Raw genomic sequence first — 112,885 nt, 5'->3', positions numbered from 1 at the left:
GCAAGGTGCTGGAGGCGCCGCCGGTTGACCTGGTGGCTACCGAAAGTGAACTCAGCTACGCCGCCGGCATGGTTGCCTACGCCTTGGCCCGTGGCGATATCGGCCATGAAGAGCACAACCTGATGCTCATGCGCATCGACATGGCGCGATACAGCGCTCTGGCCCGCACGCTGCGGAACGAGCGCATCGAACGAGTGGCGCAGCAGTGAGCGCCTACGACGCCTGGCTCGACCCGCCCGACGACGAGCCGGAACCCTTCGAAGACGATGCCGAGCCGGACGGGCACCCGTTCCAGGCCGGCGACTGGCGCTCTGATGAGCGCGACATTCAGCTGGAGAGCCGCTATGACCAGTAAGTGCCTGGGCTTCATCGCCCCCACCGCCCAAGCAATGATCGAAGCCCTGCACCGTCAGGGCTTTTTTCTGGTCGGCGATCTGCCGGCGGGCACCAAGATCAGCATCCGCCGCCGCATGTTCGTTGTGAGGTTTCCATGAGCTTTTACGAGGACAACATCGCCGACGGCTCCCACTGCATGAGCTGCCTTGGCTTCATCGGCGATGATGTTGGCTATCCGCGCTGCTGCCGAAACTGCGGCGGTGAAGGTAGTGCACCGAACCCGGAAGGCCACAAGAAGCGCATGAAAGCCCAAGCCATGCAGCGCTTCGACACTTGGCTAGCAAGAACTGGAGTTGCCCACAAGAAGCACAACCAAGGCTTCCACGTGGTGTTGTCGCTCCCTGACGGCCGAGTGATTGACTGTTGGCCATCTACTAGGAAATGGCAGTTGCGTGGCCAGCGCATTAGCCGCAACGGCAAGGCGCTTCACGACTTGGTCATGTCCCAGCTCAGGCCATGGCCATGACCACCGCCCAGCGCCGCCGGCGCCGCTCCATCCGCACCGCTTCAGCCCTCACCGGCTTCCTGTTCATCACCTTCACCCTGATCGGTCCCGCCATCGGCGGCCTGGTCGCACCTTAGGAACCCCGCTCATGAGCGATCTTGCCATCAAACCCACCTTCAGCCTTGCCCCGCAGAACATCGAGGAAGCGCTGAAGTTCGCCGACTACCTGGCCAAGTCGACCATTGTGCCGAAGGACTTCGCCAACAACCCTGGCAACATCCTGGTTGCCATTCAGTGGGGCATGGAACTGGGCCTGCAGCCCATGCAGGCCATGCAGAACATCGCCGTCATCAACGGTCGACCGGCGCTGTGGGGTGACGCGGTGATCGCCCTGGCCCGCAGTTCGCCGCTCTGTGAATACATCTACGAGAGCGACGACGGCGAGACAGCCACCTGCCGCGTGAAGCGGCGCGGCGAGGAAGAACAGTCGCGCACGTTCAGCATGACCGACGCCAAGCTGGCCGGCCTGTCCGGTAAGTCCGGTCCTTGGTCCCAGTACCCGAAGCGGATGCGCCAGTTGCGGGCCCGGGCCTTTGCTTTGCGCGACGTGTTCCCCGATGTGCTGCGCGGCATGCCGATGGCCGAAGAGCTGCAGGACATCCCGACAGAGCGGGAACTGAACCAGGCGCACGTGCGCAGGGACGATGAGCCTAAGCAACTGCCGGCCTATCCCGACAGCAAGCTCGAAGAGAACGCGGACATGTGGCGCTCGATGATCGGCGCCGGCCGCACCAGCCCCGATCACCTGCTGGCGAACCTGACCAGCAAGTACACCGTTACCCCCGAGCAGATCGAGCGCATCCAGGCGCTTGCCCCCATTGAAGGAGATCACACCGATGCAAGTGCATAACGTTCAGCAGGGCACGCCTGAGTGGCATGCCCTCCGCGCCAGCTACTTCACCGCTTCGGAGGCGCCCGCGATGATGGGCGCCTCGAAGTACCAAACACGCAACGACCTGCTGGCCATGAAAAAGACCGGCATTGTTGAAGAGGTCACGCCCCAGCAACAGGCCATCTTCGACCGTGGCCATGCTACCGAGGAACTGGCCCGCCCCCTGGTCGAGGAAATGCTGGGCGAAGAGCTCTACCCCATCGTTGGAACCAGCGGCAACCTGCTGGCCTCGATGGACGGGGCCACGATGCTGGGTGACACGCTCTTCGAGCACAAGCTGTGGAACCAGGGAGTAGTCGCGCAGATCCGCGCCGGCGAATTGCAACCCCACTACTACTGGCAGTTGGAGCAGCAGCTGCTGGTCAGTGGCGCCGAACGCGTGATCTTCGTGTGCTCGGATGGCACGAAGACCAACTTCGAGCACCTGGAATACCGGCCCGTGGCCGGCCGCCGGGAGCAACTGGTGGCCGGCTGGGCCCAGTTCGAGGAAGACCTGGGTGCGTTCGAAGTGAAAGAGGCCAAGGCCGAAGTGATCGGCGCGGCGCCGGACCAACTGCCGGCCCTGCGCATCGAAGTCACCGGCATGGTTACCGCGAGCAACCTTGACGCTTTCAAGTCCCACGCCTTGCAGGTGTTCAGCAGCATCAACACCGACCTCAAGGATGACCAAGACTTCGCAGACGCTGAAAAAACCGTGAAGTGGTGCGGTGATGTCGAATCCCGGCTGGAAGCTGCCAAACAGCACGCCCTGAGCCAGACCGAGAGTATCGACGCTCTGTTCAAGGCGATCGACGATATCAAGGAAGAAGCCCGCCGCAAGCGTCTGGAGCTGGAAAAGCTGGTGAAGAACCGCAAGGACACCATCCGCAGCGATATCGTCATGGATTCGGCCAAGGCCCTTCAGGACCATATCGACCAGATCAACGGAACGCTCGGCGGTCGCATCCGCATGCCGCGCGTTCCGGCGGACTTCGCCGGCTCCATCAAAGGCAAGAAGACTGTTGCCAGCCTCAATGAAGCCGCCGGGGCCGAGCTGGCCCGGGCCAAGATCGAGGCCAGCCGCATCGGAGATGGCATCCGCACTAACCTGGCCAGCCTGAACGAACTGGCCGCCAACCATAAGTTCCTGTTCGCGGATGCCCAGGAACTGGTGCTGAAGGCCAACGACGACCTGGTCGCGCTGATCAAGGTGCGGATCAACGAGCACGAGCAGGAAGAGCAGAAGCGTCGCGATGCTGAGCTGGCCCGCGAGCAGCAGCGCCAGCAGGAAGAAGCCAAGCAACCAGTGGTCGAACAGATCCACAACCCAGACCCTGAACCAGTGGCTGCGGCAACGCCGATCACCAGTGCAACGCCGGTTACCCAGGCGGTCACTGACGACGGCCAGCGCATCAAGCTGGGCGATATCAGCGCCCGCCTTGGCTTCACGCTGCCGGCAGACTTCCTGAGCTCGCTTGGCTTCGACGCTGTTGCAACGGAGCGTTCGGCAAAGCTGTACCGCGCCAGCGACTTCACGCGCATCTGCGCCGCGCTGATCAACCACATCCAAGCTGTGCAGGCCAACCGCGCCGCTGCCTGACAGGAGAACCAGCCATGGCCGCCCAGACCGTGGAAGAGCTGTACGACCGAGTCGAGGAATTCAGCGCCCTGCTTGCCTCCGCGGAACTTCATGCGTCGGGCGCTTGGGAAGACGAGTTCGTCGAGAGCCTGCGGGCCAACTTCAAGCGCCATGGCCCGCGCACCCTTCTGAGTCCACACCAGCAGAAAAAGCTGGAACAAATCGGCAAATACTGAGGATCACCCATGAAAGTTGAACACAAAGAAGCCATCGACCGCGCTCGCCGCCACGGCATCCAACCCATGGTCTTTGCCCACGAGCTGATGGTGCACGACCTGGTGGAGGCGGCGCTGTTCGAACTGCGCAACGTGAAAGTGCCGTTCAGCCGCCTGGGCGAAGACGATCAGCAGGAGGTGATCGACCGCATCACCAAAATTGCTGAAGAGGCGGTGATGACCGCCGTCGGCATCATCAGCACCCGCAGTGTCGACACCATCCCGATGACTGTGGTCGACGCCAAGTTCAAGGCGAAGGCCATCACGGTGACCGCGTCCATCGATGCCCAGGACCCCAACCGGCATGGCCTGATCGATGTTGCCGGAAAGCTGTGCCTGATGGTGCTGGCCCCGGCCGACTACAACGAAGGCAAGGACGGTATCCGCGCCGAGCGCGACCAGCATGAACTGCCGTTGAGCGCTGGAGCCATTGCCGAGGCGATGTATCGAGACCGCCGCAACACTCCCCTGGAGGACGACAACGATCAGGCCGTAGACCTGGAACCGGAACCACAAACGGCCCAGACCACTGCTGATACCCAGGTAAGCAAAGAGTTCGGCGACTTCGACTATGACGACGCCACGCAGCTGATCGTGCTGAAGGCCAACGGCAAGCCGTTCAAAGCACATTGGGTGCAGAGCCGCCTGGCCATCAGCAGCGAGCAGGTCACCACCCTGCTGATGCGCCTGCTCGACGACAAGGTCATCGAGGTGGAAGCCGAGGGCGAATCGGCGCTGGACCACAGCTACAGGGTCGCTGCCACCCTGGAAGACGTGGTCGCCTGATCCCCAGCCCACCGAAGCAACACCCACAGGCGCCTACGGGCGCCTTCTTTTCGCCTCTAGGAAACCACCATGTCCGATCTGATCTGCATTTTCGACACCGAAACCACCGGCCTGCCGCTGTTCCGTGACCCCAGCGACGATCCGCGCCAGCCGCACATCGTCGACATCTGCGCCCTGCTCTACACCCCCCAGGGCGATCTGGTCGACAGCTTCGAAGCAATGGTGCGCCCAGACGGCTGGGACATTCCCAACGAAGTTTCGGTCATCCACGGCATCACCAACGAGCTCGCGCTTGAGCACGGCATCCCGGAGCAGGAAGCGTTGGAAGGCTTCATGCGCATCTGGCGCCAGGCCGGACTGCGTGCAGCCCACAACGTGTCGTTCGACGATCGCATCCTGCGCATCGGCCTGATGCGCTTCTTCGGTACCGAGGTGGCCGACGAGTACCGCGCCGGCGACAAGTTCTGCACCTGCCAGACCACCACCAACATCGTGCAGTGCCCACCCACTGCCAAGATGATCGCCGCCGGACGGGGCAAGCAGTTCAAGCAGCCCACCGTGGCCGAGGCACTGAAGTTCTTCACCGGCGAAGACCTGGTCGGTGGCCACCGCGCCCGTCCAGATACTGAGGCCTGCGCCCGTGTTTACTTCGCCCTTCAGGCGCTGCAGTCGGCTGCCTAAAACAGAAACCATGGAGAATTCAGCATGAAACAGGAAAAGATCACGCTCACCATCGGCGATGCCACCATCAAGCTTCCAGCTGCTACCGTGGCCCAACTGGCCCTGGTATCGGTTCTTGGCCAGATTGCTCCGCCGCCGGCGCAGACCCGCATCCTGCCGCAACCGGCAGCCGCCCCCGAGATCGGCCAGCCATGGCCGGGCCAGGGCGGCATCAACGGCGGCTTCGTGCCGGCCATCGGTGAAGTGCCAGAGCACTACCTGATCTTCGCCGACAGCGATGTTGGCGAGCATGAGTGGGGCGGCCGCAATACTGAGTCGAAAGCGACCAGTCGGCACGACGGCAAGGCCAACACTGACATTCTGATCGCCGAGGGCGGCCATCCTGCCGCTGAAGCAGCCCGGGCATACCGCGCTGACGGCCATGCCGACTTCGACCTTCCGGCCGCATCCCAGCTCTACCAGGCTTGGGTCCACGGACTGATCACCGATGGGGCGTACTGGAGCAGCTCGCAGCGCTCCGCCTACAACGCATTCCTCATGCACTTCGATGATGGCACTCAGGACTACTACGGCAAGTACGGCGAGCTCCGTGTCCGCCCCGTCCGCAGATTCTTCATTTAATCCTTCATCCATTCGAACAAACGGGCGCATCGGCGCCCTTTTTGTTGCCTGCACGTCAAGGAGCAGCACATGAACGCAGTTGAGAAAGCAGCACAATCCACCACCCTCCCAGCAATCGGTGAAGCCTACGGCGGCGGCTTCGTCACCGGCATCACCCGCGATCCGGAAACCGGCGAGCGCCACCTGTGGATCACCGCCGGCGCCGAGCATGAACTTCAAGGCCGCTGGGGCGAGTACGGCGAGAAGATCCATGGCGCCGAGAGCTTCACCAACAGCCGCGCCAACACCGAGGCAATGGCCGCTGCTGGTAGCGCCATTGCCCAGCAGGTCCTGGCGCTGAACATCGGTGGCCACAACGACTGGGCGATCCCTGCACGTGATGTGCAGGAGCTGCAGTACCGCCACTTCAAGCCGACCACCGAGGAAAACTACTGCTGGAACCGCGATGGCGAGAACCTCAACAGCGAGCCAGCAGGCCAGCTCTACACGGAGGAAAGCCCAGGCCAGACCGTGCACGAGGCGTTCCGCTCTGGCGGCCCAGAGGCCTTCCAGCGCGCCTGGTATTGGTCGTCTTCGCAGCGCTCCGCCCCCAGCGCATTCGGCATGGGCTTCGGTGATGGCCATCAGGGCAGCCTCGGCAAGTACGGCGAGCTCCGTGTCCGCCCCGTCCGCAGCGAAATTATTCAGTAATTCATTCATTTAACCGCCCGGCAACGGGCGGCCACCCAAGGAGGGGCATGCCATGGCAATGCATACCGAGCTTTCCATCTTCAAGGCCGCCAGCGGCTTGTTGCAGATGGCCACGAACCTCACCAAGAACATTCCCCGCGAACTTAAACAGTCGCTGGGGCGGCGAGTGATCGACGAGTGCATTGACGTGCTCATGCTCATTGCCCGGGCAAACGCGACGCAGGACAAGCGACCACACCTATCGGTACTGGTCGAAAAGGTCCAGGTCATCGAGCTGCTCATGCGCCTCTTCAAGGACAGCCGATTCATCAGCGTTGAACAGCACGCCAGAACGATGGAGGTCACCACATCGATTGGCAGGCAGGCCAACGCCTGGAAACGCTCCACCCCATCCGCGCCCGCTGCCTGAAGGTTACGGCTTCCAGGCCTGTGCGAATTGAATCTGGTCGTGCCGCTGACCTTGGGTCACCGCCATGCGCACCATGGATACCGCCGGTCTCAAGCGTCCGTGTAGGTCCAGCGCAGTTTGTCCGCCGAGCAATCGGCAGGCCGACGTAGATAGCACGACAGGTCGCAGCGCTCCGCCAACAACGCATTCAACATGAACTTCGATGATGGCAATCAGAACAACAACGACAAGAACAACGAGCTCCGTGTCCGCCCCGTCCGCAGATTCGACCCCCTACCCGTTCAGCGAACTGGTCCAGGCCTACTACGATTGCCGGCGCTCCAAGCGCAACAGCAACAGCGCGCTGGCTTTCGAAGTAAACCTGGAGCGGAACCTGACGGGTCTTCACCGCGATCTGGTCACCGGCCGATACCGGCCAGGTCGCTCAATCTGCTTTGTGGTCACCCGACCAAAGGCCCGCGAGGTATGGGCCGCCGACTTCCGCGACCGCATCGTGCACCACTTACTCTACAACCGCATCGGCCCCGGCATCGAGCGCAGCTTCATAGCGGACAGCTGCGCCTGTATCCCAGGTAGAGGCACCCTGTACGCAGGCAAGCGCCTTGAGGCGAAGATCCGGAGCCAGACGCAGAACTGGTCCCGCCCCGGCTTCTACCTCAAGTGCGACCTGGCCAACTTCTTCGTCGCGATCGACAAGCGCGTGCTGGGCCGCCAGCTGGTAGCCAGAGTCACCGATCCATGGTGGCAGCAGTTGGCCCTGCAGGTGCTCATGCACGACCCGCGCGAGAACTACGACGTGCGCAGCCCGGCGCACTTGTTCAACCGGGTACCGCAGCACAAGCGACTGACCGCGCAGCCCGCTCATCTGGGCTTGCCTATCGGCAACCTGTCGTCGCAGTTCTTCGCCAACGTCTACCTCGACTCACTGGACCAGTTCTGCAAGCACGAGCTGGGCGCCAAGCACTACATCCGCTACGTCGACGACTTCGTGCTGCTGCATGAGTCACCGCAGCAGTTGAACGAGTGGCTGCGCAGGATTGAGCAGTTCCTGCCCAGCCTGGGCGCCAGGCTCAACCCGAAGAAGACCATCCTGCAGCCGATTGACCGTGGCGTGGATTTCGTCGGGCACGTGATCAAGCCCTGGCGGCGCACCACCCGCAAGCGCTCGGTGGCCCAGGCCATGAAGCGTACCGCCGCAGCGCCGTCGGAGGGCCTGCGCGAGACGGCCAACAGCTACTTCGGCCTCCTGAGCCAGGCCAGCCACAGCCAGAAAGACCGGGCTGCGCTGGCGAACCTGATCCTTCGCCGAGGCCATGTGGTCAACGGCGAGCTGACCAAGACCTACCCGAGGAAATCATGACAACAGCAATCGACCTGTTCGCCGGCCTCGGCGGATGGAGCACCGGCGCGCGCGCCGCAGGCGTCCAGGTTCTCTGGGCGGCAAACCACTGGCCGGTGGCCGTTGAATGGCACAGCGCCAACCATCCCGACACGCAGCACGTTTGCCAGGACCTGCACCAAGCGCGCTGGGAACAGGTGCCGGCGCATGACATCCTGCTGGCTTCGCCATGCTGCCAGGGCCACGCCAAGGCCCGCGGCAAGAAGTCGGGCAACCCTGAGCACGACGCTTCGCGCTCGACGGCCTGGGCGCCGGTGTCAGCGCTGGAGTTCCACCGGCCGCAGGCGGCAGTGATCGAGAACGTACCGGAGTTCACCGACTGGGTGCTCTACCCGGCCTGGTTGCAGGCTGTTCAGGCGCTGGGGTATCAGGCGGCACCGCATATCGTCGACTGCGCCAACCTGAGCGTGCCACAGCACCGGGTGCGCCTGTTCATGGTACTGACCCGAAGCAAGGCCCCGCTGATGCTCCAACTGCCGCAGGAGCGACATGTGCCCGCCGCCAGCTTCCTCGACTTCGACGCCGGGCGCTGGTCGCGGATCGAGAAGCCTGGCCGGGCCCAGGCCACCCTCGACCGAGTGCGCAACGGCCGCCAGCGCTTCGGTGACCGATTCATCATGCCCTACTACGGCAAAGGCTCCGGCACCACCGGCCGCGACATCAACCGGCCGATCGGCACCATCACCACCCTGGACCGCTGGGCCTTGGTCGACGGCGATCACATGCGGATGCTCAGCGCCAGCGAAGCCCTGGCAGCCATGTCGTTCCCAGCTGACACCCTGCGCCCGGACAACCACCGGCTGACCATGCACATGGCGGGTAACGCAGTACCACCACTTGCAGGACAGCGCATCATTGAAGCTTTACTGGAGGCAGCATGAACCCCACCGCCCAGGCGGCCCTTGACCGGGCCCGCCAGCCTACCCCTGCGCCTGTCTTCTCCACGGAGACGGCCCGGCCGAACAAGCCCATCACGCTGCCGGCGATCACCGGCCCTATCAACCACTTCATGCGCCTGCAGGCGCGCGAGGAAGCCCGCGACCTGGTGCTGTCGATGCGCGCGACGCTGGCCTGGCCCAATGGCCTGGCCCAGGTGATCACGCGGCTCAAACTGGCAGCGGTGGGCAGGCCTGACAGCCACGTCGCCGGCTACCTGGACATCATCGAGTGGCTGGAGGCCCATGCCGAATGACCGCCCTTCGCCGCAAGACCAAGATCCGCGGGCGCCCCATGGGTCCGCTCGACCTGAACGTGATCTGCGACATCTGCAACACGTCGCGGGCACACGGCAACCACAAGAAATGCAGCGCCAAGCGCAAGGCCATGGCCGAAGAGCGGCGGGCAAAGGAGAACAAATCGTGAGCAACACCGAACAGATGGTCAGCTTCCCACGCGAGCTGACGGACGATCTCGCCGAGCTGATCGCCGAGAAGGCACGGGTTTGCGGGGGTGGCGCTGTCGATATCTGGGACGCTATCTGCGCGCATGCCCAGCCAGCCGCCCAGCACCAGGGCGAGCCGGTGGCGCTGCCTGAGCGAAAGTCCTACGAGGAGTCTTTCTCCGTGCATGGACAGGGGCAGATCATGGGCTGGAACGCCTACCACGACGAAATCGCCAAGCTGGGGCCGCTCTACACCCACCCAGCACCAGTTCAGCAGGGCGAGCCGGTGGCGTGGCGCGGAATCAATGAGCTCGGCGAAGTCGTCACCGAATGGATTGATGGGGTTCCCCCCGAGAGGATGGTGGACCTGCGCGGAAACCCGGGCAGTTTCGCCAAGATCGAACTGGCCTACAGCCACGTCGACGCTGGCGAGGTTGAGCGGCTGCACGAACTCAGCGTTACGAACATCCTGATGGCCATCACGCCGGGCATTGATGGGATGGGGCGCGAGCACTACGCGCAGTCTGTTGGTGAAGTTGAGCAGAAGCTTTCAGAGCTAATGGTAGAAGTGGACACCCTGCGTGCTTCCCTGGAGAGCGTGAGGACTTCCCGCGATGCCTTCGCGCAGAACGCTATCGACTTGCGCGCCCAGCTGGCCGAGCGGGATGCGCTGCTGCGTATCGTCCGCGAGCAAGGGCTGAATCCTGTAACTGCTGCCGCCATCCGTATCGCCCTATCCGCCAGCGCAGAGCCGATCCCGTTCCCTGGCTATCCGCCCGTACCGGAAGATCGCAAGCTACCGGCAGAGCCGAGCGCGCCGGTTGAGCGGGATGAGCTGGAAGCTGAAGCGCAGCGGATTTACGAAAGCTGGTCGGATCAGCGAGGGTATGTACCATGGGTGGCCAGGGGAAATTCGCTGAAACAGGATGAGGCTCGGCGGCAAGCCCGAGCCGCCCTGGAGCGCAAGCCGAGCGGCGACATTCCCGATTTCACTCCTGGCAGCGGCAACAAGGTAGAGCGCAGGGCTACAGAACTGGTCGCTCAGCTGCAGGCCGACCTGACGGAGCGGGACCAACGGTTGGACCAGTTCCAACAGGTAATGCAGAAAGTGGCCACGCTGCGCGGAACGCTGGACCTGCATGGCATTCGCGAAGAAGTAGAGGCGCTGCTGTGGCCAGACTTACATAGCCGGCCGGAAGAGCGCGGCACACCGGAAACGGAACCTTGCTCAGGCTGTGGAACACCTGGTTGGACCGGTGCCTGCGCCAAGTGCGTCCCCTACTGAGATCACCATCATGACAATTCGTAAGCTCACCTACTGCTGCCTCACCGGCGCGTTGATGTGGCTATGCCTGATCGGCGGGGCCTGGCTCGCAAATGCGCACGCCGAACACCAGACCGAGCCAGTCCGCACAGAAACACCAGCCGGCGACCAGTTCAACGAAGGGCCGGTGCTGGTGCGCCTGCCCGGCGCTCACCTTCCGACCACCAGGTACATTTTCTGAGGGTGCCACCATGATCCTGACCCTGATGTACATGCCCTACCTGATCAACAGGGGGCCGCGATGAGCGCCGCAGCAAAAGTGCTCGATCCATGCAGCGCAAGCCGCATGATGTGGTTCGACAAACAAGACCAGCGCGCTTTGTTCGGCGACATTCGCGACGAGCAACACCTGCTCTGTGACGGCAGGGTTTTGAAGGTCGAACCGGATGTGCTCATGGACTTCAGGCAATTGCCGTTCGAGGACTCAACCTTCCGCCTGGTGGTGTTCGATCCTCCACACCTGACCCGCGCCGGCGTCGATAGCTGGATGCGGGCCAAGTACGGGGTGCTCACCTCCGACTGGCGAGAGGACATCCGCCAGGGCTTCGCCGAGTGCTTCAGAGTGCTGGAGCCTGAGGGAATCCTGATCTTTAAATGGAACGAAACCCAGGTCCTGGTGACCGAGTTGCTTGCCCTGACCGATGAAAAGCCCCTGTTTGGCCACAAGTCCGGCAAGCGCGAAAAGACGCACTGGATCACCTTCATGAAGCGCCCCGCTTCAGCCTAACCCCCCCCCCCCTACAACTCAAGCCCGCCGACATGCGCGGGCATGGAGAGCTATTGCCATGACAAAGGAAGAACTGCGGGCCCTTGGGCCGAAGATCGCCATCGCGACTGAGGCCGGTAAAGCCGCTGCAGCGGCATGCGCGAATGATGGCGGAAGCGCCAACCTCGATCGGGTGGTAATCCCAGTGCCGGGCATGCGCCTGGACACAGACCACGGCCTACCCGGGTACATCCAGAAAAGGCATGGCTACCACCAGCAGGGCGTCCACCTCGATACGCCGTGGCCTGGCCAGGGAAACCAGCACAGTGCCGGCGTGCAGGCCATGTACCGGTCGCTCAAGGACCAGGGCGTCGACTGCTACGTCTACTACCAGCTCGACTGACCACCAACCTGCCGCCACCGGCGGCGTGGAGACCATCTATGAACACAGCATTCCTGCTGATGGCCCAGTACAACGGCCAGGCAATCATCCCCATCGAACTGGTCTGCAAGGACTACTTCGACATCACACCGACCAAGCTCAAGGCCAAGGTGGCCCGGGGCGAAATCAACCTGCCGCTGGTCTGGATGGAGCCAAGCCAGAAAGGTGCACGCGGCGTCCACCTGAACGACTTGGCGGCCTACATCGACGACCAGCACACCAAGGCCAAGGCCGAGCACGACAAACTCATGGGGCGGGGTCTTCGGCGCGCCTCTTGACTCTCTTCCGGGCCTCGATCACGGGGCCCGCTATCACCTCTTCCAGCATGGCCCAGCCGTCATATGGGTCACCCTTCCCCCGCAGGTGCGTATAGCGCCGCATCGAATTCCAATCCCGGTGACCGGAAACAGAGGCCACTTTCGGGATATCCCACCCCTTTTCGAACAGCCGACTCACGCCGTCATGGCGCAGGTCGTGGAAGTGCAGGTCGTCGATCTCCAGGAAGTTGCACGCCCTGGTGAACGATGCCGATATCGACCTCGAGTTGTACGGGAACACCTCGTCGGCAACCCTGGGCATTGACTGCAGCACCCGCCAGGCTTCATCCGGCATGGTGCACCAGACGTCGTTCCCATACTTCTGGCCTGGGTTTTTCATGTCGGTGATCAGCGCTGACTGCTCTTCGTCGTTCAGCAGGCTCCAGCGTATGCGCGTGATCTCCTCCTGTCGCCGCGTAGAGAACAGCGCGAAGACGACCACCCGCACCATGTCGATCTCCTGCTTGCGACGGTCACGCACCTCCTGGAAGTACTTTAGGATGCGCTCAAGCTCATCGAGCGTAGGCCGGCGGTTTCGCTCGTTGCTACGGGTCACGGCCCCCATCTTGCGCAACACGCGTCGCGCGTCTGGCATGGCCAGCGGGTCGACCTCATACCCCCATGCCGGACGGGCAACCGACAGTACGGCGCCCAGGTGCGCCAGGTCGTTGCCTACGGTCTGGGCCTGGATACCGTCCTTCTCCATGCGGCCCATGGCGTACTCCACCAACTTCTGGCTGGTGAGGTCCGTGTCGACCACATCGCCCAGCCAAGTCTCCTTGATGGCGTTGAGCGTTGCGCGCTTGGTCTTGCCGAGCGGGCGCAGCTTCTCGTACTGGTCCAGGTACCGCTCGATCATCTCCTTGACCGTTACCCCTGCCCGGCTGGCCTTCTCGATCGCGCCTGGCTCATACAATTCCGCCTCGCGCTTCCTGATCCAGGCCTGGGCCGTCGCCTTCCGGTCGAACGTTTGGCTTTCCTGATAGACTGTCTCACCCTTTTTCATGATCCGGATCTGCGCGGTGTGCGCCGTCGATCCGTCCTTGCGCTTGCGCTGCGTGATGGTTCCCATGGATTTTGCTACACGACTGCTGAAGGTTGCTACATTGTAGCAACGAGCAAAGAAAAACCAGAAAGAACCGGAACAATCCGGAATCAATCAGAGAAACACAAATGCAACAGATTCAGGCACAAACCCCAGCAACCCCAGGCAATACGGTAGTCAGGAGGTTTTCTGTTGCACCGATGATGGACTGGACCGACCGCCACTGCCGCTTCTTCCTGCGCCTGCTGTCGCGCAATGCCTTGCTCTACACCGAAATGGTCACCACCGGCGCCCTGCTGCATGGCGACGCCGAGCGTTTTCTGCGCCATGACGAAGCCGAGTACCCGCTGGCCCTGCAACTGGGTGGCAGCGTGCCGGCGGACTTGGCCGCCTGCGCCGTACTCGCGCAAAACGCCGGCTACAACGAAGTGAACCTCAACGTCGGCTGCCCCAGCGACCGCGTGCAGAACAACATGATCGGCGCCTGCCTGATGGGCCATCCGGGGTTGGTGGGCGATTGTGTCAAGGCCATGCTCGACGCAGTGCAGATCCCGGTCACGGTCAAACACCGCATCGGCATCAACGGCCGCGACAGTTACGCCGAGCTCTGCGACTTCGTCGGCCAGGTACGCGACGCAGGCTGCCGCAGCTTCACCGTACACGCGCGCATCGCCATCCTCGAGGGCCTCTCGCCCAAGGAGAACCGCGAGATCCCGCCACTGCGCTATGACGTCGCCGCGCAGCTCAAGGCCGACTTCCCGGACCTGGAGTTCATTCTCAATGGCGGCATCAAGACCCTCGCCGAATGCCAGCAGCACCTGCAGACCTTCGACGGCGTGATGCTCGGCCGCGAGGCGTACCACAACCCTTATGTACTGGCCGAAGTCGACCAGCAGCTGTTCGGCAGCGACGCCCCGGTGATCAGCCGCAGCGAAGCGCTGGCCAGGCTGCGCCCGTACATCGCCCAGCACCTGCAGAACGGCGGCGCCATGCACCATGTCACCCGGCATATCCTCGGCCTGGGCCAGGGCTTCCCCGGCGCTCGCAAGTTCCGCCAGCTGCTGTCGGTGGACATCCACAAGAGCACCGACCCCCTGGGCCTGCTCGACCAGGCGGGGCTGCTGCTGGAAGGACGCTAGGAACCTGCGCGCGGCTGGACACTCCAATCGTTACCCTCCCCCGATAGCCTGCCGCACAGCCCTTGAGCGGCCGGCAGCGCTCGGGTAATGTCGTCCAACCGCACAGGACAGAGCACGCTCATGACTTCCAAGCTGGAACAACTCAAGCAGTTCACCACGGTCGTCGCCGACACCGGCGATATCGATGCGATCAGCCGGCTCAAGCCGGTCGACGCCACCACCAACCCGTCCCTGTTGCTCAAGGCCGCCGCCATGCCCGGCTATGCCGAGCTGCTCGATGACGCGCTCAAGCACAGCAAGGGCGACCTGGGCCTTGCCTGCGATGCATTCGCGGTATCGGTGGGCAGCGGAATTCTCAAGGTGATCCCGGGCCGTATTTCCACGGAAGTGGACGCCCGACTGTCCTTCGACCAACCTGCCCTGCTGTCCAAGGCGCGCCAATTGATCGAGTTGTACGACAAGGCCGGCATCGGCCGCGACCGCGTGCTGATCAAGCTGGCCTCCACCTGGGAGGGCATCCGCGCCGCCGAGGTGCTGGAAAAGGAAGGCATCCAGACCAACCTGACCCTGCTGTTTTCCTTCGCCCAGGCGGCTGCCTGTGCCGATGCTGGGGTGTTCCTGATTTCGCCGTTCGTGGGCCGTATCTACGACTGGTACAAGAAATCGACCGGCAAGGAGTATGTCGGGGCCGAAGACCCGGGCGTGAAGTCGGTCACGCGTATTTACGATTACTACAAGGCCAACGGCTACGACACCGTGGTCATGGGCGCCAGCTTCCGCAACATCGGCCAGATCGAGCAGTTGGCCGGCTGCGACCGCCTGACCATCAGCCCTGAGTTGCTGCAGCAGCTCAGCGATGACCAGGGCACCCTGGCGCGCAAGCTCACCCCGGGCAAGGCTGGCGAGCCACGCCTGACACTCGACGAAAGCCAGTTCCGCTGGCTCTCCAACGAAGATGCCATGGCCACCGAGAAACTCGCCGAGGGCATCCGCCAATTTGCGCGGGATCAGGAGAAACTCGAGGCGTTGTTGGCTGCAAAGGCCTGATACAAATATGGTTTGCCAGGCAAGGTGTGAAGGCGGAGCATTAGCGGTTTTGCACGCTGGATCTTGCAGACCTCTTCGCCGGCAACGCCGACTCCTACAGGGCTGCACGATACCGTAGGAGCCGGCATTGCCGGCGAAGCGCCGAAGGCGCACCCATCCATCTTCGAGTAATCAATGCCCGAAAACACCCCGCTGCCCCTGGTACTGGCCGGCCCGTTGCTGCGCCGCCTGGAGCCTGCGCGCATGGTCCTGTGGCTGGTCGGCTCACAGCCGTTGCAGCCCGAACTGCACCTGCAACACTCCACCGAATACACCCTGAGCTGTCAGGTCATCCCCATCGGCCAGCACGCCTTCGTGCACCTGCTCGATATCCAGCTGCACACCCCACTGCCCACCGACGTGCAGATCGACTACGACGTGCTGATCGGCGGCCAGGGCATCGCCACCTGGGCCCCACACCTGCTGTATGAAGGCGCCCGCCTGCCCAACTTCGTGATACGCGAGCGCCTCGACCAGTTGTTGCATGGCTCGTGCCGCAAGCCGCACCACCCCGCCGCCGATGGCCTGTTGTGCGCCGACCGCCTGCTGGCCGCGCCCCACGCACCCGCCGAGCGCCCGGCGCTGCTGATGATGAGCGGCGACCAGGTGTACGCCGACGATGTCGCCGGCCCCATGCTGCGGGCCATCCACGGGCTGATCGAACGGCTGGGCCTGTACCACGAGCACCTGGAAGGCGCCGTGGTGCAGAACAGCGCCGAGCTGTACCGCCACCCGGCCAGCTACTATCACCGTGCCGACCTGCTGCCAGCCCTGGAGAGCAACGAAACCCTGCGCGAGCGCTTTTTCGGCGGCACGCGCAAACCCATCTTCACCAGCAGCAACGCCGACAACCACCTGGTAACCCTGGCTGAGATCATGGCCATGTACCTGCTGGTCTGGTCGCCTGTGCCCTGGACCTTGGTCGACACCCCCATGCCATCAAGCCTGACCACCCAGCGCCAGGCCCGCTACCAGCGCGAACAGCACTGCCTGAAGGGCTTCGTCGAAGGGCTGGATGGCGTGGCGCGGGTACTGGCGCACCTGCCCAGCCTGATGATCTTCGATGACCACGACATCACCGACGACTGGAACCTCTCGGCCCAATGGGAAGAAACCGCCTACGGGCACGCCTTCTCGCGGCGCATCATCGGCAACGCGCTGATCGGCTACATGCTCTGCCAGGGCTGGGGCAACAACCCGGACGTGTTTGGCGAGCTGCTGCAAAGCTGCCAGGCCCTGAGCCACAGCGCCGATGACGACGGCTATTTCGACCGCGCTGCGCAAGATGGCCTGATCAAACAGCTGCTGCGCTTTCAGGAGTGGCACTTCGTGCTGCCCACCCAGCCTGCGCTGCTGGTACTCGATACCCGCACACGTCGCTGGCGTAGCGAGAGCAAGCTGCAAAAGCCCTCCGGGCTGCTGGACTGGGAAGCGCTGTGCGAACTGCAGCAGGCCTTGCTGGACCACCCCTCGGCCATCATCGTCTCCCCCGCCCCGCTGTTTGGCGTGAAGCTGATCGAAACCATCCAGCGTGTGTTCAGCTGGTGCGGCTATCCGCTGCTGGTGGACGCCGAGAACTGGATGGCGCACCGGGGAGCGGCGCAGGTGATCCTGAATATCTTCCGTCACTCGCGCACGCCAGGGCATTACGTGATCCTCTCGGGCGACGTGCACTATTCCTTCGTTTACGAGGTAATGATTCGTCACAAACGCGGCGCCCCGCACCTGTGGCAGATCACCAGCAGCGGCATCAAGAACGAATTCCCGCGCCGACTGCTCGATGTGTTCGACCGACTCAATCGCTGGCTCTACGCCCCACGATCACCGTTGAACTGGTTCACCAAGCGCCGCCTGATGCAGGTGGTGCCGCGTACACCCGCGCACAGCAAGGCCGGCGAGCGCCTGTGGAACAGCGCCGGGCTGGGCCAGGTGCTCTTCAACGCGCAGGGGCAGCCCGAGCGCATCTTCCAGCTCAACGCCAACGGCGCGCCGCCCACGGAGTTTCCCCGCGAGGCTGAATGAAAAGGTGAGTTCGGCGCCCGCTACAGGGCGCCAGGATCGATCAGGTCCGCTCCAGGGCGTTGACCAGGTCGTGGAAGGCTTCGCGGTTGGAGTCGTTCAGGCCCATGAGGATCTTGTGCGCTTCCAGCACCTTGGCGCGCACTACCTCTTCGTTCTGGTCCTGGGACGGCAGATCGGTCAGGCACTCAGGGCACGGGATTGGACGATCGACGATGTTGAACACCTGATCGAAGCCCATCGACTGCAGAAGCCGGGTGATATCGGCATGGGTAGTCACCACCGTGGGCAGCAGGCCGACCTTCTGCCGCGACAGGATCGACAACTTGGCCAGCAGGCCCAGAGTGGTGCTGTCGATACTGTTGGTTTCGGTAAGATCGATGACGATCGCCGAGAAATTCAGCGCCGTGAAGATCTTTTCAATCGTTGCATCCAGCGCCGAACACAGGGTCAGACGCACTTCACCGACGAACTTCAGAACAAAGGTGCCATTCTGCTCGGCAAACTGGATTCTTCCAGTACTCATTGAAGGTTCCTGCTCAACACCATTAGGGCGATATCATCCGGCATCTCCCCAAGCGTAGCCAATTCGAATCGTTGGCGCAGCCCATCCAGGCTGCCACCTGCTGCCTTGATGATTTCAGGCAAGGCAGCCTCCTTATCTTTGAGTGTGTCGCCAGGCAAAAGGTCCAGAATGCCATCAGACAGCAATGTGAGGCTGAACTGCGGCGGCAACTCCAGAACGTGATCCTGGTAGGTGGCCTCGTCGAACAGCCCCACCGGCAGGCCGCGCCCTTCGAGGTACCGGGTGTCGCCCGGGGTGTACAGCACCGGCAACGGCAGATGGCCGCCGATGCTGTAGGTCATCAGGCCGGTGTGCTCGTCGATCACGCCGCCCACCATGGTCACGTGCTTGCCCAGCCTGCAATTGATCAGGCCGCGGTTGATATGCCCGAGCACCTCGGACGGCTTGAACTCGGGCAAGGTGCCGGCGCGCTTGAATTCGAACAGCAGGCGCGTGGTCATGAACTTGAGCAGCACAGTCACGAACGCCGAGGAGGCACCATGGCCGGACACGTCGGCCAGGTAGAACGCCACGCGTCGCTCGTCGACACGAAAGTAATCGGTGAAATCGCCAGACAGGTACAGAGACGGAATGATCTGGTGTTCGAAACGCAGGTCTCCGGCCTTCCAGGGGTTCTCCGGCAGCATGTTCATCTGCACCTGGCGCCCGGCAGTCTGGTCTTCCTGCAGCAGGTGCAGGCTGGCCTCCAGCTCACGGTTGGCGGTTTCGAGCTTGTCGCGGTAACGCTGGTTTTCCAGTACCAGATGCGCCCGATCCAACGCCCGGCGAACCGAGTGCTCCAGCACTGCCAGGTCTTCCAGGGGCTTGATCAGGTAGTCGGCAGCACCCAGGCGCAACGCTTCGACGGCATCGTTCATCACGCCCGCGCCCGACACCACGATCACCGGCAGGTCGGGGGCACGCTCGGTAACCTGGCGAATCAGCTCCAGGCCGCCCATTTGCGGCATGCGCAGATCGCAGATCACCAGATCAGGCTGTTCCTGCTCGAAGACCTGGAGACCCTGCTGGCCGTTGCTTGCCTGCAGGACGCTGAAGCCGCTGTCTTCCAGGTAGGCGGCGAGGCTCGCACGCACTACATCGTCATCATCGATTATCAGCAGCGTTGCACTGTTTTTCTGCATGTGGGCAAACGGCGCCAGAAATAGGTTGGGGTAGGCGGCCAGGCAAAACGAGGCCCGCTTACTGGATTCACTTCTAGCCACTCTTGCATTTCAGGTGTAGGACAAAAGGCCTGCCCGGCAAATGTCAGAGGTGCCCTGTAAGGCGCAGACGGTACTCCCATCCGCCGGGGGTTTCAAGCATGCACCGATGGTCGCCTGTGCTCTTTACAGCACAAATCACCGGGAGTTATAAAAACCCCTTCTATCGCAACCCAATGGAAGGATGCAGGCATGAGCCAGAACCACGCCGACTATAGCGAGAAGCGTGATTTCATCAGGATGCGGGTAGATACCGACGTTACTCTGATACATGCCGAGCAAGTGATTGCGGCGGTGTGCCTGGACCTCTCGAGCAGCGGCATGCAGGTACAGGCAGCGAAAACCTTTCAGGTTGGAGACAACCTCAGCGTCAGCATCGATTCGGACCACCCTTCACTCAAGGGCCTGCACGCCACAACGCAAGTGGTGTGGATTGCCGATCAGCCCCAGGGCCAGCAGAAGCTGGGCCTCAAGATCCTTGCGATGAGCTGAACAGCAGGCATGAAAAAGGCGGCCATGGCCGCCTTTTTCATGCATCACGATCAGAAATCGTCTTTTACATCCCCGTCCTTGACCTTGAACTCGCGGTTCTGCAGGTAGGCGTTGCGGATGAAGCTGTACTTGTCGCCACGGATCATCTTCTCGGCCGACAGCAGGCTGGCACGGGTGTCCACCACGTCCACCGCGATTGCGGTATTGCGGGTGGGCACATGGTCCATGTAGCGGTAGGGTTCGGTGTAGGTGTCCGGGTACTTGGCGATCGCATCGCGCACGGTGCTCGGCCCAAGCAGCGGCAGCATCACGTACGGGCCACTGCCTACACCCCAGTAGCCGAGGGTCTGGCCGAAGTCCTCGTCGCTGCGCTGCAGGCCCATCTTGGTACCCACATCGAAGAAGCCGGCCAGGCCGAAGGTGGTGTTGACGATCAACCGCGCGGTATCCACGCCGGCTGCGTGGGGCTTGAGCTGCAACACGTTGTTGGCAAGGTTGGTCACGTCACCGAGGTTGCGGAACATGTTGTGGATGCCGTCCTCGAGAAACTGCGGCGTCACCCACTGGTAGCCCTGGGCCAGCGGCTTGAGCGCGTAGGTATCGATCGTGTCGTTGAACCGGAAGATCGGCCGGTTGATGCTCTCCCACGGGTCTTCCTCGGTCGCCGCCTGGGCCAGTACCGGCGCCAGCAGCAGGCTCGCGCAGACACAGGCACGGGTCATACGATCGATCACGCCAGCACCGATCCCACGCATAAAATTTCTCCTAGGCAAACATTGCACTGCGCCGGCATCAGGCCGTCGACAGCCAAAAGGAAACAAGTATAAAGCCTCTCTGGCAGATTAGGCAGCTTCCTCCCACCTGCGTCGATATTTTGTGAAAGCCGCCTGAAGGTCATCAAAGCGTCACGCCACGGTCACACCCCGACGTTAGCCTTGCTGGTTATTTCAGGGACGTTGCCATGCCCCATTCCCCCGCCTTCACCGCCGTGCTGTTCGGCCTGCGCGGCTGCCTGGTCGACTTCGGCGCACGATGCCAGGCGCCCGGCAACGCACCGGCCAGGCCTACACCAGGCGCCCTGCCCGCCTTGCACTGGCTGCGGGAACACGGCGTGCCCTGTGCCTGGCTCGACGAACTGCCGGCTGCCCTGGGCCAGCACCTGAGCCAGGCGCTGCCCGCCTGGGTGCGCCGACCGGATACCACCGGCCACGCGCCCTGGCCCGCGCCGGATGCCTGCTGGCACGCCCTGATGCAGCTCAAGGCCGACCGGCTCGATGGCTGCGTGCTGGTCAGCGGCGAGCCGCGCCTGCTGCAGGCCGGGCTCAACGCCGGGCTGTGGACCGTGGGCCTGGCCTCGTGCGGCTCGCTGTGCGGGCTGGACGAGGCTACCTGGCAGGCACTGGAGGAACGCGAGCGCGAACTCAAGCGAGGCAAGGCTACCGTTCACCTGTTCGGGCTGGGGGTGCATTCGGTGATCGACCAGCTGGAACAACTGGCCGATTGCCTGGCCGATATCGGCCTGCGCCGCCTCAAGGGCGAAAAACCCTGATACAGGCACATTGATCAGGGTCATGCAAAGCGGCGCCGGGTGGATTAACCTGAACAGCGAGGCACGGACCTTTCGCCCGCGCGCGGGGTCCATGTCTGAGCCTATTCATAGAGGGAGAACACCCATGCCTGCCCGCGAACTTCAAGCGCAACTCGACGCCCTGCGCGAGCAACTGGAGCAAAACCCACCGCTCTCGGAACAGGAGCGTGTCGAGCTGCACGAACTGATGGCGCAGATCCAAGCGAAAATCGAACTGGAGGCCGTAACCCCGGACAACAACCTGGTCGACGGCGTCAACCTCGCCGTCGAACGTTTCGAAGTCGAGCACCCGGGCCTGACCGCCACCCTGCGCAACATCGTTCAGAGCCTGCAAAGCATGGGCATCTGAACCCTGCGGCAAAAACGAAAGCCCCGTCACACTGGACGGGGCTTTTTCGTTACTGGCGAACCAGGCGCAGGTTCTTCAGGGTGACCGGCCCGGTGCTGCGGTACGGGTTGATGTCCAGCCCGCCCCGGCGCACGTAGCGCGCATACACCGTGAGGGTTTCGGGGTTGAGCAGGCGCTTGAGGTCCAGGTAGATACGTTCCACGCATTGCTCGTGGAAGTCGGCATGCTGACGGAAGCTGATCAGGTAGGTCAGCAGGCTGGCATGGTCCAGCGCCGCGCCACGGTAATGGACGGTCACGCTGCCCCAGTCCGGCTGCCCGGTCACCGGGCAGTTGGATTTGAGCAGATGGCTGTGCAGGGTCTCTTCCACCACACGCTCGGCATCGCAGCGCAGCAGCTCCGGTTGCGGCTGCTCGTAGTTGCTGATGCTGACCTCCAGGTCATCGATGCAGGTGCCCGGCAGCGCCATCACACCCTCGCGCTGAACCTCGGCCAGGCTGCGGATACGCACCCCTACCGGCTTGCCGGCTGCCGCAGACAGGTCCTTGACCAGACAGGCCTGCACCGCCTGCGCCGAGGCGAACTCGGTCTGGTTCAGCGAGTTCAGGTACAGCTTGAACGACTTGGACTCGATGATGGCCGGCGAATCGGCCGGGATGGCGAACTCGCCGATGGCCACCACCGGCTTGCCCGAAGGCAGCAGCCAGGACAGCTCGAAGCAGTTCCAGTAATCCACACCCGACCACGGCAACGTTTGCGCGGTGACCCCAAGCTCGGCCCATTTGGCTGCACGCGGGATGGGGAACAGCAGCGACGGCGTGTAGGTGCTGATGTATTCACTGGACTTGCCCAGTGGCGAATGTTCGGCGGCGGGATGCATGGCTCAAACCTGAAGGACGAAATTGGTCTAGTTTATCGGGTTTGCGCGCTGCATTGGTCATTTGGCGATAGTCAACTTGCCCACCATGCCGGCCTGGTAATGCCCCGGCACGTTGCAGGCAAACTCGATCGGCGTGCTCTGGCTGAAGGTCCAGGTCAGTTCGGCGCGTTTGCCCGGCGCCACCATCACCATGTTCGGGTCGTCATGCTGCATGCCGCCGCTACCCATCGCACCATGATCATCACCGCCATGATTCATGCCGCCATGTCCCATTGCCGAATGATCCATCTGCCCCTGCATGGCGAGCATCTCCTGCTGGTGCCGGGCGTGCATGGCCGCATCCCCCAGGTTGAACTCGTGGGGCACCTGGCCGTTGTTCACCAGCACGAAACGCACCGTTTCGCCGGCCTTGACCTGCAGCGCGCGCGGCTCGAAGTACATGTCGCCCATCACGACCTCCACCGTGCGCGTGGCCTGCGCCGCCGCAGCCGGCTTGCCGAAGGCGTACTCGTGCCCGGGTGCCGCCAGCAGCGGCAAGCTCCACAGCGCCAGGGCGCTCGCGATCATCAAGCGTTTCATCGTGCATCCTCTATCATGTGCAAGCTCATGCCCCGCACTGTAGAAAACTGCCGCTGGCAACCACCTGACGAAAACATTACAACTTTGTCAGCTTTGCCCCGCGCACCCTGCCACAGGGTATAAACCCAGCCCCCAACGCTGCCGAGAAGCCCATGAAACTGTTGATCGTCGAAGACCAGCCCAAGACCGGCCTCTACCTGCGCCAGGGCCTCAACGAAGCCGGCTTCAGCACCGAACTGGCCACCGACGGCGATACCGGTCAGCACCTGGCCCTGAGCGGCGACTACGACCTGCTGATTCTCGACGTGATGCTCCCCGGGCGTGACGGCTGGCAGATTCTGCAAGCCGTGCGCGAGGCCGGCTTCGACACCCCGGTGCTGTTCCTCACGGCCCGCGATGCGGTAGAAGACCGCGTGCATGGCCTGGAACTGGGCGCCGACGACTACCTGATCAAACCCTTTGCGTTCTCCGAACTGCTGGCGCGGGTCCGCACCCTGCTGCGCCGCGGCGCCAGCCCGCCCCAGGAAACCACCCTGAACCTGGCCGACCTGCGCCTGGACCTGATTCGCCGCCGGGTGGAACGCGCCGGGGCACGCATCGACCTCACCGCCAAAGAGTTCGCCCTGCTCGAACTGCTGCTGCGCCGCCAGGGCGAGGTGCTGCCCAAATCGCTGATCGCCTCGCAGGTGTGGGACATGAACTTCGACAGCGACACCAACGTGATCGAAGTGGCGATCCGGCGCCTGCGCCTGAAGGTCGACGATGGCCACGACAACAAGCTGATCCACACCGTGCGCGGCATGGGCTACGTGCTCGAGGAGCGCCCGGCGTGATGCGCAGATTGTCCCTGGGCGCACGCCTGGCGCTGTTGTTCGCCGCCTGCACGGCGGCGGTGTCACTGACGGCGGGGCTCCTGTTCAGCCGGGCCAGCGAGGCGCACTTCATCGAGCTCGATCAGCAGTTGCTCGACAGTCGTCTGTCGGTACTGCGCCAGGCGCTCGTTGGCGTGCACGACCGCCCGAGCCTGGCAGCGCGGCTACCGCTGCTGCGCGGCGAACTGAGCCACCAGGCCGACCTTGCACTGCGCATTCGTGGCAGCGACGGGGCGCAGTGGTTTGCCAGCCGCCCCGGCCTGCCTGACGCACCCGACATACCGGGCCTGAGCACCCTGCGCAGCGAGGGCATGGATTTTCGCAGCCTGTGCGTGGTGCTTGAAGGCGGCAGCCGGCTCACTCTGTTTCTGGATATCACCCACCACCAGCACTTTCTGCAACGCATGCAGCGCCTGATCTGGCTGACGATGGGCCTTTCGGCGCTGGCCACCGCGCTGCTCGGTGCCTGGGCCGTGCGCCGTGGCTTGCGTCCGCTGCGCCGGATGGGCGAGGTGGCAGCCGGCGTTTCGGCGCGCTCGCTGACCACACGCCTGCCCCAGGCCCAGATGCCGCCAGAGCTGGCGCAACTGGCCGGCACCATGAATGCCATGCTCGAACGTCTGGACGATGCCTTCCAGCGCCTGTCGGCCTTCTCGGCCGACATTGCCCACGAGCTGCGCACGCCGCTGTCCAACCTGCTGACCCACACCCAGGTCACCCTCACCCGCCCGCGCAGCCTGGAGGAGTACCGCGAGGCATTGCACGGCAACCTCGAGGAACTGCAATGGATGGCGCAACTGGTCAACGACATGCTGTACCTGGCCAAGGCCGACCATGGCCTGCTGATGCCCAATCGCGAGCCCCTGGCGCTGGACCAGGAGGCCGATGCCTTGATCGAGTACTACGCGCCATTGGCCGAGGATGCACAGATCAGCCTGAGCCGCGAAGGGCTGGCCGAGCTGACGGGAGACCGCAACATGCTGCGACGGGCCCTGTCCAACCTGCTGGACAACGCGCTGCGCTTTACCCCGGCACAGGGCGAGATACGGGTCGAGATTGCGCAGGGTGATGGCAGGGTTCACCTGGTGGTGGCCAATCGCGGGGCGCCGATCGATGCAGCGCTATTGCCGCGGCTGTTCGACCGGTTCTACCGGGCCGACCCGGCACGCCGGGAAGGCAGCAGCGAACACGCGGGGCTGGGGCTGGCGATCACCCGTTCGATCGTGCAGGCGCACGGTGGGGTGATCAGTGCCGAATCGGCGCAGGGGTGGACGCGGTTCCTGATCGACTTGCCGGAACACAACGCAGCCCTGTAGGAGCCGGCGTTGCCGGCGAATCGGCGCATGCGGCATGCCTGAACATGGCCAGGTAGTGTGTCCGCTTCGCCGGAAACGCCGGCTCCTACAAGAGCGGTGGCATCACTCGTACCGCAAGGCGTACGCCGGCTCGACCTGCGAAGCACGCCACGCCGGATACAGGGTGGCCAGAAAGCTCATCACCAACCCCGCCGTGCAGATCAGCGCCACATCGCCCCATTGCAGTTCCGATGGCAGCGTACTGATGAAGTACACGTCCGAGGTAAAGATATGCTGCCCGCTGACCCGCTCCAGCCAGCCGACGATCTGGCTCACATTGAGCGCCGCGATCACGCCGAGCACACCACCGATCAAGGTACCCACCACACCGATCAGGCTGCCCTGCACCATGAACGTGCCCATGATCTGCGCCGGCGTCGCGCCGATGGTACGCAGGATGGCGATATCCGCGCCCTTGTCGTTCACCACCATGATCAGGGTGGCAATGATGTTGAACGCCGCCACCGCAATGATCATCATCAGCAGCAGGCCGATCATGGTCTTTTCCATCTTCATGGCACTGAACAGGCTGCCCTGGGTGTGGGTCCAGTCATCGGCGCGGTACTGCTCGCCCAGTTCGCCCACTATCGCCCTGGACACCTGCGGCGCGGCATACAGGTCCTTGACCTTGAGCCGCACGCCCTGCACCTGGTTCGGCGCCCAGCGCTGCATGCTCGCCGCATCGGCCATGTGGATCAGGCCCATGGAGCCATCCAGCTCGGCGCCCACCTTGAACACGCCGACCACGTTGAGGCGCTGCATGCGCGGGGTGATGCCGCCGGGCGCGGTGCTCACCTCGGGCACGATCAGGGTCAGCTTGTCACCGACCCTGAGGCCAAACCGACGCGCCGTCATCTCGCCTACCACCACGCCGAACTCGCCCGGCTTGAGGTCGTCGAGCCGGCCCTGAACGATGTGGTCGGCCACGATCGAGACCTTGCCTTCCTGCGCAGGGTCGATGCCGCTGATCTGGATCGGCTGCATCGCGCCCTTGTAGGAGAGCATGCCTTCCATCTCGGTCAGCGGCGCAGCGGCCAGCACTTCGGGGTTCTTCAACGCGGCATCGGCCACCGCCTGCCAGTTGTCCAGCGGCTGGGCGCCCAGCACGGCGGCATGCGGCACCATGCCCAGGATCCGCGCACTCATTTCACGCTGGAAGCCGTTCATCACCGAAAGCACCACGATCATCGCCAGCACGCCCAGGGACAGGCCGATCATCGAGGTCATCGAGATGAACGAGATGAAATGGTTGCGGCGCTTGGCACGGGTGTAACGCGCACCGATGAAAATTGACAAGGGTCTGAACATGAACTGAAGCACCCAGGTAAAGAAAAGAAACACGGGGCCCGCCATGCACGGCGGGCCACCTGTACTGCCAGGTCAGATCGAAACCAGACGCCCGTCTTCCAGGCGCAGCACACGGTCCATCTGCCGCGCCAGGTTGAGGTCGTGGGTCACCACCAGGAACGCGGTCTGCGAGGAGCTGCTCAGCTCCTGCATCAGGTCCTGGATGCCCTGTGCGGTGTGGTGGTCGAGGTTGCCGGTAGGCTCGTCGAGCATCACCAGCCCGGGCCGGTTGACCAGCGCCCGGGCAATCGCCACGCGCTGGCGCTCGCCGCCGGACAGCTCGGATGGCTTGTGCGTCAGGCGATGGCCCAGGCCGACACGCGTGAGCAGCGCCTCGGCACGTTCGCGCGCCTCGGGGATCGGCGTGCGGCCGATCAGCAGCGGCATGCACACGTTCTCCAGCGCGGTGAACTCCGGCAGCAGGTGGTGGAACTGGTAGACGAAGCCCAGTGCGCGGTTGCGCAGCAGGCCACGTGCACGCTCGCCCAGCGCCGACAGTTCTTCACCGGCCAGCCATACGCTGCCCTGGGTCGGGGTATCGAGGCCACCCAGCAGGTTGAGCAAGGTACTCTTGCCCGACCCCGAACTGCCGACGATCGCCACGCGCTCACCCGGGTGCAGCTCCAGCTGCAGGCCCGACAACACTTGCACCGACTCCGGGCCTTCCTCGTAGGATTTGCCCAGGTTGCGGCAACTCAGCACTGCTTTATCACTCATGCCCAACTCACTCATAACGTAGCGCCTCCGCAGGCTGGGTGCGCGCCGCACGCCAGGCCGGATACAGGGTGGCGAGGAAACTCAGGACCAGCGCCGCACCGCAGACCATCCACACGTCTTCGGCCATGACCTGGGACGGCAGGTAGTCGATGAAGTACACGTCGGCGTTGAGGAACTTGTGCCCCATCAACCGCTCGAGGCCGGCAATCGCTGCACTCACGTTGAGCGCGGCGGCGATGCCGACCACGGCGCCGATCAGGGTGCCGACCACGCCGATCACGGTGCCCTGCACCATGAAGATGGCCATGATCTGACCCGGCGTGGAGCCCAGCGTGCGCAGGATGGCGATGTCGCCCTTCTTGTCGTTGACCACCATCACCAGGGTGGAAATGATGTTGAACGCCGCCACCGCGACAATCAGCAGCAACAGCAGGCCGATCATGGCTTTTTCCATGCGGATGGCCTGGTACAGGTTGCCGTGGCTGCGGGTCCAGTCACGGGCGTAGAACTCGTGCTCGCCCAGCTTCTGGGCGATGTTCCAGGCCTCGCGGGGTGCCTGGAACAGGTCGTCGAACTTCAGGCGCAGGCCCTGCACCTGGTCGGCCTTCCAGCGGTGCAGGCGCGACAGGTCCGACAGGTTGGTCAGGCCCAGGTAGCCGTCGATCTCGCCGGCGCCCACGTGGAAGATGCCGACCACGGTGAAGCGCTTCATGCGCGGGAACATGCCGGCCGGGGTCACGGTGACCTCTGGGGCGACGAAGGTCAGCTTGTCGCCGATGCCCACGCCCAGCTTGGCTGCGGCCTTGTCGCCGATCATGATGCCGAAGCTGCCCGGCGCCAGCGCGTCGAGCTTACCCTCGCGCACGAAGTCGTCGATGATCGACACCTTGCGCTCTTGCGCCGGGTCAATACCGTTGAGCAGCACCTTCTGTACCTTGCCGTCATGGGTCAGCAGGCCCTGCATCTGGGTGAACGGCGCCACCGCCAGCACCGCCGGGTTCTGCTTTACTGTATCGGCAAGGGCTGGCCAGTCGCTGATCGGCTGTCCGGTCTCGAGGGTGGCATGGGGCACCATGCCCAATACGCGGGTACGCATTTCATGATCGAAGCCATTCATCACCGACAGCACCACGATCATCACCACCACGCCCAGGGCGAGGCCGATCATCGAGGTCAGCGAAATGAACGAGACGAAGTGATTGCGACGTTTGGCACGGGTGTAACGCGTACCGATAAATACGAAAAGAGGTCTGAACATGTCGGGGCTTGTTCGGAGGAAAGAGGAACGTCCTTGTGGCGGGGCTTGAATAGCAGCTTTACACTCAGACCACCGCCGCTACCATGGGTTCGCCATGTCGACATTAGATGAAGAAGATCGCCGCGAATACTACCGTATCGAGGACAGGATCGCACTGGAAATTACCCCTCTGAGCGCCGCCGAGGCCTTGGGCGGCGAGTTGTTGCAAGATGCTTCACCACTCTTCAACCTGCTCAGCGAACTGCACCTGAGCGAGTTCGAGTCCCAGCACCTGCTGCGCCAGCTCAGTGACAAGGACCGCACCCTGGCAGCCTTTCTCAAGGCCCAGAACAAACGCATCGACCTGCTCAGCGCCGTGGTTGCGCAAACCCTGCTGGGGCAGATCGGCGAGGCGCGCCCGGTGACTCTCTCCGAAGGTGGCGTCGAGGTGCACCAGGCCCAGGCCATCACCGCCGGCAGCCGCGTCTCGGTGAAGATGGTGCTGATGCCCCAGGCCCTGGGCCTGCTGCTGCGGGCCAAGGTGACCCACTGCGACAAGGCCGCTGATGGCCTGTTCGACATCGGCGCCGAATTCGTCGAGATGACCGACGCCCAGCGCCAGTTGCTGGCGCGCTATATCCTGCAGAAACAGGCACTGCAACGCCGCCAGGCACTGGAACAGAACACCCCGCCTGCCTCCTGATTTTCCGTCTTGCTTGAAGGAACGAACGTGACCCTGATTTACGGCCACCGCGGCGCCAAGGGCGAAGCCCCCGAGAATACCCTGACCAGTTTCCAGCAATGCCTGAGCCACGGCGTTCGCCGTTGCGAGCTGGACCTGCACCTGTCCTCCGACAACGAGCTGATGGTCATTCATGACCCCAGCCTCAAGCGCACCACCGGCCGTGGCGGCAAGGTGGTGGAGCACAGCGCCGCCGACCTGGTGACCTACGATGCGCGCAAGGGCGGCCCGGGCTGGGTCAACCGCTGCCCGATCCCACGCCTGGAAGAGCTGTTCGAGAAATGTGATTTCGACCACTGGCAGCTGGAGGTCAAGAGTGCCTCGCGCACCCGCGCTGCCACCACGGTGCTGGCGATTCGCGAAATGGCCCAGCGCTTCGGCCTGCTGGACAAGGTCACCATCACCTCAAGCTCGCGGGAGGTGCTGGGCGCCGCCCTGGAGCTGACCCCGGACGTGTCCCGCGGGCTGGTCGCGGAATACACCTGGCTCGACCCGTTGAAGGTCGCGCAGAACTACGGTTGCGAACTGCTGGCGCTGAACTGGACGCACTGCACCCCCGAGCGCCTGGCCAAGGCCCAGCGTCAGGGGTTGCATGTGTCGGTGTGGACAGTCAACGAGCCGGCGCTGATGCTCCGACTCGCCGACTTCGGCGTAGACAGCCTGATTACAGACTTTCCCGGTTTGGCCAGCGCCACCCTCGAGAATCGCTGAAATCGGTCTCCCCGGCCGGCTCAGGCCACCGGCCGGAGCCGCTCAAAAAAGCCGGTTGAGACCGTCGTAGGCGGCAACCCGATAGGCTTCGGCCATGGTCGGGTAGTTGAAGGTGGTGTTGACGAAGTACTTCAGCGTGTTCTGCTCGCCCGGCTGACCCATGATCGCCTGACCGATGTGCACGATCTCCGAGGCCTGGTAGCCGAAGCAGTGCACGCCGAGGATCTGCAGCGTCTCGCGGTGGAACAGGATCTTGAGCATGCCTTGCGGCTCGCCGGCGATCTGCGCCCGGGCCATGCCCTTGAAGAACGCCTTGCCCACTTCGTACGGCACCTTGGCCTGTGTCAGCTCCTGCTCGTTCTTGCCGATCGAGCTGATCTCCGGAATGGTGTAGATGCCGGTCGGCACGTCGTTGACGAAGCGCCAGCTGCCATTGTCGACGATGCTGCCGGCGGCCGAGCGGCCCTGGTCGTGGGCGGCACTGGCCAGGCTTGGCCAGCCGATCACGTCACCGGCGCCATAGATGTTCGGCACGCAGGTGCGGTAGGCCTCGTCCACTTCGATCTGGCCACGGCTGTTGACCTTCACGCCGATGTTTTCCAGGCCAAGGCGGTCGGTGTTGCCGGTACGCCCGTTGCACCACAGCAAGGCGTCGGCCTTGATCTTCTTGCCCGACTTCAGGTGCAGGATCACACCGTTGTCCAGGCCTTCGACGCGTTCGTACTCTTCGTTGTGGCGCACGGTGATGTTGTTGTTGCTGAAGTGATAGCTCAGGGCCTGGGAGATTTCCGAGTCCAGGAAGCTCAGCAGCTGGCCGCGGTTGTCCACCAGTTCCACCAGCACACCCAGGCCGCTGAAGATCGAGGCGTACTCGCAGCCGATGACGCCGGCGCCGTACACGATCAGTTTGCGCGGGGTGTGACCCAGGCTCAGGATGGTGTCGCTATCGTAGATGCGCGGGTGATGGAAATCGATATCGGCCGGGCGATACGGGCGCGAGCCGGTGGCGATGATGATGTGCTTGGCTACCAGCTTCTCGACCACACCGTTGGCGCAGACCACTTCGATGGTCTGCTCGTCGGCGAAGCTGCCGGTGCCGAAGAACACGTCAACGCGGTTGCGGGCGTAGTAGCCAGTGCGCGAGGCGACCTGCTTGGAGATGACCTTCTCGGCGCTTTTGAGCACGTCGGGGAAGGAGAACCAGCGCGGCTCACCGATGGCCCGGAACATCGGGTTGGTGTTGAACTGCATGATCTGGCGCACCGAGTGACGCAGGGCCTTGGACGGGATGGTGCCCAGATGGGTGCAGTTACCGCCGACCTGGCGACGGCTATCGACCATCGCTACCTTGCGTCCTGCTTTGGCGGCGTTCATTGCCGCCCCTTCTCCTGCCGGGCCGGAACCCAGCACCACTACGTCGTAGTTGTAGACAGCCATGCGTACTCCTTCAGAACAGGCCCGGACGCCAGATTGACCTCCGGGGCTACATCATGCCGCCATCGGCGCCATGCAAAAATTCGGGTGCAGTCTAATCAAGCTTGAACGCCGCGCACATTAACCCTTGGTCGCGTCGTAGGCTATTTTTCTCTGCACTACATGTAGGCCGCCTTGCTGGCGAAGCCTTTCATTTCCCCGCAATGCTGTTGAATGCTGGCGTGGCCCGGGAAACGAACCCACCCTCGACCCGATTCACGAACACTGCCGCAATCCGATGCTCGAGCGCGAAGCGCCAACCCTGCTCCGGGCCCAGGATCAGCAACAGGGTCGAGTACCCGTCAGCCATCAGCGCAGTGGGCGCCAGCACCGTCACCGCCGCCAACGCATGGGCCACCGGGGTGCCCAGGCGCGCATCGAAGGTATGCGAATAACGCTGGCCATTCTCCTCGAAATAATTGCGGTAGTCACCCGACGTGGACACCCCGTACCCCTCCAGCGGCAACACCTGCTGGGCTATCTGCAGATCGTCGCGCGGCAGTTCGAGTGCAATGCGCCAGGCACTGCCATCTGGCTTGCGCCCCATTGCCTTGAGCTCACCGGTAGCTTCCACCAGAAAGCTTTCGACCCCCAGGGCTTGCATCCGTGCCACGATCAGGTCGACCGCATGCCCGGCGGCGATGCTGTTGAAGTCGACCTCGACGCCAGCGTCCTTGCACAGTTGCTGGCCTTCGATACGCAAGTGGGTATACCCCACCCGCTCGCGCACCTGCGCCAGCCGCCGGGCATCGGGCACCTTCTCTTCACGCGCCTGGGGCCCGAAGCCCCACAGGTCGAGCAGCGGCTCCACCGTGAGATCGAAGGCCCCGTCACTCTGGCGCGAGAGCTGCTCACCTACCCGCACAAGCTGCAGCACGTCGGCCGGCATCGCCTGGCAGCGGTTGGCGGGCAACTGGTTGAACTGCCCCACCAGTGAATCGCTGCGGTAGGTGGAGAAGCGCTGGTCGATGCCCTGCAGGATCGCCTCGACCTCCTGCTGCGCCTGCCCAGGCGTCGGGCCGCCGGCCTTGCGCACGTACTGCACGGTGTAGCTGCTGCCCATGGTCGGGCCACTGATGCGCTCGATCGAATCCCTGTGCTCGCAACCGGCCAGCAATGCCACCAGGGCAGGCAGCGCAGCCCATCCCTTTTTCACACGACGCCTCCTTTTCTGAAGCCAAAAAAAACGGGAACCCGCAGGCTCCCGTTCTTTCAACGCAACGTGATGCTTAGCGTGGGAACGCTGGCGGGTTGACCCCGGCCATGTCTTCCATCACGCGCACTACCTGGCAGCTGTAACCGAACTCGTTGTCGTACCAAACGTACAGTACAACGCGGTTGTCGTTGCAGATGGTGGCCTCGGCATCGACCACACCGGCGTGACGCGAGCCGACGAAGTCGCTGGAAACCACTTCCTGCGAGCTGACGAAGTCGATCTGCTTGTGCAGGTCCGAGTGCATGGCCATCTGGCGCAGGTACTCGTTGATCTCGTCGCGGCTGGTGGCCTTTTCCAGGTTCAGGTTCAGGATCGCCATCGAGACGTTCGGCGTCGGAACGCGGATCGCGTTACCGGTCAGCTTGCCCTTGAGCACTGGCAGCGCCTTGGCGGCGGCAGTGGCGGCGCCGGTCTCGGTGATGACCATGTTCAGCGCAGCGGAACGACCACGGCGGCTGCCCTTGTGGAAGTTGTCGATCAGGTTCTGGTCGTTGGTGTACGAGTGAACGGTTTCGACGTGACCGTTGACGATGCCGAACTTGTCGTTGACTGCCTTGAGCACCGGCACGATGGCGTTGGTGGTGCAGGAAGCCGCCGAGATGATCTTGTCGTCAGGGCTGATGTCGGCGTGGTTGATGCCGTGCACGATGTTCTTCAGCGCGCCCTTGCCCGGTGCGGTGAGGATAACGCGTGCGGCACCCGGGCAGGCCAGGTGCTGGCCCAGGCCGTCGGCATCGCGCCAGACGCCGGTGTTGTCGACCACCAGGGCGTTCTCGATACCGTACTGGGTATAGTCGACTTCGCTCGGGTTCTTCGCGTAGATAACCTGGATCAGGTTGCCGTTGGCGGTGATGGTGTTGTTTTCTTCGTCGATGGTGATGGTGCCATCGAACGGACCGTGCACCGAGTCGCGACGCAGCAGGCTGGCGCGCTTGATCAGGTCGTTCTCGGCGCCCTTGCGCACAACGATGGCACGCAGGCGCAGGCCGTCGCCACCACCGGTCTTCTCGATCAGGATACGCGCCAGCAGACGGCCGATACGACCGAAGCCGTACAGGACCACGTCGGTGCCCTTGCGTGCGGAGGCGTTCTGCTGGCCAACCACGTCGGCCATTTCTTCACGCACGAACTGCTCGGCGCTGCGGCCGTTGCCTTCTTGCTTGAACTTGTTGGCCAGCTTGCCCAGGTCGACCGAAGCGGCGCCCAGCTTGAGCTCGCTCATGGCCTTGAGCAGCGGGAATGTCTCGTGGACAGACAGTTCGGTTTCGTCGGTCTGGCGATGACGGGCAAAGCGGTGGGCTTTGAGGATCGCGATCACCGAACGGTTGATCAGGCTACGGCCATAGATCGAGCTCACCACATTGTTATTGCGGTAGAGCTGACCGATAAGCGGGATCATCGCTTCTGCAAGCGCTTCACGATCGATCCACTCACCAAGACACTGGTCGGGCTTCTGAGTCACGGGAACCTTCCACATGTAGGGACAGAAAAAAGGGGCTACATTATGACGCCCCGCGTCGCTTCGAGCAATGAGCGCCTGTCGCCGGCGCCGCACGGCATGATCCGGGCCCCACATTCAGGCGGCTGAAACCTGACAGCAATGCCCCGCGCCCGGTACAATCGGCGTTTTGTCGCAACGCTTGGAGCTCGACCTCCCGTGCCTGTTCTGCGTCTACCTCACCTGCCGGCCAGTGCCGGCAAACACACCTGGGGCAACCTGCCCGGTGCCGCCCTGAGCCTGGCCATCGCCGAGGCCGCCAGCGCCGCGAAGCGCTTCACCCTGCTGCTGACCGCCGACAGCCAGAGCGCCGACCGGCTGGAGCAGGAGCTGCGTTTCTTCGCCCCGGAACTGGCCGTGCTGCCGTTCCCCGACTGGGAAACCCTGCCCTACGACCTGTTCTCGCCGCACCAGGACATCATTTCGCAGCGGATCGCCAGCCTGTACCGGTTGCCGGAGCTGGACCACGGCATCCTCGTGGTGCCGATCACCACCGCACTGCACCGCCTGGCGCCCACGCGCTTTCTGCTGGGCAGCAGCCTGGTGCTGGACATCGGCCAGAAGCTGGATGTGGAACAGATGCGCACGCGCCTGGAGGCCAGCGGCTACCGCTGCGTCGACACCGTGTACGAGCATGGCGAGTTCGCCGTGCGCGGTGCCCTGATCGACCTGTTCCCGATGGGCAGCAAGCTGCCGTACCGCATCGACCTGTTCGATGACGAGATCGAGACCCTGCGCACCTTCGACCCGGAGAGCCAGCGCTCGATCGACAAGGTCGACTCGGTACGCCTGCTGCCGGCCCGCGAGTTCCCGCTGCAAAAAGACGAAGTCACCCGCTTCAAAGCGCGCTTTCGCGAACGCTTCGACGTGGATTTTCGCCGCAGCCCGATCTTCCAGGACCTGAGCAGCGGTATCGTGCCGGCCGGCATCGAGTACTACCTGCCGCTGTTTTTCGAGGAAACCTCGACCCTGTTCGACTACTTGCCGGAAAACACCCAGGTGTTCTCCCTGCCCGGCGTGGAACAGGCCGCCGAGCACTTCTGGAGCGATGTACGCAACCGCTATGAAGAGCGGCGCATCGACCCTAACCGCCCTCTGCTGCCGCCTGCCGAGCTGTTCATGCCGGTGGAAGACTGCTTCGCCCGGCTCAAGGGCTGGCCACGGGTGGTGGTCAGCCAGGACGACATCGACGCCGGCCCCGGCCGCGAGCGCTTTGCCGCGCAGACGCTGCCCAACCTCGCCATCGAAGCCAAGGCCAACCAGCCCCTGGCGGCGCTGTCGGGGTTTCTCGAGCAATTCCCCGGCCGCGTGCTGTTCACCGCCGAATCGGCCGGGCGCCGCGAAGTGCTGCTGGAACTGCTCGAACGCCTGAAACTGCGCCCGCAAACCGTCGATGGCTGGCACGAGTTCGTCGCCAGCAAGCAGCGCCTGGCAATCACCATCGCACCACTGGACGACGGCCTGCTGCTGGACGATCCGGCCCTGGCTCTGGTTGCCGAGAGCCCGCTGTTCGGCCAGCGCGTGATGCAGCGTCGGCGCCGCGAAAAGCGCAGCGACGTCAACAACGACGCGGTGATCAAGAACCTTACCGAGCTGCGCGAAGGCGCCCCGGTGGTGCATATCGACCATGGCGTGGGCCGCTACCTGGGCCTGGCGACACTGGAGATCGACGGCCAGGCCGCCGAGTTTCTCACCCTTGAATACGCCGAAGGCGCCAAGCTGTACGTGCCGGTGGCCAACCTGCACCTGATCGCGCGCTACACCGGCAGCGACGATGCGCTGGCACCGCTGCACCGTCTGGGCTCCGAGACCTGGCAGAAGGCCAAGCGCAAGGCGGCCGAACAAGTGCGCGACGTGGCTGCCGAGCTGCTCGACATCTATGCCCGGCGCGCCGCGCGCAAGGGCTATGCGTTTGCCGACCCGTCGGTGGACTACGCCACCTTCAGTGCCGGCTTCCCGTTCGAGGAAACCCCGGACCAGCAGTCGGCCATCGAAGCGGTACGCGAGGACATGCTCGCCGCCAAGCCGATGGACCGCCTGGTGTGCGGCGATGTCGGCTTCGGCAAGACCGAAGTGGCCATGCGTGCCGCCTTCATCGCCGTGCACGGCGGGCGCCAGGTAGCGATCCTGGTGCCCACCACCCTGCTCGCCCAGCAGCACTACAACAGTTTCCGCGACCGCTTTGCCGACTGGCCGGTAACCGTCGAAGTGATGAGCCGCTTCAAGTCGGCCAAGGAAGTCGGTGCCGCCGTGGCGGACCTCGCCGAAGGCAAGATCGACATCGTCATCGGTACCCACAAGCTGCTGCAGGACGACGTCAAGTTCAAGGACCTGGGCCTGGTCATCATCGACGAGGAACACCGGTTCGGCGTGCGCCAGAAAGAGCAGCTCAAGGCGCTGCGCAGCGAAGTCGACATCCTGACCCTGACCGCCACGCCGATCCCGCGCACGCTGAACATGGCGGTGGCGGGCATGCGCGATCTGTCGATCATCGCCACCCCGCCGGCACGCCGGCTGTCGGTGCGCACCTTCGTGATGGAGCAGAACAAGAGCACCATCAAGGAGGCGCTGCTGCGCGAACTGCTGCGTGGCGGCCAGGTGTACTACCTGCACAACGACGTGAAGAGCATCGAGAAGTGCGCCGCCGACCTCGCCGAACTGGTACCCGAGGCGCGCATCGGTATCGGCCACGGGCAGATGCGCGAACGCGAACTCGAACAGGTGATGAGCGACTTCTACCACAAGCGCTTCAACGTGCTGATCGCCTCGACCATCATCGAGACCGGCATCGACGTGCCCAGCGCCAACACCATCATCATCGAGCGTGCCGACAAGTTCGGCCTGGCCCAGTTGCACCAGTTGCGCGGCCGTGTGGGGCGCAGCCACCACCAGGCCTATGCCTACCTGCTGACGCCCCCACGCCAGCAGATCACCCCCGACGCCGAAAAGCGCCTGGAGGCCATCGCCAATACCCAGGACCTGGGCGCAGGCTTCGTGCTGGCCACCAACGACCTGGAGATCCGCGGCGCCGGCGAACTGCTGGGCGAAGGCCAGAGCGGGCAGATCCAGGCGGTGGGCTTCACCCTCTACATGGAAATGCTCGAACGCGCCGTCAAGGCGATTCGCAAGGGCACCCAGCCCAACCTCGACCAGCCCCTGGGCGGCGGCCCGGAGATCAACCTGCGCGTACCGGCACTGATCCCCGAGGACTACCTGCCCGACGTGCATGCGCGCCTGATCCTGTACAAGCGCATCGCCTCGGCGGTGGACGAAGATGGCCTGAAGGATCTGCAGGTGGAGATGATCGACCGTTTCGGGCTGCTGCCCGAGCCGACCAAGAACCTGGTGCGCCTGACCCTGCTCAAGCTGCAGGCCGAGAAGCTGGGCATCAAGAAGGTCGACGCCGGCCCGCAAGGCGGACGGGTGGAATTCGAGGCCGAGACCCCGGTCGACCCGCTGGTGCTGATCAAGCTGATCCAGGGCCAGCCCAAGCGCTACAAGTTCGAAGGCGCGACGATGTTCAAGTTCATGGTGCCCATGGAACGCGCCGATGAACGCTTTACTACAGTGGAGGCGCTGTTCGAACGACTCGCCCCGAAACCCGCTTGAAGGATGATCCATGCGTGCAATTCGTAGCTTGACCCTGCTGCTGGCGCTGATTGCGCCGGCCGCCTTTGCCGACAGCCAGTACCAGGTCGAGATGTTCCTGCTGCGCCAGAATGCGGTGCCCGCGATCACCAGCCAGTTCGCCCCGGAAGACTGGCGCCAGGGCGCCAAGGCCCCCAGCGACTACGACGTGCGCAAGCCGGTGCTGACCGCACAGGCCGAAAAGCTGGCCGCCGACAGCAACTACACCGTGCTGCTGCACAAGGCCTGGCAGCAGCAGGTAGGCAGCGAACCGTCGCGGGTTGCCATCAGCGAGGGCCAGGAGCAGTTCGGCCACTTCCCGGTCGAAGGCAATGTCAGCCTCAGGCAGGGCCGTTTCATCGAAGTGCAGGCCAACTTCTGGGTCAACCAGCTCGATGGCAATGGCAGCGTGATCCAGAGCGAACAGCTCAGGCAGGTCAACAGCACGGTGAAGAACAACGAACTGACCTTCCTCGATGGCGGGCACCTGGCGGTCCTGTTCAAAGTGATCGCCGCCGGCACACGCACCACCTCTCCTGCTGAAGCGGAGATGATGGAACAGTAGAGCCATGTCGACCACACTGCAGCGCGCGCTCAAGAGCAAGCTCTGGCGCGAACAATTCGGCCCCAAGACCCTCACCCGAGGGCTTGACTATGCAGACAACAAGCGCGTCAGGCTCGTTTCGGTTGACGACAAGGGCGCGACCACCCTGTGCCACGGGTCCGGCGGCAACCTCTACCGGCAGACCCTGCTGATCGAAGGCGACGTTCACCCCCTCCTGATCGCCACCTGCAGCTGCCCTGTCCGCCAGAACTGCAAGCATTGCGCAGCGGCGCTGTACACCCTGACGGAGCGGCTGACGGCCAACGACTTTCCGCCGCCTCCAGCCACGGCGACCTACCAGAACCAGGTCATCGAAAATGTACCGGCTGTTGCGCACCTCACCCTGGGCAGCTACGAATTCACCGCCTACATGCCCAAGACCGGCAAGATGCAGCGCCAGTTGCAACACCGTGCGGCACTGGCGTTCACCTATGACGGGCAGCGCACCAGCGACAAGAGCAGCAACGAAGTCATCCGTATCGACGGCAACGTCCGCCAGCGTATCCAGCGTCAGCCAGACGCCGAAAAGGCGCTGCGCCAGACCTTGAAGAAAATGGGCTTCAGCGTTGCCACGCGCCAGAGCAAGGCATTGCCCGACAGCGCCGGCGAAATGCTGCAGATGGCCGACGACCAGGCCTGGCTGCAGTTCGCCCGCACCGGCATCGATACCCTGCGTGCAGCCGGCTGGGAGGTGGAAGTGAGGCCCGACTTCGCCTTCAACCTGCATGACATCGACGACTGGTACGCCGATGTCGAGGAAGCGCCGGGGCGCGAATGGTTCGACCTGGAGCTGGGCATCGTGGTCAACGGCCAGCGCCACAGCCTGCTGCCGATCGTGCTGCACCTGCTGCGCAGCAACCCCGAACTGCTGCGCCCCAGCGAACTGGCCCGGCGCAGCGACGACGAGTACCTGCTGATCGACCTGAACCGCGCCCGCCATGACAGCCCGGCGCTGCGCGTGGCCTTGCCCTACGCACGCATCAAGCCGCTGATGGCCACCCTGGGCGAGCTGTACCTGGGCAATGACAGCGGGCCTTCGCTGCGCCTGGCAGCGCCGGATGCCGCGCGCCTGAGCAGCATCGACGACATGGCGCTGACCTGGCGCGGCGGCGACCGGGTACGCGACTTTGCCCGCCGCCTGCGCGAGTCCAGGCGTACCGACATCGCCGCCCCCGAGGGCCTGAACGCCACGCTGCGACCCTACCAGCTCGAAGGCCTGAACTGGTTGCAGACCCTGCGCGAACTGGAGGTCGGCGGGATCCTGGGCGACGACATGGGCCTGGGCAAGACCCTGCAGACCCTGGCGCACCTGCTCACCGAAAAGAACGCGGGGCGCCTGCAGCGCCCTGCCCTGGCCGTGATGCCGACCAGCCTGATCCCCAACTGGCTCGACGAAGCGCAGCACTTCACCCCGCAGCTGCGCGTGCTGGCCCTGCATGGCCCCGGCCGCACCCGACACTTCGCCGACCTTGACCAGTACGACCTGGTACTGACCACCTACGCCCTGCTGCCCCGCGACCTGGCTCACTTCACCGCGCAGCCCTGGCACCTGCTGATTCTGGATGAAGCGCAGAACATCAAGAACGCCAACAGCAAGGCTGCCGAAGCGGCGCGCGAGATCCAGGCCAACCAGCGCCTGTGCCTGACCGGCACACCGATGGAAAACAACCTGGGCGAACTGTGGTCGATCTTCCACTTCCTGCTACCCGGCTGGCTGGGCGACAGCAAGGCCTTCAGCCGCGATTACCGCACCCCTGTCGAACGCCATGGCGACGTCGAGCGCATGGCGCATCTTGCCGCGCGCATCAAGCCATTCCTGCTGCGCCGCACCAAGGAACAGGTGGCCCGCGAACTGCCGGCCAAGACCGAGATCGTGCATTGGGTGGAGCTGAGCGACGCGCAGCGCGACACCTACGAAACGGTGCGGGTGGCGATGGACAGGAAGGTCCGCGAGGAAATCACCCGCAACGGCGCGGCACGCAGCCAGATCGTGATTCTGGATGCGTTGCTCAAGCTGCGTCAGGTGTGCTGCGATCTGCGCCTGGTCAAAAGCATTGCGCCAAGAACCACCCATTCGGACAAGGGCAAGCTGGGCAGCCTGATGCAGATGCTCGACGAACTGCTCAGCGAAGGGCGACGCATCCTGCTGTTCTCGCAGTTCACCTCGATGCTCGAACTGATCGAGCAGGAGCTGCACAAGCGTGGCGTCCGCTACAGCCTGCTGACCGGTGAAACCCGCGACCGGCGCACCCCGGTGCAGCAGTTCCAGAGCCTGCAGACGCCACTGTTTCTGATCAGCCTCAAAGCGGGCGGCACCGGCCTCAACCTCACCGCGGCCGACACGGTGATCCACTATGACCCGTGGTGGAACCCGGCCACCGAAAACCAGGCCACCGACCGCGCCTACCGCATCGGCCAGGACAAGCCGGTGTTCGTCTACAAGCTGATTACACGGGGCACGGTGGAAGAGAAGATCCAGAAGTTGCAACAGGAGAAGGCAGCGCTGGCTGCAGGCTTGCTGGAGGGGCGTCAGGCGGGGGACTGGAAGCTGGCGGATGAAGACATTGATGCGCTGTTTGCGCCGTTGCCCGGGAAGCGGCAGGCCGCAAAATCCAGTTGAGCCTTTCGCCGGCAAGGCCGGCTCCTACAGGTATCGCAGCACCTGCAGGAGCCGGCCTTGCCGGCGCAGGACCTCAGTCGATCAGTTGCGCATCCTTCAGCGCGCCAAGTGCCTCCAGCCAGCGGGGCTGCTGGCGGTAGTCGGTACGCGCAAAACCCTGCCCGCGCATCTGCGCGATCCGCGGCGACGGCCTCACCCTCAACCGCTGCGCCGCCGACAACGCAAGCTCGGCAGCCGCCCGATCATTGCACACCAGGCCCATGTCGCAACCGGCACTCAGCGCCGCCTCGATACGGCTGGCGGCATCCCCCACCACATGCGCACCGGCCATCGACAGGTCATCGCTGAAGATCACCCCGTCAAAGGCCAGCTCGCCACGCAGAATCTCCTGCAGCCAGCGCCGCGAGAAGCCGGCCGGCTGGTTATCGACCTGTGGATAGATCACGTGCGCCGGCATCACTGCCGCCAGCTGCCCGCTCAGGCGTGTGAACGGCACCAGGTCGGCTGCGCGGATCTGCTCCAGGCTGCGCTCGTCGGTGGGTATCGCCACATGCGAATCCGCCTCGGCCCAGCCATGCCCCGGGAAGTGCTTGCCGCAGGCCGCCATGCCCGCCGCGTTCATGCCGCGAATGAAGGCACCGGCAAGCAAGGTGGCGCGCTGCGGGTCACCCTCGAAGGCGCGACTGCCAACCACCGCGCTGCGCTGGTGGTCAAGGTCCAGCACCGGGGCAAAGCTCAAGTCGAGCCCTACCGCCAGCACTTCGGTTGCCATCAGCCAGCCGCAGTGTTCGGCCAGGCGCTCGGCATTGGGGTTGTCGGCAATCGCACGCATCGCGGGCAAGCGCACGAAGCCCTGGCGCAGGCGCTGTACGCGACCACCCTCCTGGTCCACGGCCAGGATCAGGTCCGGGCGCACGGCACGGATCGACGCACTCAGTTCGCGCACCTGGCGCGGGCATTCGATGTTGCGGGCAAAGATGATCAGGCCGGCCACTTCGGGCTGACGCAGCAGGTGGCGGTCTTCGGCAGTCAGCCAGGTGCCGGCCACGTCGACCATCAGGGAGCCTTGCAGGCGGGTACTCATAAATGATCCTTCAGTTGAGGGGCGCGCTCGCCCACTGGGGGCAGGCGGCTTCTTCGATCTGTACCGGGCAATGCACAGGCACCCGGTCGAACAGCGCTACCAGGTCGGCGTTGCGCAGGCGTATGCAGCCGTGGGACAACGGCACACCCATGGGTTCGCTGTCGGGCGTGCCGTGCAGGTAGATATAGCGGCGGAACGTATCCACCGGCCCGAGGCGGTTGCGCCCCGGCTCGCGACCGCTGAGCCAGAGAATGCGCGAGAGAATCCAGTCGCGCCCAGGGAACTGCGCGTGCAGGTCGGGCGTCCAGACCTCGCCGGTCCAGCGACGCCCGCGCAGCACCGCGCCCTGGGGCAAGCCCGCGCCGATCTTCGCACGCACCTGATGCAGCCCGCGCGGTGTACAACCGGAGCCGTTGTGCTCGCCCGGGCCATTGAGTGCGGTGGACACCGCAAGACGCACCGCCAGTCGCCCCTGGGCGAACCCATAAAGGCACTGGTCGGCGATGGAAATGTGCAGCAAATCGAGAATAGGCATGGGCGCTAGCTTAGCCGAAGCCGGCTGTGCCGCCCAGCCGGGGAATCAGGCCTTTGCCGGCACCGGGGCGTGGCTGGTCTTGCTGCGCGGACGCAACTGCGCCGCCGCCATCGCCTCGTCCGTGACCCCGCTGTCGGCACGCATGCCGGCGGCCAGGAACGGCACCATCAGGCGCATGACCTGCTCGATCGAGGTATTGACCCCGAAATCGGTCTCGGCAATCGCGCGCAGGGCCTTGATGCCCGACATGCTGAACGCTGCAGCGCCGAGCATGAAATGCACGCGCCAGAACAGTTCAAGGGGAGGAATCTGTGGCGCGGCCTCGTTGACCAGCAGCATGTAGCGGCGGAACACCTTGCCGTACATGTCTTCGAGGTAACGACGCAGGTGGCCCTGGCTCTGGCTGAAGGCCAGGCCCAGCAGGCGCATGAAGATCGACAGGTCATTGCCGCTGCGCGGCTGCACCACCAGCGCCTGCTCGACCAGCATCTCCAGCAGTTCTTCAAGGCTGGGCTTGTGCTCGGGGCGCGCCTGGCGCCGCTCGAGCTCACGCTCCAGGCTCTGGCAGAACGGCCCTAGAAAACGCGAGAAGACCGCCTGGATCAGCGCCTTCTTCGAACCGAAATGGTAGTTCACCGCCGCCAGGTTGACGCCGGCCTTGCTGGTGATCAGCCGCAATGAGGTTTCGGCAAAACCTTTTTCCGCGAACAGCTGCTCGGCAGCATCGAGAATGCGTTCAACGGTTTCCGACTGGGCCATGACTACTCCGCGAGACAAACACTTGTTTGAAACATACGTTTCAAGGCAGGGTTCTGTCAAGTACGCACGGGCGTTTTGTGCCCGGCCGGTCATGGTATTGAAGGCAGCGACAAGCCACAAGCCGGAAGCGGCAGGCAGCTGCGGGCACGCCTGGAGCTTGCCGCTTGTAGCTTGCCGCTATCACTGTATATAATCCCAGTCACTGTATAAAAAGACAGAGCGATCGACATGCTAAAACTGACGCCACGCCAAGCTGAGATTCTGGCTTTCATCAAGCGCTGCCTCGAAGACAACGGCTTCCCGCCCACCCGCGCGGAAATCGCCCAGGAACTGGGGTTCAAATCCCCCAACGCCGCCGAAGAGCATCTGAAGGCACTGGCCCGCAAGGGTGCAATCGAGATGACCCCTGGTGCCTCGCGCGGCATCCGCATTCCGGGGCTCGAGAGCAAGCCCGATGAAAACGCCCTGCCCATCATTGGCCGCGTGGCCGCAGGTGCCCCTATCCTCGCCCAGCAGCACATCGAGGAATCCTGCGCCATCAACCCGGCCTTCTTCCATCCCCGCGCCGACTACCTGCTGCGTGTGCACGGCATGAGCATGAAGGACGTCGGCATCGTCGACGGCGACCTGCTGGCCGTACACACCTGCCGCGAAGCGCGCAATGGTCAGATCGTCGTAGCCCGCCTGGGTGACGAAGTCACGGTCAAGCGCTTCAAACGGGAAGGCAACAAGGTCTGGCTGATCGCCGAGAACCCCGAATTCGCCCCTATCGAAGTCAACCTGAAAGAGCAGGACCTGGTCATCGAGGGCTTGAGCGTCGGCGTTATCCGCCGCTAATAAGGAGGCGTCATGCAGTTCCCCCACGTACCACAGCAAGCACAGTTGCCCTTGTTCGAAGCATTCCTGGCCCAGCCGGTACTGCCGCGGGTCAAAACCAGGCAGCCCGCCCGGCAAAGCAACAAGCCGCAGGCATTCAGCGAGCTGTCCTTGCGTGGCGCGCTGGAGCACTGCCAAAGCCTGCTGGCACCGGTGCTACGCGACCTGAGCGAACTGAGTGAAGAGCATGACGCCCGCTGGCTTACCCTGATCGCCCCGCCCGGCAGCCTTACCCAGGCCTGGCTGAGGGACGCAGGGCTCAACCGCGAACGCATACTGCTGCTGCAGCCTCGCGGCAACCAGAGTGCGCTGCAACTGGCCTGTGATGCCCTGCGCCTGGGGCGCAGCCATACGGTGGTCACCTGGTTCAATCCGGTCAACAACGGCGCCCGCCTGCAACTGACCAATGCTGCCCGTGCGGGTGACGCACAAAGCCTGAATATCCGCCTGGGCTGATACTCGCTGAACGCTCGAAGGGTATGCAGCAGGCTTCCTCAGGACGAGGAAGCCGGATACTGATGGTCAGTGCAGAACCCGTGGGCCTGCATGTTCCTGTTCGATCTCGCCTTCAACCAACTTGCCGGCCATCTGCACACCAACGCTGAGCATGGCCTTGGCCACCTCGACGTGTTGGCCCTGCAGGAACGCCTTGGCATCTTCCGAAAAATCCAGGGTTACCAACGACCCCTCGTCCTCGGCGCGGCGCAACTCGATGCGACCGTCAGGCAACTCTACAATTTCTAGAAAGGACGTGGGCATAAAAGACTGTTCTCCAGGAAAGGCCGGCATTGTACCAGCCACTGGCAGGATCAGCACTCACTCAGACCTTCGCGAAAACGCACCACGAGGCGTTTGAGATTCTGCCGCCAGCTCTCCAGTTCTTCGCGCGACAGCGCTGGCGCCTCGGGTTCATCCAGGCTCACGGCCTGAATCAACGGTTGGGTAACATCACCTTTGGGCGCCTTGCTCGCGACAGGTGGTCGGAACAAATCGGCATAAGCCCTGAGCAGTTGCGCCAGCCAGGTTTCAGGCTGCTCGGCGAGTTCGACCAGTTCAGCCAGCTCGGGAATGGCGATGGTCGCCAGTACTTCACGGCTCAGCAGTTGCTCGGCACGCAGCGCGCCGGCCTGGGGCAAGCGATAATAGCCACCGATCTCATGACACAGCCCCAACAGCGCACCATACAGGTGAAACAGCGCAGACTCCCGCTCGGCCTGGGTCTGCGCCTGGGCGTTCATGGCGCGACTGTCCTGCGCCTTGCCCAGTGCCTCCAGGGCCAGACCGGCGAAATAGATCTTCTGGTTGGTACGGGTATAGAGTTCCTGGGCCATCGAGGCGCGCTCCGAGGGAGTGTGAGGCGGGGGCTCAGTTTCTGTGATGGATCGCAGGCGCGCAAGCTGAATCACCGCAGGCGTGAGGCTCAATCGCCCTTGCGGTCATCGTTGCGCGGCAAACCGCCAACCGTGGTTGCAGCCGACTCTTTCGACGTGGCCGGGGTGACCGGGCCGTAGATCTTTTCGACGCGCAGGCGGCCACGCTGCCACGCGGGATGAAAGTGCCGCCAGTGTGCGTCCTGAGCCGCGGCCAGCAACTCATGGTCGCCCCGCGTGTCGCCCCAGGCGCGCATGCGGTACTGCGTCAGCACCCCGTAAACCGCCTCCAGGCGCAGAACCTTGGCTTCGCAGCGGCAATTGTCGCCACTGATCCTGCCGGTCAGCACGCCATCGATCACCTCCAGCTCGGTGCCGATCAGCTTGATGCCCAACTGTTCGGCAAAGGGCTTGAGCACCAGCGCCGGCGATGCCGAACAGATCGTCACCTCGGCACCAGAGGCCAGTTCCTGTTTCACCGAAATCACGCCCTGCGGGCGCATGAGCCGGGTCCACGCCTGCGACTTGAACGCCACCGCCTTCTGCGCGACCCATTGCTCTTTCACACCCGCAAGAAACGTCTGGATCAACTGGGCCTTGAGTTCATCGCGGCTGATCCGCCGCCCCATATAGCGCAGGCTTGGCCAGATCATCCGCAGCATGCGGCGAGCAAAAAAGCCGTTGCCGAAAGCGAACCTCAAAAAAGGTACAAAGCTGTCACGGCGGGTCAGCGTGCCATCGAAATCGAACACCGACAGGATTCTGGCCGACTGCGGCCCTGCTTCCAACATTTCCTGACTCATCTGCTTGCCTCTGCTCGATGGTGTACAGCCCTGGCGGAGAAACGTCCCGATCGAACCTCACAACCGTTCGCTGACCTGACTAAAAAAAAGGCTGCGTCCAGGATCACCAGATGCAGCCTCTTGTAGCCGATTCTATCGCTTAGCGCTTGTCTTCCACCTTCCACGCCTTGCCGTCATAGAACGCTCGCCAGCCGGTCGGCTTGCCGTCGACCTCGGTCTGCACATACTGCTCCTTGGTCTTGCGGCTGTAGCGGATCACCGTAGGGCGACCGTCCGGGTCCTTCTTCGGCGCTTCACAGAGGAAGTGATACTTCGGATCGATCTCGTCCTTGTGCGGCACGATCTCCATCACCAGGGGGGCGCGGGTCTCGCGGTTCTTCGGGAACTGGCTGGCGGCCAGGAACAGGCCCGAAGCCCCGTCACGCAACACATAGGTGTCGTTGACCTTCTCGCACTTGAGCTCGGGCATCTTCACCGCGTCCATCTTCGGCGGCGCCGCCTCGCCGCTCTTGAGCAGCTTGCGGGTGTTCTTGCACTCCGGGTTGGTACAGCCGAAGAACTTGCCGAAACGACCGGTCTTGAGCTGCATCTCGCTGCCGCACTTGTCACACTCAAGGCTCGGGCCCTCGTAGCCCTTGATGCGGTAGCTGCCTTCCTCGATCTCGTAGCCCGTGCAATCGGGGTTGTTGCCGCAGATGTGCAGCTTGTGTTTCTCGTCGAGCAGGTAGGCGTCCATCGCCGTGGCGCAGATCGGGCAGCGGTGCTTGCCCAACAGCACGCGCGACTCGGACTCGCCCTCGTCGTCGGCGGCAATCTCGTCACCTGGCACCAGGTTCACGGTGGCCTTGCAACGCTCTTTGGGCGGCAGGCTGTAGCCCGAGCAACCGAGGAACACACCCGTGGAGGCTGTGCGGATCATCATGTGCCTGCCGCATTCCTTGCAGGCAATGTTGGTCGGGGTCGGCTGGTTGGCACGCATGCCCTTTTCGGCATCTTCAGCCAGTTGCAGCTTCTTGCTGAAGTCGCCATAGAACTCGTCCAGCACGTTTTTCCAGTCGCGCTCGCCCTGGGCCACATCGTCGAGGTTCTCTTCCATGCCGGCGGTGAAGCCGTAGTCCATCAGGTTGGAAAAGCTCTCGGACAGACGCTCGGTCACGATGTCGCCCATCTTCTCGGAGTAGAAGCGGCGATTGTGCAGGGTCACATAGCCACGGTCCTGGATGGTGGAGATGATCGCCGCGTAGGTCGATGGGCGACCGATACCGCGTTTTTCCATTTCCTTGACCAGGCTCGCTTCCGAGAAACGTGCCGGCGGCTTGGTGAAGTGCTGGCTCGGGTCGAGCTTGATGAGCTTGAGCACTTCGCCCTGGTTCATTTCCGGCAGTACATCGTCGTCGCCCGGCTTGCTCTGCTGCGGCAACACACGGGTGTAACCGTCGAACTTGAGGATACGGCCCTTGGCACGCAACTCGAACTCGCCCGCCGTGACGCTGACGGTGGTCGACAGGTACTGCGCCGGCGGCATCTGGCAGGCCAGGAACTGGCGCCAGATCAGCTCGTACAGACGCTCGGCATCACGCTCCATGCCGCTGAGCTTGGTCGGGTGCGTGGCCACGTCCGAAGGTCGGATCGCTTCGTGCGCTTCCTGTGCGCCTTCCTTGCTGCCGTAGACGATCGGCGCTTCTGGCAGGTACTTCTTGCCGAACTCGCTTTCGATGTAGCTGCGCGCCATTTCCACCGCATCGACCGACAGGTTGGTCGAGTCGGTACGCATGTAGGTGATGTAGCCGGCTTCGTACAGGCGCTGGGCCATCATCATGGTCTTCTTCACGCCGAAGCCGAGGCGATTGCTCGCCGCCTGCTGCAGGGTCGAGGTGATGAACGGCGCCGAGGGCTTGCTGCTGGTCGGGCGGTCTTCACGCTTGGCAATGGTGTAGCTGGAAGCCTTGAGCTTCTCCAGCGCGGCCATCGCCTGAGCTTCGTTGAGCGGCTTGAAGGCCTCGCCGTTCTGGCGAGCCACCTCGAAGCGCACCTTGGCGTCCTTGGCAGTACCCAGGTCGGCGTGCACTTCCCAGTACTCTTCGGGGATGAATGCGCGAATCTCGCGCTCGCGCTCCACCACCAGCTTCACGGCCACCGACTGCACCCGGCCGGCCGACAGGCCACGGGCGATCTTCTGCCACAGCAGTGGCGAGACCATGTAGCCCACCACGCGGTCGAGGAAGCGACGCGCCTGCTGTGCATTGACACGGTCGATGTCCAGCTCGCCCGGCTGGGAGAAGGCCTCCTGGATGGCCTTCTTGGTGATTTCGTTGAACACCACGCGCTTGTAGCGGCTGTCATCCCCACCGATGGCTTCGCGCAGGTGCCAGGCAATGGCTTCCCCCTCGCGATCCAAGTCGGTTGCGAGATAGATGGTGTCGGCATCCTTGGCCAGGCGGCGCAACTCCTCGATGACCTTTTCCTTGCCCGGAAGGATCTCGTACTTGGCCTTCCAGCCGTGGTCCGGGTCGACGCCCATGCGCGCCACCAGTTGCTTGCGCGCCTTTTCTTTCGGCGACAGCGCGGGTGCCTCGCCGGCAGCAGCCTTGCCGCGCTTGGCAGCAGGCTCCTTGCTGGCGGAACCGCTGGTGGGCAGGTCTCGGATATGGCCGATACTCGACTTCACCACGTACTGGTTGCCCAGGTACTTGTTGATGGTCTTGGCCTTAGCCGGGGATTCCACAATGACCAGCGATTTGCCCATGGATCGGAAAATTCCTGAATAACGAAAATAAAAACACGGCAGGTACCTGACGTGGCACCGCTATATATAGTGGCAACAGAGTGAGGTCAAGCGCCGAAGGTTAGCCCACTTGCGCATCGGCACGCGAAAACAGCTCGGGTTCGGCCTCGACCAAAGCAAAGCGCGGCACGTGCTCGCCGTCAACCTCGACCGACTCGGTGAACATCGAAAGCGGGCGTACCCACAGGCCGAAATCGCCGTACAGGGCCTGGTAGAACACCACCCACTCCTCGGTCTCGGAATGGCGCGCCGCACCGAATACACGATACTCAGGCCCTTTGTAATGCCGGTATACGCCTGGTTGTATCTGCATGCTGCCAACCCTCTTGAAAAAAAATCTGCAAAAAGCAAAAAACCGGGGCACAAGGCCCCGGCTTCCGACAACGAAACGCTTAGATGCGTTCGAAGACGGTGGTGATCCCCTGACCAAGGCCGACGCACATGGTCGAAACACCCAGGGTACCGCCATTCTGCTTCATGACATTGAGCAGAGTGCCGGAAATCCGCGCACCGGAGCAACCGAAAGGGTGACCCAGGGCGATTGCGCCGCCGTGCAGGTTAACCTTCTCATCCATCTTGTCGAGCACTTTCAGATCCTTGAGCACCGGCAGGGCCTGTGCAGCGAAGGCTTCGTTGAGCTCGAAGAAGTCGATATCGGCAATGCTCAGGCCCGCACGCTTGAGGGCTTTCTGGGTTGCCGGCACCGGGCCGTAGCCCATGATCGCAGGGTCCACGCCGGCCACCGCCATCGAGCGGATCACCGCCAGCGGCTGGATGCCCAGGTCCTGGGCACGCTGGGCCGACATCACGATCATGCACGAGGCGCCGTCGGTGATCTGCGAGGAGGTACCCGCTGTCACGGTGCCGCCCTTGGGGTTGAACGCCGGCTTCAAAGCCGCCAGGCTTTCCAGGGTAGTGTCCGGGCGAATGGTTTCGTCGTAGTCGAAGACCTTGAGGAAGCCGTTCTCGTCATAGCCCTGCATCGGGATGATTTCGTCCTTGAACTTGCCTTCGACCGTCGCCTTGTGGGCGAGCTGGTGCGAACGCAGACCGAAGGCGTCCTGCTGCTCACGGCTGATGCCATGCATCTTGCCCAGCATCTCGGCGGTCAGGCCCATCATGCCCGAGGCCTTGGCCGCATACAGCGACATGTGCGGGTTGGGGTCCACGCCGTGCATCATGCTCACGTGGCCCATGTGCTCGACACCGCCGACCACGAATACATCGCCGTTGCCGGTCATGATCGCCTGGGCGGCCGTGTGCAGCGCGCTCATCGACGAACCGCACAGGCGGCTGACAGTCTGGCCGGCCGCAGTGTGCGGGATCTGGGTCATCAGCGAAGCCATGCGCGCGATGTTCCAGCCCTGCTCCAGGGTCTGGTTCACGCAGCCCCAGATCACGTCCTCGACTTCACTCGGGTCGACCTTGACGTTGCGCTCCAGCAGCTTGCTGATCAGGTGCGCCGACATGTCTTCGGCGCGGGTGTTGCGGTGCATGCCGCCCTTGGAGCGGCCCATCGGCGTACGACCGAAGTCGACGATCACGACGTCTCTTGGATTCAAGCTCATACAATATTCTCGCTCTAGTCGTTGGGCGCTTAACCGAAGAAGCTCTGGCCGTTCTTGGCCATCTCGCGCAGCTTCTCGGTGGGGTGGTACAGCGCGCCCAGGTCGGCGTACTGGTCAGCCAGGGCAACGAACGCAGCCACACCGATCGAATCGATGTAGCGCAGTGCACCGCCACGGAACGGAGGGAAACCGATGCCGTAGACCAGGCCCATGTCGGCCTCGGCCGCCGTCTCGACGATGCCGTCTTCCAGGCAGCGCACGGTCTCCAGGCACAGCGGGATCATCATCCAGTTGATGATGTCCTCGTCGCTGACTTCACGCTGCTCGTAGACGATCGGCTTGAGCACTTCGAGCACCGACGGGTCGGCAACCTTCTTCTGCTTGCCGCGCTTGTCGGCCTCGTAGGCATAGAAACCCTTGCCGTTCTTCTGGCCCAGGCGCTTGGCTTCGTAGAGCACGTCGATGGCCGAGCGACGGTCATCCTTCATGCGGTCCGGGAAGCCCTCGGCCATCACGTCGCGGCCGTGGTGGCCGGTGTCGATGCCGACCACGTCCATCAGGTACGCCGGGCCCATCGGCCAGCCGAATTTTTCCATGATCTTGTCGATGCGCACGAAGTCCACACCGGCGCTCACCAGCTTGGCGAAACCGCCGAAGTACGGGAACAGCACGCGGTTGACCAGAAAGCCCGGGCAGTCGTTGACCACGATCGGGTTCTTGCCCATCTTCTTGGCATACGCAACGGTAGTTGCCACCGCCAGTTCGCTGGACTTCTCGCCACGGATCACTTCCACCAACGGCATCATGTGCACCGGGTTGAAGAAGTGCATGCCGACGAAATTTTCCGGACGCTTGAGGGCCTTGGCCAGCAGGCTGATGGAAATGGTCGAGGTGTTGGAAGCCAGGATGGTGTCCGCCTTGACCTGGTCTTCGACCTCGGCCAGCACGGCCTGCTTGACCTTGGGGTTTTCGACCACGGCTTCCACCACCAGGTCCACGTGACCGAAGTCGCCGTAGGACAGGGTCGGACGGATGCCGTTGAGCACTTCAGCCATTTTCGCGGCGGTCATGCGGCCCTTGTCGACGCGGCTGACCAGCAGCTTGGCGGCTTCGGCCAGGCCCTGCTCGATACCGTGCTCGTTGATGTCCTTCATCAGGATCGGCGTGCCTTTGGAGGCCGACTGATAGGCGATGCCGCCACCCATGATGCCGGCACCGAGTACGGCGGCCTGCTTCACGTCCTGGGCGATCTCGTCGTAGGCCTTGGCCTTTTTCTTCAGTTCCTGATCGTTCAGGAACAGGCCGATCAGGCTCTGGGCTGCCGAGGTCTTGGCCAGCTTGACGAAGCCGGCGGCTTCGACTTCCAGTGCCTTGTCACGCCCGAAGTTGGCGGCTTTCTGAATGGTCTTGATGGCTTCGACCGGCGCCGGATAGTTCGGGCCTGCCTGACCTGCCACGAAACCCTTGGCGGTCTCGAAGGCCATCATCTGCTCGATGGCGTTGAGCTTGAGCTTTTCCAGCTTCGGCTGGCGCTTGGCCTTGTGGTCGAGCTCGCCGCTGATGGCGCGCTTGATCAGTTCCAGGGCAGCTTCCTGAAGTTTCTCCGGGACCACCACTGCATCGACGGCACCGACTTTCAGTGCGTCTTCAGGGCGGTTCTCCTTGCCGGCGGCAATCCATTCGATGGCATTGTCGGCGCCGATCAGGCGCGGCAGGCGTACGGTACCGCCGAAGCCCGGGTAGATGCCCAGCTTGACTTCAGGCAGGCCGATCTTGGCCTTGGTCGACATGACGCGGAAGTCGGCCGCCAGGCACATTTCCAGGCCGCCGCCCAGCGCGATGCCGTTGATGGCGGCAACAGTCGGTACATCGAGATCTTCGAAATCGCTGAAGATTCTGTTGGCTTCGAGGTTGCCTGCAACCAGCTCCGCATCCGGCAGCTTGAAGTTGTCGACGAATTCGGTGATGTCGGCGCCGACAATGAACACGTCCTTGCCGCTGCTGACGATCACACCTTTGATCGACGCATCTGCCTTGATGGTGTCTACGGCCTGACGCAACTCATTCAGGGTAAGACGGTTGAACTTGTTGACGGACTCACCCTTGAGGTCGAACTTCAGTTCGACGATGCCGCTTTCAAGAGCCTTAACCGTGATGGCTTTACCTTCGTAAATCATCAACTGATCTCCACGATATGGAAGCTGAACTGTACACGCCGAACGCTGGTACGAAATTCGGCACCAGGCACACCCGTCAGCGCGATAGTCGGGATTCTGCGAGCGTCATGTGACATACAAACGCTCAATTCATACGCCCGTTTGATTTGGGTACGGACACATTCACCGAAAAGCCTGCCGTTGTCAAATACCCAAAAGCACGAGCAAAACGCGACTTTACGGTCATTTTGAGCGAAGGGGTGCGGGTTCAGCCTGTAGGTGATTGGCCATCATTCATGCAGGTGATCGGCCATGGATACGCACGAAAGAGGCGGCGAAGGGATAAAGCGCAGCTACACTGAGGGCATCGAAGAAGTTTCCGGCCTGCCTGGCCTTTTTTATTCAGTTGCCGGCCCCGCCATGGGGCTGGCCCTGGCGGTCAATCACACGACTCACCGGTCACGCCAGCGCCTTGAGCAACCGGGCAATGTCCTGCAACGCTGCGGCATCCCCCTTCTCTCCCCAGCACAACGCGATCATCTGCGGGTTGGCCTCGACCTTGTAGACACTCGCCGGCAGGCGCGACAGGTGCTCGAGCACGCGCGCATCTTCGCAGGGCTCGCGCCACTGGTTGAGCCACACCCCTGGTGTCACCTGCCAGTAGCTCCAGCTGTCGGCATGCCCGCGACGGCGCGCGCAATGATACTGCGCGCAGGTATGCGGCGGCTCTTCGGGCAGCCAGTGCGGCCAGGTCTGCGGGGTGAGCTGCATGGCCAGCCCCATGCGCCGCGCCTCCAGGCGCAGGGCCATGCGCCCGCTGGTGCGACGCGAGGGCAACAGCCAGACCATGGGGCTGAGCATCAGCGCAAGGATTGACACTACTACCCAGAACGTCATATCTGTTATTCCTATAAAGACTTTGCAAATGAGCTGGTTAGCCGACATCGATGCGATCAGCCTGAAACCGACCATACTTTAACTATCGCGATTGTCAGGAGAGCCCTCATGCCCTACGAACACATTCTGGTCGCCGTCGACCTGACCGAAGAATGCGACCCGGTGATCAAGCGCGCTCGCGAGCTGGCCACGCCCAACGGCACCAAGGTTTCCCTGGTACATATCGTCGAGCCCATGGCCATGGCCTTCGGCGGCGACGTGCCGATGGACCTGTCGCAACTGCAGCAGCAACAGTTCGACCAGGCCAAGGAGCGCATGGACCGCCTGTTCAACAAGTATCCGGAGATCAACCGCGGCGATTCCCACCTGACCTACGGCCAGCCTCGCCAGGAGATTCACCAGTTGGCCAAGGACCAGAAGTGCGACCTGATCGTGGTCGGCAGCCATGGCCGCCACGGCCTGGCGCTGCTGCTGGGCTCCACCGCCAATGATGTGCTGCACGGCGCACCGTGCGATGTGCTGGCGGTACGCCTGCAGAAGAAGGCCGACTGATACCAGAAGGCCCGCTGTTGGACACAGCGGGCCTTCTTCATATCAGCTGTCGAGCTCGGCCCAACGCTCCACCAGTGTGTCCAGCTCGCCCTGCAGCTTCTCGAGGCTGGCCAGCACGGCGGTGGTCTGGTCGATTGGCCGCTGATAGAAGCCTGCATCGGAAATCTCCGCCTGCACCGCAGCCATCTTCTGCTCCAGGGCATCGATCTGCCCCGGCAGCGCCTCCAGCTCGCGCTGCAGCTTGTAGCTGAGCTTCTTCTTGCCTTCATTGACCACCGGCGCTGCCGCAGGCTCGGGTGCAACGGCCTCGACCACCGCACTGTTGAGCTCGGACTTGCCCGACTTGCTTTCGGTCACGCCGAGCAGCTTGGGCGAACCGCCCTGGCGAATCCAGTCCTGATAGCCGCCCACGTACTCACGCACCTTGCCCTCGCCTTCGAACACCAGGGTGCTGGTGACCACGTTGTCGAGGAACGCCCGGTCGTGACTGACCATCAGCACGGTGCCCTTGAAACCCGCCAGCACCTCTTCGAGCAGCTCCAGGGTTTCCACGTCCAGGTCGTTGGTCGGCTCGTCGAGCACCAGCAGGTTGGCCGGCTTGCTGAACAGCTTGGCCAGCAGCAGGCGCGCACGCTCGCCACCGGACAACGCCTTGACCGGCGTGCGTGCACGCTGGGGGCTGAACAGGAAGTCGCCCAGGTAGCTCAGTACGTGACGGCTCTGCCCATCGATCTCGATGAAGTCACGGCCTTCGGCCATGTTCTCGATCACGGTCTTTTCCAGGTCAAGCTGGTGGCGCAACTGGTCGAAGTAGGCCACTTCGAGACGCGTGCCCGACTCCACCTTGCCCGAGCTTGGCTCCAGGTCACCCAGCATCAGCTTGAGCAGCGTGGTCTTGCCGGTACCGTTGGCACCCAGCAGGCCGATACGGTCCTCGCGCTGCAGGACCATCGAGAAATCCTTGACCAGGTAAGGGCCATCGGGGTGGGCGAAGCTGACGTTTTCCAGCACCATCACCTGCTTGCCGGACTTTTCCGCCACGTCGAGCAGGATGTTGGCCTTGCCCTGGCGCTCGCGACGCTCGCTGCGTTCCACACGCAGTGCCTTTAGGGCGCGCACGCGGCCTTCGTTGCGGGTACGCCGGGCCTTGATGCCCTGGCGGATCCACACCTCTTCCTGGGCCAGTTTCTTGTCGAACAGCGCGTTGGCAGTCTCTTCGGCAGCCAGCGCGGCTTCCTTGTGCACCAGGAAGCTGGCGTAGTCGCCGTTCCAGTCGATCAACCCGCCACGGTCCAGTTCGAGGATGCGCGTGGCCAGGTTCTGCAGGAAGGAACGGTCGTGGGTAATGAACAGCACGGCGCCGCCAAAACCGCTCAGGGCATCTTCAAGCCAGGCGATGGCGCCGATGTCCAGGTGGTTGGTCGGTTCGTCGAGCAGCAGCAGGTCGGGCTCGGACACCAGCGCCTGGGCCAGCAGCACACGCCGACGCCAACCACCGGACAGCTCGGCCAGGGTCTTGTCGGCCGGCAGCTGCAGGCGGCTCAGGGTGCTGTCGACCAGTTGCTGCAAGCGCCAGCCATCGCGCGCCTCAAGGTCGCTCTGCACGTGCATGAGCTTTTCCAGGTCGGCGTCGGTGTGAATGTTCTGGCTCAGGTGGTGATACTCGGCGAGCAATGCACCGACACCGTCCAGGCCTTCGGCAACCACATCGAACACGGTGCGCCCGTCGGCCACCGGCAGTTCCTGCGGCAGCTCGCCGATCTTCAGGCCCGGGGCACGCCACACATCGCCTTCGTCGGGCTTCTGGTCGCCCTTGACCAGGCGCAGCATGCTCGACTTGCCCGTGCCGTTGCGGCCGATGATGCAGACCCGCTCACCACGGGCGATCTGCCAGGACACCTTGTCCAGCAACGGCATGGCACCGAACGCAAGGGACACATCGCTTAATTTGAGCAGGGTCATGATCTTCTCCAAAAACCGGGGGCGCATTCTACCTGAGTTGCGCCTGCTTCACATTAAGCGCGACCGGCGTGCCGACCGCAGTCCTGCATTACATGCCGATACAAGCACAATGCTTTCTTCCGCCCCCGGCAAACGGCTAAGCTTAAGCACGTAATCCCACCAGTGCTGGCGCCGCCGACACTCGTTTTGGTCAAACTGTCCGGAAGTATCATGCGCCGCAGCCTGCTCAGCCTCGTATCCTGTCTGCTTTTTTCCGCCACCGCGGCCAGCACCGTCCAGGCCGCCGATCTCACCCAGCAACGCCAGTACTACGATGAAGCCAAGCGTGCCTTGGCCAAGGGCGACAGCGGCCCTTACCGCCGTTACGAACAGGCCCTGCGTGATTATCCGCTGGAGCCTTACCTGGCTTACGACGAACTGACGGCGCGCCTCAAGAGCGCCAGCAACGCCGAGATCGAGAAGTTTCTTGCCGAGCATGGCGACCTGCCCCAGGCCAACTGGATGAAACTGCGCTGGTTGCGCTGGCTGGCAGAGCGCGGCGACTGGCAACCCTTCGTCAAGTACTACGACCCCAAGCTGAACTTCACCGAGCTCGACTGCCTCAACGGCCAGTATCAGCTCAGCCACAACCTGCGCGCCGAGGGCTACGCCACCGCCGACAAGCTGTGGCTGGTGGGCAAGTCGCAGCCAGCGGCCTGTGACGTGCTGTTCGACCGCTGGGCCGCCGAGGGCCAGCTGACCGAACAGAAGCGCTGGGAGCGCATCAAGCTCGCGGCCCAAGCGCGCAACTACGCCCTGGCCAACACCCTGATCAAAGGCCTGAACACCCTGGGCCCGCAAGGCCGTCTGCTGGTGGATGTGGCGCAGAAGCCCGAACTGCTCAACAACCCCGGGCGCTTCACCCCGGTCAACGAAGCGATGTCCGACGTGGTCAGCCTGGGCCTGCGCCGCCTGGCGCGCCAGGACCCGGAGCGGGCCATGGCGCTGCTCGACGACTACGCCAATCGCATGCATTTCTCCCGCGACGAGAAGGTGGCGATCGCCCGCGAAATCGGCCTTACCCTGGCACGGCGCTACGACCCCCGCGCCCTGGGCCTGATGACCCAGTACGACCCCGAGCTGCGCGACAACACCGTGACCGAATGGCGCCTGCGCCTGCTGCTGCGCCTGGGCCGCTGGGAAGATGCCTACGAGCTGACCAAACGCCTGCCCCAGGACCTGGCCACCACCAACCGCTGGCGCTACTGGCAGGCGCGCAGCCTGGAGCTGGCGCAGCCGAAGAACCCGCAGATTCCACTGCTGTACAAGACGGTAGCGCGAGAGCGCGACTTCTACGGGTTCCTGGCCGCCGATCGTGCACAGACCCCCTACCAGCTCAACAACAAGCCGCTGGTGCTCAGCCAGCAACTGATCAACAAGGTACGCAACACGCCCGGCGTGCGGCGCGCGCTGGAATTCCATGCCCGCGGCCAGATCGTTGACGGGCGCCGCGAGTGGTACCACGTCAGCCGTCATTTCAGCCGCGACGAGATGGTCGCCCAGGCGCGCCTGGCCTATGAAATGCGCTGGTACTTCCCGGCCATCCGCACCATCAGCCAGGCCCAGTACTGGGACGACCTGGATATCCGCTTCCCGATGGCCCACCGCGATACCCTGGTTCGCGAAGCCAAGGTACGCGGCCTGCACTCGAGCTGGGTGTTCGCGATCACCCGCCAGGAAAGCGCCTTCATGGACGATGCCCGTTCCCACGTGGGTGCCAGCGGCCTGATGCAGCTGATGCCGGCCACCGCCAAGGAGACGGCGCGCAAGTTCAACATCCCGCTGGCTTCGCCGGCGCAGGTACTGAACCCGGACAAGAACATCCAGCTGGGCGCCGCCTACCTGAGCCAGGTGCACGGCCAGTTCAACGGCAACCGGGTGCTGGCCTCGGCCGCCTACAACGCCGGCCCCGGACGCGTGCGCCAGTGGCTGCGCGGCGCCGATCACCTGAGCTTCGACGTATGGGTGGAGTCGATTCCGTTCGACGAGACCCGCCAGTACGTGCAGAACGTGCTGTCGTATTCGGTGATCTACGGGCAGAAACTCAATTCACCGCAGCCACTGGTGGATTGGCACGAGCGGTTTTTCGACGATCAGTAAGCGGTGATCAGCGCTTCGCCGGCAACGTCGAAGCGCAACCTTGTGGAGGCGACGGTGCGTGTGCAGGGGCCAGCCTTGCTGGCGAAGCGGCCCGTCGCTATTCCAGCACCTCGACCGCCATGCCCACCTCCAGCATGCCCTCGCCGTCGGCCACCAGGTTCTGGCCGAACAGCACATCCCCCTCCTTCTGCCGATAGGTCTTGAGCGTGGTCAAGGGTTCGCGATCGGGGCTGCGCTCGCCGGTCTGCGGGTCGAGGGTGGTGAGGATGCAGCGCGTGCACGGGGAAAGCACCCGAAAGGTCTGCTGGCCAATGCGAATGCGCTTCCAGCCATCCTCGGCATATGCCGCACTGCCCTCGACCACCAGATTGGGCCGAAAGCGCAGCATCTCCAAGAGGCGCCCAACCCGCTGTACCAGGTCGTCGAGCGACGCCTGGCCGATCAGCAGCAAGGGGAAACCATCGGCGAAGGCCACACGGTCGCTGTTCTCACCGTAGCCGGCCGGCAGATAGCGGGTACGCGGCTCGGGCACATGCACCAGGCGCACCGGCTTGCCGATGAAGCGGCTCAACCAGTCGGCCGCCGCATCGCCTGCATCCGGTACGCGCAGGGTGTCGCGCCAGATGGTCGCCCCACGCAGATTGGCGTCCGCCTGCGGCACCGCCACCTGCAAGGGGTCAAAACCCGGGGCACTGAGCACCAGCCCGCCATCGGCGTCGTACAGCGCCGATAACTGGCTCATCTGCGGGTAGGCGCGCTGGGTCAGGAAACGTCCGTTGTCCTGCTCCACCAGCATCCAGCGCCGGTCACCCAGCAAGCCCAGCAGGCCGCACGGCGACTGGCCCATGGCTTGCGCCTGGGCCGACTTGAGTGGGTAACGATACAACGCGCTCAGACGCATGGGCCGGCTCCGGATGATAAAGGCGCAAGCTTACACCGAAGGCCGGGCAACCGCTGCCCGGCCCTTGGTGCCGGCTCAGACGGTCGCTTCGTCCAGCATCAGGCGCTGGCGCACCACATCCACCAGCTTGTCGGGCTGGAACTTGGACAAAAAGTTGTCACAACCGACCTTCTTCACCATCGACTCGTTGAAGCTGCCCGACAAGGACGTGTGCAGTACCACGTACAGGCTGCGCAGGCGCGGGTCGTTGCGGATCTCGGTGGTCAGGCGGTAGCCGTCCATTTCCGGCATTTCGGCATCGGTGAAGACCATCAGCAACTTCGAGCACACGTCCTCACCGGCATCCGCCCAGCCTTTGAGCAGGTTGAGTGCCTTGAGGCCATCGCTGGCCACATGCATCTTCACCCCCAGCTGGCTCAGGGTTTCACGCAACTGCGCCAGGGCCACGGTGGAGTCGTCCACCAGCAGCACCTCCCGCCCTCGCGCCTGCGCCAGTACCGGGTCTTCCAGCTTGTCGCGGGACACCTTGGCGTTGTACGGCACGATTTCGGCCAGTACTTTCTCCACGTCGATGATTTCTACCAGTTGCTCGTCGACCTTGCTGATGGCCGTCAGGTAATGCTGACGCCCGGCACTGGTGGGCGGCGGCATGATCGCCTCCCAGTTCATGTTGACGATACGGTCCACGCCTCCCACCAGGAACGCCTGCACCGAACGGTTGTACTCGGTGACGATGATGGTGCTGTTGGGCCCCGGCTCCAGTGGGCGCATGCCGATGGCCTGGGACAGGTCGATCACCGGCAGGGTCTGCCCACGCAGGTTGACCACGCCGCACACATACGCATGGCGTTGCGGCATCAGGGTCAACTTGGGCATCTGCAGCACTTCCTGCACCTTGAACACGTTGATCGCGAACAGTTGGCGCCCGGCCAGGCGAAACATGAGGATTTCCAGACGGTTCTCGCCTACCAGCTGCGTCCTTTGGTCTACCGTGTCGAGAATGCCAGCCATTAAACAACCCCCAGGCGTGTCGCAAAAATTGAATTATCAACCGTGTATCGGCCGCGTTCGTCTTGGCTTGACCCCCCAAAATAAAATGCTGCGGGGGGCATTGATGTCACTTTAGCATCATGGTTTACTGCGCTGACAGTTTTGCAGTCGCGGCAGGTCATCAGCGATCACACCAAGCCAATGCCATCAGGGAAACCCCTAGCCACAATCGGGCGAGGCCTGATGTTCGCAATATCCTTTAGCCATTAATGTGACGCCATTCTCATTGCATGAATGGAGTCAGGCTTTTGCTCGCTACTGCCTTGTTGTCCACAACCAATGCTAGCGTCTTGCCAAAACACCGGCTCCAGGGCGTTTCAGCCCCCATCCGCAGTCTGCGCCTGGCAGGAAACGACTGATGTCCGACACCACTGCGGACATCAGCGCCCTACACGACTTTCAGGTCGATGCCCACGTACTGCTGACCCGCGCTCAGGAGTGCCTGTCGCACCTTGACCTGATCGGCCACGATACCGACGCGTGCGACTGCCTGCTGAACACCCTCGGCACACTGGCCGAGCGTGCCCACCTGCAGGCCCAGACGCAGATCGCCGACTTCTGTCGCCAACTCTGTCATGTGCTCGAACCGCAGCAATGCCGCGCGCGCCTTCACGCTGCACTGCCCAAGCTGAAAGCCTGCCTGAGCCTGCTGGCCTGGCAGCTTGAACTGATCGACCCGCACACCGGCCAATTGAACCTGGACCCCCAGGAGCAACTGGCCTTGCTGGAGGAACTGGAACAGACCTTCCGGCAGTTGCACGCAGAACCGGCCAAGGCGACCGCCACACCCGCCGCCCCTGCACCCGCCCTGGGCGCATGAAGTTGCACAACTAACCGGCGTGGGAAATTTCCCCGCCGCGCATCATTTCAAAGCACTTTCCCACAACACTAAGCATTAACTTACACGTGGGCGGCGAGTTTCTGTCAGCTGTATACAAAAACAATATCAGCGCATATAGGACAAGTTGTGTATCGCCACCAGTGATAGCAAAGTGCTAGACTTTGCGCCATCCGGAACGACCGTACCAGCCCGTAAAACTGACAGTTCGGACATCTTTCACGCCCCGCGACCATTTCCAAGCGAAGTGATACTATGCCCGACGCAAATTGCACACCGACAATGCACGGTGCTGAAGTTTGGCGTTTTCAGCACACTTGAAATCGTCTGATTCCAGTGTTGGCAAAACTGCACAAAGTTAAATCCAGGCGTTGCCCCAAACGCCTGTTGGGCGATATTCGACCGGCTTTCAACAGCGATACTTCAGTGGCTTCATTCCCTATGCTCTCAAGCCTCAAGACACTCAAGCGCGGCCCTCCGGGCGCTTCTCTGCTGCATTGGCTGAGCGCCCTGCTGTGCCTGGTGTCGGCGGCGGCCAACCTGTACCTGTACCTGCGTGCGGCACCGATGCCCGGCAGCCTGCTGGCACTGCAGCTGGCCGCCCTGCTCGGAATTGGCTGGCAATTGCGCCAGGCCGCGCGCTCGATCGCCATGCGCCCCCAGGAGCTGGCCCACCGCCTGCTCGAGGTACAGGAGAGCGAACGCCAGCGTCTGAGCCGCGAACTGCATGACGATATCGGCCAACTGCTGACAGCCGCCAAGCTGCAGGCAGACTGGCTGCAACGGCGCATGCCGGCCGACCTGCAGGAACACTGCGCCACATTGCGCAGCACCCTGGACGACACCCTGGCCAACGTGCGTGATGTGTCGGCGATCCTCAACCCACGCCAACTGGCGAGCCTGGGGCTTGAAGCGAGCCTGCGCGCGCACCTGCTGCGCACCCTGGAAAACACCGACGTGCACTGGAGCCTGGAGTGCAGGCAGCGCCTGGGTGGCATTCCGGAAGACATGGCCATCGCTGCCTTTCGCATTACCCAGGAAGCCGTCACCAACATTCTGCGACACGCCCGGGCACGCAACCTGAGCGTGCGCATCGAGCGCACCCCCGAAGGCCTGGCACTATCGATCAGCGACGACGGCCAGGGCTTCACGCCTGCTGCGGCCCCCGGCGAGGAGGGCCAGCGCGGCATGGCCGGCATGAGTGAACGGGTCAACCTGCTCAATGGCCGGCTGAGCGTGAACAGCCAACCCGGCCAGGGCACCCATATCGACGTACTGTTCCCCTGGCCACCGCGTGCCCGTGAACGCGCCAATACAAGTAAACCCCATGATCTGTAATCTGTTGCTGGTGGATGACCACTCCCTGATTCGCGCCGGCGTACGCGCCCTGGTCGCCGACATACCCGGCTACGCCGTGGTCGGCGAGGCCAACGACGGTAGCCAGTTGCTCGAACTGGTGCAGCGCCTGGACCCGGATATCGTGCTGCTGGACATCTCGATGCGCTCGACCGGGGGCCTGGAGGCCCTGGGCCGCCTGAAGGCTGCTGGCTGTCGCAGCAAGGTGCTGATCCTGTCGATGCACACCGACCCCGAGCTGATCATGCGCGCACTGGAAATCGGCGCCCATGGCTACCTGCTCAAGGACACCACCGCCACCGAACTGGAGCAGGCACTGGCCGCGCTGCGCAGCGACGAGCGCTACCTGAGCCCGGCCATCGCGCATACCGTGATCAACCAGGCGTTACTCCGCGCCCAGAGCAGCAAGCCCGAGGCCGTCGAGAACCACAACCTCACGGCGCGCCAGCTGGAAATCCTGCGCCTGATCGTGCGCGGCAAATCCACCCGTGAAATCGCCAACGGCCTGGGCCTGAGCATCAAGACCGTCGAGACCCACCGCTCGCAGATCATGAAACGCCTGCAGATCTACGACGTGGCGGGCCTGGTGCTGTTCGCCGTGCGCGAACAGATCATCAGCCTGGACGACTGAGCAGCGGCGACTCGGCGGGCAGGTGCACGCGCAGCGCCCCCGGCAGTGCACTGAAGCGCCAGCTGTCGCCTTGCAGCGGCTCGCCATCGAGGTTGATGTCCAGGCCTTCGGCGCTCTTGATCTCGACCCACGGCAGGCGCGCGCGAACAAACAGATTGTCCAGCCCCAGGCCCTCGCTCAGCAGGTCACGCAAAGTGCCGACCACCTCCTGCGGCGCCGGCAGGATGCTGATATCGAGCAGCCCGTCGTCCACCTGCGCCTGCGGGCACAGCACATGCCCGCCGCCGGCCTGGCGGCCGTTGCCGATTCCCAGGGCCAGCAACTGACCTTGCCAGTGAAAATCCGGACCTTGCAGCTCCACCGAGGCCGCACGCAGCTCGCTGAAACGCGACAGCCCGGTGAACAGATAGGCCGCGGCACCGATTACCTTCTTCAGGTCCTCGGAAGTGCTGGCCGTGACCTGGCTGCCGAAACCGCCGGTGGCCATGTTGAGGAACACCTGCCCGCCCACCTCGCCCAGGTCGATCGCCCGCGCCGGCAACTCCAGCAGGTTCAGAGCCTGGTCCGGCTCCAGCGGCACACCGGCAGCCCGTGCGAAGTCGTTGGCGGTACCCAGCGGCAATAGCGCCAGGCTGGCATCACCCCGGGCCTGGGCCAGCGCCTCTGCCACATCGCGCAGGGTACCGTCGCCACCACCGGCCACCAGATGCGGGTACCCCGCCGCCAGCGCCTCGTGCACCAGGCGCTGGGCGTCGCCCCCCTCCCAGGTGAGTCGAACATCGAGCTGCCAGCCGCGCTCGCGCAAGCCCATTACCGCCGCGCGCACCTCGTCGTTCATGGCCTGCTTGCCATGCAGAATCAACAATGCCCTGCGCTCACCCATAACTGCTCCCCCCCGCATTGATCACCGCCGACGGCGGTGCCGCGTCAGATGACGCCCGTGTATATCGACCGATTACAACACGGTTCCGTTGCATGCGGACCACGTCAAAAACAGCGCTTTCACACAATTGCCATTGAAAGATTCTCAATCGATGTGCATCATTCGACAAATATTTGGCCTTCACGGACGATGCCAGTGATAAAAGTCACTTTTTTGACTCATTGAGCAAAGCGCCTGCCAGGTTCACCTTTTCCCTGTTATCACACCGCCTAGCGGTGCCCAGAACACGAGGCTGAGTGAAATGAGCACACTGATCCCTTGCATCATTGCCGGTGGAGCCGGCACCCGATTGTGGCCGGTTTCACGCGAGGCCATGCCCAAGCCCTTCATGCGCATGCCCGATGGCCAGAGCCTGCTGCAGAAAACCTTCCTGCGTGCCTGCGCACTCAAGGATGTGGCCCGCGTACTCACCGTCACCAATCGCGAAGTGTTCTTCCGCACCCAGGATGAATACCGCCAGCTCAAACAGCCCGGCATCGCGCTGGACTTCATTCTCGAGCCCTGCGGGCGCAACACGGCCCCGGCGATTGCCGCCGCCGCCCTGCACTGTGCCCGTGAATACGGCGAAGACGCCCACCTGCTGGTGCTGCCCGCCGACCACCTGATCACCGACCAGGCAGCCTTCGAAGAGGCCGTGGAGCGCGCCCGCGCCCTGGCCGAGCAAGGCTGGCTGACCACCTTCGGCCTGGTGCCCACTCAACCGGAAACCGGCTTCGGCTACATCGAGAAGGGCCAGGCCCTGGATGCCCATGGCTATCGCGTGGAGCGCTTCGTCGAAAAGCCGAACGCAGAGACCGCCCAGCGCTATGTCGAGGGCGGCCAGCACCTGTGGAACGCCGGCATGTTCTGCATGCGTGCAGATGCCATCCTGCGCGAGCTGCAGCAGCACGCACCGCAGGTTCTGGATGCGGTCGGCGAATGCCTGGGGCTGAGCCAGAGCAAACAGGGCAGCAACAGCCTGCAACTGGAACTGGATGCCACCAGCTTCGCGCAGGTTGCCGACATCTCCATCGACTACGCCGTGATGGAGCGTTCCACCCAGGTGGCAGTGCTGCCCAGCCAGTTGGGCTGGAGTGACATCGGCTGCTGGCGGGCGGTGCGCAGCCTGGCCCAGGGCGATGCCCAGGGCAACCAGTGCAACGGCGAGACCGTGCTGCACGACGTGAGCAACTGCTACATCGATTCGCCTCGCCGCCTGGTGGGCGCCATCGGCCTGGACAACCTGATCATCATCGACACCCCCGACGCCCTGCTGATCGCCGACGCGAGCCGCAGCCAGGAGGTCAAGCTGATTGCCCAGCAGCTCAAGCGCCAGGACCACGACGCCTATCGCCTGCACCGCACCGTGACGCGCCCCTGGGGCACCTACACCGTGCTCGAGGAAGGCCCGCGCTTCAAGATCAAGCGCATCATGGTACGCCCGCAGGCCTGCCTGTCCCTGCAGATGCACCATCACCGCAGCGAACACTGGATCGTGGTCAGCGGCATGGCCTGCGTGACCAACGGCGAAGAGGAATTTCTGCTCGACACCAACGAGTCGACCTTCATCAAGCCGGGGCGCGAGCATCGCCTGAGCAACCCCGGGGTGATCGATCTGGTAATGATCGAGGTGCAAAGCGGCGAATACCTGGGCGAGGACGACATCGTGCGCTTTACTGATATCTATGGACGCGCCCCGGCAGCAGCGATCGGCTGAGGCCCGCCAGGCGCGTTTTCGCATTCAGCCTGTCGACGCCCCTGCGGCAAGAGAGGAAGTGGGTCATGCGCGTACTCTGGACACTGCCTTACCTGCCCTGGCCCACCACCAGCGGCAGCAAGGCCCGGCAATACCACCTGTTGCGTGGCCTGGCTGAACGCGGGCACAGGATCACGCTGCTGGTGCACTCGAAAGTTCCGCTTGGCGAGGCAGCCCGACAGGCACTGGAGCCACTGCTCGAGCGCCTGATCGTGTTGCCGCGAAGGCCTTTGCGCAGCCCGCTCAACCTGCTGGCGGCGCTGTACGTCGGCTACCCGATGCGGGCCAGCACCAACGGCCTGGCGCCCCACCTGCGCCACTGCTTCGAAACGTTGCTGCGCGAGCAGTGGGATGTGATCCAGATCGAGCACAGCTACAGTTTCCAACCCTTCGAAAAGGCCCTGCAAGCCAGCGGCCTGCCTTTCATGGTCAGCGAGCATCATGTGGAGTCGGACACCGGCGCGGTGTGCCAGGACCGCCTGCCTCTGTGGCTGCGCCCGTTCAACAGCTTCGACCGCTGGCGCTACCGGCGCTGGGAGTCGCGGGTGCTGCGCCAGGCCAGCGAAGTGGTGGCCGTCAACCCGCGCGATGCCGAACAGATCCGCCAGTTCACCGGCCGCCCTGCCGAGGTGGTGATCAACGGCGTGGACTACGAGTACTACCAGCACATCAGCGCCTGCCCGCACAGCCAGCGCCTGCTGCTGGTGGGCAACTTCGAATACGGCGCCAACCTGGAGGCGCTGGAGTGGGCGCTGGAGGAGATCCTGCCGCAGGTATGGCTGAGCAACCCGGCCGTGCGCCTGGCGGTGGTCGGACATGCCCTGCCCACCCAGTGGAAGCTGCGCTGGAACGACCCGCGCATCGAATGGATCGGCTACCTGCCCGACCTGCGTGAGCTGCAACGCCACTCGGCGCTGTTCTTTGCCCCGCTGCGCCATGCCGGCGGGTGCAAGATCAAGTTGCTCGAGGCCATGGCCGCAGGCCTGCCGGTGGTCACCACCACCCAGGGCGCAGCGGGGTTGGCAGTGCGCAACGGCGAGCATTACCTGGGTGGGGACGACACCGACACGCTGGCACTGATCATCACCCGCCTGCTGAGCCACCCGACGCGCATGCAGCAGTTGTCCGATGCCGCGCGCCAGTTCGTGCGCGAGCAGCATGACTGGAGCAGGGCCGCCGCGCAGCTGGAGAGCGTGTATGCGCGCCTCGCCGCGCAGGCCCCACTGGGCAACGACCGGGTTGCCCGGGGCCTGCTGCCGTCAGCCGAGTAGCTCGCTGAGGGGGATGAACTGCACGCTGTCGCCCTTGCCGGGCGCAGTGCCCTCGCGCACCTCCACCAGGCCCTCGGCCCACGCGGCGCTGCGCAGCACACCCGAGCTCTGGTTCTTGTAGATCAGCGCCTGGCCCTGCTCCATGCGCGCGCGCAGGTATTCGCGGCGATTGCCTGGCTTGGGCCAGTCGAAACCGGCAGGCACGCTGAACTGCAGCGGCGTCACGTCCTGCACACCCTGGCGGCGCAACAGGTACGGCCGGGTGAGCAGGCCGAAGGTGACCAGGGTCGACGCCGGGTTGCCTGGCAGGCCGATCACCGGCACCCCGCGAAAATGCCCGAAGGTCAGCGGCTTGCCGGGCTTGATCGCAAGCTTCCACAGCGACAGCTCACCTTCTTCGCGCAGGGCGATACCCAGGTAATCGGCCTCGCCCACCGATACACCACCGGTGGACAGAATCAGGTCCACGTCCTTGAGCTGGCCCAGGCGCTCACGGGTCAACGCCAGATCATCGGGCAGGATGCCGGCGTCCTTCACCTCGCAGCCCAGGCGCTGCAGCCAGCTGACCAGCAGGCGCCGGTTGCTGTTGTAGATCTGCCCGGGGCCCAGGGGCAGCCCCGGCTCGACCAGTTCGTCGCCGGTGGAAAGCACCGCCACCCGCACCTTGCGCACTACCGACAGCACCGCGCAGCCGAGCGAGGCAGCCAGGCCCAGCTCGACCGGACCGAGGCGGGTCCCGGCGTCCAGCACGGTTTCACCTGCCCGGGTTTCCTGGCCCTGCGGGCGCACGTTGAGCCCGGCACTGAGCGGCTCGGTGAAACACACGCGTTGATCGGGCTGAACGTCGGCGTTCTCCTGCATCTCGACGCAGTCGGCCCCTGCCGGCAGCGGCGCACCGGTAAAGATGCGCGCACAGGTACCCGGCTCCAGAGGCGCAGGCGCCTGCCCGGCCTGAATGCGCTGGCTCACCACCAGCGGCGCGCCCTGCCAGTCGGCGTGGTGCAGTGCGTAGCCGTCCATGGCGCTGTTGGGCCAGGGCGGCAGGTCAAGGCCGGCGACCAGCGCCGTGGCCAGCACACGGCCCTCGGCAGCAGCCAGTGGCACCTCTTCGCAGTCTTCGATGCGCGCCGCTTCGGCCAGCGCCAGCAAGCGCTCCAGTGCCTGCTCCACGGGCAGCAGCGGCTTTGCCGCAACAGGCTCAGCCACGGCTTTCACACGGCGCCGCCTGCTTGAGGTGCGCGACGAAATTGCACGGGCGATGGCGTACATCCAGTTGCTCGGCAAGAATCCCGTCCCAGCCGGTGCGTACCGCGTTGGTCGAGCCGGGCAGGCAGCACACCAGCGTACCGTTGGCCAGCCCGGCCAGGGCGCGGGACTGCACGGTGGAGGTGCCGATATCGGCCAGGGAGATATGCCGGAACAGTTCACCGAAGCCGTCGACCTGCTTGTCGAGCAGGCAACCGACCGCCTCGGGGGTGCTGTCGCGGCCGGTGAAGCCGGTGCCGCCCGTGATCAGTACCACCTGCACCTGCTCGTCGGCGATCCAGGTAGCGACCTGCGCGCGAATCTTGTAGAGGTCGTCCTTGAGCAGTACACGGGCGGCCAGCGCGTGGCCGGCAGCAGTCAGGCGGTCGACGAACACCTGGCCGGAGGTATCGGTTTCCAGGGTGCGGGTATCGCTGACGGTCAGCACGGCAATGTTCAGCGGCACGAACGGTACATCAGCCTTGGCTTTCATGAGGAAGGTGAATCCATGACAGGGAAAGAATGCCGCCAGTTATATCACAGCCCTCCCCGCGCCCGCCCGCCAGCGGCCGATTGCATTGTTCCCGATCAATGACGCGGTTCAGCCGCTATGCTCAAGTTGCGAGGAACTTGCTGGGACGCGATGCGTCTCAATGACATGACCCGCAACTTCCCCCTCAATGGAGAAAGAATATGATTCAACGGACCCTCCCCGCTTTCCTGCTCGCCCTGGGCCTGGGCACCCTCGCCGGGTGTGCTTCGCCTACCGTGATCACGCTGAATGACGGACGTGAGATCCAGGCGGTCGACACCCCCAAGTACGATGAAGATTCGGGCTTCTATGAAATCGAACAGCTCGACGGCAAGAGCACCCGGATCAACAAGGACCAGGTCCGCACCGTGAAAGAGCTGTAAAAGGCAGTACAGACGGCAAGCTTCAGGCCCCTCGCCGGGGCTTGCCGGTCGCGTTTTTTTTTGAGTAGAATTTTGTCATCGGAGTGTAGCGCAGCCAGGTAGCGCGTCTCGTTCGGGACGAGAAGGCCGCAGGTTCGAATCCTGTCTCTCCGACCAGATCGGCAAAAACCACAAAGCCCGCTTTTGCGGGCTTTGTGGTTTCTGGCTGTACTGCATCCGCTGTGGCTCAAACCCGCCCCCACGAGGATGTCAATCATCCGGTGGGGGCGGGCTCGATCCGCGAAGCGTCAACCCGACGTTACTGCGCGGCCACCGCCGTCTCGTCCGGCAGCACCGGCACGAACAGCAGGTTCAGGCGCGAGCTGCTCCACTCACGGGTCTTGTTGGTCAGCTCGAGGTTGTTGTTGAGCTTCTGACCATAGGTCGGCACGATCTGCTTCAGCTTGGCCTGCCATTCAGGGGTCTTGATACGGTCCTTGAAGGTCTTTTCCAGCACGGTCAGCATGATCGGTGCGGCGGTGGAGGCACCTGGCGAGGCGCCCAGCAGCGCGGCGATGGTGCCGTCCTGCGAAGCCACCACCTCGGTACCGAACTGCAGGATGCCACCGTGCTCGGGATCCTTCTTGATCACCTGGACGCGCTGGCCGGCCTGCAGCAGTTTCCAGTCTTCGTTCCTGGCGTTGGGGAAGTACTCGCGCAGGGCATGCATGCGGTCTTCGAAGCTCAGCATCAACTGGCCCATCAGGTAGGTGCTCAGGTCGATGTTGTCGATACCGGCATGGGTCATCGGCATGATGTTGTGGGTGGTCAGTGCCGAGAACATGTCCAGCAGCGAACCGTTTTTCAGGAACTTGGTGGAGAAGGTCGCGAACGGGCCGAACAGCAGCACTTCCTTGCCATCGATGACACGGGTGTCCAGGTGCGGTACAGACATCGGCGGCGCACCGACCGAGGCCTTGCCGTACAGCTTGGCCTTGTGGCGTTTGACGATGTCCTGGTTGTCGGTCATCAGGAACTGGCCGCCCACCGGGAAGCCGGCATAGCCGTCAGCTTCCGGGATGCCGGACTTCTGCAGCAGCTTGAGCGCGCCACCACCGGCACCGATGAACACGAACTTGGCCTTGACGCTGGTTTCGACGCCCTTGTTGGCGAGGTCGGCAACCACCACGGTCCAGGTGTTGTCGGCGTTGCGCACGATGTCGCGCACTTCGTGCGAGGTGTGCAGCTTGACGTTGTCATGCTGGGTCAGCGAAGCGAACAGCTGGCGGGTGATCTCGCCGAAGTTCACGTCGGTACCGATCGGCATGCGCGTTGCGGCAATCTTCTGGTCGGCGGCACGGCCTTCCATCACGATCGGCACCCACTTCTGGATCTGCGCGTGGTCTTCGGAGTACTCCATGCCACGGAACAGCGAACTGTGCTGCAGGGCCGCATGACGTTTCTTGAGGAACTCGACGTTCTTGTCGCCCCACACAAAGCTCATGTGCGGCACGTTGTTGATGAACGAGGTCGGGTTGTTCAGCACCTTCTGCTCGACCTGGTAGGCCCAGAACTGCTTGGAGATCTCGAACTGCTCGTTGACGCCCACCGCCTTGCTGATGTCCATCGAACCGTCAGCCGCTTCGCTGGTGTAGTTCAGCTCGCAGAACGCAGAGTGGCCGGTACCGGCGTTGTTCCAGGCGTTGGAGCTTTCCTCGGCCACCTTGTCCATGCGCTCGTACACGTCGATGGACCAATCCGGCTCCAACTCGTTGAGGTAGGTCCCCAGGCTTGCACTCATGATGCCGCCGCCGATCAGCAGCACGTCGACGGTCTTTTCCGGTTCACTGGGCTTGGAGCAACCCATGACGCTCAGGCACAAGAGCGTCAGCAGGATTTTTTTCATAGTTCAATCCAATTGAAGTGAAGTGATTGGCAATGACCATCACGCCCGCAGTGCACGCCCGTCTCTTGTGGTTCTGCGCGCGCAGGCCATGGCTCAAGGCATGGCGTCCAGGCCTTCGAGGCTGGCTGGCGGCTGGGGTATCGAGGGTGCGGGGAACGGTCTGACGCCATGGCTGCCGTAGCAGCCCTGAATGTTTCGCAAGGCTTAAGCCTGGGTCGCCATAAGCAGAAAGCGGGCCAACTTGCACAAGACCAACGGCTAATAGCTAGGACCTGTGGTCGCACCCCATCGTTGATGGTTTTGCTGGCGACAATCCGCCACATTGCCCGACATAAGGGCCGGCAGGTGGCGGATTTCCCCCGGTCAGGCCCGCAGGCGCGCCGTCACCTCGCCCAACCGACCCGACAGGTCGTGCAAGTGCTGCCCGGCCTGCTCGGTCCGCTGCACGGCGCCCTGATTGGCGGTGGCGATGCGGGTGATCTCCACCAGGTTGCAGGACATGTCTTCGGCCACGCTGGTCTGTTCCTCGGCGGCGGTGGCGATCTGGCGGTTCATGTCGCGGATGGCCTCCACCGCCTGGGTGATGCGCTGCAACATGGCACCGGCACGCTGTACCTGTTCGGCCCCCTCCTCGCTGCGGGCCTGGCCGTTCTCGATGGCCTTGACCGCCTCCAGCGCGCCCGACTGCACGGCGCTGATGATCTGGTTGATCTCGGCGGTGGACGCCGCCGTGCGCTGGGCCAGGTTGCGCACCTCGTCAGCCACCACCGCGAACCCGCGACCGGCCTGGCCGGCACGGGCCGCCTCGATGGCAGCATTGAGCGCCAGCAGGTTGGTCTGCTCGGCGATAGCGCGGATCACCTCCAGCACCTTGCCGATACGGGCGCTGTCCTGTTCCAGATGGCGAATCACCGCCGCCGTGCCGGCGATGTCCCGGTTGACCGCGTCGATGGTGGCAATGGTCGACTGCATCACCTGCTCGCCGGCCTGGGCACTGTGGTCGGCATCATCCGCGGCGCGCGCCGCGTCCGCCGCATGGCGGGCCACCTCCTGGGCAGTGGCGGACATTTCCTGCATGGCCGTGGCCACCTGGTCGGTCCGCTGGAACTGGTCTTCGGTGCCCCGCGCCATGCCGCCGGCCAGGCTGCGCAGCTCGCCGCTGGCGGACTCCAGCTCCCGGGCGTTGTCCTGCAGGCGCCCTACCGTGTCGGCCAGAAAATCGCGCAAGGTATTGGCAGCCACCGCCAGGCGCCCCAGCTCGTCATGGCGCCCGCAGGCCACGCGGGCATCGAAGCGGCCCTGGCTCAGGTGTGCCACGTATTCGATCAGGCGTCGAATCGGCTCGATCAGGCTGCGATCAACCAGCCACAGGCTCAGCAGCGCAATCAGCAGCGCCGAGCCGAGCATCACCAGCAGCCCCAGCCACACCGTACGCTGCGCGCGGGCATCGATGGCCGCCGCCTGCACCTGGGCATCGGCACGCAACTGGCTGACCAGTTCGCTCATCTGTTCGCTGGCCGCGCGGTCCACGCCCTTCACTGCCTGGTCCCCGACAGCGGGGTCGGCCCCTGCCGCGATGAACGCATCGCGACCGCGGGCGTAGGCAGCACCCAGTTGCGCGTGGCTGTCCTTGAGTGCCTGAAGGCGCGTTCTGAGCCCCGCATCGTCGGCGTTGGCCCGCACCAGCTGGGCCAGCAGCGCCTGCACCTGCTGTTCACGCGCCGAAAACTGCTGCCAGTACTTGTCCCGCTCGACCGGCTGCTTGCCGCGCAGCAATACGTTCTTCCATTCCTGCACCTGCACCTTGAACTGCAGGTTGGCTTCGTCGATCAGTTGCGAAGCCAGTATCGGCCCCTCCACCAGCTGGCCGTAGCCACGCACGCTGGCCGACAGGAACTGAAAGCACACCAGGGCGATCAGCAACATCGCCAGCAGGCTGCCAGCCAGCAGGGCGAGAATTTGCAGCCGCAGGGATTTACGCACGAACATCGCAAGGGTCTCGGAACAAGAGGATAGGAAAGCTGGCGCGCCACCTGCCGCACCAGTCAAAGACGTCCTTGTCCTCGTTCACCGGGCAAAAAAAAGCTGCCATCGAGCGATGGCAGCAAACTGCATTGAGCATTACGCAACAGCTGATCCGATACTCTCAGGGGATTGCTACAGAAATGTTACAGACGTACAAAATCTGTAACATTTCCTTCATGCGCTGTTGAACTGCAAGGCGGCAAGCCGCGCATACAGCGGGTTCTCGGCAATCAGCTGGCGATGGGTGCCCACCGCGACCAGCCGGCCCTGGTCGATCACGGCGATACGGTCGGCGTGCTGCACCGTGGCCAGGCGATGGGCGATGACCAGCGTGGTGCGCCCGGCCATGAGGGCTGGCAAGGCCTGCTGGATCAGGTGCTCGCTTTGTGCGTCGAGGGCACTGGTGGCCTCGTCCAGCAGCAGGATCGGCGCGTCCACCAGCAGCGCCCGGGCAATGGCCAGGCGCTGGCGCTGACCACCGGAAAGCCCAAGCCCGGCATCGCCCAGGTGCGTCTGGTAGCCCTGGGGCAACTGCAGGATGAATTCATGGGCATGCGCGCTGCGCGCCGCTGCCTCGACCTCGGCACTGGTAGCCTCGGCACGCCCGTAGCGGATGTTGTCTTCGACCGTGCCGAAGAACAGCGCCGGGTTCTGCGCAACCAGTGCGAAATGCCGACGCAGGTCCTGCGGGTCGAGCCGGGTCAGTGGCTGGCCGTCGAGCAGTATCTGCCCCTGCTGCGGGTCGTAGAAGCGCAGCAGCAGGTCGAACAGCGTCGACTTGCCCGCCCCCGAAGGCCCGACCAGGGCCAGGGTCTCGCCAGGCACCACCGTCAGGCTCAGGCCGTCGATAGCCGCCGGGGTGGGCCGCGAGGGGTAGGCAAAATGCACCTCCTGCAGTTCGAGGCGGCCACTGACCCTGGGAGGCAGGCGCTCCAGCCCTTCGTCGGGGGCGTGGATCTCGCTGCGTGCCGCCAGCAGCTCGGCGATCCGCTCGGCTGCGCCTGCGGCCCGTTGCAGCTCGCCGATCACTTCGCTGAGGGTGCCGAAGGCGCTGCCGACGATCAGGCTGTAGAACACGAACGCCGCCAGCTCGCCGCCGGAAATACGCCCGGCGATCACGTCCATGCCACCGACCCACAGCATCACACCGACCGCCCCGAGCACCAGCACGATCACCAGGGTGATCAGCCAGGCGCGCTGCACGATTCGCTGGCGGGCGGTGGTAAAGGCAGCCTCCACGGTCAGGCCGAAACGCTGCTGGTCACGGGCCTGGTGGTTGTAGGCCTGCACGGTCTTGATCTGGCCGAGGGTTTCGGCCACGTAGCTGCCCACGTCGGCGATGCGATCCTGACTCTGGCGCGACAGGCCGCGCACCCGCCGGCCGAAGATCAGGATCGGCGCCAGCACCAGCGGCAAGGCCAGCACCACGATACTGGTGAGCTTGGGGTTGGTGACAAACAGCAGCACGATGCCGCCCAGCACCATCAGGGCATTGCGCAGGAACAGCGAGAGCGACGAGCCGATCACCGATTGCAGCAGCGTGGTGTCGGTGGTCAGGCGCGACTGGATCTCCGAACTGCGGTTGCTTTCGAAAAAGCCCGGGTGCAGGTAAACCAGGTGGTCGAACACCTGCTGGCGTATATCCGCCACGCACCGCTCGCCGATCCACGACACCAGGTAGAAACGACTGAAGGTACCCACCGCCAGTGCCAGCACCAGCAACATGAACAGGCCGATGGACTGGTTGAGCAGGTGTGGCGACTGGGTCATGAAACCCTGGTCCACCAGCAGGCGAATGCCCTGGCCCATGGACAGCGTGATACCCGCAGTGACCACCAGCGCCAGCAGTGCGGCCATGGCCTGTTTGCGGTAAGGGCGAATGAAACGCCAGGCCAGGCGCAGGGCCTGGCGCTGGCGAGCAGAAAGAAGGCTGGGCATGAAGGTCTTCGTTTATCCGGAGTATGCAGGTCAGCCTACACCCGACCACCGGTCAGGCGCCAAGGAACTCTGCAGCGCGTGGGGCATCACTGACAAGACCAGGCAACAAGTTCACTAGAGCGTTTCGTTCTAAAGTGCCGCTGGAGATTTGTCTGACTTTCTGTTGGACTGGAGGTGTGACAGGGCTGTCATGGTGCGGTCATGTCGCGGATCTAGTCTGAGCTTGCAACCTGATGAGGAGACAGGAAATGAGCTTGCAAAACAGCAATACCCAAGCGCAACGCCCAAGCCATCCGAACCCGGCGTGCGGGTCGATCATCGATGCCCAGGGTCGGGAAATCGAGATCACCGAAGACATGATCAGAAAAGCCTGCGAGGACCTGGAGAAAAGCCGGGTAGAGCTCGCCAAGAAAGCCTGACCCCTATTCAAATCAACCCGGCCCTGGTGCCGGGTTTTTTATGCCTGGTGTAAAGCCCGCTTCGCCGGCAAGGCCGGCGCCTGCAGGGAGACCCGTTGCCGGCCGGCGAAAGCAGTACCTCACACCAACAGGCCACCCAACGCCTTGACCATCTGCTGCAACTGCGGCGCATCACCCTCGATGCGCACCATCAGCCCCTCGATCTCGCGCCGCGGCGGGTACTGTTTGCGCAACACATCGAAGGCCGCGCGCTGGGCCTGCGGGTCACGGTCAAGGCTGCGACGAAAATCCGCATCGTCGCGGCGCGGGTCGTACACCGCACGGCACAGTGTGGCCAGAGCCCAGGCCGGATCGGTTTCGGCCTGCAGGCTGAGCTGCGCCAGCCATGGGCGCGGCAGCAGGTCGGCCAGGCGCACCGTTTCGGCCTCGCCCCGCCAGGCGCAGAACGCCTGGTAGATCTGCGCCGTGCCGCGCTGCTTGCCATCCAGGCTGTAGCCGGCGATATGCGGGGTGGCAATCACGCACAGGTCGGCCAGCGCCTGATCGACCTGCGGCTCGCCCTCCCACACATCCAGCACCGCCTGCACATCGTCACGCGCCTGCAGCAGGCTGCGCAATGCCGCATTGTCGACCACCGGGCCGCGGCTGGCGTTGATAAGCCAGGCGCCGGGGCGCAGTTGCGCCAAGCGCTCGGCGTCCAGCAGGTGCCAGGTCGAATGCTCGCCGCCCTTGGTCAAGGGCGTGTGCAGGCTGATCACATCGCACTCGGCCAGCACCTGCTCCAGGTTCACGTAGTCCCCCCCCTCCTGCGCCTGGCGCAGCGGATCGCATACCCGCACCGTCCAGCCCAGCCCGCGCAGCACCTCCACCAGGCGCCCGCCGACTTCACCGGCGCCAACCACCCCGTAGGTGCGCCGCGCCAGGTCTGCGCCATCCAGCTCGGCCAGGGTCAGCAGGCTGCCCAGCACATAATCCACCACGCCCCGCGCATTGCAGCCCGGCGCGCTGGACCACTGGATACCGGCCTGGGCAAAGTAGTCCAGGGCCAGGTGATCGGTGCCGATGGTGCAGGTGCCGACGAAGCGCACCTTGCTGCCTTCGAGCAGGGCCTGGTCGACGTTTGTCACCGAGCGCACCAGCAATACATCGGCGTCCTGCACGCAGGCGCGGTCGATGCTGCGGCCCGGGTAACGGCGGATCTCGCCGAAGCCTGCGAAGAAGGCATCGAGCAGCGGTATATTCTCGTCGGCAACAATCAGCATGGCGCTCTCCTGTAAGGGAGCGCAGTGTAGGCCCATACACCCGGCTCGATCCAGCCGAGATAAAGCCCGCCGGTGTATTTCCTGACCCATGCGTCAAGGCGTAGACTAGGCGGTTTTCCGCGCCTTTATTGTGGACATCCGCCCCGTGACACAGTCGAACACCGCTACCACCCGCCTCTCCCGCCCAGCCAGGGTCGGCACTGAAGTACGCAGCCTGCTGCAGTTGGCCACGCCGATCATCATCGCCCAGCTGGCCACCACCGCCATGGGCTTCGTGGATGCCGTGATGGCTGGCCGGGTCGGCCCGAGCGACCTGGCAGCGGTTGCCCTGGGCAACTCGATCTGGGTACCGGTGTTTTTGCTGATGACCGGCATCCTGCTGGCCACCACGCCCAAGGTGGCGCAGCGCTTCGGTGCCGGTCAGCATGCCGAGATCGGCCCGCTGGTGCGCCAGGCCCTGTGGCTGGCCGGCGTGGTCGGCCTGGGCGGTTGCGGCCTGCTGCTCAGCGCCGAGCCGGTACTGCACCTGATGAAGGTCGACCCGGAACTGATCGCACCGTGCATGGGCTACCTGCAAGGCATCGCCTTCGGCCTGCCGGCGGTGGCGCTGTACTACGTGCTGCGCTGCAGCAGCGACGGCCTGGGCCGCACCCGGCCGAGCATGGTGATCGGGCTGAGCGGGCTGATGCTGAACATCCCGCTGAACTACGTGTTCATCTACGGCCACCTGGGCGTGCCAGCCATGGGCGGCGTGGGCTGCGGCTGGGCCAGCGGCATCGTGATGTGGTTCATGGCCCTGGCCATGGCGCTGTGGGTCGGCCGTGCAGCGGCCTATCGCCAGGCCCAGGTGTTCGCCCGTTTCGACTGGCCGCAATGGTCGGTGATCAAGCGCCTGCTCACGGTCGGCCTGCCGATCGGCATCGCGGTGTTCGCCGAATCGAGCATCTTCGGCGTGATCGCCCTGTTGATCGGCAGCCTGGGCTCCACCGTGGTGGCCGGGCACCAGATCGCCCTGAACGTGAGTTCGCTGGTGTTCATGATCCCGTACTCGCTGGGCATGGCGGTAACCGTGCGGGTCGGCCAGGCCATCGGTGCCGGCGACCCGCGCCAGGCGCGCTTTGCCGCCGGGGTGGGCATGGGTACGGCGCTGGCCTACGCCTGCTTTTCGGCCAGCCTGATGCTGTTGCTGCGCGAGCCTATCGCCAGCATCTACACCACGGACCTGGCGGTGATCCAGATCGCCTCGATGCTGATCGTGTATTCGGCGCTGTTCCAGTTCTCGGACGCGATCCAGGTGACTGCGGCCGGCGCCTTGCGCGGCTATCAGGACACCCGCGTGACCATGATCCTGACCCTGTTCGCCTATTGGGGCATCGGCCTGCCGGTGGGCTACCTGCTGGGGCTTACCGACCATTTCGGGCCGGCCAGCGGCCCCAGCGGGCTATGGGAAGGCCTTATCGTGGGGCTGACCTGTGCGGCGCTGATGCTGTCGGTGCGCCTGGCGCGCAGCGCACGCAAGCGCATCCGCCAGCAGCGCCGGGGTTAGGCGAGTTTCTTGCGGATCCAGTACAGGTAGGTGCCGGCATCTTCCTGCTGCTGCACCAGTTCATGGTCCAGAAACACACAGAACTTGGGGATGTCGCGGCGGGTCGAGGGGTCGGTGGCAATCACCTTGAGCAGGCCGCCGGGCGCCAGGTCGCGGATGTGCTGGTGCAGCATCATGACCGGCTCGGGGCAGTTGAGGCCGGTGGCATCCAGGGTGGCGTCGGGGGTGAGGTCGGTCATCAGGTACTCCGGGGTCAGCGGTTGTTCGGTGTTGATTGAAGGCCTTGCCGGCGAGGGTCTCAACGCGGTTTCAGATCCAGACGACGCAGGTGGCACGTCACCTCTTCACGGTCGTGATACAGCTGCTTGCAGCCGATCGACACCTTGACCTTGCGCGCCTTGAATCCGTCCTCGATACGCTCGAGCAGCCGCCGCACCTCGGCATAGCGCTGCTTCATCGGCAGCTTGAGGTTGACCACCGCCTCGCGGCACAGCCCTTCCCCCAGCCAGGTTTCCAGCAGCGCTGCGCTGCGCGCCGGCTTCTCGACAATGTCGCACACCATCCAGTCCACGGTCTGCCTGGGCTTGTAGGTAAACCCGTCGGCCATCAGGTGCTGCACCAGCCCGGTATCCATCAGGCTCTCGGCCATCGGCCCGTTGTCGATCGCGGTCACCAGCATGCCGCGCTTGACCAGCTGGTAGGTCCAGCCACCCGGTGCGGCGCCCAGGTCGACCCCGGTCATGTCGCCCGACAGGCGCTGCTCCCACTGCTCACGCGGGATGAAGTGGTGCCAGGCCTCCTCGAGCTTGAGGGTCGAACGGCTCGGCGCCTCGCGCGGAAACTTCAGGCGCGGGATGCCCATCGGCCACATCGCCGAGTTGTCCGCTGCGGCCAGGCCCACGAACACGCGCCGGCCACTGACGAAGGTCAGCAGCAGACGCGGCCTGGCCGGGTCGTCAACCAGCCGGCCAGCCTTGCTCAAGGCCTTGCACAACGGCGCCTCGAACTTGCGGCAGAAGGTAGACAGCTCTTTGCCGTCATTGGTGTCCATCACCTCCAGCCACACGCTGCCACACACCGGGTAGGCGGCCAGGTGCTCGAGCAGCACGCTGATACGGTCGGTTTCGGGCAACTCGACGAAGCTGCCGCGGGCCCACTGGCGCGGAAAGATCAGCTGCTTGAAACGCAGCTCGCGCATCAGGCGCTCGGCGCCCTCGGCGTCGTTGCACACGAACTCGGCACAGGCGCTCTGCGGCTTGCCCTTGGCATAACCGGCAACCCCCAGGCGTGCGGCATGCTCGGCGATCTCGGCGCACACTTCACCCTCGAAACCGGGCCGGCAATGCATAAACAGGGTATTCATCAACTACTCCAGAACGGCTGGCCTGCACGCCAACCCTGACCGGGCGCAACACCTGCACACGGCAAATCGGCGAATGATAAAGCAGTTTAGGAACTGGCGACACGCCCCGCCGGTCCAGTACATGGTCAGGTCCGCCAAACAGGGCTAACCTGACCGCTTAGCCAGGTCCGTGCCGTGCGGACCGTCACAGAGGCGGTGAACTGGCGACTGCAAGGATGATTGCCAGGCACCGACGCAGAAGGAGTTGGCAGATGCCCTCGCTCGACAGCCTGAAAACCCTCAAGACCCTGACGGTGGAGAACCGTGAATACCATTACTACAGCCTGACCGAGGCCGCCCGCAGCCTCGGCGACCTGCAGCGCCTGCCGATGTCGCTCAAGGTGCTGCTGGAAAACCTGCTGCGCTGGGAAGACGGCAAGACCGTCACCGGCCAGGACCTGCACGCCCTGGCCGAGTGGCTGCAGCACCGCCGCTCGGACCGCGAGATCCAGTACCGCCCGGCACGGGTGCTGATGCAAGACTTCACCGGCGTGCCCGCCGTGGTCGACCTGGCCGCCATGCGCGCCGCCATGGCCAAGGCCGGCGGCGATCCGCAGCGCATCAACCCGCTTTCCCCGGTCGACCTGGTGATCGACCACTCGGTGATGGTCGACCGCTACGCCACCGCGCAGGCCTTCGGCGAGAACGTCGACATCGAGATGCAGCGCAACGGCGAACGCTATGCGTTCCTGCGCTGGGGCCAGAACGCCTTCGACAACTTCAGCGTAGTGCCGCCGGGCACTGGCATCTGTCACCAGGTCAACCTGGAGTACCTGGGCCGCACCGTGTGGACCCGCGAGGAAGACGGACGCACCTATGCCTTCCCCGACACCCTGGTCGGCACCGACTCGCACACCACCATGATCAACGGCCTGGGCGTGCTGGGCTGGGGCGTGGGCGGCATCGAGGCAGAGGCGGCCATGCTCGGCCAGCCGGTGTCGATGCTGATCCCCGAGGTGATCGGGTTCAAGCTGACCGGCAAGCTGCGCGAAGGCATCACCGCCACCGACCTGGTGCTGACGGTGACGCAGATGCTGCGCAAGAAGGGCGTGGTGGGCAAGTTCGTCGAGTTCTACGGCGACGGCCTGGCCCAGTTGCCCCTGGCCGATCGCGCGACCATTGCCAACATGGCGCCGGAGTACGGCGCCACGTGCGGTTTCTTCCCGGTGGACGACGTGACCCTGGACTACCTGCGCCTGTCCGGTCGCCCCGCCGCCACCGTGCAACTGGTGGAGGCCTACTGCAAGGCCCAGGGTCTGTGGCGCGAGGCGGGCCAGGAGCCGGTGTTCACCGACACCCTGGCACTGGACATGGACGAAGTCGAAGCCAGCCTGGCCGGGCCCAAGCGCCCGCAGGACCGTGTGGCGCTGTCCCAGGTGGCCCAGGCATTCAACAACTTCATCGGCTTGCAACTGAAGGTGTCGACCAAGGAGGTCGGGCGCCTGGAAAGTGAAGGGGGCGGCGGCGTCGCGGTGGGCAATGCCGACCAGGCCGGCGAAATCGAATACGAGCACGAAGGTGCCAATCACCTGCTCAAGGACGGTGCCGTGGTGATCGCCGCAATCACCTCCTGCACCAACACCTCCAACCCCAGCGTGATGATGGCTGCCGGGCTGGTGGCCAAGAAGGCCGTGGAAAAGGGCCTGCAGCGCAAGCCCTGGGTCAAGACCTCACTGGCCCCCGGCTCCAAGGTGGTGACCGACTACTACAAGGCGGCCGGGCTGACCCCTTATCTGGATGCCCTGGGCTTCGACCTGGTCGGCTACGGCTGCACCACCTGCATCGGCAACTCCGGCCCGCTGGCCGAGCCGATCGAAAAGGCCATCACCCAGGCCGACCTTACCGTCGCCTCGGTACTGTCGGGCAACCGCAACTTCGAAGGCCGGGTACACCCGCTGGTCAAGACCAACTGGCTGGCGTCGCCGCCGCTGGTGGTGGCCTACGCCCTGGCCGGCAGCGTGCGCGTCGACCTGTCCAGCGAGGCCCTGGGCCTGGGCAAGGACGGCAAGCCGGTGTACCTGCGCGATATCTGGCCCAGCCAGCAGGAAATCGCCGAAGCCGTGGCCAAGGTCGATACCGCGATGTTCCACAAGGAGTATGCCGAGGTATTTGCCGGCGACGCACAGTGGCAGGCCATCGAGGTGCCGCAGGCAGCGACCTATGTGTGGCAGGAGGACTCCACCTACATCCAGCATCCGCCCTTCTTCGACGACATCACCGGCCCGCTGCCGGTCATCGAAGACATCCACGGCGCCCGGATACTCGCGCTGCTGGGCGATTCGGTGACCACCGACCACATCTCGCCCGCCGGCAACATCAAGGCCGACAGCCCGGCCGGACGCTACCTGCGCGACAAGGGCGTGGAGCCGCGGGACTTCAACTCCTACGGCTCGCGTCGCGGCAACCATGAGGTCATGATGCGCGGCACCTTCGCCAACATCCGCATCCGCAACGAGATGCTCGGTGGCGAGGAAGGCGGCAACACGGTGCATGTGCCCAGCGCCGAGAAGCTGGCGATCTATGACGCGGCCATGCGCTACAAGGACGAAGGTACACCACTGGTGGTGATCGCCGGGCAGGAATACGGCACCGGTTCCAGCCGCGACTGGGCCGCCAAGGGCACCAACCTGCTGGGGGTCAAGGCGGTACTGGCCGAAAGCTTCGAGCGTATCCACCGCTCCAACCTGGTGGGCATGGGCGTGCTGCCCCTGCAGTTCGCCGAGGGCCAGACGCGCAAGACCCTGGGGCTGACCGGCCATGAGCGCATCGACATTCTCGGCCTCAGCCAGACCCAGGTGCAGCCACGCATGACGCTGACCCTGCGCATCACCCGCGAAGACGCATCGACGCAGCAGATCCAGGTACTGTGCCGCATCGATACGCTCAACGAAGTGGAGTACTTCAAGGCTGGCGGCATTCTGCACTACGTGCTGCGCCAGTTGATCGCGAGCTAGCCTGAAGCAGGCCCGGCGCCGTTGCGCCGGGCCTGCACCGGCCCGCCGTGTGGCCACTGAGTTCGACCTGAACCAGAGGCACTGTGCGGCGTTGCCCGCCCGCTACCTGCCCCCGCGTGAACACCAGGTCACTAGCTGACTAACATGACAAATATATGAAAGAATGCAAACAAGTTGCTTGACTTTGCAGCCTTTCAACTACAACACGAACAGCTAAGGCACCTTGAGCCGGATCAATATTCTTTAAATATCCATTCAATAAAAACGCCTGTCTGCCGATACACCACGAAAGCCTTCCGGATAGAACAGCTTATGCGTAACAATCAGCCGATTACCCAGCGCGAACGGACTTTCCCTGCCCAACAACGTCTGATATCGACCACCGATGCCAAGGGTGTGATCACCTACTGCAACGATGCGTTCGTCGAGATCAGCGGCTTTTCGCGGGAGGAGCTCATTCGTGCGCCACACAACCTGGTCCGGCACCCGGATGTGCCGCCGGCTGTGTTTGCGCATATGTGGAGTACGCTCAAGCAGGGCCTGCCGTGGATGGGCATCGTCAAGAACCGCTGCAAGTCGGGTGATCATTACTGGGTCAACGCCTACGTCACCCCCATCTTCGAGAACAACCAGGTAGTCGGCTACGAGTCGGTGCGGGTCAAGCCCAGCGCCGAACAGATCCGTCGCGCCGAGGCGCTGTATCACCGCATCAATCAGGGCAAGCCACCCATTCCGCGCCGCGACCGCTGGCTGCCGGTACTGCAGGACTGGCTGCCGTTCATCCTGGTCAGCCAGGTCGGCTTCCTGATCGGCAGCTGGCTGGGCCACTCCTGGGGCTTCGCCGTGGCGGCCGCCCTGTCGGTACCGCTGGGGCTGCTGGGCCTGAGCTGGCAGCAGCGTGGCCTCAAGCGCCTGCTGCGCCTGGCCGAACAGACCACCTCCGACCCGCTGATCGCGCAGATGTACACCGACAGCCGCGGCGTGCAGGCTCGCCTGGAAATGGCCATGCTCAGCCAGGACGCGCGCCTCAAGACCTGCCTGACCCGCCTGCAGGACACCGCCGAGCACCTCAACGAGCAGGCGCGCCAGTCCGACACCCTGGCCCACAACAGCTCCTCGGGCCTGGAGCGCCAGCGCGTGGAGACCGAGCAGGTGGCCGCTGCCGTCAACCAGATGGCCGCCACCACCCAGGAAGTGGCCAACCACGTGCAGCGCACCGCCGATGCCACCCAGGAAGCCAACCGCCTGACCGGGCGCGGCCGCGACATCGCCGGCGAAACCCGCGATGCGATCCAGCGTCTGTCGGCTGCCGTGGGCGAAACCGGCCTAACCGTGACCCAGCTGGCCCGCGACAGCGACGAGATTGGTGGCGTGGTCGATGTGATCAAGGGCATTGCCGACCAGACCAACCTGCTGGCGCTCAACGCCGCCATCGAAGCGGCACGCGCCGGTGAAATGGGCCGCGGCTTCGCGGTGGTGGCCGACGAAGTGCGTCAGCTGGCGCAGCGCACCAGTGAATCGACCGGGCAGATCCACGGCCTGATCGCCAAGCTCCAGCAAACCGCCAGCAATGCCGTACAGACCATGGAAACCGGCCATCGCCAGGCCGAGGAAGGTGTGGCACGGGTGATGGAAGCCGACCAGGCGCTGGTGGGCATCAGCGAGGCGGTGGCCAACATCACCGACATGACCACGCAGATTGCCGCCGCTACCGAAGAGCAGACCGCAGTGGCCGATGAAATCAGCCGCAACATCAGCACCATCGCCCAGCTTGCCGACCAGACCTCCGAGCAGGCCCAACATTCGGCGCTGCTCAGCGAGGAACTGACCCTCACCGCCACCACCCAGTATTCCCTGGTGGAGCGCTTCAACCGTTGACCCGGTGGCGCACAACCTCTGGTTGTGCGCCCACAGCGGTCTACCAGTCCAGTGTCAGCCGGCTTTCGAAATAGCGCTCCTGCCCATCGAGCGGGTCGTTGAAGCGCAGGTTGTGGGCCAGCAGCTTGAGTGGCCTTGCGTAGTCATCGGGGCCCTGCACGATCTGCGGGTAGAACGGATCATTGCAGATACTCGCCCCCAGCGCCGTCATGTGCACCCGCAACTGGTGGGTCTTGCCGGTGACCGGTGACAGGCCGTAGCGCCACCACTCGCCGTTTTTTTCCAGAACCCGGGCAATGGTTTCGCTGTTGCTGACGCCGGGCACCTCCTGCATGCGAAAGAACGGCTCGCCATTTACCAGCCGGCTCTTGTGCACCCGCGGGAACTCCAGCTGCGGCAAGGCGCGGGCAATGGCCTGGTAGTGCTTGTCGATCTGTCGGGTGGGAAACAGCTGCTGATAGGCCGAACGGCTTTGCGGGTTGGCCGAGAACAGCACCAGGCCCGCCGTGTGCCGGTCGATGCGGTGCAGTGGCACCAAGTGCGGGTTGTCGAGCCGGCGAATCAAACGGCGCAGCAACGTGTGTTCGACATATTCGCCAGTGGGCGTCACCGGCAGAAAGTGCGGTTTGTCGGCCACCACCAGGTGCTCGTCGACGTGCAGGATATGCTCCTGCACCGGGATCGGCTTTTCGTTGGGTACTTCGCGAAAATAGTGGATACGCAGGCCTGGCTTGTAGGCAAGGCCCACGTCAATCGGCGCGCCCTGGGCATCCAGCACCCGCCCACGGGCGATGCGATCGAGCCATTGTTCACGGCTGATCGCCTTGAAGTGGTCGCACAGGCAGTCGAGCACGGTGGCCCAACTGCCCGGTGGCAGGCAGACAGTGCTGGCCTGGTGCTGGGCCGGATCGAAAGGGACACTCATGGACATGCTCGCCAGTTGGGGGCCGTCCATTATCCGGCATGCCTGCCGGCTCAGCCAGCCCGGGTTGCCGCAGCCTCGGTAAACTCCTTGAGCCAGCGCAGCACATCCACCGCCTCCCAGCGGCCCGGATCGTACAACGCATACATCAGGCCCTGATAACCGACCACATCCAGCGCCCGGTGGTAACCGGCGCGCTGGAACAATGCCTCTATCTCGGCAAAGCAGGTATTGAAGTGGATCTTGCTGAAAGGGGTCTTGCCCTCGGTGACCAGGCCATCGAGGCGCAATTCGAGCACGGCCTCGCGCACCTGTTCGACAGCCATGCGGTTGACGCTGTATTTCAATTGTTCGACGTTGACCATCGTCCGGCCCCTCTGGCGCAAGCGCTCACCCGATTACTGTATTTGCATACAGTGTATGAATGAACAGTACTCACCGCAACCCCGGCAGGTAGCCGGTACCCTCACGCACCGTCAGCACCTGCTTGCGCCCTGCCCCTTCGGCGATGGCCAGGTGAACCCAGCGGTCGAACTCCAGAATGAGCTGGTCGAACGCCAGACCGCTGTCCAGGATACGTTGCGCCACCACCAGGGGTGAAAGCGCCGCCACGCTGATATCGGCTGCCAGCCCGAGGGTATGCGCACTGCCGCTCACCCCGCCGACACGACGGTTGAGCTCGTTGCTGCGGTAGGCACTGTTGACGCGGATGGGATGCCCGAGCAGGCTGCGTACCTGCTCCAGGGTCTGGCTCAGACGGCGCAGGTTGGCCAGGGCATCGGGGCCGGGCTGGTTGGTCAGGCCTTCACGCCGGGCAGTTTCGGAAGCGGTCAGTTCTTCCAGTGTGAAATGCGGACTCAGGTGCATGGTTCGCCACTCCTTGGCGGATGAGACTTCGTCACGGGTGTATGCTGCGCTGGCGATTCTCCAACAGCACCTGCGCCGTTGCATCACAGATTGTGCATCGGCATGTGAACACCCCGTGGGCGACGCTCAGCTCAGAAACGCGACCACCTGCTCGGTATCGAACGGCCATAGCAGCTCGGCACCGGAGTCACAGCGACGCAGCACCGGAATCAGCAGGCCGTAGCGCTCGACATCGGCCGGATCATCGGCAATATCGACCAGCTCGACCAGCAGCCCGTGTTCGACAAGCGGCATCAGAATGGCCTCGGCCACCTCGCACAGGTGACAGCCCAGGGTGCCGAGCAGTTGAGTTTCAGGAAGCATGGGAAGTACCGTGAAACGTGAAAAGCGGACCCGTATTCTAGGCCCGTACACCTGGCGGGTCGAGACACCAACGACTGACCTGGGTCAGCCTGCGTGGCCTCGAGCGCTGTAGACTGACAAATTTTTTCGCGCCCGTCGGCATTGCAATGGAGTGTATTGAGTGTTTGCCAACCTGCTGATCATCCTGGCCTCGTCACTGGTGGTCATCGCCATTTTCCGGCGCCTGCAACTGCCCCCCGTGCTGGGCTACCTGTGCGTCGGCCTGTTCGTCGGCCCCACCGCCCTGGACTGGGTCAATGAAAGCGAAGAACTGCCCGACCTCGCCGAAATGGGCGTGGTGTTTCTGCTGTTTTCCCTGGGCCTTGAATTCTCTCTGAGCAAGATGCTCGCCCTGCGCCGCGTGGTCTTCGGCCTGGGCAGCCTGCAGGTGATCTGCTCGGCGCTGCTGCTGGCCGGCCTGCTGGGGCTGCTTGGCATGCCGGCCGGGGCTGCCCTGCTGCTGGGCGGCGGCCTGGCGCTGTCGTCCACCGCCATCGTCAGCAAGGAGCTCACCAGCCTCGGCGAAATCTTCAGCAGCCACGGCCAGAACGCCATTGGCGTGCTGCTGTTCCAGGACGTGATTGCGGTACTGCTGCTGACCCTGGTGCCGGTGTTCGCCGGCCAGGGCGGCCAGGCCTGGTACTGGGCGCTGCCGCTGACCCTGGGCAAGACCGTGATCCTGTTCATCGGCCTGCTGCTGGCCAACCGCTGGCTGCTGCCGCGCCTGTTCCACGAGGTGGCCCGCTCGCACTCGGCCGAGCTGTTCGTGCTGCTGGCACTGGTGATCGTGCTGCTGACCGCCTGGCTTACCCACCTGCTGGGCCTGTCTCCGGCACTGGGGGCGTTCCTCGCCGGGATGCTGCTGGGCGAAAGCAACTATCGCCACCAGATCGAAGCCGATATCCGCCCCTTCCGCGACATCCTGCTGGGGCTGTTCTTTGTCAGTATCGGCATGCTCATCGACCTGCAACTGTTTGCCAGCCACGGCCTGGAAATCCTCGGCCTGACCCTGGCCCTGCTGGCCATCAAGGGCGTGGTGGTGGCGGTGCTGGTCAAGCTGCGCGGCAGCGACAGCGAAACCGCCTGGCGCAGTGGCGTGGCCCTGGCCCAGGGCGGCGAGTTCTGCTTCGCACTGATGGCGCAGATGCAACAGACCCGCCTGCTGCCCGAAGACCTCGGGCACCTGCTGCTGGCCGCCACCTTCTGTTCGATGCTGGTCACCCCGCTGATGCTGCGCGGCGCTCCGGCGCTGGCCGCCCGCCTGCATCGCAAACCCAACCAGGAGGTGCAACTCGAAGAGATCCAGGCACAAAGCGCCTCGCTCAGCGGGCACGTGCTGATCTGTGGTTATGGCCGGGTAGGCCAGTCCATCGGGCGCTTCCTGCGGCGCGAACAGCTGGCCTTCATTGCCCTGGACGACGACCCGGTCAGGGTGCAGGAGGCCGCCGCCGGCGAGCAGCGCGTGCACTACGGCGACTCGCGGCGCGGCGAACTGCTGGCGGCCATCGGCCTGGAGCGTGCCCGGCTGCTGGTGATCGCGGTAGACAAGACCGATGTCGCCATGAGCGTGCTCAAGGCCGCCCGTCACTTCAACACCCAGGTGCCGATCCTGGTGCGCACCCGCGACGACAGCCTGCGCGACGAACTGCGCGCCGCAGGTGCCACGGCGGTGGTGCCGGAGTTGCTGGAGTCCAGCCTGATGCTCGCCTCCCATGCCCTGGTGATGCTCGGCGTACCCCAGGAGCGTGTACAGCAGCGTATCGACGAGGTGCGCCAGAGCCGCTATCGCCTGCTGCACGGGTTCTACCAGGGGGCGCAGACCAGCCCGGTCGACAGCGAAGGCCTGCCCAAGGTCATGCTGCATGCGGTCAACCTGGGCGCCGATGCCTATGCCTGCGGTCGCCCGCTGACCGAGCTGGGCCTGGACCTGCTCGGGGTGGAAATACAGGCCGTGCAGCGCGATGGCGAGGAAGTGGCCCTGGCCACCGATACCTGCCTGCATGCCGGTGACGCGGTGCTGCTGAGCGGCCCCTCCAACGCCATCGATGCCTGCCAGGCCCGACTGCTGACCGGGCGCTAGCGGCTGCCGTGCGCACTACCCTGGCCCGCCATGGGGGGGGCCGGGGGCGCGAATGCAGCGCTGACGTGGAGTTTTTTCCGGGGTTTGTCGTGGATTGGGTTATGGTTTATCGACCGGCCGTCGTTTCGCGCCCTGATCTGGCGCGGCCGCCCGGCCTGCTGCACCAAGGCAAGGCAAATGCTGTACCACTGCCGATTGCACTGAACCTTACGCAGCGCTCGGCACTCGAAATGCCAGACGCCCACTTGACACGGAGAGACCCATGGCCCGCAAAACTGCAAAAGACATCCTTCAGGCAGACTTCGAAATCCTGGTACAGGATGCCGAAAAACTGCTGGAGCACTCCGCGACCCTGGCCGGCGATCAGGCCGACGAGTTGCGCAGGCAGATCGAGGAAAGCGTGTCGCGTGCCCGCGAGACCCTCAAGCAGACCCAGGACTCGGTACGTGAACGCAGCCAGGCTGCACTCAGCGCCACCGAGGACTACGTGCAGTCCAACCCCTGGCAATCCGTCGGCATCGCCGCTGGCGTGGGCTTTCTGATCGGCCTGCTGGCCAGTCGTCGCTGAGGTACGGGGTATGGAAACCGAAACCACCGGCTCGTCTTCACGGCGCCTTGGCGCCGCCATTCTTGGTCTGCTGCACGGCCACGTCGAACTGTTCGGCATCGAACTGCAGGAACAGAAGGCGCGCACCCTGAGCCTGCTGCTGTTCGCCGGGCTGGCCCTGGTGTTCGCCCTGCTGTTGCTGACGGCCTTGTCGGCGCTGCTGCTGATTCTGCTGTGGGACAGTTATCGCCTGGCCGGCATCATCGGCCTGTGCGTGTTCTACAGCCTGGCGGCGGTGTTCTGCGGGCTGCGCCTCAAGGCAGCGGTGTTCGACGAGTCCTCGCCGTTCCATGCCACCCTCGAAGAACTTGCCAAGGACCGGGAGCGCCTGTTGCCATGAGCCTGCCTGAATTGCCGCAAACCACCGACCGCCGCGAACTGCGCAAGGCCCTGGTACGCCTGCGCCTGGAAATGCGTCGCCAGGAAATCCGCCACGAATCCGGGCAACTGCTCAAGCCGCTGACACGCCTGCGCGGGGTGGGCGACTCCCTGCAAGGCGGGCTGCAGGGCGGCCTGGGCATCAAGCACGCGCCCCTCTGGGGTATCGGCGCCGTGGTGCTGCTGGGCTTTCTGACCGGCAAGGGCGCACGCAACGGCAGCCTGACACGGCTGGCCGGTGTGGGCAGCAGCCTGACCCCGCTGATACGCCTGTTCATGCAGTCAAGGCGCTGAACGCAAACTGGCTGCATTCTTGCAATACGAGGCGGCGGGCCGCAGGCTTGCCGTGCTGAGCATCCGGCCAGCCGTCTCGTAAAAACAAGGAGCCGCCGTGTACGACGGGCACCCGCTCGCCTGCTATCAACCCTTCATCGATACGGCCACTGGCCGCATCGCCGGTATCGAAGCCCTTGGCCGACTGGTTCAGGCCGACGGCCAGCTGCGCTCGGTCGGCCCGCTGTTCATTGACCCGCAAATGCCCACCGCAGCTCTGCGCACCCTCGATCGCACGCTGCGTGGCCAGGCCCTGGCAACCTTCAGCCAGGCACCGGGCGACTGGTTTCTGAGCCTGAACATCTCGCCCCGCTGGATCAGCGAGCTGGCTGCCGACGAGCCCTTGCCCAGCCTGATGCAGGTACGACAGCACGGCATCGATCCACGCCGGGTGGTCTTCGAGATCACCGAACAGGGCGGCGACCTGCAGCGCCTGGCCGATGTGGTCACGCGCTATCGCCAGGCCGGCGCGCGCATCGCCATCGATGATTTCGGCGCCGGCTACTCGCAGCTGGACCGGGTGCTGGCGCTGCAGCCAGACATTCTCAAGCTCGACATGCGCCTGTTTCAGGCCGCCGCCCGCGGCGGGCCCAGCAGCGAAGTGGTCAAGGCCCTGGCCCAGATGGCCGAGAAGACCGGGTGCTGGATCATTGCCGAAGGCGTCGAGAACGAGGCCGAGCTTGACTTCGCTCTGGAATGTGGCGCGCGTTACCTGCAGGGCCACCTGTTCGCCCAGGCCCAGGCCGGTTTTTTCGCCAGCGATGCATTCGTCACCCGCTTCGGCCACCTGCGCGAGCGCTACGTGCAGGGCAAGCTGGACGAGCGCGCACGGCTGATGCAGCGCCGCCAGCAACTGGCCGAACTGATGCCCCGGCTGCAGGCCTGGGCGCAGGCCCAGGCCTCGGTCGAACAGTTGCCGAACCTGCACGCCTACCCTTGGGTGCTGCGGTTTTTTCTGTGTGACCGGCACGGCACCCAGCTCACCCCCAATCTGGAATGGCACGGCCAGCACTGGCACGTGAACAACGGCTACCAGGGCCACAACTGGTCATGGCGGCCCTACTTTTATCACCTGCTGGCCGAGGGCTGGGATGAGCGCCGGTTGATTCTGTCCAGCACCTACCGCGACGCCACCACCAACCAGTACTGCATGACCGCCGGCCAGTTCTTCGACGACGGGCGCCGCCTGCTGCTGATCGACCTGGATGCCGATGGCCTCTGAGGGTTGCGGCCACGTCCGGGACACGGGAAGCTAGGGGCCTGCCCCGCACTGGAGAACCGGCCTTGGACTGGCACACACTGCTTACCCGCGAACGCCTCGGCAAAACCCTGCACAGCCCCGAAGAACTCGGGCGCAGCCCCTTCCACAAGGACCACGACCGGATCATCTTCTCGGGTGCCTTTCGCCGCCTGGGGCGCAAGACCCAGGTACACCCGGTCACCAGCAACGATCACATCCACACGCGCCTGACCCACTCGCTGGAGGTCAGTTGCGTGGGCCGCTCGCTGGGCATGCGGGTGGGCGAGACACTGCGCGACAGCCTGCCGGACTGGTGCGCGCCCAGCGACCTGGGCATGGTGGTGCAGTCTGCCTGCCTGGCCCACGATATCGGCAACCCGCCGTTCGGCCACTCCGGCGAGGACGCAATCCGGCACTGGTTCCAGCAGGCCGCCGGACGCGGCTGGCTGGATGCGATGAGCGATGCCGAACGGGGCGACTTCCTCAATTTCGAAGGCAATGCCCAGGGCTTTCGCGTGTTGACCCAACTGGAGTATCACCAGTTCGATGGCGGCACGCGCCTCACCTACGCCACCCTGGGCACCTACCTCAAGTACCCCTGGAGCGCCCGCCACGCCGATGCCCTGGGCTACAAGAAGCACAAGTTCGGCTGCTACCAGAGCGAGCTGCCGCTGCTGGAGCAGATCGCACGCAAGCTGGGCATGCCACAACTCGAGCCGCAACGCTGGGCCCGGCACCCGCTCGTGTACCTGATGGAGGCCGCCGACGATATCTGCTATGCGCTGATCGACCTGGAAGACGGCCTGGAAATGGAGCTGCTCGACTACGCCGAGGTAGAAGCGCTGCTGCTGGGGCTGGTGGGTGACGACCTGCCGCAAACCTACCGCCAGCTGGGCCCCGGGGATTCGCGCCGGCGCAAGCTGGCGATCCTGCGCGGCAAGGCGATCGAGCACCTGACCAACGCCGCCGCACGGGCATTCGTCGAGCAGCAGCAAGCCTTGCTGGCCGGCACCCTGCACGGCGACCTGGTCGAGCACATGCACGGCCCGGCCAAGCGCTGTGTGCTGCAGGCCAAGGACATGGCGCGCAAGAAGATCTTCCAGGACAAGCGCAAGACACTGCATGAAATCGGTGCCTACACCACACTGGAGATTCTGCTCAATGCATTTTGCGGCGCAGCGCTGGAACAGCACGGCGGACGCACGCCCTCGTTCAAGCACCGGCGCATCCTTGACCTGCTGGGCAACAATGCGCCCGACCCCAACAGCACATTGCACAGCGCCTTCCTGCGCATGATCGACTTCATTGCCGGCATGACCGACAGCTATGCCAGCGAAATGGCCCGCGAAATGACCGGGCGTTCAAGCCCGATCTGATGCAGTTGACCCGATCAATACGCTGCAACTTCCACGTATGTAACGTAGGCGATTGCAGCCGTATTGATTAGTGTGCAAAACGATATGGCGCGCTTGAAAATCAACTATTTGTAGCCTTGCGCCCAACTTATTGTAGGAATTTTCCCATATTAAGTTTGAGCGCAACTCTATTTACGTGCACGCCTTCCAACTGGGCTATGGTGCGGCTTCTTTATGGCCCCTACCTGGAAGGTGATTATGCACTCCGTATTTATTGTCGACGATCATCCCGTCATTCGCCTGGCTGTACGTATGTTGCTGGAGAACGAGGGTTATCGGGTCACCGGCGAATCCGACAATGGCGTGGACGCCATGCAGATGACCCGCGAAACCGTGCCCGACCTGATCATCCTCGACATCGGCATCCCCAAGCTGGATGGCCTGGAAGTGCTGTCACGCTTCAACAGCATGGCCGTGCCGATGAAGGTTCTGGTGCTGACTGCGCAATCACCCGTACTGTTTGCAACACGCTGCATGTTGTCGGGGGCCTGCGGTTATGTATGCAAGCAGGAGGACCTCAGCGAGTTGCTCAGTGCCATCAAGGCGGTACTTTCCGGTTACAACTATTTCCCCAGCCAGGCAATAAACCCACTTCGCCATCAGGACAGCGGCGACAGCGAGATGGAACTGTTCAAGACCGTCAATGATCGCGAACTGATGGTTCTGCAACTGTTTGCCCAGGGCAAGAGCAACAAGGAAATTGCGTCCGGCATGTTTCTGAGCAATAAAACCGTGAGCACCTATAAAAAACGCCTGATGCAGAAACTCAAGGCCAACTCGCTGGTGGAACTGATCGAGATGGCCAAACGCAACGCGCTGGTATGAGTGCGAGCATGGCCAAACGTCTTCTGTTGTTCTGCCTGCTGTTCGCCGGGGCCTGTCTCGCCCCTTCGCTCTGCGCCAACGAACCCGGCGAGCGCAGCTACGAGCTGCTCAGCCGCAGCGGCCTGGCGGCCATGGCTGTAACCCCCACACCGGCCCAGGCCGACTGGCTCGACAAGCATGACGTGCTGGTACTGGGCACTTCGGCACCGGACTACGCGCCGTTCGACATCACCGCCAGTGGCCGCGATTACGAGGGCCTGACCGCCGACTACGCCGGCCTGATCGGCAATACCTTGAACCGGCCCATTCGGGTCAAGCGCTTCGCCAACCGCGACAAGGCCCTGCAAGCCCTGATAGACGGGCACATCGACCTGCTGGGAAGTGCCAATGGCTACGATGCCGCCCTCCCCGAGGTGGCCCTGTCGCGCCCCTATGCCGAAGACCTGCCGGTGCTGGTCACCCGCGAAAATGAAACCCGGGCACTGGACAACGGCCTCAAGGGGCTGCGCCTGAGCGTGGTTGCCCATTACCTGCCATTGAGCGAGGTTCGCGCCACCTACCCCAACGCCACGGTGCAGACCTACAGCTCCTACCACAATGCCCTCAACGCGGTGGCCTTCGAACAGGCCGACGTGTTCCTGGGGGACGCCTTGTCGACCTATTACCAGATCAACCAGGGCTACCTGAAAAACCTCAAGATGGTGAACTTCGGCAAACACGAGCCTGTGGGCTTCAGCTTCGCCCTGCGCGCCGACAACCCGCTGCTGCTCGAGCTTGTCAATACCACCCTGGACGCGGTCACCAGCGCCATGCGCACCAGTATCTTCCAGCGCTGGAGCATCGGCGACGGCATGCTGCTGACTGATCGCAAGCTGCAACTTTCCCCACGCGAACAACGCTGGCTGGCGGCACACCCGGTGGTGCGCGTGGTGGTGGACGAAAACGCCGCGCCGCTGTCGTTCTACGACAGTGCCAACAACCTGCGAGGTATCGTTGCCGACCTGCTCGAGCTGATCCGTCTGCGCACCGGCCTGCGCTTCGAGATCCATCGCAGCGCCGGCATCAGCGACATGATCGACCAGTTGCACCAGGGTCGCGCCGACGTCATCGCCACCATCACGCCCAGCACACAGCGCGAAGCCACCCTGAACATCAGCCGGCCCTACCTGGAGAACGCCTACGTGCTGGTCACGCGCAAGGGCGAGGACGAACCTGCCTCGCTGCGCCAGCTGTATGGCAAGCGCCTGGCCGTGACCCGCGGCAGTACGCTCAACGACGGGCTGCGCATTCGCCATGGCGGAATCGAGCTGGTTGAAACGGAAAGCCCCGCAGCCTCCGCCGAACTGCTGTCGCGTCACCAGGTCGACGGCATGGTCACCGCGCTGATCAATGCCAATTTCAGGCTCACCACCCAAAAGCATCTGATCATCCGCGCCAACATCGGCGACGAGCCGGCGACCTACTCCATGGCCACCGCCCAGGGCGCCGACGAACTGACCTCCATCCTCGACAAGGCCCTGCTTAGCATCCCGCCCCAGGACCACGGTAAGCTATTTTCTAATAAAATGAGCTAGAACCTACTCGGAGCCGATTCAATGCCCAAGGCATACGCATACGTCAGATGGTCAACCGCCTCGCAAGGCGAAGAAGGCCGAGACAGCCATGACCGCCAGACCACCCCACTCCAAGCATTTACAGAAGCAACAGGCGTTCCCGTGGTCGAAACCGTTATCGACAAGGGGATCAGTGCATTCCGTGGTGCAAACGCCCGGATCGGCCAGTTAAAAGGGTTATTGGACAGGATAGAGAGTGGAGAAATTGAGCATGGCGACTACATCATTGTCGAATCAATCGACCGACTAACCCGCCAGAAACTCACCGACTCCGTTGATCTAATCCAGTCAATTCTCAAAAAAGGCGTGCGACTACACACCGTTTTCGACAACAAGACATATTCCTACGACGATCCAAGCCGCGACCTCGAAACGCTGATCCTTGTAGGTGTAATTGCCAAACGAGCACACGAGGAAAGCGACACCAAGAGCAAACGCTTGAAATCCGTGTGGGCAAAGAAGCGAGACACAGCAGAAACCAACGTTATAGGTAAACGATGCCCCTACGGCCTGCGTTTCGATGAACAAAGCCAATCCTTTATCATCGTAGAAGAAGAAGCTCAAGAAATTCGCCAGATTTTCGAACTACTCAAACACGTTGGAGTATTGGAGAGTGTTAAGCAGGTAAATAAATATTCAAAACGACGTTGGACGAGAACATCAGTTCTACATCTTATCAACAGTAAAAGCCCAATCGGCGTGCTACGTTTGCAACGACGAAACGAGAACGGCACTAAAGCGTTTGACCGTTATGTCCCTAATTATTTTCCAAAAATCATTGATGAAATAGAATTCAGTGCAGCCGTTGCAGCGATGAAAACCAGATTAACCGGGCGAAAATACGGACGTAGAACACCTCATCACTATAATATTTTCCGGCACTGTATCCAATGTGGAGAACATAAATGCGGAATGACTTTCAACCTACAAATATTAGGAGCCGAGAAAAAACGCTACGCCTACCTTGTTTGCTCTAACAGAGCCGAACGAGTATGCGAATGTAGTAACAGAATTAGATTTGAGCTTGTTTTCGGCACATTCCTCGCTTTCGTTAGGCAGTTATCGGAAAATCGTTACATTGACGAGCGGACAGACAAGAAGCGAAAAGACTTCACTTGGTTCAGCCAAGACCAATACAAGCAAATGGACACCGTAAACGACGCATTTAGCCGCTTCTTTTCCGTTCGTGATACATCGGCACCAAAAGAAGAAATACGAGCCAAGAAAGCCAAGCTAACAACCGAAATAACCACATTGGAAATGTTAGAGGCTTCGCTAGCTCAGTTTGACGGAATAATTCCAAATACATTTATCAGGCGTGTGGCTGACAGCGAAGCACGTATCACAGCGTTGGAAAACGAGATCCAAAACCTTGAAGGTACGTTAGCAATCGAAGCGGAAACGCTCGAAATCACCACCTACGAAGACATAATAGCCCTATACGAAACAGAAGAAGGCCGATTGAAGCTCAACACATTTTTCATCACCAGAGGAATCACCTTCGACGTTAAAATTGACAAAGAAACAAATCTCGTCGGCATGGACATTCGTATAAAAGGTGAAAAAGACTTTAATCTTTATACCCATCAATTTTTCAAACAAAAAGCTCCACTAACGCCATTTGGAATACCAGACCTCTCCCACATCATAAAATAAACGTAAGCCCCTCTAATAAACCAAAAATTGGAGGGGTTACACATTAATACACCAAGGCGTTACACGTTAAAATCCAGAGCAAAAACAAAAGGTATCATGCTTTAAATTACCAGAATAGCTTTTTACTTTCTCCAAAAGAGGATTTTTAAAAAAACCTTTCGCATAATGCACTCCCCTGCATACGCCTCATATATACGCACGCACCCACACACGTCTTTAGTTTTCTATATATAGATATCATACAAACCAGATAACTATAATATAGATTACTATACCGCACGCACACACCCAACCAACACCCCCATACAAAACCACCTACACCATCATGCTTGATATACATTTTTTATGTGGTTCAATATATATATGGTTCAATTTTCAAAAGAAGCCATTTAGAGCATACCTGCTATGTTAACCATCCCACTTTTGCTACGCAAAAGATGTTACGGTTAACACAGGTGCCTAGTCGGCATGACAGAAGCAAAAGCCAAGAGCAAAGACCAACCCACTACTGAGGATAAAATGAATGACACCAATCTGCAGACAATCACACTGACTAAAAGAGATCGAAACTACTCCAACCTGAAGGGGTTGGACAGTTCGTTGAGGCACTCGCTTAGACTGGACCAAAACGAGTATGACGACTTTGAATTCAACCCCAATCCAGACCACCCAAATGTCGCCATTGTAGGTGGTATTGAACAGATATTAACAAGAGAATTGGCAGAGCAATTACTGGCTGACTTCAACGACCAACTACAAACCAAACTCAAAGCAACAGAAGCGACTGACGAGATAGCAGCAGAAAAAGAAAAGCTCCGAAAACTAAAATCGAAGCTGGTCAAATTCATCAACGCAACCGAACCGACTGAGATAAAAGAATACGTCACATCGGTAATAGAAGGAGAAAGGCCGCTGGTAGTCGGAGACTACGCCGCCCTACTCAACCAGCACAAAATCAGCCGTATATCCCAACGTATCGACCTTTTAGAGAACTACACCACCAAGAAGCGAGAGATCGAACAAAACGCACCAGATCGAGCCGTATCAAGGACGGTCAATAGGGTTAAAGAAATCATCCTTGTAATCCCTGAACCTAATAAACTGGCAATAACTAAGGCTTACACAGACCTTTTGCAGAAAGCCATGCATCAGTTTTATCAAAAAAATTTCCCGAACAACAAGATGCTTTTCTCATTCAGTCATCTGGACGAAACAACAAACCACGTTCATGCGTTTCTTGACCTTCAAAATGAGAAGACGGGGAAATATGATTTTTCCGCTCAAGAATTTGAATTCGCATCACAATACTACGCGAGGAATAAAGCTCACCTTGAAAAAATATCTGAGCCGCCAACACTAGAAGACTTCAAACTGCCCAACCGTAGCGAAGAAAAGCAAAACCATAGATTTATCCGAGAACGCGAATCATGGAAGTCAAAAGTAATGCAGGCGGCCTTTTACGAACACTTTAACGGATTAGCCGCTGCATATGGCTTGCAAGCCAAATTCCTACCTAAAACAAAGGAAAACACCGAATATTTAAGCCCTATTGAAAAGGAAGCCAAAAAACCGAAAAGTGAGCGAAGCCACAACTATTACACCAGACAGCTAGAAAAGCTGCAGCAAGAACTAACCAGTAAGGAGGTCAAACTTATCGAGCAAAGGGCTACTGTCGTCACACTTAACACCACGATAAAAGACCTACAAGGAACGGCTAGCAACTACAAAGCAACCATACAGAGCTTAGAAATACAGGCCAGCGAGCAGAGAAAAGAAAATGCCGAGCTAGATAGTCAAAAGCAGAAATTAGACGACGAAATAACGGTAAAAACCACAAAAACTGCAGAGCTGTCATCTAATTTCAAAACCATGAAATCCAGAATGACAAAAGAATTGAAGGAACTACGCAAGAAAATTAAAGAGGACACCAGCAGAAAAACCATCTTGGAAAAAGCAATCAAGGCATACGAGGAAGAGCTTGAGCCTTTGATGAAACGTTTTGATATTTTGGTGGATCGACTACTTGAAGCCCGTAGGCTCGACGAGAACCCAGAGCAATACTATAAGAGATTAAGAGAAAACACGTATGAAATGGCTAGTCGCTTGGGCAAAGAGAAACGAAAGGACTATCTATTCAACGTTGCCGAACAACTCAAAGAACAAGGCTTGGACGATACGCAAGCCGCATTAGGATTTACCGACAAAGTAAAACTTTGGGCATCTGACACATTCACCAGCAAGCAAATAGTAGAATTTGAAAAGGAAGAAGCGGAGCAGGCGAAGCAAGCAAGAAAAAGAAGGCTTCTAAAACCTAAGCCCCCAAGCCCATTTCAAGACCCTTATCAATAACAAAACCCATTCAATAAAAACCCCGCAGCAATACGGGCTTTTTAGTATTCAAGTTTGACAAAGCTCGAAAGTGTGGCAACTTGAAAGGAGCAGAAAAAGAAAACCACCTTGGGGAAGGTGGCGAATGATACTACAATAAAATTTTAAAAACTCCAATCAACACAACCATTTAATCATCATAAAAATTATTGTCAAGTCATCTCCCAAGGTTTTCTTTTTCTAAATAACTATTAGAAGAGGATAACAATGGGATGCGTAAAACTATTTGAGGACTACTTACCAAAGAGACCTTATCACACAGACGATTTAGTCAGTGGCTTAAAAATCAATAAAAAAGAAAAAGCAAAACTTGCACGACTTGTTCAGCCCAATGGGCCTACGCATAGATATTGGATGGTGTTTGACTTAGACCGAACCGATGCCGGTATGCACTGGGACAACGTAGGGGCACCAACTCCGAACCTAATAGCTCGAAATCCAGCCAATGGGCACGCTCACCTACTCTACCTGCTACAAACCCCTGTCCGAACGGCTATGGACGGCAAAACCGCCCCTTTACGCTACGCTGCGGCTATCGAGGCAGGATTGCGTAACCGTTTAGGAGCAGACAGAGGCTATTCCGGGTTGATCTGTAAGAACCCGATCAATTCCCACTGGATAGTGACCCAATGGCAGGCCGATCCATACACATTGGACGACTTGGCCGACTACATCGACCTAACCCCGGAAAAGGCCAAACAGAAGCCCGTAGAGGATTACGGCTTGGGTCGCAACTGTATGCTTTTCGATGAGTTAAGGGCGTGGGCATACAAAGCCATCCGCCAAGGCTGGCCCGACTACAACCAATGGCTAAACGCTTGCCTAGACCGTGCCACAGGCTACAACGTCAATTTCTCCACACCCTTGGACACATCCGAGGTTAAACATACGGCAAAGAGCGTAGCCAAATGGACGCATAGAAACTTTAACCGTGGAACCTTTGATGATTATGTCGCCAGAACCCACACAAGCAGAATACAGGCCATAAGAGGTAAGAAAGGCGGTACTGCAAAAGGCAAAACTAAAAGAGAGCAAGGGATTATTTTACTTGAAGCAGGGACGTCTATTCAGCAAGTCATGAAGAAATTAAATGTAAGCCGTAGAACCGTGTTCTACTGGAAGCAATGAACATAGCATTATAATTAGTGCAAATAGCCTATATCAGATAATAGCACCCGGTGAGGGTGTTTCTTCTCCCTCCCCGCCCACCCCTTCCCTTTCCTCCCCGTATCCCCCACATATACATACACCGCACCACCGATAGCGATATAACACACGGAGTTGGTCAAAATCGGCCTTCTTCCACTCCTTTGATACAACGACACCAAGCCACACCACTCCACTCCTAAAATAGCCAAATGCGTTACACCTCGCAGCATTATGGTTAGTGTAAAAAGTCTATATCAAAAACAGTCCAAAACAGCGTTAACCACTCAACCCAATACTTCCATAGGTTCGGAGATATATCCCCTAACCTATATGTATGTATACATACATATCAAATTTCTCTCCTGATGAAAATTTCGCACTTTTCAAAATTCATAAAAATTCATCAAAATGGATGAATATCACTCACTGGGCTGATGAGCCTAAATATCCCGAAAGCGATTAGGGGCAGTAACCAAAAATCGACTTTTTCAAAAAGTTATTTTCTTGAAAAAACTGTCGTGAAATTTAACGTTTTTATCGAATTTTTTAGATATTTAATTTTTCATAACCATTGAATTATGGCTTACTTACAGCAAAATACCTTGTCAATAGCAAAATGAAAATAAATATAACATCCAACCTTAATCATCAAATAGGGTTCAACCCTACTTAAATCACTTAGTTGACTTTTGCCACGAAGCAGATAAAAAAATGACACTGCCAAAACTCAAAAATCGCTCTCAAATGAATTTCACACAAAAAGGTGGGGTATCGGTCACGTTAGAAATTTAAAAATCAGAATATCCAATTTCCTACAACGTATATCCCCGAAGTAATGTTATAGGTTCGGAGATATATCCCCTAAGCATTGACATATCAAAACCCTATGGTATTGGTATTATAACAACATAGGAGCTCTAATTATGAACAGGATGGAATATGCAGGAAAAATAGGCGGTATGGTTGGTGGATTTAAAAGACGTGAGCGTCAAAAATTTTTAATTATGTTCGTAAAAATAATAGAAATGGATGAGCTTCATGAGATACGAATGACCTCAAGCCTCGCTAAAAAGCTAATAGCAGCATTTTCAGGCTGCAAATCAATATCCAATGATGTTCTAATCAAGGAGTTTGCAAGAAGCGGGAACAGTGTAAAACAACAAAACCTTGATATGATTATCCATTCCTTAGTAGCACGATGGCAAGACCTTTATGAAGAACAGTGGAAAGAAGCAAAAATAAAAATAGACATTGAAGCCGACGAATACAAGCAATCCATTATCGAAAAGCTGGACATTAAACTATAAATACATGTAAAGCCCCACTTTACATACTTATACCCGTGAAGCTATTTTTCGCTTTGCGGATATACACATTCCTACACCGTAGGAATTTACAACCACTATGTGTCCTGCCACGATACATACTTGTATCTTTAAACCAAATAATGACCTTCACGAACATATATCCTACTCCCATAGAGTAGAAAATACCGCCTATCTTTTCGTTGAGCTAAGCAGCCATAGGTTCAAGGATATACCTCCGAACCATTATCTATCACACCACACTACAACCACTCTTTTATTGTTTTTGTTTTAGGTTATATTAAATATAACAACATAAATAAAAATCATGACGAAAATTCTAAAAAAATCAAACGAGCTTTACACTTTTTGAAATGCTCCTTTCTCTATTTATCATAATGTCGCTGGCCATTGACTTCCTCATTAATCAACCATACCATTTGGAATTTTGTTATTAACACAACAACGTAAGGCACCATGAAATAGTCAAACAAAAAACACTGAGCAGATTTGCATTTTTTACATATTGAAACGGCCAACCTCGCAAGGATAATCAACGTCGATTTTCTACATTGCGATTTAAAGCCTAATAATGTAGAATATTAAGCGACTTCGACTAAAAATCAAAACAGCTACTAAAATAAGGATATACTAATGCCCAGCACCCAGCACCCAGCACCCAGCACCCAGCACCCAGCACCCAGCACCCAGCACCATAAGGTAAAATATACTATAGGGGCAAAAATTTTCATATTATTTTTAATCTTGGCTCTAACAGCAAGCATCGCTGCTCTCTTACATGTAACTGTAGGATATTAAAAATGAGAGCAAATGAAATTTTAAATGAAGAAATCTCTCTTTTTGATGTCTATGCTTTTTTTATCCGACAAATCAAATTAATTTCAATTGTTTTCCTTATAGTCTTTGTAGTAGGTATTACATATTCGACAACGAGACCTACATTATACAAGAGCACTTCAAACGTAACTATCGGCAAAAGCGTAAGTCTAAACTCCAACACTGTAGCCCTGCTAGAACGCCCAGAAGAAATAGCCTATAAATATTCAAATAACGCTACTATAACCGCAATAAAAAATACCGATATAATTAATATTTCATCAACCAATGAAGACCGTGAACAATCCATAAAAAACGTAAAACTAACAGTAGAGGAAATAATTTCTAACCAAAAAAAAATATATCAAACACAAGAAAAAAACCTCATTAAATATATAGAGTTTTTGAAGATTACAGACACTGCGAATTCTAAATTATTGGACATTGTAGAAACCGCATCTAAATCCTCGACCACTCAGCCGTCCGAAATTATAACAACAGAACTTCCGTACTCAGGAAAAATCAAACAAAATTTATTACTTACTACTTTTGTTGCACTTTGCACAGCCTTAATATCTGGCGGACTTAGAGAGCTAAGCAGACGACAATATAGAAACAAACAATCAGCCAACTAAATCTTCCAAAAGCATAGAAAAATTATTTTTCTCGCCAAACAAGTGCAAAGCTCACACCTGTTTGGCGGCATCTAATGCTCACCAATGCCATCCCCCGCACCTTTGGCGACCTAGATCACAATTATTAGAAACCACTAGACCCTGCGAGCTGGGCGCAATCAATGGCCGCTGGCGCGATTTCAGCGGCGAACCCAGCTCCTACTGGCAAAGCCACCAGCGCTTCATCATTCAACTGGTGCTGGGCACTGGCCTGCTGCTGATCCTGTCGCTGGCCTGGAACGGCTGGATGCGTCGCCAGATCAAGAAGCGCGAGCAGATCGAGCGCGCCCTGGGCGACCAGCTCGAGTTCATGCGGGCGCTGGTCAACGGCACGCCGCACCCGATCTACGTGCGTGACCGCCAAGGCCTGCTCAAGAGCTGCAACGACAGCTACCTGCAGGCCGTTGAGGCGCGCGCCGAAGAGGTACTGGGCAAGTCCATCCACGATGCGCCGCTCACCGATGCCGACAATGCCAGTCAGTTTCAGGCGGACTACCAGCAGGTGATGAACGAAGGCCTGCCATTGATCGTCGACCGCCCCATGATGCTGAAGAACCGCGAGCTGACCATCTACCACTGGGTACTGCCGTACCGCGACTCGCTGGGCGAGGTACAGGGCATCATCGGCGGCTGGCTGGACATCAGCGACCGCCGCCAGCTGATCCAGGAACTGCGCCAGGCCAAGGAGCAGGCCGACAATGCCAACCGTGCAAAAAGCAAGTTCCTGGCCACCATGAGCCACGAGATCCGTACCCCCATGAACGCGGTGATCGGCATGCTCGAGCTGGCACTCAAGCGCGCCGATGCCGGGCACCTCGACCGTCCCGCCATCGAGGTGGCCTACAGCTCGGCCAGGGACCTGCTGTCGCTGATCGGCGATATCCTCGACATCGCGCGTATCGAGTCCGGCCACATGAGCCTGAGCCCCCAGCGCGTCAACCTGGGTGAGCTGGTGGAGTCGGTGGGTCGGGTGTTCGAGGCCCTGGCCCGGCAGAAGGACCTCAGCCTGAGCCTGGTCATCGACGAGAGCGCCTGCCGCGACGTGCTGCTCGACCCGCTGCGCTTCAAGCAGATCCTCTCGAACCTGGTCAGCAACGCGATCAAGTTCACCGACCAGGGCCAGGTACGCGTGGACCTGGCCCTGCAACCGGGGGCCGGGCCCGATACCCTGCAACTGCTGCTCTCGGTCAGCGACAGCGGTATCGGCATCAGCGCGACCGACCAGCAGTACCTGTTCCAGCCCTTCGCCCAGGTCGCCCCCGACAGCCCGCTGGCACGCAGCGGCACCGGCCTGGGCCTGGTCATCAGCCGCAGCCTGTGCGCCATGATGGGCGGCCAGCTGACGCTGCACAGCGAACCGGGCACCGGGACCGAGGTGAAGATCAGCATGCCGCTGACGGGGCTGGCAGCCTGCGAGAAGCTCGCCGACCCCGTGCCCCAGCCGACCTTGCCGGCGCCGGCGGTGAAGGTGCTGGTGGTCGACGACCACCCGGCCAACCTGCTGCTGATGGGCCAGCAGCTGGACTTTCTCGGCGTGCAGCACACCAATGCCGACAGCGGCCTGAGTGCGCTGCAGGCATGGCGCCTGGAGCCTTTCGACGTGTTGATCGTGGACTGCAACATGCCGCAGATGGACGGCTACCAGTTGGCCCAGGCCGTACGCGAGGAAGAGCGCATACTCGGGCGCGCGCCCTGCACCATCCTGGCCTACACCGCCAACACCCAACCTGAAGTGCGTGATCGCTGCCACGCCGCTGGCATGAACGACTGTCTGCTCAAACCCATCACCCTGCATGAACTCAGCCAGCGCCTGAACGACGCTCCCCTGTCGGCAGGCCGCGCCCGTGGCGACATGCCCCTGATCGACCTGATGGGGCTGGGGCCGATCATCGGCAACGACCCAGGCGAACTGCGCCGCCTGCTCGAACAGTTGCTCAGTTGCGCCCCGATCGACCGTCAGCAGCTGCTCGACGCCGATACTCGCGGCTCGCCGGCAATACTCAGGGACGCTGCACACAAGGTGCTGGGGGTGGCGCGCATGGTGCAGTCCGAGGCGCTGATGCTGGCCTGCGAACGGCTGGAAGCGGCGTGCGAGGACGCTGCGCCAGAACCTGTGCTCAGGCGACGCAAACGGCAGGTGCTAAGGGCAATGAACGAGGTGGATCAGGCGTTGCGCGATACGCTGGAGGCGCTGTCGCAGCCCACGGGAGCGGGGCCGATGCAGGGGTAGAACGCAAGCGGCAGCCACCAGGGCTGCCGCTTTGACGAGGTATCAGCTAGCCGGGTTGACCGGCTTTTCCGGATACCAGGCATCCAGCAACGGGCTGACTTCGATCTTGGTCAGCTCGCTGCGGCCTTTGAGCCATGCCTGCACTGCAGCACGCTGCTCTTCGGTGACCGAGCCACGATCTGCCTTGCAGACCAGACCGAAGTCGTCGCCGCCGACGTAGTCCAGGCCGTTGGCATCCATGGCTTCATCCAGGAAGGCGTCGAGGAAAGCGTCAATGGCTTCGTCGGACAGGTCTTCCTTGAACTCCAGGTTCAGTTCGAAACCCAGCTCCTGGAACTCGTCTACACACAGTTTTTTACGCAGACGGCGGGAACGGTTGGTCGCCATGAAACAATCCTCTTAAGTAATAACGCGCGGCACTTTACCAGTTCCACCGCGAAACTGCCTGAATAAAACCCGAAAAATCGCCGCACTGACAGGCATTGTTAGGCACATGGGCAGCATGCGTGGTGCATAATGCGCGCTATATTTTTCCATACCGGGGCCGTCACCCTATTGCGCTCTGGTTTTTTTCACCCCTCGCCTGCAGGGTTTCAGTGCAAATGACCACATCTCTACGTTCACTGCTGTTCGCCGGCCTGCTGCTGCCACTGGCCATGCCGGCCCACGCCGCCCCCGTCAACACCACCCTTTCGCCCAAGGTGCAACAGGCCCTCAAGACCAACAAGCTCGACGGCTCCGCGCTGTCGCTGGTGATGCTGCCGCTCAATGGCCCGGGCACACCCACGGTGTTCAACGCCGATGTGTCGGTCAACCCGGCCTCGACCATGAAACTGGTCACCACTTATGCCGCGCTGGAAATGCTCGGTCCGACCCACCAGTGGAAAACCGAGTTCTACACCGACGGCACCCTGAGCAACGGCACCCTCAACGGCAACCTGTACCTCAAGGGCGGCGGCGACCCCAAGCTGAACATGGAAAAACTCTGGTTGCTGATGCGCGACCTGCGCGCCAACGGCGTACAGACCATCAATGGCGACCTGGTGCTGGACCGCAGCCACTTCGTGCAGCCCCAGCTTCCCCAGTTCAACGACGACGGCGGCGATGAAAACAAGCCGTTCCTGGTCAAGCCCGACTCCCTGCTGGTCAACCTCAAGGCCTTGCGCTTCGTGGCACGCAACGATGGCGGCAAGGTCCTGGTATCGGTAGAGCCGCCCATCGCCGGCATCCGCATCGACAACCAGGTCAAGGCGGTACCGGGCAACCAGTGCAAGGGTGAAGTGCGCTACAACCCGGTGACCCAGGCCGACGGCGTCAGCGTGGTGGTCAGCGGCCAGTTGGCTGACGGTTGCAACTCCCAGACCTACCTGGCACTGCTCGACCACCAGACCTACGCCGCCGGCGCGGTACGTGCCATCTGGAACGAACTGGGCGGGCGCATCATGGGGGCTGACCGGGTTGCCGAAGTTCCCAAGAGTGCACGCCTGCTGGCCCGCGCATTCTCCCCGGACCTGGTGGAGGTGATCCGCGACATCAACAAATACAGCAACAACACCATGGCCCAGCAACTGTTCCTGAGCCTGGGCGCGCAGTACCGCACCGATGCCGACGGCGACGATGCCCGTGCCGCACAGCGCGTGGTGCGCCAGTGGCTGGCGAAGAAAGGCATCACCGCGCCGCATCTGGTCATGGAGAACGGTTCAGGGCTGTCGCGTGCCGAGCGTGTCAGCGCCAGGGAAATGGCCACCCTGCTGCAGGCAGCCTGGAAGAGCCCCTACGCTGCCGAATTCATCAGCTCGATGCCGCTGACCGGCATGGACGGCACCATGCGCAAGCGCCTCAAGCGCACCGCCATGACCGGTGAAGCACACATCAAGACCGGCACCCTGAATACGGTGCGTGCCATCGCCGGCTTCAGCCGCGACAGCAACGGCAACACCTGGGCGGTGGTGGCAATTCTCAACGACCCCAAACCCTGGGGCGCCTCGGCAGTGCTCGACCAGGTGTTGCTGGACCTGTACCGCCAGCCAAAGCTCAACAGCAGTACCGCAGCGCTGCAACCCTGAGCCGGGCTCAGGGCTCCACCCGGGCATGTAGGCGGTGGCTGCAAGGTAGCCACCCCCCACACGCCTGATCACATCCTGCGCGCCATCAGCGCGCCTGGATGCGCCATGCGCGGTGGATCTTGCTGTTGCGCGCGAAGTCCGGGTCCAGGGTCTGGGCGGTGATCTCCTCGACCGCGTAACGCTCCTGCAGGTGTTCGTCGAGCTGGAACTTGCGGAAGTTGTTGGAGAAATACAGCACGCCACCCGGTGCCAGGCGCGCAACGGCCAGGTCAAGTAGCTCCACATGGTCACGCTGCACGTCGAACACCCCTTCCATGCGCTTGGAGTTGGAGAAGGTCGGCGGGTCGATGAAGATCAGCTCGTACTCCTCGCGGCAGGCCTGCAGCCACGCCATCACGTCGCCCTGCTCCAGGCGGTTCTTGTCCGAAAAGCCGTTGAGCGAGAAGTTGCGCCGCGCCCAATCCAGGTAGGTTTTCGACAGGTCGACACTGGTGGTGCTGCGCGCGCCACCCTTGGCCGCATGCACGCTGGCCGTGGCGGTATAGCAGAACAGGTTGAGGAAGCGTTTGCCGGCCGCCTCGCGCTGGATGCGCATGCGCATCGGGCGATGGTCGAGGAACAGCCCGGTATCGAGGTAGTCGGTCAGGTTGACCAGCAGCTTGACGCCGCCTTCGCTCACCTCGGTGAACTGACCCTGGCTGCTCTGGCGCTCGTACTGCTTGGTGCCGGATTGCCGCTCGCGCCGCTTGATCACCACGCGGCTCTGGTCGATGTTCAGCGCCTGGGGGATCGCCGCCAGGGCATCGAACAGACGCGCCTGGGCTTTTTCCGGGTCGATCGAACGCGGCGCGGCGTACTCCTGAACATGCACCCAGTCATGGTAGAGGTCGATGGCCAGCGCGTATTCCGGCATGTCGGCATCGTAGACGCGATAGCAGGTTATGTTCTCGCGCTTGGCCCACTTGCCCAGTTGCTTGAGGTTCTTCTGCAGGCGGTTGGCGAACATCTGCCCGCCTTCGCTCAGACGCGCCGGCTCGCTGGCGACTGAAACCACGGGCTCGCTCGGCTCGCTGCCCCGCTCGCGCTCTGGCTGACGACGCTCGCCGGTGACGAACTGATCGGGCTGCACCCTGATCAGCAGCAGCTTGCACGGCAGCGCGCCGTTCCAGAAGGCGTACTGCTTGTGGCTGCGAATACCCATGCGCTTGCCCAGATCGGGCGCGCCGGTGAACACCGCCGCCTCCCAGTTCAGGCAGGCCTGGCGCAGGCGTTCACCCAGGTTCTGGTAGAGATACAGCAAGCTGGCTTCATCACCCAGACGCTCACCGTAGGGCGGGTTGCAGATTACCAGGCCCTTCTGGTTCTGGTCGGGACGCGGCTCGAAGCTGCCCACTTCGCCCTGGTAGATCTTGATCCAGTCGCTCAGGCCCGCACGCTCGACGTTGTTGCGCCCTGGCTGGATCAGCCGCGGATCGGCCTCGTAGCCGCGGATCCACAGCGGCGGACGTGCCAGCCCGGCTTCGGCGCGCGCCTTGGCCTCGTCGTGCAGCTTGCGCCACAGCGCCGGCACGTGACCCAGCCAGGCGCTGAAGCCCCAGCGCTCGCGGCGCAGGTTCGGCGCGATATCGGCGGCAATCATCGCCGCCTCCACCAGGAAGGTACCCACACCGCACATCGGGTCGGCCAGCGCGCCGCCCTGGGCAGCAATACGCGGCCAGCCGGCACGGATCAGCACGGCAGCGGCAAGGTTTTCCTTCAGTGGCGCAGCCCCCTGCTGCAGACGGTAGCCTCGCTGGTGCAGGCTGTGGCCGGACAGGTCCAGGGACAGAATCGCCTCGCCGCGTTCCAGGCGCAGGTGCACACGCAGATCGGGGTTGAGCTTGTCTACCGAAGGCCGCTCGCCCGCCGCGTTGCGCAGCTTGTCGACGATGGCATCCTTGACCTTGAGCGCGCCGAAGTGGGTGTTGTCGATGCCCGAGCCGTGCCCGCTGAACTCCACAGCCAGGCTGCCAGTGGCTTCCAGGTGATCCTGCCAGTCGACGGCGTTGACCCCGTCATACAGGTCATCGGCGTTCTTCATGTTGAAGCGCTTGAGCACCAGCAGTACGCGGTTGCCCAGACGCGACCAGAGGCACAGGCGATAGGCGGTTTCCATGTCGGCTTCGCCGCGAATGGCCGAGGTGTGCTCTCGCACATCCTCCAGGCCCAGCCCACGGGCTTCTTCGGCAAGCAGGCCTTCCAGGCCCTTGGGGCAGGTGAGATAGAGTTCGAAACGGTCCGACATGAGTAATCCAAGCCTTGAGCAATAGGTGAAAAGGCAAGCGCATCGCCCCTTCGCTGTTTGATCGAACGCCTTCCAGCAGGCGTTCGAATGGCGCTGACATGGCGCCGGGCCGCCGGACAACGGCCATTTACCCCAGGGTAAAAAGGCTTTGATCGTCCGGCAGAATGAAAAATTCTAGTAAAACTGCGACTTTTTATGACCCTTCGTCGTTTTGAGCCCCTGCGTTGGAAGTGATTCTCAACGATGGCGTTCTGACCTGAGCCATGAGCAAAGCCTGATCATAGCTGGCTTTGCCTTCATTTCGCCGCTGAAGCAATTTTTTACTTATCCCCTGACCCTTGGAAAGGTTACGTCCTTATGACAAAACGATCATTCACACTGTGACCTGCATTGGTTAGAACTCGTATCAGGTTGTCCTGCAACGGGGCAACACTTCCAGCTCGCCACGCCGGCAGCGAGCGCATAACCGGCAGAACGACTCTGCCCGGCCTCAGCCGAGGCCGACGGGACATTACAGTCAACAAGTGAGGGCAACACCCTATGAGAAGACTTAAGCGTGATCCGTTGGAAAGAGCATTTTTACGTGGCTACCAATATGGGGTCACCGGCAAATCCCGCGAGCTTTGCCCTTTTACTCTACCGTCAGTACGCCAAGCCTGGGTCAACGGCTGGCGCGAGGGACGTGGCGACAACTGGGACGGTATGACCGGCACTGCGGGTATCCATAGACTCAACGAACTTCACGCCGTTGGCTGAACGAGGATCTGAATTCTAGTCACCATGCACGCTCTATCCGAGCGGCGGGCTGCGGCCCAGGGGCCCCTTTTGAGGGGCCCTTTTTTATGCCCGCTCAGCGTGGCCCCATGGCGGCGATGGCGTCCACCGACTCGCGAATCAGCGCAGGCCCCTTGTAGATGAACCCGGAGTAGATCTGCACAAGGCTTGCACCGGCAGCGATCTTCTCGGCGGCGTGCTTGCCTTCGGTGATACCGCCTGCTGCGATGATCGGCAGCTTGCCACCCAGTTCGGCGGCCAGCATGCGCACCGTGTGGGTACTCTTGTCGCGTACCGGGGCGCCCGACAGCCCACCGGCCTCGTCAGCATGTGCCAGGCCTTCCACGCCTTCGCGGCTGAGGGTGGTGTTGGTCGCGATCACTGCGTCCATGCCAGTGGCCAGCAAAGCCGACGCCACCTGTGCGGTTTCCTCATCGCTCATGTCCGGGGCAATCTTGATGGCCAGTGGTACGCGCTTGGCATGGGTCAGGGCCAACGCCTCACGGCGCTCGGCCAGGGCCTGGAGCAGTTGCTTGAGCGAATCGCCAAACTGCAGGCTGCGCAGGCCCGGGGTGTTGGGCGAACTGACGTTGACGGTGACGTAGCTGGCGTGACCGTAGACCTTCTCCAGGCAGATCAGGTAATCGTCCACTGCCCGCTCCACCGGGGTATCGAAGTTCTTGCCGATATTGATGCCCAGCACGCCATGGTAATTGGCCACACGCACACGCTCGAGCAGATGGTCGACGCCCAGGTTGTTGAAGCCCATGCGGTTGATGATCGCCTCGGCTTCAGGCAGGCGGAACAGCCGCGGCTTGGGATTGCCTGGCTGCGGGCGCGGGGTGACGGTGCCGATCTCGACGAAACCGAAGCCCAGTTGAGCGAAGCCGTCGATGGCGGCACCGTTCTTGTCCAGCCCCGCTGCCAGCCCGACCGGGTTGGCGAACTGCAAGCCCATGACGGTTACCGGCAACTGCGCCGGCGCCTTGGTCAACAGCCCGTTGAGGCCCAGGCGCCCACCTGCACCGATCAGGTCCAGCGACAGGTCGTGGGAGGTTTCCGGGGACAGTTTGAACAGCAGCTGGCGGGCCAGGGTATACATGGGCAGGCTTAGCTCGAGGTGTGGGAAGGCAGCGATTATAGCGGTGCAGCCGCCACGAAGACAGGCCCGCGTACGCCTTGCACCCACCGCCCGATCAAATCGCAGGCAAAGAAAAGCCCGGCCGGAGCCGGGCTTTTCTCAAGCGTCAGACCAATTACTTGGCTTGGGCTTCTACTTGAGCTTCAACGCGACGGTTGACAGCGCGACCAGCTTCGGTGGCGTTGTCAGCTACCGGACGGGTCTCACCGTAGCCAACCGATTCAACGCGGTTCGACTCAACACCGTACTGGTTGGTCAGAACCTGCTTCACGGCGTTTGCACGACGCTCGGACAGCTTCTGGTTGTAAGCGTCAGGACCGACGGAGTCAGTGTGACCTTCAACAGTGGTGGTGGTGGATGGGTACTGCTTCATGAAGTCAGCCAGGTTCTTGATGTCGCCGTAGCTGTTTGGCTTGACGACCGACTTGTCGAAGTCGAACTTGACGTCCAGCTCTACACGAACGACTTCAGCAACAGCCGGGCAGCCATCAGCGTCAACGGTGACGTTGGCTGGGGTGTCAGGGCACTTGTCGACGTTGTCGCACACGCCATCGTTGTCGCTGTCGGAGCAGACTTCAGCTACTGGAGCTGGCGCAGGAGTCGGTGCAACCTTGCCACCGCTACCACCGAAGTTCAGACCCAGACCCAGGGATGGGC

Annotated in this window: 107 protein-coding genes and 1 tRNA gene (2 of these 108 only partly in view); 65 read left to right on the top strand and 43 right to left on the bottom strand. The window is 62.2% G+C overall.

Annotated features, from left to right (window positions below; genetic code table 11):
• The 21 genes from NJH59_RS02620 to NJH59_RS02520 all read left to right on the top strand — a co-directional run.
• Positions 1-209, top strand: partial view of a hypothetical protein gene (locus NJH59_RS02620; protein WP_253086323.1) — the 3' portion only. 43 nt of this gene lie to the left of the window's left edge; only the last 209 of its 252 coding nucleotides appear in the window; its start codon lies off the left edge, out of view; the stop codon is at positions 207-209.
• Entirely contained in the window at positions 206-355 is a 150-nt protein-coding gene (locus tag NJH59_RS02615) for a hypothetical protein (protein ID WP_253086322.1), read from the top strand. Before NJH59_RS02620 ends, NJH59_RS02615 begins: the two co-directional genes overlap by 4 nt.
• Complete coding sequence (locus tag NJH59_RS02610) at positions 345-494, top strand: hypothetical protein (RefSeq protein WP_253086321.1); 150 nt, start codon at positions 345-347, stop codon at positions 492-494. Before NJH59_RS02615 ends, NJH59_RS02610 begins: the two co-directional genes overlap by 11 nt.
• On the top strand, positions 491-862 hold the full coding sequence (locus NJH59_RS02605) for a hypothetical protein (RefSeq protein ID WP_253086320.1): 372 nt from the start codon (positions 491-493) through the stop codon (positions 860-862). The genes NJH59_RS02610 and NJH59_RS02605 overlap by 4 nt, the downstream gene beginning before the upstream one ends.
• 127 nt (positions 863-989) lie before the next feature.
• Positions 990-1,751 (top strand): recombinase RecT, encoded by a 762-nt coding sequence (locus tag NJH59_RS02600; RefSeq protein WP_253086319.1) that lies wholly within the window; start codon positions 990-992, stop codon positions 1,749-1,751.
• On the top strand, positions 1,738-3,372 hold the full coding sequence (locus NJH59_RS02595) for a YqaJ viral recombinase family protein (protein WP_253086318.1): 1,635 nt from the start codon (positions 1,738-1,740) through the stop codon (positions 3,370-3,372). The genes NJH59_RS02600 and NJH59_RS02595 overlap by 14 nt, the downstream gene beginning before the upstream one ends.
• A 14-nt stretch (positions 3,373-3,386) precedes the next feature.
• Positions 3,387-3,587, top strand: coding sequence for a hypothetical protein (locus NJH59_RS02590; RefSeq protein ID WP_253086317.1), 201 nt, complete (start codon positions 3,387-3,389; stop codon positions 3,585-3,587).
• 9 nt (positions 3,588-3,596) lie between these two features.
• Positions 3,597-4,412, top strand: coding sequence for a DNA translocase FtsK (locus NJH59_RS02585; protein WP_253086316.1), 816 nt, complete (start codon positions 3,597-3,599; stop codon positions 4,410-4,412).
• Positions 4,413-4,481: 69 nt separating this feature from the next.
• Positions 4,482-5,093: a 3'-5' exonuclease gene (locus NJH59_RS02580; protein ID WP_253086315.1), complete on the top strand. Its 612-nt coding sequence runs from the start codon at positions 4,482-4,484 to the stop codon at positions 5,091-5,093.
• A gap of 24 nt (positions 5,094-5,117) precedes the next feature.
• Positions 5,118-5,714 (top strand): DUF1566 domain-containing protein, encoded by a 597-nt coding sequence (locus NJH59_RS02575; protein WP_253086314.1) that lies wholly within the window; start codon positions 5,118-5,120, stop codon positions 5,712-5,714.
• Between the two features lie 69 nt (positions 5,715-5,783).
• Positions 5,784-6,404 (top strand): DUF1566 domain-containing protein, encoded by a 621-nt coding sequence (locus NJH59_RS02570; RefSeq protein WP_253086313.1) that lies wholly within the window; start codon positions 5,784-5,786, stop codon positions 6,402-6,404.
• Between the two features lie 52 nt (positions 6,405-6,456).
• The gene (locus NJH59_RS02565) at positions 6,457-6,813 is read left to right on the top strand and encodes a four helix bundle protein (RefSeq protein ID WP_253086312.1); all 357 of its coding nucleotides are present in this window, start codon (positions 6,457-6,459) and stop codon (positions 6,811-6,813) included.
• Positions 6,814-7,015: 202 nt separating this feature from the next.
• The gene (locus NJH59_RS02560; RefSeq protein ID WP_253086311.1) at positions 7,016-8,173 is read left to right on the top strand and encodes an RNA-directed DNA polymerase; all 1,158 of its coding nucleotides are present in this window, start codon (positions 7,016-7,018) and stop codon (positions 8,171-8,173) included.
• Complete coding sequence (locus tag NJH59_RS02555; RefSeq protein WP_253086310.1) at positions 8,170-9,093, top strand: DNA cytosine methyltransferase; 924 nt, start codon at positions 8,170-8,172, stop codon at positions 9,091-9,093. Before NJH59_RS02560 ends, NJH59_RS02555 begins: the two co-directional genes overlap by 4 nt.
• Complete coding sequence (locus NJH59_RS02550) at positions 9,090-9,404, top strand: hypothetical protein (RefSeq protein ID WP_253086309.1); 315 nt, start codon at positions 9,090-9,092, stop codon at positions 9,402-9,404. Before NJH59_RS02555 ends, NJH59_RS02550 begins: the two co-directional genes overlap by 4 nt.
• The gene (locus tag NJH59_RS02545) at positions 9,401-9,574 is read left to right on the top strand and encodes a hypothetical protein (protein WP_253086308.1); all 174 of its coding nucleotides are present in this window, start codon (positions 9,401-9,403) and stop codon (positions 9,572-9,574) included. The genes NJH59_RS02550 and NJH59_RS02545 overlap by 4 nt, the downstream gene beginning before the upstream one ends.
• Positions 9,571-10,878, top strand: a complete 1,308-nt coding sequence (locus NJH59_RS02540) for a hypothetical protein (RefSeq protein ID WP_253086307.1) — start codon at positions 9,571-9,573, stop codon at positions 10,876-10,878. Before NJH59_RS02545 ends, NJH59_RS02540 begins: the two co-directional genes overlap by 4 nt.
• 10 nt (positions 10,879-10,888) lie before the next feature.
• On the top strand, positions 10,889-11,098 hold the full coding sequence (locus tag NJH59_RS02535) for a hypothetical protein (protein ID WP_253086306.1): 210 nt from the start codon (positions 10,889-10,891) through the stop codon (positions 11,096-11,098).
• A 60-nt stretch (positions 11,099-11,158) separates the two neighbouring features.
• Positions 11,159-11,644: a class I SAM-dependent methyltransferase gene (locus tag NJH59_RS02530; protein ID WP_253086305.1), complete on the top strand. Its 486-nt coding sequence runs from the start codon at positions 11,159-11,161 to the stop codon at positions 11,642-11,644.
• Positions 11,645-11,702: 58 nt separating this feature from the next.
• A complete protein-coding gene (locus NJH59_RS02525) occupies positions 11,703-12,026 on the top strand; it encodes a hypothetical protein (protein ID WP_253086304.1) in 324 nt (107 codons plus the stop codon).
• 38 nt (positions 12,027-12,064) lie between these two features.
• Positions 12,065-12,343, top strand: a complete 279-nt coding sequence (locus NJH59_RS02520; RefSeq protein ID WP_253086303.1) for a pyocin activator PrtN family protein — start codon at positions 12,065-12,067, stop codon at positions 12,341-12,343.
• On the opposite strand, the gene NJH59_RS02515 is transcribed toward NJH59_RS02520, so the two are convergent.
• Positions 12,312-13,454: a site-specific integrase gene (locus NJH59_RS02515; RefSeq protein ID WP_253086302.1), complete on the bottom strand. Its 1,143-nt coding sequence runs from the start codon at positions 13,452-13,454 to the stop codon at positions 12,312-12,314. The genes NJH59_RS02520 and NJH59_RS02515 overlap by 32 nt on opposite strands.
• 101 nt (positions 13,455-13,555) lie before the next feature.
• Here NJH59_RS02515 and dusA point away from each other — a divergent pair, with 101 nt between their 5' ends.
• The 3 genes from dusA to NJH59_RS02500 all read left to right on the top strand — a co-directional run bounded on the left by dusA (position 13,556) and on the right by NJH59_RS02500 (position 17,674).
• Entirely contained in the window at positions 13,556-14,566 is a 1,011-nt protein-coding gene (dusA, locus tag NJH59_RS02510) for a tRNA dihydrouridine(20/20a) synthase DusA (protein ID WP_253086301.1), read from the top strand.
• A 120-nt stretch (positions 14,567-14,686) separates the two neighbouring features.
• Positions 14,687-15,613 carry a transaldolase gene (gene tal, locus NJH59_RS02505; RefSeq protein ID WP_043864539.1) on the top strand — a complete coding sequence of 309 codons (927 nt, stop codon included), beginning with the start codon at positions 14,687-14,689 and terminating at the stop codon, positions 15,611-15,613.
• A 174-nt stretch (positions 15,614-15,787) separates the two neighbouring features.
• Positions 15,788-17,674, top strand: a complete 1,887-nt coding sequence (locus tag NJH59_RS02500) for an alkaline phosphatase D family protein (protein WP_253086300.1) — start codon at positions 15,788-15,790, stop codon at positions 17,672-17,674.
• 40 nt (positions 17,675-17,714) lie between these two features.
• On the opposite strand, the gene rssC is transcribed toward NJH59_RS02500, so the two are convergent.
• Both rssC and rssB read right to left on the bottom strand, forming a co-directional pair.
• Complete coding sequence (gene rssC, locus NJH59_RS02495) at positions 17,715-18,197, bottom strand: anti-sigma factor antagonist RssC (RefSeq protein ID WP_043864541.1); 483 nt, start codon at positions 18,195-18,197, stop codon at positions 17,715-17,717.
• Positions 18,194-19,378, bottom strand: a complete 1,185-nt coding sequence (gene rssB / locus NJH59_RS02490; protein ID WP_123752346.1) for a two-component system response regulator RssB — start codon at positions 19,376-19,378, stop codon at positions 18,194-18,196. The genes rssC and rssB overlap by 4 nt, the downstream gene beginning before the upstream one ends.
• Positions 19,379-19,648: 270 nt before the next feature.
• Here rssB and NJH59_RS02485 point away from each other — a divergent pair, with 270 nt between their 5' ends.
• Entirely contained in the window at positions 19,649-19,948 is a 300-nt protein-coding gene (locus tag NJH59_RS02485; protein WP_043864543.1) for a PilZ domain-containing protein, read from the top strand.
• A gap of 50 nt (positions 19,949-19,998) precedes the next feature.
• On the opposite strand, the gene NJH59_RS02480 is transcribed toward NJH59_RS02485, so the two are convergent.
• Positions 19,999-20,703, bottom strand: a complete 705-nt coding sequence (locus NJH59_RS02480) for a VacJ family lipoprotein (protein ID WP_043864544.1) — start codon at positions 20,701-20,703, stop codon at positions 19,999-20,001.
• A 206-nt stretch (positions 20,704-20,909) separates the two neighbouring features.
• On the opposite strand from NJH59_RS02480, the gene NJH59_RS02475 reads away from it, so the two are divergent.
• Both NJH59_RS02475 and NJH59_RS02470 read left to right on the top strand, forming a co-directional pair.
• A complete protein-coding gene (locus NJH59_RS02475; protein ID WP_054916180.1) occupies positions 20,910-21,497 on the top strand; it encodes a hypothetical protein in 588 nt (195 codons plus the stop codon).
• A gap of 124 nt (positions 21,498-21,621) precedes the next feature.
• Positions 21,622-21,885, top strand: a complete 264-nt coding sequence (locus NJH59_RS02470; RefSeq protein ID WP_043864546.1) for a DUF4404 family protein — start codon at positions 21,622-21,624, stop codon at positions 21,883-21,885.
• Between the two features lie 49 nt (positions 21,886-21,934).
• Here the strand turns inward: NJH59_RS02470 and queF are convergent, their stop codons facing one another.
• A complete protein-coding gene (gene queF / locus NJH59_RS02465) occupies positions 21,935-22,765 on the bottom strand; it encodes an NADPH-dependent 7-cyano-7-deazaguanine reductase QueF (protein WP_054916181.1) in 831 nt (276 codons plus the stop codon).
• A gap of 57 nt (positions 22,766-22,822) precedes the next feature.
• Positions 22,823-23,344, bottom strand: a complete 522-nt coding sequence (locus tag NJH59_RS02460; RefSeq protein WP_043864548.1) for a cupredoxin family protein — start codon at positions 23,342-23,344, stop codon at positions 22,823-22,825.
• Positions 23,345-23,496: 152 nt separating this feature from the next.
• Between NJH59_RS02460 and NJH59_RS02455 the strand changes: the two genes are divergently transcribed.
• Positions 23,497-24,177: a heavy metal response regulator transcription factor gene (locus NJH59_RS02455; RefSeq protein ID WP_043864549.1), complete on the top strand. Its 681-nt coding sequence runs from the start codon at positions 23,497-23,499 to the stop codon at positions 24,175-24,177.
• The gene (locus tag NJH59_RS02450; RefSeq protein WP_253086299.1) at positions 24,174-25,532 is read left to right on the top strand and encodes a heavy metal sensor histidine kinase; all 1,359 of its coding nucleotides are present in this window, start codon (positions 24,174-24,176) and stop codon (positions 25,530-25,532) included. Before NJH59_RS02455 ends, NJH59_RS02450 begins: the two co-directional genes overlap by 4 nt.
• 102 nt (positions 25,533-25,634) lie before the next feature.
• On the opposite strand, the gene NJH59_RS02445 is transcribed toward NJH59_RS02450, so the two are convergent.
• The 3 genes from NJH59_RS02445 to NJH59_RS02435 all read right to left on the bottom strand — a co-directional run bounded on the left by NJH59_RS02445 (position 25,635) and on the right by NJH59_RS02435 (position 28,893).
• A complete protein-coding gene (locus tag NJH59_RS02445; RefSeq protein ID WP_043864660.1) occupies positions 25,635-26,879 on the bottom strand; it encodes a lipoprotein-releasing ABC transporter permease subunit in 1,245 nt (414 codons plus the stop codon).
• 72 nt (positions 26,880-26,951) lie between these two features.
• A complete protein-coding gene (gene lolD, locus NJH59_RS02440; RefSeq protein ID WP_173925058.1) occupies positions 26,952-27,635 on the bottom strand; it encodes a lipoprotein-releasing ABC transporter ATP-binding protein LolD in 684 nt (227 codons plus the stop codon).
• Positions 27,636-27,642: 7 nt separating this feature from the next.
• Entirely contained in the window at positions 27,643-28,893 is a 1,251-nt protein-coding gene (locus tag NJH59_RS02435; RefSeq protein ID WP_054916186.1) for a lipoprotein-releasing ABC transporter permease subunit, read from the bottom strand.
• A 94-nt stretch (positions 28,894-28,987) separates the two neighbouring features.
• Between NJH59_RS02435 and NJH59_RS02430 the strand changes: the two genes are divergently transcribed.
• Both NJH59_RS02430 and NJH59_RS02425 read left to right on the top strand, forming a co-directional pair.
• Entirely contained in the window at positions 28,988-29,575 is a 588-nt protein-coding gene (locus NJH59_RS02430) for a PilZ domain-containing protein (RefSeq protein ID WP_043864553.1), read from the top strand.
• A gap of 27 nt (positions 29,576-29,602) precedes the next feature.
• On the top strand, positions 29,603-30,325 hold the full coding sequence (locus tag NJH59_RS02425; protein ID WP_253086298.1) for a glycerophosphodiester phosphodiesterase: 723 nt from the start codon (positions 29,603-29,605) through the stop codon (positions 30,323-30,325).
• Positions 30,326-30,367: 42 nt separating this feature from the next.
• Here the strand turns inward: NJH59_RS02425 and sthA are convergent, their stop codons facing one another.
• The 3 genes from sthA to NJH59_RS02410 all read right to left on the bottom strand — a co-directional run bounded on the left by sthA (position 30,368) and on the right by NJH59_RS02410 (position 34,491).
• A complete protein-coding gene (gene sthA, locus NJH59_RS02420) occupies positions 30,368-31,762 on the bottom strand; it encodes a Si-specific NAD(P)(+) transhydrogenase (RefSeq protein ID WP_043864555.1) in 1,395 nt (464 codons plus the stop codon).
• A gap of 187 nt (positions 31,763-31,949) precedes the next feature.
• The gene (locus NJH59_RS02415) at positions 31,950-32,861 is read right to left on the bottom strand and encodes an FAD:protein FMN transferase (RefSeq protein ID WP_253086400.1); all 912 of its coding nucleotides are present in this window, start codon (positions 32,859-32,861) and stop codon (positions 31,950-31,952) included.
• Between the two features lie 166 nt (positions 32,862-33,027).
• Positions 33,028-34,491: a glyceraldehyde-3-phosphate dehydrogenase gene (locus NJH59_RS02410; RefSeq protein WP_043864557.1), complete on the bottom strand. Its 1,464-nt coding sequence runs from the start codon at positions 34,489-34,491 to the stop codon at positions 33,028-33,030.
• Between the two features lie 180 nt (positions 34,492-34,671).
• Here NJH59_RS02410 and mfd point away from each other — a divergent pair, with 180 nt between their 5' ends.
• From mfd to NJH59_RS02395, 3 genes are read left to right on the top strand one after another with little or no spacing between them, the layout of a single operon-like run.
• Positions 34,672-38,121: a transcription-repair coupling factor gene (gene mfd, locus NJH59_RS02405; protein WP_043864558.1), complete on the top strand. Its 3,450-nt coding sequence runs from the start codon at positions 34,672-34,674 to the stop codon at positions 38,119-38,121.
• Positions 38,122-38,131: 10 nt separating this feature from the next.
• Positions 38,132-38,704: a CsiV family protein gene (locus NJH59_RS02400; RefSeq protein ID WP_043864559.1), complete on the top strand. Its 573-nt coding sequence runs from the start codon at positions 38,132-38,134 to the stop codon at positions 38,702-38,704.
• A 4-nt stretch (positions 38,705-38,708) separates the two neighbouring features.
• Positions 38,709-41,363, top strand: a complete 2,655-nt coding sequence (locus tag NJH59_RS02395; RefSeq protein ID WP_253086297.1) for a DEAD/DEAH box helicase — start codon at positions 38,709-38,711, stop codon at positions 41,361-41,363.
• Positions 41,364-41,436: 73 nt separating this feature from the next.
• Here the strand turns inward: NJH59_RS02395 and nagZ are convergent, their stop codons facing one another.
• From nagZ to NJH59_RS02380, 3 genes are read right to left on the bottom strand one after another with little or no spacing between them, the layout of a single operon-like run.
• Positions 41,437-42,435: a beta-N-acetylhexosaminidase gene (gene nagZ / locus NJH59_RS02390; protein ID WP_253086399.1), complete on the bottom strand. Its 999-nt coding sequence runs from the start codon at positions 42,433-42,435 to the stop codon at positions 41,437-41,439.
• Between the two features lie 22 nt (positions 42,436-42,457).
• A complete protein-coding gene (locus tag NJH59_RS02385; RefSeq protein ID WP_177333000.1) occupies positions 42,458-42,982 on the bottom strand; it encodes a L,D-transpeptidase in 525 nt (174 codons plus the stop codon).
• A 45-nt stretch (positions 42,983-43,027) separates the two neighbouring features.
• The gene (locus tag NJH59_RS02380; RefSeq protein WP_043864562.1) at positions 43,028-43,741 is read right to left on the bottom strand and encodes a TetR/AcrR family transcriptional regulator; all 714 of its coding nucleotides are present in this window, start codon (positions 43,739-43,741) and stop codon (positions 43,028-43,030) included.
• 228 nt (positions 43,742-43,969) lie between these two features.
• Here NJH59_RS02380 and lexA point away from each other — a divergent pair, with 228 nt between their 5' ends.
• Together lexA and sulA are read left to right on the top strand one after the other, a co-directional pair.
• The gene (gene lexA, locus NJH59_RS02375) at positions 43,970-44,578 is read left to right on the top strand and encodes a transcriptional repressor LexA (RefSeq protein ID WP_043864563.1); all 609 of its coding nucleotides are present in this window, start codon (positions 43,970-43,972) and stop codon (positions 44,576-44,578) included.
• A gap of 12 nt (positions 44,579-44,590) precedes the next feature.
• The gene (sulA, locus tag NJH59_RS02370) at positions 44,591-45,073 is read left to right on the top strand and encodes an SOS-induced cell division inhibitor SulA (protein WP_253086296.1); all 483 of its coding nucleotides are present in this window, start codon (positions 44,591-44,593) and stop codon (positions 45,071-45,073) included.
• A 66-nt stretch (positions 45,074-45,139) separates the two neighbouring features.
• Here sulA and NJH59_RS02365 read toward each other — a convergent pair whose 3' ends face one another.
• From NJH59_RS02365 to NJH59_RS02330, 8 genes are all read right to left on the bottom strand, one after another.
• Positions 45,140-45,376 (bottom strand): hypothetical protein, encoded by a 237-nt coding sequence (locus NJH59_RS02365; protein ID WP_043864565.1) that lies wholly within the window; start codon positions 45,374-45,376, stop codon positions 45,140-45,142.
• 50 nt (positions 45,377-45,426) lie between these two features.
• The gene (locus NJH59_RS02360) at positions 45,427-45,948 is read right to left on the bottom strand and encodes a DUF6586 family protein (protein WP_054916191.1); all 522 of its coding nucleotides are present in this window, start codon (positions 45,946-45,948) and stop codon (positions 45,427-45,429) included.
• Between the two features lie 89 nt (positions 45,949-46,037).
• On the bottom strand, positions 46,038-46,790 hold the full coding sequence (locus NJH59_RS02355; protein WP_253086295.1) for an HAD-IB family hydrolase: 753 nt from the start codon (positions 46,788-46,790) through the stop codon (positions 46,038-46,040).
• Between the two features lie 139 nt (positions 46,791-46,929).
• Positions 46,930-49,536, bottom strand: coding sequence for a type I DNA topoisomerase (gene topA / locus NJH59_RS02350; protein WP_043864567.1), 2,607 nt, complete (start codon positions 49,534-49,536; stop codon positions 46,930-46,932).
• Positions 49,537-49,636: 100 nt separating this feature from the next.
• Positions 49,637-49,888, bottom strand: a complete 252-nt coding sequence (locus NJH59_RS02345) for a DUF1653 domain-containing protein (protein ID WP_054916193.1) — start codon at positions 49,886-49,888, stop codon at positions 49,637-49,639.
• A 79-nt stretch (positions 49,889-49,967) separates the two neighbouring features.
• Positions 49,968-51,143 (bottom strand): acetyl-CoA C-acyltransferase FadA, encoded by a 1,176-nt coding sequence (gene fadA, locus NJH59_RS02340; RefSeq protein WP_043864569.1) that lies wholly within the window; start codon positions 51,141-51,143, stop codon positions 49,968-49,970.
• 29 nt (positions 51,144-51,172) lie between these two features.
• The gene (gene fadB, locus NJH59_RS02335) at positions 51,173-53,320 is read right to left on the bottom strand and encodes a fatty acid oxidation complex subunit alpha FadB (RefSeq protein ID WP_043864570.1); all 2,148 of its coding nucleotides are present in this window, start codon (positions 53,318-53,320) and stop codon (positions 51,173-51,175) included.
• Positions 53,321-53,758: 438 nt separating this feature from the next.
• On the bottom strand, positions 53,759-54,196 hold the full coding sequence (locus NJH59_RS02330) for a hypothetical protein (protein WP_043864571.1): 438 nt from the start codon (positions 54,194-54,196) through the stop codon (positions 53,759-53,761).
• A gap of 108 nt (positions 54,197-54,304) precedes the next feature.
• Between NJH59_RS02330 and NJH59_RS02325 the strand changes: the two genes are divergently transcribed.
• Complete coding sequence (locus NJH59_RS02325) at positions 54,305-54,748, top strand: universal stress protein (RefSeq protein WP_043864572.1); 444 nt, start codon at positions 54,305-54,307, stop codon at positions 54,746-54,748.
• Between the two features lie 42 nt (positions 54,749-54,790).
• Here the strand turns inward: NJH59_RS02325 and NJH59_RS02320 are convergent, their stop codons facing one another.
• Positions 54,791-56,710, bottom strand: coding sequence for an ATP-binding cassette domain-containing protein (locus NJH59_RS02320; RefSeq protein WP_253086294.1), 1,920 nt, complete (start codon positions 56,708-56,710; stop codon positions 54,791-54,793).
• Between the two features lie 210 nt (positions 56,711-56,920).
• Here NJH59_RS02320 and NJH59_RS02315 point away from each other — a divergent pair, with 210 nt between their 5' ends.
• Positions 56,921-58,849 (top strand): transglycosylase SLT domain-containing protein, encoded by a 1,929-nt coding sequence (locus NJH59_RS02315; protein ID WP_043864574.1) that lies wholly within the window; start codon positions 56,921-56,923, stop codon positions 58,847-58,849.
• A gap of 97 nt (positions 58,850-58,946) precedes the next feature.
• Here NJH59_RS02315 and NJH59_RS02310 read toward each other — a convergent pair whose 3' ends face one another.
• Positions 58,947-59,750: an MOSC domain-containing protein gene (locus tag NJH59_RS02310; RefSeq protein WP_253086293.1), complete on the bottom strand. Its 804-nt coding sequence runs from the start codon at positions 59,748-59,750 to the stop codon at positions 58,947-58,949.
• A 75-nt stretch (positions 59,751-59,825) separates the two neighbouring features.
• Complete coding sequence (locus NJH59_RS02305; RefSeq protein ID WP_043864576.1) at positions 59,826-60,761, bottom strand: chemotaxis protein CheV; 936 nt, start codon at positions 60,759-60,761, stop codon at positions 59,826-59,828.
• A 397-nt stretch (positions 60,762-61,158) separates the two neighbouring features.
• Here NJH59_RS02305 and NJH59_RS02300 point away from each other — a divergent pair, with 397 nt between their 5' ends.
• The 3 genes from NJH59_RS02300 (at position 61,159) to NJH59_RS02290 (ending at position 63,625) form a co-directional block, all read left to right on the top strand.
• On the top strand, positions 61,159-61,620 hold the full coding sequence (locus NJH59_RS02300; protein WP_043864577.1) for a hypothetical protein: 462 nt from the start codon (positions 61,159-61,161) through the stop codon (positions 61,618-61,620).
• A gap of 459 nt (positions 61,621-62,079) precedes the next feature.
• A complete protein-coding gene (locus NJH59_RS02295) occupies positions 62,080-62,976 on the top strand; it encodes a sensor histidine kinase (RefSeq protein WP_043864578.1) in 897 nt (298 codons plus the stop codon).
• Positions 62,966-63,625 carry a response regulator transcription factor gene (locus NJH59_RS02290; RefSeq protein ID WP_043864579.1) on the top strand — a complete coding sequence of 220 codons (660 nt, stop codon included), beginning with the start codon at positions 62,966-62,968 and terminating at the stop codon, positions 63,623-63,625. The genes NJH59_RS02295 and NJH59_RS02290 overlap by 11 nt, the downstream gene beginning before the upstream one ends.
• Here the strand turns inward: NJH59_RS02290 and yegS are convergent.
• Positions 63,609-64,508, bottom strand: coding sequence for a lipid kinase YegS (gene yegS / locus NJH59_RS02285; protein ID WP_043864580.1), 900 nt, complete (start codon positions 64,506-64,508; stop codon positions 63,609-63,611). The two genes, NJH59_RS02290 and yegS, sit on opposite strands and share 17 nt — an antisense overlap.
• 301 nt (positions 64,509-64,809) lie before the next feature.
• On the opposite strand from yegS, the gene NJH59_RS02280 reads away from it, so the two are divergent.
• Together NJH59_RS02280 and NJH59_RS02275 are read left to right on the top strand one after the other, a co-directional pair.
• Entirely contained in the window at positions 64,810-66,264 is a 1,455-nt protein-coding gene (locus NJH59_RS02280; RefSeq protein ID WP_043864581.1) for a mannose-1-phosphate guanylyltransferase/mannose-6-phosphate isomerase, read from the top strand.
• Positions 66,265-66,329: 65 nt separating this feature from the next.
• Positions 66,330-67,574 (top strand): glycosyltransferase family 4 protein, encoded by a 1,245-nt coding sequence (locus NJH59_RS02275; protein WP_043864582.1) that lies wholly within the window; start codon positions 66,330-66,332, stop codon positions 67,572-67,574.
• Here the strand turns inward: NJH59_RS02275 and glp are convergent.
• Together glp and moaB are read right to left on the bottom strand one after the other, a co-directional pair.
• Positions 67,563-68,789: a gephyrin-like molybdotransferase Glp gene (gene glp / locus NJH59_RS02270; protein ID WP_253086292.1), complete on the bottom strand. Its 1,227-nt coding sequence runs from the start codon at positions 68,787-68,789 to the stop codon at positions 67,563-67,565. The genes NJH59_RS02275 and glp overlap by 12 nt on opposite strands.
• Entirely contained in the window at positions 68,773-69,312 is a 540-nt protein-coding gene (gene moaB, locus NJH59_RS02265; protein WP_043864584.1) for a molybdenum cofactor biosynthesis protein B, read from the bottom strand. Before moaB ends, glp begins: the two co-directional genes overlap by 17 nt.
• A gap of 200 nt (positions 69,313-69,512) precedes the next feature.
• Here moaB and NJH59_RS02260 point away from each other — a divergent pair, with 200 nt between their 5' ends.
• Positions 69,513-69,734, top strand: a complete 222-nt coding sequence (locus NJH59_RS02260; RefSeq protein ID WP_043864585.1) for a YgdI/YgdR family lipoprotein — start codon at positions 69,513-69,515, stop codon at positions 69,732-69,734.
• Between the two features lie 79 nt (positions 69,735-69,813).
• A tRNA-Pro gene (locus NJH59_RS02255) sits at positions 69,814-69,890 on the top strand.
• Between the two features lie 142 nt (positions 69,891-70,032).
• On the opposite strand, the gene mqo is transcribed toward NJH59_RS02255, so the two are convergent.
• The 3 genes from mqo to NJH59_RS02240 all read right to left on the bottom strand — a co-directional run bounded on the left by mqo (position 70,033) and on the right by NJH59_RS02240 (position 75,582).
• Complete coding sequence (gene mqo, locus NJH59_RS02250; RefSeq protein ID WP_054916197.1) at positions 70,033-71,619, bottom strand: malate dehydrogenase (quinone); 1,587 nt, start codon at positions 71,617-71,619, stop codon at positions 70,033-70,035.
• 363 nt (positions 71,620-71,982) lie between these two features.
• The gene (locus NJH59_RS02245; RefSeq protein WP_213606015.1) at positions 71,983-73,608 is read right to left on the bottom strand and encodes a methyl-accepting chemotaxis protein; all 1,626 of its coding nucleotides are present in this window, start codon (positions 73,606-73,608) and stop codon (positions 71,983-71,985) included.
• Between the two features lie 210 nt (positions 73,609-73,818).
• Positions 73,819-75,582, bottom strand: a complete 1,764-nt coding sequence (locus tag NJH59_RS02240) for an ABC transporter transmembrane domain-containing protein (RefSeq protein WP_043864588.1) — start codon at positions 75,580-75,582, stop codon at positions 73,819-73,821.
• 248 nt (positions 75,583-75,830) lie between these two features.
• Between NJH59_RS02240 and NJH59_RS02235 the strand changes: the two genes are divergently transcribed.
• Positions 75,831-76,001 (top strand): PA1571 family protein, encoded by a 171-nt coding sequence (locus tag NJH59_RS02235; RefSeq protein ID WP_167400204.1) that lies wholly within the window; start codon positions 75,831-75,833, stop codon positions 75,999-76,001.
• Positions 76,002-76,120: 119 nt separating this feature from the next.
• Here NJH59_RS02235 and pdxB read toward each other — a convergent pair whose 3' ends face one another.
• Positions 76,121-77,263: a 4-phosphoerythronate dehydrogenase PdxB gene (gene pdxB / locus NJH59_RS02230; protein WP_088514236.1), complete on the bottom strand. Its 1,143-nt coding sequence runs from the start codon at positions 77,261-77,263 to the stop codon at positions 76,121-76,123.
• 136 nt (positions 77,264-77,399) lie between these two features.
• Between pdxB and NJH59_RS02225 the strand changes: the two genes are divergently transcribed.
• Positions 77,400-78,809 carry an MATE family efflux transporter gene (locus NJH59_RS02225; RefSeq protein ID WP_317618635.1) on the top strand — a complete coding sequence of 470 codons (1,410 nt, stop codon included), beginning with the start codon at positions 77,400-77,402 and terminating at the stop codon, positions 78,807-78,809.
• On the opposite strand, the gene tusA is transcribed toward NJH59_RS02225, so the two are convergent.
• Positions 78,806-79,048, bottom strand: coding sequence for a sulfurtransferase TusA (gene tusA / locus NJH59_RS02220; RefSeq protein ID WP_043864590.1), 243 nt, complete (start codon positions 79,046-79,048; stop codon positions 78,806-78,808). The two genes, NJH59_RS02225 and tusA, sit on opposite strands and share 4 nt — an antisense overlap.
• A gap of 59 nt (positions 79,049-79,107) precedes the next feature.
• Positions 79,108-80,172, bottom strand: a complete 1,065-nt coding sequence (gene rlmM, locus NJH59_RS02215) for a 23S rRNA (cytidine(2498)-2'-O)-methyltransferase RlmM (protein WP_043864591.1) — start codon at positions 80,170-80,172, stop codon at positions 79,108-79,110.
• Between the two features lie 251 nt (positions 80,173-80,423).
• Between rlmM and acnA the strand changes: the two genes are divergently transcribed.
• Together acnA and NJH59_RS02205 are read left to right on the top strand one after the other, a co-directional pair.
• Positions 80,424-83,165, top strand: a complete 2,742-nt coding sequence (gene acnA, locus NJH59_RS02210; protein WP_253086290.1) for an aconitate hydratase AcnA — start codon at positions 80,424-80,426, stop codon at positions 83,163-83,165.
• Between the two features lie 312 nt (positions 83,166-83,477).
• A complete protein-coding gene (locus NJH59_RS02205; RefSeq protein ID WP_043864593.1) occupies positions 83,478-85,043 on the top strand; it encodes a PAS domain-containing methyl-accepting chemotaxis protein in 1,566 nt (521 codons plus the stop codon).
• A gap of 40 nt (positions 85,044-85,083) precedes the next feature.
• Here the strand turns inward: NJH59_RS02205 and NJH59_RS02200 are convergent, their stop codons facing one another.
• The 4 genes from NJH59_RS02200 to NJH59_RS02185 form a co-directional block, all read right to left on the bottom strand.
• Positions 85,084-85,968 (bottom strand): pseudouridine synthase, encoded by an 885-nt coding sequence (locus tag NJH59_RS02200; protein ID WP_043864664.1) that lies wholly within the window; start codon positions 85,966-85,968, stop codon positions 85,084-85,086.
• Between the two features lie 50 nt (positions 85,969-86,018).
• Entirely contained in the window at positions 86,019-86,330 is a 312-nt protein-coding gene (locus NJH59_RS02195) for a hypothetical protein (protein WP_043864594.1), read from the bottom strand.
• A 70-nt stretch (positions 86,331-86,400) separates the two neighbouring features.
• Positions 86,401-86,832, bottom strand: coding sequence for a D-Ala-D-Ala carboxypeptidase family metallohydrolase (locus tag NJH59_RS02190; RefSeq protein ID WP_253086289.1), 432 nt, complete (start codon positions 86,830-86,832; stop codon positions 86,401-86,403).
• A 126-nt stretch (positions 86,833-86,958) separates the two neighbouring features.
• On the bottom strand, positions 86,959-87,195 hold the full coding sequence (locus NJH59_RS02185) for a glutaredoxin family protein (protein WP_043864595.1): 237 nt from the start codon (positions 87,193-87,195) through the stop codon (positions 86,959-86,961).
• A 160-nt stretch (positions 87,196-87,355) separates the two neighbouring features.
• Between NJH59_RS02185 and NJH59_RS02180 the strand changes: the two genes are divergently transcribed.
• The 14 genes from NJH59_RS02180 (at position 87,356) to NJH59_RS02115 (ending at position 105,963) form a co-directional block, all read left to right on the top strand.
• Complete coding sequence (locus tag NJH59_RS02180; RefSeq protein WP_123752333.1) at positions 87,356-89,314, top strand: monovalent cation:proton antiporter family protein; 1,959 nt, start codon at positions 87,356-87,358, stop codon at positions 89,312-89,314.
• A 262-nt stretch (positions 89,315-89,576) separates the two neighbouring features.
• Positions 89,577-89,882, top strand: coding sequence for a YqjD family protein (locus tag NJH59_RS02175; protein ID WP_043864597.1), 306 nt, complete (start codon positions 89,577-89,579; stop codon positions 89,880-89,882).
• A gap of 10 nt (positions 89,883-89,892) precedes the next feature.
• Positions 89,893-90,261, top strand: coding sequence for a phage holin family protein (locus tag NJH59_RS02170; protein ID WP_043864598.1), 369 nt, complete (start codon positions 89,893-89,895; stop codon positions 90,259-90,261).
• A complete protein-coding gene (locus NJH59_RS02165; RefSeq protein WP_043864599.1) occupies positions 90,258-90,593 on the top strand; it encodes a hypothetical protein in 336 nt (111 codons plus the stop codon). Before NJH59_RS02170 ends, NJH59_RS02165 begins: the two co-directional genes overlap by 4 nt.
• A 97-nt stretch (positions 90,594-90,690) precedes the next feature.
• Positions 90,691-91,854, top strand: coding sequence for an EAL domain-containing protein (locus NJH59_RS02160; RefSeq protein WP_054916204.1), 1,164 nt, complete (start codon positions 90,691-90,693; stop codon positions 91,852-91,854).
• Positions 91,855-91,916: 62 nt separating this feature from the next.
• A complete protein-coding gene (locus tag NJH59_RS02155) occupies positions 91,917-93,248 on the top strand; it encodes a deoxyguanosinetriphosphate triphosphohydrolase (protein ID WP_054916205.1) in 1,332 nt (443 codons plus the stop codon).
• A 237-nt stretch (positions 93,249-93,485) separates the two neighbouring features.
• The gene (locus NJH59_RS02150; protein WP_043864602.1) at positions 93,486-94,112 is read left to right on the top strand and encodes a response regulator transcription factor; all 627 of its coding nucleotides are present in this window, start codon (positions 93,486-93,488) and stop codon (positions 94,110-94,112) included.
• Positions 94,113-94,120: 8 nt separating this feature from the next.
• The gene (locus NJH59_RS02145) at positions 94,121-95,686 is read left to right on the top strand and encodes a transporter substrate-binding domain-containing protein (RefSeq protein WP_253086288.1); all 1,566 of its coding nucleotides are present in this window, start codon (positions 94,121-94,123) and stop codon (positions 95,684-95,686) included.
• A 21-nt stretch (positions 95,687-95,707) separates the two neighbouring features.
• A complete protein-coding gene (locus NJH59_RS02140) occupies positions 95,708-97,381 on the top strand; it encodes a recombinase family protein (RefSeq protein WP_169904424.1) in 1,674 nt (557 codons plus the stop codon).
• A 468-nt stretch (positions 97,382-97,849) separates the two neighbouring features.
• Positions 97,850-99,730 carry a hypothetical protein gene (locus NJH59_RS02135; RefSeq protein ID WP_048377440.1) on the top strand — a complete coding sequence of 627 codons (1,881 nt, stop codon included), beginning with the start codon at positions 97,850-97,852 and terminating at the stop codon, positions 99,728-99,730.
• Between the two features lie 246 nt (positions 99,731-99,976).
• Positions 99,977-100,897, top strand: coding sequence for a replication initiation protein (locus tag NJH59_RS02130; RefSeq protein WP_048377441.1), 921 nt, complete (start codon positions 99,977-99,979; stop codon positions 100,895-100,897).
• Between the two features lie 944 nt (positions 100,898-101,841).
• On the top strand, positions 101,842-102,225 hold the full coding sequence (locus NJH59_RS02125; protein WP_048377442.1) for a hypothetical protein: 384 nt from the start codon (positions 101,842-101,844) through the stop codon (positions 102,223-102,225).
• A gap of 818 nt (positions 102,226-103,043) precedes the next feature.
• The gene (locus tag NJH59_RS02120; RefSeq protein ID WP_169859314.1) at positions 103,044-103,694 is read left to right on the top strand and encodes a hypothetical protein; all 651 of its coding nucleotides are present in this window, start codon (positions 103,044-103,046) and stop codon (positions 103,692-103,694) included.
• 235 nt (positions 103,695-103,929) lie between these two features.
• Entirely contained in the window at positions 103,930-105,963 is a 2,034-nt protein-coding gene (locus NJH59_RS02115; RefSeq protein WP_253086287.1) for an ATP-binding protein, read from the top strand.
• A 42-nt stretch (positions 105,964-106,005) separates the two neighbouring features.
• On the opposite strand, the gene NJH59_RS02110 is transcribed toward NJH59_RS02115, so the two are convergent.
• A complete protein-coding gene (locus NJH59_RS02110) occupies positions 106,006-106,350 on the bottom strand; it encodes a YggL family protein (protein ID WP_043864604.1) in 345 nt (114 codons plus the stop codon).
• A 215-nt stretch (positions 106,351-106,565) separates the two neighbouring features.
• Here NJH59_RS02110 and dacB point away from each other — a divergent pair, with 215 nt between their 5' ends.
• On the top strand, positions 106,566-108,029 hold the full coding sequence (gene dacB, locus NJH59_RS02105) for a D-alanyl-D-alanine carboxypeptidase/D-alanyl-D-alanine-endopeptidase (RefSeq protein ID WP_253086286.1): 1,464 nt from the start codon (positions 106,566-106,568) through the stop codon (positions 108,027-108,029).
• A gap of 85 nt (positions 108,030-108,114) precedes the next feature.
• Here dacB and rlmKL read toward each other — a convergent pair whose 3' ends face one another.
• Entirely contained in the window at positions 108,115-110,313 is a 2,199-nt protein-coding gene (gene rlmKL, locus NJH59_RS02100) for a bifunctional 23S rRNA (guanine(2069)-N(7))-methyltransferase RlmK/23S rRNA (guanine(2445)-N(2))-methyltransferase RlmL (protein ID WP_078479588.1), read from the bottom strand.
• A gap of 540 nt (positions 110,314-110,853) precedes the next feature.
• On the opposite strand from rlmKL, the gene NJH59_RS02095 reads away from it, so the two are divergent.
• A complete protein-coding gene (locus tag NJH59_RS02095; protein WP_078479587.1) occupies positions 110,854-111,069 on the top strand; it encodes a ribosome modulation factor in 216 nt (71 codons plus the stop codon).
• Between the two features lie 94 nt (positions 111,070-111,163).
• Here NJH59_RS02095 and NJH59_RS02090 read toward each other — a convergent pair whose 3' ends face one another.
• The gene (locus NJH59_RS02090; RefSeq protein WP_253086285.1) at positions 111,164-112,189 is read right to left on the bottom strand and encodes a quinone-dependent dihydroorotate dehydrogenase; all 1,026 of its coding nucleotides are present in this window, start codon (positions 112,187-112,189) and stop codon (positions 111,164-111,166) included.
• Between the two features lie 154 nt (positions 112,190-112,343).
• On the bottom strand, positions 112,344-112,885 hold the 3' portion of the coding sequence (locus tag NJH59_RS02085) for an OmpA family protein (protein WP_043864608.1). The gene runs 502 nt beyond the window's last position; only the last 542 of its 1,044 coding nucleotides appear in the window; its start codon lies off the right edge, out of view — the gene reads right to left on this strand; the stop codon is at positions 112,344-112,346.

The sequence above is a fragment of the Pseudomonas sp. VE 267-6A genome, from assembly GCF_024126555.1.
Taxonomy (GTDB): Bacteria; Pseudomonadota; Gammaproteobacteria; order Pseudomonadales; family Pseudomonadaceae; genus Aquipseudomonas; species Aquipseudomonas palmensis.
This window is presented reverse-complemented; position numbering and strand designations above follow the sequence as displayed.

What these genes read in the sequence shown, in the direction of transcription:
- NJH59_RS02610 (WP_253086321.1), top strand. Translation starts at nt 345, where the DNA reads ATGACCAGTAAGTGCCTGGGCTTCATCGCCCCCACCGCCCAAGCAATG.
- NJH59_RS02605 (WP_253086320.1), top strand. Translation starts at nt 491, where the DNA reads ATGAGCTTTTACGAGGACAACATCGCCGACGGCTCCCACTGCATGAGC.
- NJH59_RS02600 (WP_253086319.1), top strand. Translation starts at nt 990, where the DNA reads ATGAGCGATCTTGCCATCAAACCCACCTTCAGCCTTGCCCCGCAGAAC.
- NJH59_RS02595 (WP_253086318.1), top strand. Translation starts at nt 1,738, where the DNA reads ATGCAAGTGCATAACGTTCAGCAGGGCACGCCTGAGTGGCATGCCCTC.
- NJH59_RS02590 (WP_253086317.1), top strand. Translation starts at nt 3,387, where the DNA reads ATGGCCGCCCAGACCGTGGAAGAGCTGTACGACCGAGTCGAGGAATTC.
- NJH59_RS02585 (WP_253086316.1), top strand. Translation starts at nt 3,597, where the DNA reads ATGAAAGTTGAACACAAAGAAGCCATCGACCGCGCTCGCCGCCACGGC.
- NJH59_RS02580 (WP_253086315.1), top strand. Translation starts at nt 4,482, where the DNA reads ATGTCCGATCTGATCTGCATTTTCGACACCGAAACCACCGGCCTGCCG.
- NJH59_RS02575 (WP_253086314.1), top strand. Translation starts at nt 5,118, where the DNA reads ATGAAACAGGAAAAGATCACGCTCACCATCGGCGATGCCACCATCAAG.
- NJH59_RS02570 (WP_253086313.1), top strand. Translation starts at nt 5,784, where the DNA reads ATGAACGCAGTTGAGAAAGCAGCACAATCCACCACCCTCCCAGCAATC.
- NJH59_RS02565 (WP_253086312.1), top strand. Translation starts at nt 6,457, where the DNA reads ATGGCAATGCATACCGAGCTTTCCATCTTCAAGGCCGCCAGCGGCTTG.
- NJH59_RS02560 (WP_253086311.1), top strand. Translation starts at nt 7,016, where the DNA reads ATGATGGCAATCAGAACAACAACGACAAGAACAACGAGCTCCGTGTCC.
- NJH59_RS02555 (WP_253086310.1), top strand. Translation starts at nt 8,170, where the DNA reads ATGACAACAGCAATCGACCTGTTCGCCGGCCTCGGCGGATGGAGCACC.
- NJH59_RS02550 (WP_253086309.1), top strand. Translation starts at nt 9,090, where the DNA reads ATGAACCCCACCGCCCAGGCGGCCCTTGACCGGGCCCGCCAGCCTACC.
- NJH59_RS02545 (WP_253086308.1), top strand. Translation starts at nt 9,401, where the DNA reads ATGACCGCCCTTCGCCGCAAGACCAAGATCCGCGGGCGCCCCATGGGT.
- NJH59_RS02535 (WP_253086306.1), top strand. Translation starts at nt 10,889, where the DNA reads ATGACAATTCGTAAGCTCACCTACTGCTGCCTCACCGGCGCGTTGATG.
- NJH59_RS02530 (WP_253086305.1), top strand. Translation starts at nt 11,159, where the DNA reads ATGAGCGCCGCAGCAAAAGTGCTCGATCCATGCAGCGCAAGCCGCATG.
- NJH59_RS02525 (WP_253086304.1), top strand. Translation starts at nt 11,703, where the DNA reads ATGACAAAGGAAGAACTGCGGGCCCTTGGGCCGAAGATCGCCATCGCG.
- NJH59_RS02520 (WP_253086303.1), top strand. Translation starts at nt 12,065, where the DNA reads ATGAACACAGCATTCCTGCTGATGGCCCAGTACAACGGCCAGGCAATC.
- NJH59_RS02515 (WP_253086302.1), bottom strand. Translation starts at nt 13,454, where the DNA reads ATGGGAACCATCACGCAGCGCAAGCGCAAGGACGGATCGACGGCGCAC.
- dusA (WP_253086301.1), top strand. Translation starts at nt 13,556, where the DNA reads ATGCAACAGATTCAGGCACAAACCCCAGCAACCCCAGGCAATACGGTA.
- tal (WP_043864539.1), top strand. Translation starts at nt 14,687, where the DNA reads ATGACTTCCAAGCTGGAACAACTCAAGCAGTTCACCACGGTCGTCGCC.
- NJH59_RS02500 (WP_253086300.1), top strand. Translation starts at nt 15,788, where the DNA reads ATGCCCGAAAACACCCCGCTGCCCCTGGTACTGGCCGGCCCGTTGCTG.
- rssC (WP_043864541.1), bottom strand. Translation starts at nt 18,197, where the DNA reads ATGAGTACTGGAAGAATCCAGTTTGCCGAGCAGAATGGCACCTTTGTT.
- rssB (WP_123752346.1), bottom strand. Translation starts at nt 19,378, where the DNA reads ATGCAGAAAAACAGTGCAACGCTGCTGATAATCGATGATGACGATGTA.
- NJH59_RS02485 (WP_043864543.1), top strand. Translation starts at nt 19,649, where the DNA reads ATGAGCCAGAACCACGCCGACTATAGCGAGAAGCGTGATTTCATCAGG.
- NJH59_RS02480 (WP_043864544.1), bottom strand. Translation starts at nt 20,703, where the DNA reads ATGCGTGGGATCGGTGCTGGCGTGATCGATCGTATGACCCGTGCCTGT.
- NJH59_RS02475 (WP_054916180.1), top strand. Translation starts at nt 20,910, where the DNA reads ATGCCCCATTCCCCCGCCTTCACCGCCGTGCTGTTCGGCCTGCGCGGC.
- NJH59_RS02470 (WP_043864546.1), top strand. Translation starts at nt 21,622, where the DNA reads ATGCCTGCCCGCGAACTTCAAGCGCAACTCGACGCCCTGCGCGAGCAA.
- queF (WP_054916181.1), bottom strand. Translation starts at nt 22,765, where the DNA reads ATGCATCCCGCCGCCGAACATTCGCCACTGGGCAAGTCCAGTGAATAC.
- NJH59_RS02460 (WP_043864548.1), bottom strand. Translation starts at nt 23,344, where the DNA reads ATGAAACGCTTGATGATCGCGAGCGCCCTGGCGCTGTGGAGCTTGCCG.
- NJH59_RS02455 (WP_043864549.1), top strand. Translation starts at nt 23,497, where the DNA reads ATGAAACTGTTGATCGTCGAAGACCAGCCCAAGACCGGCCTCTACCTG.
- NJH59_RS02445 (WP_043864660.1), bottom strand. Translation starts at nt 26,879, where the DNA reads ATGTTCAGACCCTTGTCAATTTTCATCGGTGCGCGTTACACCCGTGCC.
- lolD (WP_173925058.1), bottom strand. Translation starts at nt 27,635, where the DNA reads ATGAGTGATAAAGCAGTGCTGAGTTGCCGCAACCTGGGCAAATCCTAC.
- NJH59_RS02435 (WP_054916186.1), bottom strand. Translation starts at nt 28,893, where the DNA reads ATGTTCAGACCTCTTTTCGTATTTATCGGTACGCGTTACACCCGTGCC.
- NJH59_RS02430 (WP_043864553.1), top strand. Translation starts at nt 28,988, where the DNA reads ATGTCGACATTAGATGAAGAAGATCGCCGCGAATACTACCGTATCGAG.
- sthA (WP_043864555.1), bottom strand. Translation starts at nt 31,762, where the DNA reads ATGGCTGTCTACAACTACGACGTAGTGGTGCTGGGTTCCGGCCCGGCA.
- NJH59_RS02415 (WP_253086400.1), bottom strand. Translation starts at nt 32,861, where the DNA reads ATGGGCAGCAGCTACACCGTGCAGTACGTGCGCAAGGCCGGCGGCCCG.
- NJH59_RS02410 (WP_043864557.1), bottom strand. Translation starts at nt 34,491, where the DNA reads ATGTGGAAGGTTCCCGTGACTCAGAAGCCCGACCAGTGTCTTGGTGAG.
- NJH59_RS02400 (WP_043864559.1), top strand. Translation starts at nt 38,132, where the DNA reads ATGCGTGCAATTCGTAGCTTGACCCTGCTGCTGGCGCTGATTGCGCCG.
- NJH59_RS02395 (WP_253086297.1), top strand. Translation starts at nt 38,709, where the DNA reads ATGTCGACCACACTGCAGCGCGCGCTCAAGAGCAAGCTCTGGCGCGAA.
- NJH59_RS02385 (WP_177333000.1), bottom strand. Translation starts at nt 42,982, where the DNA reads ATGCCTATTCTCGATTTGCTGCACATTTCCATCGCCGACCAGTGCCTT.
- NJH59_RS02380 (WP_043864562.1), bottom strand. Translation starts at nt 43,741, where the DNA reads ATGGCCCAGTCGGAAACCGTTGAACGCATTCTCGATGCTGCCGAGCAG.
- lexA (WP_043864563.1), top strand. Translation starts at nt 43,970, where the DNA reads ATGCTAAAACTGACGCCACGCCAAGCTGAGATTCTGGCTTTCATCAAG.
- sulA (WP_253086296.1), top strand. Translation starts at nt 44,591, where the DNA reads ATGCAGTTCCCCCACGTACCACAGCAAGCACAGTTGCCCTTGTTCGAA.
- NJH59_RS02365 (WP_043864565.1), bottom strand. Translation starts at nt 45,376, where the DNA reads ATGCCCACGTCCTTTCTAGAAATTGTAGAGTTGCCTGACGGTCGCATC.
- NJH59_RS02360 (WP_054916191.1), bottom strand. Translation starts at nt 45,948, where the DNA reads ATGGCCCAGGAACTCTATACCCGTACCAACCAGAAGATCTATTTCGCC.
- NJH59_RS02355 (WP_253086295.1), bottom strand. Translation starts at nt 46,790, where the DNA reads ATGAGTCAGGAAATGTTGGAAGCAGGGCCGCAGTCGGCCAGAATCCTG.
- topA (WP_043864567.1), bottom strand. Translation starts at nt 49,536, where the DNA reads ATGGGCAAATCGCTGGTCATTGTGGAATCCCCGGCTAAGGCCAAGACC.
- NJH59_RS02345 (WP_054916193.1), bottom strand. Translation starts at nt 49,888, where the DNA reads ATGCAGATACAACCAGGCGTATACCGGCATTACAAAGGGCCTGAGTAT.
- fadA (WP_043864569.1), bottom strand. Translation starts at nt 51,143, where the DNA reads ATGAGCTTGAATCCAAGAGACGTCGTGATCGTCGACTTCGGTCGTACG.
- fadB (WP_043864570.1), bottom strand. Translation starts at nt 53,320, where the DNA reads ATGATTTACGAAGGTAAAGCCATCACGGTTAAGGCTCTTGAAAGCGGC.
- NJH59_RS02330 (WP_043864571.1), bottom strand. Translation starts at nt 54,196, where the DNA reads ATGACGTTCTGGGTAGTAGTGTCAATCCTTGCGCTGATGCTCAGCCCC.
- NJH59_RS02325 (WP_043864572.1), top strand. Translation starts at nt 54,305, where the DNA reads ATGCCCTACGAACACATTCTGGTCGCCGTCGACCTGACCGAAGAATGC.
- NJH59_RS02320 (WP_253086294.1), bottom strand. Translation starts at nt 56,710, where the DNA reads ATGACCCTGCTCAAATTAAGCGATGTGTCCCTTGCGTTCGGTGCCATG.
- NJH59_RS02315 (WP_043864574.1), top strand. Translation starts at nt 56,921, where the DNA reads ATGCGCCGCAGCCTGCTCAGCCTCGTATCCTGTCTGCTTTTTTCCGCC.
- NJH59_RS02310 (WP_253086293.1), bottom strand. Translation starts at nt 59,750, where the DNA reads ATGCGTCTGAGCGCGTTGTATCGTTACCCACTCAAGTCGGCCCAGGCG.
- NJH59_RS02305 (WP_043864576.1), bottom strand. Translation starts at nt 60,761, where the DNA reads ATGGCTGGCATTCTCGACACGGTAGACCAAAGGACGCAGCTGGTAGGC.
- NJH59_RS02300 (WP_043864577.1), top strand. Translation starts at nt 61,159, where the DNA reads ATGTCCGACACCACTGCGGACATCAGCGCCCTACACGACTTTCAGGTC.
- NJH59_RS02295 (WP_043864578.1), top strand. Translation starts at nt 62,080, where the DNA reads ATGCTCTCAAGCCTCAAGACACTCAAGCGCGGCCCTCCGGGCGCTTCT.
- NJH59_RS02290 (WP_043864579.1), top strand. Translation starts at nt 62,966, where the DNA reads ATGATCTGTAATCTGTTGCTGGTGGATGACCACTCCCTGATTCGCGCC.
- yegS (WP_043864580.1), bottom strand. Translation starts at nt 64,508, where the DNA reads ATGGGTGAGCGCAGGGCATTGTTGATTCTGCATGGCAAGCAGGCCATG.
- NJH59_RS02280 (WP_043864581.1), top strand. Translation starts at nt 64,810, where the DNA reads ATGAGCACACTGATCCCTTGCATCATTGCCGGTGGAGCCGGCACCCGA.
- NJH59_RS02275 (WP_043864582.1), top strand. Translation starts at nt 66,330, where the DNA reads ATGCGCGTACTCTGGACACTGCCTTACCTGCCCTGGCCCACCACCAGC.
- moaB (WP_043864584.1), bottom strand. Translation starts at nt 69,312, where the DNA reads ATGAAAGCCAAGGCTGATGTACCGTTCGTGCCGCTGAACATTGCCGTG.
- NJH59_RS02260 (WP_043864585.1), top strand. Translation starts at nt 69,513, where the DNA reads ATGATTCAACGGACCCTCCCCGCTTTCCTGCTCGCCCTGGGCCTGGGC.
- mqo (WP_054916197.1), bottom strand. Translation starts at nt 71,619, where the DNA reads ATGAAAAAAATCCTGCTGACGCTCTTGTGCCTGAGCGTCATGGGTTGC.
- NJH59_RS02245 (WP_213606015.1), bottom strand. Translation starts at nt 73,608, where the DNA reads ATGTTCGTGCGTAAATCCCTGCGGCTGCAAATTCTCGCCCTGCTGGCT.
- NJH59_RS02240 (WP_043864588.1), bottom strand. Translation starts at nt 75,582, where the DNA reads ATGCCCAGCCTTCTTTCTGCTCGCCAGCGCCAGGCCCTGCGCCTGGCC.
- NJH59_RS02235 (WP_167400204.1), top strand. Translation starts at nt 75,831, where the DNA reads ATGAGCTTGCAAAACAGCAATACCCAAGCGCAACGCCCAAGCCATCCG.
- pdxB (WP_088514236.1), bottom strand. Translation starts at nt 77,263, where the DNA reads ATGCTGATTGTTGCCGACGAGAATATACCGCTGCTCGATGCCTTCTTC.
- tusA (WP_043864590.1), bottom strand. Translation starts at nt 79,048, where the DNA reads ATGACCGACCTCACCCCCGACGCCACCCTGGATGCCACCGGCCTCAAC.
- rlmM (WP_043864591.1), bottom strand. Translation starts at nt 80,172, where the DNA reads ATGAATACCCTGTTTATGCATTGCCGGCCCGGTTTCGAGGGTGAAGTG.
- acnA (WP_253086290.1), top strand. Translation starts at nt 80,424, where the DNA reads ATGCCCTCGCTCGACAGCCTGAAAACCCTCAAGACCCTGACGGTGGAG.
- NJH59_RS02205 (WP_043864593.1), top strand. Translation starts at nt 83,478, where the DNA reads ATGCGTAACAATCAGCCGATTACCCAGCGCGAACGGACTTTCCCTGCC.
- NJH59_RS02200 (WP_043864664.1), bottom strand. Translation starts at nt 85,968, where the DNA reads ATGAGTGTCCCTTTCGATCCGGCCCAGCACCAGGCCAGCACTGTCTGC.
- NJH59_RS02195 (WP_043864594.1), bottom strand. Translation starts at nt 86,330, where the DNA reads ATGGTCAACGTCGAACAATTGAAATACAGCGTCAACCGCATGGCTGTC.
- NJH59_RS02190 (WP_253086289.1), bottom strand. Translation starts at nt 86,832, where the DNA reads ATGCACCTGAGTCCGCATTTCACACTGGAAGAACTGACCGCTTCCGAA.
- NJH59_RS02185 (WP_043864595.1), bottom strand. Translation starts at nt 87,195, where the DNA reads ATGCTTCCTGAAACTCAACTGCTCGGCACCCTGGGCTGTCACCTGTGC.
- NJH59_RS02175 (WP_043864597.1), top strand. Translation starts at nt 89,577, where the DNA reads ATGGCCCGCAAAACTGCAAAAGACATCCTTCAGGCAGACTTCGAAATC.
- NJH59_RS02170 (WP_043864598.1), top strand. Translation starts at nt 89,893, where the DNA reads ATGGAAACCGAAACCACCGGCTCGTCTTCACGGCGCCTTGGCGCCGCC.
- NJH59_RS02165 (WP_043864599.1), top strand. Translation starts at nt 90,258, where the DNA reads ATGAGCCTGCCTGAATTGCCGCAAACCACCGACCGCCGCGAACTGCGC.
- NJH59_RS02150 (WP_043864602.1), top strand. Translation starts at nt 93,486, where the DNA reads ATGCACTCCGTATTTATTGTCGACGATCATCCCGTCATTCGCCTGGCT.
- NJH59_RS02145 (WP_253086288.1), top strand. Translation starts at nt 94,121, where the DNA reads ATGGCCAAACGTCTTCTGTTGTTCTGCCTGCTGTTCGCCGGGGCCTGT.
- NJH59_RS02140 (WP_169904424.1), top strand. Translation starts at nt 95,708, where the DNA reads ATGCCCAAGGCATACGCATACGTCAGATGGTCAACCGCCTCGCAAGGC.
- NJH59_RS02135 (WP_048377440.1), top strand. Translation starts at nt 97,850, where the DNA reads ATGACAGAAGCAAAAGCCAAGAGCAAAGACCAACCCACTACTGAGGAT.
- NJH59_RS02130 (WP_048377441.1), top strand. Translation starts at nt 99,977, where the DNA reads ATGGGATGCGTAAAACTATTTGAGGACTACTTACCAAAGAGACCTTAT.
- NJH59_RS02125 (WP_048377442.1), top strand. Translation starts at nt 101,842, where the DNA reads ATGAACAGGATGGAATATGCAGGAAAAATAGGCGGTATGGTTGGTGGA.
- NJH59_RS02120 (WP_169859314.1), top strand. Translation starts at nt 103,044, where the DNA reads ATGAGAGCAAATGAAATTTTAAATGAAGAAATCTCTCTTTTTGATGTC.
- NJH59_RS02110 (WP_043864604.1), bottom strand. Translation starts at nt 106,350, where the DNA reads ATGGCGACCAACCGTTCCCGCCGTCTGCGTAAAAAACTGTGTGTAGAC.
- dacB (WP_253086286.1), top strand. Translation starts at nt 106,566, where the DNA reads ATGACCACATCTCTACGTTCACTGCTGTTCGCCGGCCTGCTGCTGCCA.
- rlmKL (WP_078479588.1), bottom strand. Translation starts at nt 110,313, where the DNA reads ATGTCGGACCGTTTCGAACTCTATCTCACCTGCCCCAAGGGCCTGGAA.
- NJH59_RS02095 (WP_078479587.1), top strand. Translation starts at nt 110,854, where the DNA reads ATGAGAAGACTTAAGCGTGATCCGTTGGAAAGAGCATTTTTACGTGGC.
- NJH59_RS02090 (WP_253086285.1), bottom strand. Translation starts at nt 112,189, where the DNA reads ATGTATACCCTGGCCCGCCAGCTGCTGTTCAAACTGTCCCCGGAAACC.